Origin of the sequence: Aeromonas sp. ASNIH7 (assembly GCF_002903485.1) — a bacterium.
Lineage (GTDB): Bacteria > Pseudomonadota > Gammaproteobacteria > Enterobacterales > Aeromonadaceae > Aeromonas > Aeromonas caviae.
This window is the reverse complement of record NZ_CP026226.1, coordinates 1958750-2052500: the sequence shown is the minus strand read 5'-3', so window position 1 is coordinate 2052500 and position 93751 is coordinate 1958750. Positions and strand designations below refer to the sequence as shown.

62 protein-coding genes, 1 tRNA gene, 2 rRNA genes and 23 pseudogenes (2 of these 88 cut by a window edge) are annotated in these 93751 nt (G+C 53.3%); 50 read left to right on the top strand and 38 right to left on the bottom strand.

Annotation, left to right across the window (positions count from 1 at the left end; genetic code table 11):
- The 3 genes from C2U47_RS09705 to C2U47_RS09695 all read left to right on the top strand — a co-directional run.
- Positions 1-815: ribosomal RNA gene (locus C2U47_RS09705) — 23S ribosomal RNA — on the top strand (it extends 2074 nt beyond the left edge of the window).
- 123 nt (positions 816-938) lie between these two features.
- Positions 939-1053: ribosomal RNA gene (rrf, locus tag C2U47_RS09700) — 5S ribosomal RNA — on the top strand.
- Between the two features lie 98 nt (positions 1054-1151).
- A tRNA-Asp gene (locus C2U47_RS09695) sits at positions 1152-1228 on the top strand.
- A gap of 352 nt (positions 1229-1580) precedes the next feature.
- On the opposite strand, the gene istB (C2U47_RS09690) is transcribed toward C2U47_RS09695, so the two are convergent.
- On the bottom strand, positions 1581-2336 hold the full coding sequence (istB, locus tag C2U47_RS09690) for an IS21-like element ISAs29 family helper ATPase IstB (protein ID WP_000194038.1): 756 nt from the start codon (positions 2334-2336) through the stop codon (positions 1581-1583).
- 14 nt (positions 2337-2350) lie between these two features.
- Positions 2351-3892 carry an IS21-like element ISAs29 family transposase gene (gene istA / locus C2U47_RS09685; protein WP_001274811.1) on the bottom strand — a complete coding sequence of 514 codons (1542 nt, stop codon included), beginning with the start codon at positions 3890-3892 and terminating at the stop codon, positions 2351-2353.
- Positions 3893-4083: 191 nt separating this feature from the next.
- Here istA (C2U47_RS09685) and dptF point away from each other — a divergent pair, with 191 nt between their 5' ends.
- The 3 genes from dptF to dptH are packed head-to-tail and all read left to right on the top strand — an operon-like array spanning position 4084 to position 12084.
- Entirely contained in the window at positions 4084-5670 is a 1587-nt protein-coding gene (gene dptF / locus C2U47_RS09680; RefSeq protein ID WP_103261620.1) for a DNA phosphorothioation-dependent restriction protein DptF, read from the top strand.
- 2 nt (positions 5671-5672) lie between these two features.
- Complete coding sequence (dptG, locus tag C2U47_RS09675) at positions 5673-7001, top strand: DNA phosphorothioation-dependent restriction protein DptG (RefSeq protein ID WP_103261619.1); 1329 nt, start codon at positions 5673-5675, stop codon at positions 6999-7001.
- A complete protein-coding gene (gene dptH, locus C2U47_RS09670) occupies positions 6982-12084 on the top strand; it encodes a DNA phosphorothioation-dependent restriction protein DptH (protein ID WP_103261618.1) in 5103 nt (1700 codons plus the stop codon). Before dptG ends, dptH begins: the two co-directional genes overlap by 20 nt.
- A 24-nt stretch (positions 12085-12108) precedes the next feature.
- Here the strand turns inward: dptH and C2U47_RS09665 are convergent, their stop codons facing one another.
- A complete protein-coding gene (locus C2U47_RS09665) occupies positions 12109-13140 on the bottom strand; it encodes an IS630-like element ISAhy2 family transposase (protein WP_001809438.1) in 1032 nt (343 codons plus the stop codon).
- 208 nt (positions 13141-13348) lie between these two features.
- Here C2U47_RS09665 and C2U47_RS22860 point away from each other — a divergent pair.
- Positions 13349-13477: pseudogene (locus C2U47_RS22860) on the top strand (IS1595 family transposase); the annotation flags it as partial.
- 147 nt (positions 13478-13624) lie between these two features.
- Here C2U47_RS22860 and C2U47_RS09655 read toward each other — a convergent pair.
- The 3 genes from C2U47_RS09655 to C2U47_RS09645 form a co-directional block, all read right to left on the bottom strand.
- Positions 13625-14899, bottom strand: coding sequence for an IS4-like element ISApu2 family transposase (locus C2U47_RS09655; protein ID WP_011191341.1), 1275 nt, complete (start codon positions 14897-14899; stop codon positions 13625-13627).
- Between the two features lie 106 nt (positions 14900-15005).
- Entirely contained in the window at positions 15006-15986 is a 981-nt protein-coding gene (locus C2U47_RS09650; RefSeq protein WP_233735881.1) for an IS5-like element IS5 family transposase, read from the bottom strand.
- A 220-nt stretch (positions 15987-16206) separates the two neighbouring features.
- Positions 16207-17784: a methyl-accepting chemotaxis protein gene (locus tag C2U47_RS09645; protein ID WP_103261616.1), complete on the bottom strand. Its 1578-nt coding sequence runs from the start codon at positions 17782-17784 to the stop codon at positions 16207-16209.
- A 308-nt stretch (positions 17785-18092) separates the two neighbouring features.
- Here C2U47_RS09645 and C2U47_RS23750 point away from each other — a divergent pair.
- Positions 18093-18413 (top strand): annotated as a pseudogene (locus C2U47_RS23750) (recombinase family protein); the annotation flags it as partial.
- Positions 18414-18461: 48 nt separating this feature from the next.
- Positions 18462-18721, top strand: a pseudogene (locus C2U47_RS23745) (Tn3 family transposase); the annotation flags it as partial.
- Positions 18722-19331: 610 nt separating this feature from the next.
- Here C2U47_RS23745 and C2U47_RS09635 read toward each other — a convergent pair.
- Positions 19332-20363: an IS630-like element ISAhy2 family transposase gene (locus tag C2U47_RS09635; RefSeq protein WP_001809438.1), complete on the bottom strand. Its 1032-nt coding sequence runs from the start codon at positions 20361-20363 to the stop codon at positions 19332-19334.
- Between the two features lie 126 nt (positions 20364-20489).
- On the opposite strand from C2U47_RS09635, the gene C2U47_RS22855 reads away from it, so the two are divergent.
- Positions 20490-20996 carry a hypothetical protein gene (locus C2U47_RS22855; protein ID WP_158657403.1) on the top strand — a complete coding sequence of 169 codons (507 nt, stop codon included), beginning with the start codon at positions 20490-20492 and terminating at the stop codon, positions 20994-20996.
- 30 nt (positions 20997-21026) lie between these two features.
- Here C2U47_RS22855 and dndE read toward each other — a convergent pair whose 3' ends face one another.
- Positions 21027-21374: a DNA sulfur modification protein DndE gene (dndE, locus tag C2U47_RS09630; RefSeq protein WP_103261614.1), complete on the bottom strand. Its 348-nt coding sequence runs from the start codon at positions 21372-21374 to the stop codon at positions 21027-21029.
- A gap of 152 nt (positions 21375-21526) precedes the next feature.
- On the opposite strand from dndE, the pseudogene C2U47_RS09625 reads away from it, so the two are divergent.
- The 9 genes and pseudogenes from C2U47_RS09625 to C2U47_RS09580 form a co-directional block, all read left to right on the top strand.
- A pseudogene (locus C2U47_RS09625) lies at positions 21527-22372 on the top strand (IS4-like element IS50R family transposase); the annotation flags it as partial.
- Positions 22373-22591: 219 nt separating this feature from the next.
- Positions 22592-22951 (top strand): annotated as a pseudogene (locus tag C2U47_RS09620) (IS21 family transposase); the annotation flags it as partial.
- Between the two features lie 90 nt (positions 22952-23041).
- A protein-coding gene (locus tag C2U47_RS09615; protein WP_086008128.1) for an IS3 family transposase occupies positions 23042-24246 on the top strand; the annotation gives its coding sequence in 2 pieces (ribosomal slippage) (positions 23042-23360 and positions 23360-24246; 1206 coding nt in all).
- A 28-nt stretch (positions 24247-24274) separates the two neighbouring features.
- A pseudogene (gene istA / locus C2U47_RS09610) lies at positions 24275-25471 on the top strand (IS21 family transposase); the annotation flags it as partial.
- Positions 25472-25485: 14 nt separating this feature from the next.
- Positions 25486-26241 (top strand): IS21-like element ISAs29 family helper ATPase IstB, encoded by a 756-nt coding sequence (istB, locus tag C2U47_RS09605; protein ID WP_000194037.1) that lies wholly within the window; start codon positions 25486-25488, stop codon positions 26239-26241.
- Between the two features lie 78 nt (positions 26242-26319).
- Positions 26320-26913 (top strand): annotated as a pseudogene (locus C2U47_RS09600) (IS4-like element IS50R family transposase); the annotation flags it as partial.
- 565 nt (positions 26914-27478) lie between these two features.
- Positions 27479-28129, top strand: coding sequence for a glycosyltransferase (locus tag C2U47_RS09590; protein WP_233735880.1), 651 nt, complete (start codon positions 27479-27481; stop codon positions 28127-28129).
- Between the two features lie 88 nt (positions 28130-28217).
- The gene (locus C2U47_RS09585; protein ID WP_041206328.1) at positions 28218-28583 is read left to right on the top strand and encodes a lipid-A-disaccharide synthase N-terminal domain-containing protein; all 366 of its coding nucleotides are present in this window, start codon (positions 28218-28220) and stop codon (positions 28581-28583) included.
- Positions 28573-30261 carry an ArnT family glycosyltransferase gene (locus C2U47_RS09580; protein ID WP_041206327.1) on the top strand — a complete coding sequence of 563 codons (1689 nt, stop codon included), beginning with the start codon at positions 28573-28575 and terminating at the stop codon, positions 30259-30261. Before C2U47_RS09585 ends, C2U47_RS09580 begins: the two co-directional genes overlap by 11 nt.
- Before the next feature lie 83 nt (positions 30262-30344).
- On the opposite strand, the gene C2U47_RS09575 is transcribed toward C2U47_RS09580, so the two are convergent.
- Both C2U47_RS09575 and C2U47_RS09570 read right to left on the bottom strand, forming a co-directional pair.
- On the bottom strand, positions 30345-31343 hold the full coding sequence (locus tag C2U47_RS09575) for an NAD-dependent epimerase (protein ID WP_005329119.1): 999 nt from the start codon (positions 31341-31343) through the stop codon (positions 30345-30347).
- Positions 31340-32701 carry a UDP-glucose dehydrogenase family protein gene (locus C2U47_RS09570; protein ID WP_041206324.1) on the bottom strand — a complete coding sequence of 454 codons (1362 nt, stop codon included), beginning with the start codon at positions 32699-32701 and terminating at the stop codon, positions 31340-31342. Before C2U47_RS09570 ends, C2U47_RS09575 begins: the two co-directional genes overlap by 4 nt.
- A 303-nt stretch (positions 32702-33004) precedes the next feature.
- On the opposite strand from C2U47_RS09570, the gene C2U47_RS09560 reads away from it, so the two are divergent.
- A complete protein-coding gene (locus C2U47_RS09560) occupies positions 33005-33613 on the top strand; it encodes a YitT family protein (protein WP_005329125.1) in 609 nt (202 codons plus the stop codon).
- A gap of 249 nt (positions 33614-33862) precedes the next feature.
- Here the strand turns inward: C2U47_RS09560 and C2U47_RS09555 are convergent, their stop codons facing one another.
- From C2U47_RS09555 to C2U47_RS09545, 3 genes and pseudogenes are all read right to left on the bottom strand, one after another.
- Complete coding sequence (locus tag C2U47_RS09555) at positions 33863-34663, bottom strand: heme ABC transporter ATP-binding protein (protein ID WP_041206322.1); 801 nt, start codon at positions 34661-34663, stop codon at positions 33863-33865.
- Positions 34664-34901: 238 nt separating this feature from the next.
- Positions 34902-35060 (bottom strand): annotated as a pseudogene (locus C2U47_RS23515) (HAMP domain-containing protein); the annotation flags it as partial.
- A 542-nt stretch (positions 35061-35602) separates the two neighbouring features.
- Positions 35603-36571, bottom strand: a pseudogene (locus tag C2U47_RS09545) (IS66-like element ISAs21 family transposase); the annotation flags it as partial.
- Between the two features lie 205 nt (positions 36572-36776).
- Between C2U47_RS09545 and istA (C2U47_RS09540) the strand changes: the two are divergent.
- Positions 36777-38342, top strand: a complete 1566-nt coding sequence (istA, locus tag C2U47_RS09540) for an IS21-like element ISAs27 family transposase (protein ID WP_046400746.1) — start codon at positions 36777-36779, stop codon at positions 38340-38342.
- Between the two features lie 22 nt (positions 38343-38364).
- Positions 38365-39120, top strand: coding sequence for an IS21-like element ISAs27 family helper ATPase IstB (gene istB, locus C2U47_RS09535; protein WP_043851824.1), 756 nt, complete (start codon positions 38365-38367; stop codon positions 39118-39120).
- Between the two features lie 63 nt (positions 39121-39183).
- Here the strand turns inward: istB (C2U47_RS09535) and C2U47_RS09530 are convergent.
- The 8 genes and pseudogenes from C2U47_RS09530 to C2U47_RS09490 all read right to left on the bottom strand — a co-directional run.
- Positions 39184-39594: pseudogene (locus C2U47_RS09530) on the bottom strand (DUF6444 domain-containing protein); the annotation flags it as partial.
- Between the two features lie 156 nt (positions 39595-39750).
- Positions 39751-40014 carry an HNH endonuclease signature motif containing protein gene (locus C2U47_RS09525; protein WP_199766847.1) on the bottom strand — a complete coding sequence of 88 codons (264 nt, stop codon included), beginning with the start codon at positions 40012-40014 and terminating at the stop codon, positions 39751-39753.
- Positions 40015-40024: 10 nt separating this feature from the next.
- Positions 40025-41299 carry an IS4 family transposase gene (locus C2U47_RS09520; RefSeq protein ID WP_103261613.1) on the bottom strand — a complete coding sequence of 425 codons (1275 nt, stop codon included), beginning with the start codon at positions 41297-41299 and terminating at the stop codon, positions 40025-40027.
- Between the two features lie 712 nt (positions 41300-42011).
- Positions 42012-42764, bottom strand: coding sequence for a VIT1/CCC1 transporter family protein (locus tag C2U47_RS09510; protein WP_011784790.1), 753 nt, complete (start codon positions 42762-42764; stop codon positions 42012-42014).
- A 75-nt stretch (positions 42765-42839) separates the two neighbouring features.
- On the bottom strand, positions 42840-45056 hold the full coding sequence (locus tag C2U47_RS09505) for a PepSY domain-containing protein (protein WP_020833790.1): 2217 nt from the start codon (positions 45054-45056) through the stop codon (positions 42840-42842).
- Positions 45057-45078: 22 nt separating this feature from the next.
- Complete coding sequence (locus C2U47_RS09500; protein WP_019677799.1) at positions 45079-45552, bottom strand: DUF2271 domain-containing protein; 474 nt, start codon at positions 45550-45552, stop codon at positions 45079-45081.
- Positions 45553-45606: 54 nt separating this feature from the next.
- Positions 45607-45987: a PepSY domain-containing protein gene (locus tag C2U47_RS09495; protein ID WP_020833791.1), complete on the bottom strand. Its 381-nt coding sequence runs from the start codon at positions 45985-45987 to the stop codon at positions 45607-45609.
- A gap of 76 nt (positions 45988-46063) precedes the next feature.
- Entirely contained in the window at positions 46064-47380 is a 1317-nt protein-coding gene (locus C2U47_RS09490) for a ferredoxin reductase family protein (protein WP_020833792.1), read from the bottom strand.
- Between the two features lie 167 nt (positions 47381-47547).
- Here C2U47_RS09490 and C2U47_RS09485 point away from each other — a divergent pair, with 167 nt between their 5' ends.
- From C2U47_RS09485 to C2U47_RS09465, 5 genes are all read left to right on the top strand, one after another.
- Entirely contained in the window at positions 47548-48213 is a 666-nt protein-coding gene (locus C2U47_RS09485) for a response regulator (protein ID WP_020833793.1), read from the top strand.
- Positions 48203-49528: an ATP-binding protein gene (locus C2U47_RS09480; RefSeq protein WP_011786649.1), complete on the top strand. Its 1326-nt coding sequence runs from the start codon at positions 48203-48205 to the stop codon at positions 49526-49528. Before C2U47_RS09485 ends, C2U47_RS09480 begins: the two co-directional genes overlap by 11 nt.
- Positions 49519-50658 (top strand): helix-turn-helix domain-containing protein, encoded by a 1140-nt coding sequence (locus C2U47_RS09475; RefSeq protein ID WP_052816350.1) that lies wholly within the window; start codon positions 49519-49521, stop codon positions 50656-50658. Before C2U47_RS09480 ends, C2U47_RS09475 begins: the two co-directional genes overlap by 10 nt.
- Positions 50659-50931: 273 nt before the next feature.
- The gene (locus C2U47_RS09470; protein ID WP_103261612.1) at positions 50932-51882 is read left to right on the top strand and encodes an IS1595 family transposase; all 951 of its coding nucleotides are present in this window, start codon (positions 50932-50934) and stop codon (positions 51880-51882) included.
- Between the two features lie 27 nt (positions 51883-51909).
- Positions 51910-52089: a DUF6448 family protein gene (locus tag C2U47_RS09465; RefSeq protein ID WP_103261611.1), complete on the top strand. Its 180-nt coding sequence runs from the start codon at positions 51910-51912 to the stop codon at positions 52087-52089.
- Between the two features lie 16 nt (positions 52090-52105).
- On the opposite strand, the gene C2U47_RS09460 is transcribed toward C2U47_RS09465, so the two are convergent.
- The gene (locus C2U47_RS09460; protein ID WP_021141311.1) at positions 52106-53242 is read right to left on the bottom strand and encodes an ISAs1-like element ISAs12 family transposase; all 1137 of its coding nucleotides are present in this window, start codon (positions 53240-53242) and stop codon (positions 52106-52108) included.
- Positions 53243-53409: 167 nt separating this feature from the next.
- Between C2U47_RS09460 and C2U47_RS09455 the strand changes: the two genes are divergently transcribed.
- The 10 genes and pseudogenes from C2U47_RS09455 to C2U47_RS23255 form a co-directional block, all read left to right on the top strand.
- A complete protein-coding gene (locus tag C2U47_RS09455) occupies positions 53410-54087 on the top strand; it encodes a hypothetical protein (RefSeq protein WP_233735879.1) in 678 nt (225 codons plus the stop codon).
- A gap of 88 nt (positions 54088-54175) precedes the next feature.
- Positions 54176-55606: an IS4-like element ISAeme22 family transposase gene (locus tag C2U47_RS09450; protein ID WP_041207141.1), complete on the top strand. Its 1431-nt coding sequence runs from the start codon at positions 54176-54178 to the stop codon at positions 55604-55606.
- Between the two features lie 116 nt (positions 55607-55722).
- Positions 55723-56688, top strand: a complete 966-nt coding sequence (locus tag C2U47_RS09445; protein WP_103261610.1) for an endonuclease/exonuclease/phosphatase family protein — start codon at positions 55723-55725, stop codon at positions 56686-56688.
- A gap of 228 nt (positions 56689-56916) precedes the next feature.
- Complete coding sequence (locus tag C2U47_RS09440) at positions 56917-57528, top strand: hypothetical protein (RefSeq protein ID WP_103261609.1); 612 nt, start codon at positions 56917-56919, stop codon at positions 57526-57528.
- On the top strand, positions 57525-59084 hold the full coding sequence (locus tag C2U47_RS09435) for a GMC oxidoreductase (protein ID WP_103261608.1): 1560 nt from the start codon (positions 57525-57527) through the stop codon (positions 59082-59084). Before C2U47_RS09440 ends, C2U47_RS09435 begins: the two co-directional genes overlap by 4 nt.
- A gap of 453 nt (positions 59085-59537) precedes the next feature.
- Positions 59538-59750, top strand: a pseudogene (locus C2U47_RS09430) (IS5/IS1182 family transposase); the annotation flags it as partial.
- Positions 59751-59823: 73 nt separating this feature from the next.
- Positions 59824-60911: pseudogene (locus tag C2U47_RS09425) on the top strand (IS3 family transposase).
- 130 nt (positions 60912-61041) lie between these two features.
- Positions 61042-62463, top strand: coding sequence for an IS66-like element ISKpn15 family transposase (locus tag C2U47_RS09420; protein WP_032495448.1), 1422 nt, complete (start codon positions 61042-61044; stop codon positions 62461-62463).
- A gap of 29 nt (positions 62464-62492) precedes the next feature.
- Positions 62493-62700 (top strand): annotated as a pseudogene (locus C2U47_RS09415) (ATP-binding protein); the annotation flags it as partial.
- Positions 62701-62776: 76 nt separating this feature from the next.
- Positions 62777-62902 (top strand): annotated as a pseudogene (locus C2U47_RS23255) (IS110 family transposase); the annotation flags it as partial.
- Positions 62903-63224: 322 nt separating this feature from the next.
- Here the strand turns inward: C2U47_RS23255 and C2U47_RS09405 are convergent.
- The 3 genes and pseudogenes from C2U47_RS09405 to C2U47_RS09395 all read right to left on the bottom strand — a co-directional run.
- Complete coding sequence (locus C2U47_RS09405) at positions 63225-65606, bottom strand: SIR2 family protein (protein ID WP_158657402.1); 2382 nt, start codon at positions 65604-65606, stop codon at positions 63225-63227.
- A 139-nt stretch (positions 65607-65745) separates the two neighbouring features.
- Positions 65746-66950, bottom strand: a protein-coding gene (locus C2U47_RS09400) for an IS3 family transposase (protein ID WP_086008128.1) whose coding sequence is annotated in 2 segments (ribosomal slippage) — positions 65746-66632 and positions 66632-66950 — 1206 coding nt in all. Because the reading frame shifts where the segments join, the coding sequence is not laid out codon by codon here.
- A 125-nt stretch (positions 66951-67075) separates the two neighbouring features.
- A pseudogene (locus C2U47_RS09395) lies at positions 67076-67438 on the bottom strand (DDE-type integrase/transposase/recombinase); the annotation flags it as partial.
- 306 nt (positions 67439-67744) lie between these two features.
- Here C2U47_RS09395 and C2U47_RS09390 point away from each other — a divergent pair.
- A complete protein-coding gene (locus C2U47_RS09390; protein WP_233735877.1) occupies positions 67745-68431 on the top strand; it encodes a site-specific integrase in 687 nt (228 codons plus the stop codon).
- A gap of 412 nt (positions 68432-68843) precedes the next feature.
- Here C2U47_RS09390 and C2U47_RS09385 read toward each other — a convergent pair whose 3' ends face one another.
- Positions 68844-69980 (bottom strand): ISAs1-like element ISAs12 family transposase, encoded by a 1137-nt coding sequence (locus C2U47_RS09385; RefSeq protein WP_021141311.1) that lies wholly within the window; start codon positions 69978-69980, stop codon positions 68844-68846.
- Between the two features lie 686 nt (positions 69981-70666).
- On the opposite strand from C2U47_RS09385, the gene C2U47_RS09380 reads away from it, so the two are divergent.
- The 5 genes and pseudogenes from C2U47_RS09380 to C2U47_RS09360 form a co-directional block, all read left to right on the top strand.
- Positions 70667-71029, top strand: a complete 363-nt coding sequence (locus tag C2U47_RS09380) for a hypothetical protein (RefSeq protein WP_103261605.1) — start codon at positions 70667-70669, stop codon at positions 71027-71029.
- Between the two features lie 194 nt (positions 71030-71223).
- On the top strand, positions 71224-72837 hold the full coding sequence (locus C2U47_RS09375) for an IS1634-like element ISAs25 family transposase (RefSeq protein ID WP_103261604.1): 1614 nt from the start codon (positions 71224-71226) through the stop codon (positions 72835-72837).
- Between the two features lie 188 nt (positions 72838-73025).
- Positions 73026-73460 (top strand): EamA family transporter, encoded by a 435-nt coding sequence (locus tag C2U47_RS09370; RefSeq protein ID WP_103261603.1) that lies wholly within the window; start codon positions 73026-73028, stop codon positions 73458-73460.
- A gap of 205 nt (positions 73461-73665) precedes the next feature.
- Positions 73666-75401, top strand: a pseudogene (locus C2U47_RS09365) (phosphoethanolamine transferase).
- A gap of 66 nt (positions 75402-75467) precedes the next feature.
- Positions 75468-75860 (top strand): annotated as a pseudogene (locus C2U47_RS09360) (DUF1705 domain-containing protein); the annotation flags it as partial.
- A gap of 24 nt (positions 75861-75884) precedes the next feature.
- Here the strand turns inward: C2U47_RS09360 and C2U47_RS09355 are convergent.
- Positions 75885-76322, bottom strand: a pseudogene (locus C2U47_RS09355) (ISAs1 family transposase); the annotation flags it as partial.
- A gap of 203 nt (positions 76323-76525) precedes the next feature.
- Between C2U47_RS09355 and istA (C2U47_RS09350) the strand changes: the two are divergent.
- The 3 genes from istA (C2U47_RS09350) (at position 76526) to C2U47_RS09340 (ending at position 80236) form a co-directional block, all read left to right on the top strand.
- Positions 76526-78067 carry an IS21-like element ISAs29 family transposase gene (istA, locus tag C2U47_RS09350; protein WP_041206683.1) on the top strand — a complete coding sequence of 514 codons (1542 nt, stop codon included), beginning with the start codon at positions 76526-76528 and terminating at the stop codon, positions 78065-78067.
- 14 nt (positions 78068-78081) lie between these two features.
- Positions 78082-78837, top strand: coding sequence for an IS21-like element ISAs29 family helper ATPase IstB (istB, locus tag C2U47_RS09345; protein ID WP_000194037.1), 756 nt, complete (start codon positions 78082-78084; stop codon positions 78835-78837).
- Between the two features lie 124 nt (positions 78838-78961).
- Positions 78962-80236: an IS4-like element ISApu2 family transposase gene (locus C2U47_RS09340; RefSeq protein WP_011191341.1), complete on the top strand. Its 1275-nt coding sequence runs from the start codon at positions 78962-78964 to the stop codon at positions 80234-80236.
- 55 nt (positions 80237-80291) lie between these two features.
- On the opposite strand, the pseudogene C2U47_RS09335 reads toward C2U47_RS09340, so the two are convergent.
- Positions 80292-80663 (bottom strand): annotated as a pseudogene (locus C2U47_RS09335) (ISAs1 family transposase); the annotation flags it as partial.
- 319 nt (positions 80664-80982) lie between these two features.
- Positions 80983-81858, bottom strand: coding sequence for a LysR family transcriptional regulator (locus C2U47_RS09330; RefSeq protein WP_080768715.1), 876 nt, complete (start codon positions 81856-81858; stop codon positions 80983-80985).
- 311 nt (positions 81859-82169) lie between these two features.
- Between C2U47_RS09330 and C2U47_RS09325 the strand changes: the two genes are divergently transcribed.
- From C2U47_RS09325 to C2U47_RS09315, 3 genes are all read left to right on the top strand, one after another.
- The gene (locus tag C2U47_RS09325) at positions 82170-83132 is read left to right on the top strand and encodes a YeiH family protein (protein ID WP_324793965.1); all 963 of its coding nucleotides are present in this window, start codon (positions 82170-82172) and stop codon (positions 83130-83132) included.
- 309 nt (positions 83133-83441) lie between these two features.
- Positions 83442-83885, top strand: coding sequence for a CopD family protein (locus tag C2U47_RS09320; RefSeq protein ID WP_082034777.1), 444 nt, complete (start codon positions 83442-83444; stop codon positions 83883-83885).
- A 132-nt stretch (positions 83886-84017) separates the two neighbouring features.
- The gene (locus C2U47_RS09315; RefSeq protein ID WP_103261601.1) at positions 84018-84968 is read left to right on the top strand and encodes an IS1595-like element ISAeca5 family transposase; all 951 of its coding nucleotides are present in this window, start codon (positions 84018-84020) and stop codon (positions 84966-84968) included.
- An 85-nt stretch (positions 84969-85053) separates the two neighbouring features.
- On the opposite strand, the pseudogene C2U47_RS09310 reads toward C2U47_RS09315, so the two are convergent.
- Together C2U47_RS09310 and C2U47_RS09305 are read right to left on the bottom strand one after the other, a co-directional pair.
- Positions 85054-85605: pseudogene (locus C2U47_RS09310) on the bottom strand (ISAs1-like element ISAs12 family transposase); the annotation flags it as partial.
- 21 nt (positions 85606-85626) lie between these two features.
- Positions 85627-86103 (bottom strand): annotated as a pseudogene (locus C2U47_RS09305) (IS66 family transposase); the annotation flags it as partial.
- 93 nt (positions 86104-86196) lie between these two features.
- Here C2U47_RS09305 and C2U47_RS09300 point away from each other — a divergent pair.
- Entirely contained in the window at positions 86197-87228 is a 1032-nt protein-coding gene (locus C2U47_RS09300) for an IS630-like element ISAhy2 family transposase (RefSeq protein WP_103261600.1), read from the top strand.
- A gap of 14 nt (positions 87229-87242) precedes the next feature.
- Here C2U47_RS09300 and tnpC read toward each other — a convergent pair.
- The 7 genes and pseudogenes from tnpC to C2U47_RS09270 form a co-directional block, all read right to left on the bottom strand.
- A pseudogene (tnpC, locus tag C2U47_RS09295) lies at positions 87243-88216 on the bottom strand (IS66 family transposase); the annotation flags it as partial.
- A 99-nt stretch (positions 88217-88315) separates the two neighbouring features.
- Positions 88316-88915, bottom strand: a pseudogene (locus tag C2U47_RS09290) (ISAs1-like element ISAs12 family transposase); the annotation flags it as partial.
- Positions 88916-89117: 202 nt separating this feature from the next.
- Positions 89118-90611, bottom strand: a complete 1494-nt coding sequence (dndD, locus tag C2U47_RS09285) for a DNA sulfur modification protein DndD (RefSeq protein WP_233735875.1) — start codon at positions 90609-90611, stop codon at positions 89118-89120.
- Positions 90601-91122, bottom strand: a complete 522-nt coding sequence (locus C2U47_RS23250) for a hypothetical protein (RefSeq protein ID WP_233735874.1) — start codon at positions 91120-91122, stop codon at positions 90601-90603. The genes dndD and C2U47_RS23250 overlap by 11 nt, the downstream gene beginning before the upstream one ends.
- 13 nt (positions 91123-91135) lie before the next feature.
- Positions 91136-92236 (bottom strand): DNA phosphorothioation system sulfurtransferase DndC, encoded by a 1101-nt coding sequence (dndC, locus tag C2U47_RS09280; protein WP_233735873.1) that lies wholly within the window; start codon positions 92234-92236, stop codon positions 91136-91138.
- Positions 92233-93318: a DNA sulfur modification protein DndB gene (gene dndB, locus C2U47_RS09275; protein ID WP_017786509.1), complete on the bottom strand. Its 1086-nt coding sequence runs from the start codon at positions 93316-93318 to the stop codon at positions 92233-92235. Before dndB ends, dndC begins: the two co-directional genes overlap by 4 nt.
- 134 nt (positions 93319-93452) lie before the next feature.
- Positions 93453-93751: the end of a DNA phosphorothioation-associated putative methyltransferase gene (locus C2U47_RS09270; protein ID WP_233735872.1), read on the bottom strand. It continues 1378 nt past the right edge of the window; 299 of the gene's 1677 nt are visible here — the last part of the coding sequence; its start codon lies off the right edge, out of view — the gene reads right to left on this strand; its stop codon occupies positions 93453-93455.

Below are 93751 nucleotides of genomic sequence, written 5' to 3'. Positions count from 1 at the left end.
CTGAACATTGAACCTACATGTGTAGGATAGGTGGGAGGCTTTGAAGGCGTGACGCCAGTTGCGCTGGAGCCGTCCTTGAAATACCACCCTTGTATGTTTGATGTTCTAACGCAGGGCCCTGAATCGGGCTCGCGGACAGTGCCTGGTGGGTAGTTTGACTGGGGCGGTCTCCTCCCAAAGAGTAACGGAGGAGCACGAAGGTTGGCTAATCCTGGTCGGACATCAGGAGGTTAGTGCAATGGCATAAGCCAGCTTAACTGCGAGACGGACAGGTCGAGCAGGTACGAAAGTAGGTCATAGTGATCCGGTGGTTCTGAATGGAAGGGCCATCGCTCAACGGATAAAAGGTACTCCGGGGATAACAGGCTGATACCGCCCAAGAGTTCATATCGACGGCGGTGTTTGGCACCTCGATGTCGGCTCATCACATCCTGGGGCTGAAGTCGGTCCCAAGGGTATGGCTGTTCGCCATTTAAAGTGGTACGCGAGCTGGGTTCAGAACGTCGTGAGACAGTTCGGTCCCTATCTGCCGTGGGCGTTGGATGATTGAAGGGAGTTGCTCCTAGTACGAGAGGACCGGAGTGAACGAACCTCTGGTGTTCGGGTTGTCACGCCAGTGGCACTGCCCGGTAGCTAAGTTCGGAATCGATAACCGCTGAAAGCATCTAAGCGGGAAGCGAGCCCTGAGATGAGTCATCCCTGACCCCTTGAGGGTCCTAAAGGGCCGTTGGAGACCACAACGTTGATAGGTGGGGTGTGTAAGCGTAGCGATACGTTGAGCTAACCCATACTAATTACCCGTGAGGCTTAACCATACAACACCCAAGAAGTGTTCTGGGCCTTGTAGCGAATGAGCGAACTACTTACAAATTCAGTGATAATGACAAGCAGCTAGCAAAGTCGTTATTCACGTCAGCTTTCCGAGATTGAAGATTTTGCCTGGCGGCAATAGCGCAGTGGAACCACCTGACCCCATGCCGAACTCAGAAGTGAAACGCTGTAGCGCCGATGGTAGTGTGGCATTCGCCATGCGAGAGTAGGACACTGCCAGGCACCCAATTAAACGGTGATGTGAAGAATCACATGGCTGGCTGCGAGGATGACACCTCACAAACAAGCAGCAAAAGATTTAGCGAAAGCTAACCGAATGCGGAGCGGTAGTTCAGTCGGTTAGAATACCGGCCTGTCACGCCGGGGGTCGCGGGTTCGAGTCCCGTCCGCTCCGCCACTAAATAGAAAGCCCAACCTGTTGAACAGGTTGGGCTTTTTTTCATATCTGCAGTTTGAAATGCCCGCTTGATGTTCGTGACCGTGACCAAACGGTGACCATTTCGTGACCAACCCCCTGATTTGACCGGAGGTCATTCTGGTCATTGTTGGATTTAATCGGTTACTATCCCTTAATTACTCAATTGGCAGGGCATAAACCGTAGTGAGCGCCGTTACCCTCAGAAAGGCCCTCGGGGTCTTGGCTAAATCATCTCCGTTTTCCGTAAAAACTGCGTATTCCGGCGAAGTTGAACAGCCATTCCGGCCAACGTGAACACCCTGATCCTTAACGCGCTCACGTCATCTCGTTTCTAACTCGACTGTTCAGATTGGGTCAACTCACTTCTCCTCTTCCTCATCGATTCTCCCTTCAGTGACAGCCGGTGAGCGTTGTGCATCAGCCGGTCCAGGATCGCATCTGCCAGGGTGTTGTCACCCAAGCTCGCGTACCACTCTTCAGTTGGCAGCTGACTGACCACTATCGTCGAGTATTTCCCATACCGATCATCCATGATCTCCAGCAGTGCGTTGCGCTGTTCGGCACTCACCGCTTCCAGTCCCCAGTCATCCAGGATCAGCAGCTCTATCCTTGCCAGTTGACCCAACAGTCTGGCGTAACTGCCATCTACCTTGGCCTGGCTCAGCTCAAGCAGCAGACGTGGCAGCCGGTAGTAACGAGTGCTATGCCCTTGCTGACAGGCTTGGTAGCCCAGCGCACAAGCCAGGTAGGTTTTTCCACAGCCACAGGGGCCGGTAATGAGCAGGTTCTGGCCCCGGCGCAGCCACTCTCCTTGGGCCAGGTTTGCTACCTGTGACCGCTCCAGGTTGCGTGCTGACTGGTAGTCCAGCTCCTGCACCGTGGCCTGGAGTTTGAGCCTTGCCTGCTTGACCAGCCGAGTTTGCTTACGCTGCTCCCGGCTCAGTTGTTCGTGTTCGACCAGCAGGCTTAGCCGCTCGATGAAGGGCAGCCCTTCGTAGGTACTCGCATGTTCCAGTTGTTGTTGCACGGCATCCGCCATGCCGGTCAGTTTCAGGTTTCTCAGGCGGGTCAGGGTTTGTTGGGTCATGGGGCGTATCCTCTTTAGTGGAAGCTCTGGGGGCCACGGATGTTCTCGTGCTCTTGCGGTAACTCTGGGTAGCTCAGCGGGCTTGCGGGCAGTTGGTCGCGGCCACTGGTCAGCACCGACTTGAGCTGTTTGAGTCGCACCAGACCTTCCCGGTTGGCCAACTGGCAACAGGCTTCAACCCGTGATGGCGGATACTCCCGGCTAAGACTCAGCAGCCCCAGGCAGAGTCGGTATGCCTGCTCGGCATGGGCTTTCTCTTCCAACCGTTCGCTAACCCAGCACAAGGTGCTCGGTCCGATGTCAGCAGCCCACTGTTTAAGACGCCCTGGGGTCCAGCGTTGCTGCTTGCTGTGACGTTCCGGCATGTGCTCAGGGAGCGTGCTCATCCCCGGGATGGTTTTACGTGGATGGCTCGCGACCAGCTGTTGCTGGTGATAGACCTGAAGCAGTGTGTCGCCTGCATGGAGCTCCAGTTGCTGACCCACATACTGGTGTGGCACCGAGTAATGGTGCTGCTCATAGCTGACGTGATAGTCGATGTTGACCTTGACCGTTTTGATGGCGACATAGCGATAGGGATGCACCGGCAGTGGTCCCAGTGCCGGGCGGTCCAACTGCTCAAATGCGTCACGTCGGTTACCGGGCAGTTGCTTGAACGGACGCTCGTTGAGTTCGTTCAGCAAGGCACGGATGCACTGGTTGAGTTCGGCAAGCGAGAAGAAGGTCTGATGGCGTAGACGGGCCAGGATCCAGCGCTCGACGATCTGCACACCCACCTCCGCCTTGGCCTTGTCCTTGGGCTTGTAAGGACGAGCTGGCATCACCGCCACCTGATAGTGCTCGGCCAACTGCTGGTAGCTGGGGTTGAGCTCGGGATCGTATCGGCAAGCCTTGCTGACACCGCTCTTGAGGTTGTCGGGGATCAGCAGTGCCGGTGTCCCGCCGAAAAACTCAAAGGCACGGACATGGCTTTGCAGCCAGTCCGGCAGTGACTGTGACCAGGTGGCCTCGGCAAAGGTGTAGTTGGACGCACCGAGCACGGCGACAAAGACTTGTGCCTGACGGACCTCACCCGTAGTCGGCGACACGATGGGCACCGTGGGCCCGCAGTAGTCGATAAAGAGCTTTTCCCCCGCCTTGTGGATCTGGCGCATGGAGCGCTTTTGCAACTGACACCAGGACTTGTAACGGTCACAGAACTGGGAGTAGCTGTAACAGCTATTGGGATAGCGCTGGGTGTACTCCTCCCAGAGCAGCTGTTTGGAGACCCCCTTGCGCTTGAGCTCCTGATGGACAGAGGGCCAATCCGGCACAACATGGCGGGCCGAGATGGTGGTATCGGCCTGCGGATAGAACAGGGCAGCCAGTCGGCCATCATCAAGCTCGGTAGGTAAGGGCCAGGTAAGGCCCAGCGCCTGGGCACTTTTGAGGAGTTTCTGGATGGAGCCGACACTGACCTTGGTACAGATACTGATTTGGCGAACAGAGAGGTCAGCTTCCAGCCGCAGTCGCAGCACTTCACGAATTTTACGCATTGCAATCCTCTTGGCAGACATAGGCTCTTCCCTGGCAAAAGGGAGAGCGTATCAAAGGTTTTTAAATCAATGCGTTAAGGATGATTCTGGTGAATGTGAACAGTGATTCCGGGATGTTGAACACTGTTTCCGGAAAGGAGGGGCAAAGTGTTCAGGTTGAGCCGGAATGAGCGTTCACATTGGTCCGGAAATGGTGTTCACGTTGAACCGGAATCGGTGTTCATGATCGGCCGGAATATGCAAAAACTACGTCAGATAGGCCCAGAGATGTCTATGACGACCTCAAGGAGTATCTCTACGTCAAACCTGATATTGAACTCGACTTTGAGCATGTATTGAGCTCGCTGCGGCCGGGGGATTGCGTCTTTCTCTGTGGCAGTAGTGGTGATGGTAAATCTGAAATTCTCTCCCGTAGCTATGAGCGTTATAAGCAGTACTATCGCTTCCATTTGGATGCAACCCATAGCTTTTCGCCTCATCAATCAGCAATCGATGCGCTAAATGAACTCTTTGATCGTGCTGGAGATGGGGCTCAACCCTTGGTGGTTGGTATCAACATCGGTATGCTGGCCAACTTTGCCAAAGAAGGGGCTGAGCGGCACAGTGCGCTGCGTGGCGTGATCGAACGTTTTTTGGATAGTGGTGAGAGAACGCAAGGGGCGTATCACTTTCTGGATTTCGAGTCCTATCCAAAATTTCGTTTTAATGATGATGCTGGCAGCTATTCAAGCTTTATGCGTCAACTGCTCAAGCGGTTAACCCAGCCAACTGATGACAATCTGTTTCATGCTATTGCGCTTGCAGATGAGCAACGTCAACGTGATATGCGCCTCATCGCCAATTTCAGGCTGCTGGCCAATGAGCAGGTACAAGAGATTATCATTACCACCCTGTTCAAAACCCGTTTGATCAAAGATCAATTCATTACGACTCGCGCCTTGCTGGATCTGCTGCATCAGCTTCTGGTCGGGGAGCATCACCTCTTTGATAACCTGTTTCTGGCTAAAGATAGCGAGCTAAGCCTGCGTCTTGCTGACTTTGATCCTGCCTTAATTCATACCCAAGCGGTAGACCAGTTTGTGCTGCGTTATGAGCTGAATCTACCGGATGAGGCGCTGGATGCCTTTATGGACGATCTGGCAAAACTTGGGATCATATTCAAAGAGCCTCGTGATAAAGCGGGTCAAGCCGCATCCCTTCTGCGCCTTTTTTATCTGATTAAGGACTGTGAGCTTGGCAATAACTACCATCACCAATTCAAAGTCGATTTTGAAGAGCAGGTACTTGAACTCTATGCCACCGTCTGGCTGCAGCATAGCAAGTACCTTGGGGAGGGTGGAAGCCAGCTGGCCTTGCGCAATTTCTATGTGAAAGCACTTATCCCGGCCATTTTTGTCTATGCCAACCGCAATGCCCCTGAGTTGTCAAAGCGAGAACTTTCTCTTGGTCAATTTGGCCAGTGTCATGTCGCGGCACCTGTCGAACTGAAAGCTGATTACAGCGCAATTCAGCGCCAGCATGTCGAGAAACACGATCATTTCAGCGCCTATCTGAAAGTTGATGAGCAGCTCTTGGCTCCGATGGCAATCAACCTCAATCTGTTTGAGCTGATCTGCAAGCTCAACAATGGCTATCGGCCAAACAAGTACGACAAGAATGCCATCGTGTTGCTCGATGAAATGGTTGAGCAAATCCGCGCTGTCGCCAAAAAGAGCCCTGTTCTTCACTATTACGAAGGTGATCAGCATTACCGTCTTGGTTTGGATGACGGCATGATCACTGTAGAAGGAACCCGATAGCCATGTCTCTGTATCCAATTCCTGTCGGATTAGCTCCGGTTGATAAAAACAAGCTCACCAACTACTGGCCCATTCGCAACAAAGGCAATGAGTTTGACTGGGATACCGTGACCGGTGTCGTGCTGGGGCTTTCCTTGCGCAAGCAGGTGACTGCCTATGAATTCGAGCAATTTAAGGAGGAGTGCAAAGCCCGGTTTGTAGACAAGCTCGACGATCCTGATTTTTGGCAGGTGCTTGAACGAGCCTATTTTTCAAATGACTCACTCTTTCACATTTCACCGCTGTTCCTGTTGTTCAAGGCCAAAGGGAAGAAGAGTGGACAAGCCGATCTCAGCGCACCAGATACGCGATTGTGCAAATTGTTTGCAGGCCTGTTGGGGGATTTCTTTCTTGAAGATGCGCTCGATGACAAGCTCAACTTTGTCGAGCAAGAACTGCTGTCCGTTTTGCAAGGCAGGCTGCAAAGCGGCAGTCTGGTAAAAAATGAGGATGAGCAACCTTATCTACCTTTTTTGAATGCCGTATTTCGTGAAGATATTCGCTTTTTGGCTGCGCATCCCCAGTATCTGCTGCAAGCCTTGCCTGGCACACTCAAGCTGTATGCCTTTGCTTACTGTGCTCAGCTGGCACTGAATGTGACCGATTGGCAACATGAGCCCCAAAGCAAGCCTCTCTACTTTATTCTCGATTCGGAAAAGGCCAGCTCTGAACGTACATCGGTAAAGCGTTCTGGCTACAAGCTGCTGGCTGCTGCCAGCGAGCGGGTTTTCCCGCTGCTTTCCGCCCTTGACGTGCTGCAGTTGCCAGGGGATACCAAGAAAAGACCGCTCTGGCAGGTTTATCGCGATGCAACGCAATATGCTGACCAGACTCAGTTGCTGGAAGATTTGAACAACTATCTACAGGCCTTTAGAGAGAAGCGCGGGTTACGGCCTGAGCGTCCTCTCACAAACAGCGTGGCAGAAGCCTTCGAGCAGCTCAAAGAGTTTGCACTGGAGCAATTCCGTGATGCAAATACCTCCCGTGGCGGCGTGAACAAGAAATATGTCAAAGAGCTGGAAGAGAAGCTGCTCAGTGATTTTATTCAGGCCCGGGGGGCTGCTGGCCGCACCCTGGTACTGAATCAGGATCAGCTGTTGCTGTTGACCAATCTCACCATCGGCAAGGCCGACAAGCTGCGCCTGCACGATCTGCGTAAAGGCTTCGAGCTGCGCGGTTTTTATCTTGATAACCAGTCATTGCAGCAACTGGTCAGCTTCTATGAGCGCATGGGCAATGTAGAACGAATGAGTGATAGTGGAGACGCCGTATATGTCCGCAAGACCCTTTGAGCATTTTCTGGCCGAACGTTTTATCGAGTGGGTCAGTGCCGACATTGAACCGGGCTCTCGTTACCAGTTCAAATCCCCCAGCGCAGAAAACGGTCTGGTGCTCTATCAGTCACTGGTGACCTTTGCTGCCACAAATACGCTGGCTACGGCCGATGGCATTGACCTGCCGTATATAGAGTGCAATGGCGTGCTGGTTTTACCAGTGTTGCATGGTGAGGCGCCTGGATTTACCGAAAACTACATTTCCCGTTTACGTGATCTGGTAGCAGGGCGCAGTGCAGAATTTGAAAAAGCAGCCCTGCTCATTATCCACAACAGCATGCTGGATACTCTGATCAACAGTGCGCTTGATTTGGGGGCGCCCGGTGCGGTCTGGCATCCGGATAGTCTCTCGCAGCAGCTTGGCGCACTGATTGATGTTGGCAGCAGTAACAAGGAGCTGTCAGCCTGCCTGCTTGAAGAGCAACTGTCCCTCATCACTGAAGAGGGGGCGACCGTATTTGGTTTTGCTCCTCTGTTCAGTGCACTGGATCAAGATGGTGTTCTGGAATTTGATGAGCTTCAGCTATTCAATGACCCGGTCATTTTGAACTGGAGCGGCAAGAAGGCTCAGATCAGCAAGCGGCTCCAAGCCAACCGCAAGCTGCGACGCGAGATTGAAGATGCGGTTGAGCATTATGATCTCGATCAGCTCGAGAGTGTCCTGAAAGAGTTCAGCGCCAAGTTTATCCGCCTGCATTTCCAGGATGAGAGCTGGCGTGACCTGGAATTCGAGGCCTACCTCAAAGAGATTGAAGCCAACAAAGCGCAAAAGTTGCTATTGGAAGAGGTGGCCGTTGACAGTGGTTCACTGCAACAAAGAGCCAAAAGCCAGAGCAAGGCGGGACAACGCGACCTGAGCCTGCTGATCCAGCTCCCGCCGGGGGAGAAAACCCTCAACCTCTCTTTTACCTTCATCGGTAATGATCTGGACGAGAGCCAGTTCAAACTGATGCACAATGGGCCGCTCAAAAATTCGGTCACTTATTCTGTCAGCCGTGTCGGTGGTAAACGCTGCTGGGCGACGGTGACCTTGCCCGTCACGGGAGAACCCACCTTTTTTAGCCTTGAGCTTAAACGCGATAACCGCTCCGAAGAGTACAAGTTCCGCTGTCTAGTGGTAGAGCAGGGAGATTTCTATTTCGATGAGTTGCTGCACTGCTTCCGAGTTGATGCGGGCAAGAAGTGGCTGACCCTGCTGCTGGAAGAGAACAAGTTCAAGGTCAACCCAGAGCAAGACGCCATCATGCATCTGGTTGACGATGAGGGCGAAGTGGACTGCAGCGCCTGTGGCTGGGTGAACTTTGATACGCTGGCCGAGCAGAGCGAACAGATCCAGTTTGAGCTGGTCAATGGCGAGCGTCGCTTGCCCATCAATATTGAAGGCCCGGCCGCCGATGAGAGTATTTGCGTTCCGCTGCTGTTTGACCGGGATCGCTTCGCCAAGCTGCTCAGAGATGACCGTAATGCCGAGTATCTGCGGGCCAAAGGCAAGATCATTTTCGATAACAGCGAAAGTGGTGTGGTCGGGATCCGCCAGCAGCTGCTGAACCTCGAAGCACGGATGGTTGATGAGCGGGCCTTGTATATCGGTCTGACTGCCGATCCAATGCCACTTGCGGCGATTAGTGCCAGGTTCCCTGATTTACATGGCGCTTATGCCGCCCTGTTTGACTATCTGCAACACCATAAAACCTTGCCGAGCCTGGTGGCCTGGGGTGACAGCTATTGCGCCCTGGTGCAGCGGGTGCTGGATGCCTACGAAGCGGCATTAAGCGAGATACCGACCAATGCGGTGTTGGCGCTCGAGCACAAACAGTTGATGCGCATCGGTCTGTGCCGCCAGGATGAGTGGCACCGCCTTAGCCCGCTGCACCCCTTGGTACTTGCCTATCACCTGCAACTGGTGGCCGAGATAAAAGCCGATCGCGATGAAGATGGCGTCAGCTCTTTTGCCGAATTGCCAGAGGTGACCCGCGAGCGCCTGGTGGCATCTGGCTTGCTGCCTTTCGTCTATGACAATGACTCTGGTTACGCCCATTTGCTGCCGGTGCGGGAGAACAGCTTCTGGCTCGATGTGGTGCCACAAAAGCAGGAGAGCTACAGCTACATCAAGCGTTTGGTGCGCGACAAATTGGCCGAGTTTACCCAGGCCTATTCCCGGCTGTTCAGTGCCGGGGCCAAGAGCACCCTGATCGTCAATGCCATCAATCAGGCGAGTGCGGCAGAGCTCTTCCTCGGTTTGATCGAGCACTTCAAGCTGCGCAAAGAGCAGGCGATCGCCATTCATGTGAACTTCTACGATGAGCGGTTGCAATTCAATGACTTCGACCGCTTTGCCGAAACGGCCGCTTATGACGAGCTGAAAGCTTGGCTTGGCTTGAACACCACTGCGCTGCGTGCTGAGGCCGATATGCTGATCGACCTTATCCGCAGCCGTCTGACCTACAGCAAGTTCACCCTGCCCAACGAGCGTGAGCAGTTTGCCTATGCCCATCTGGCGTTCTTCCGCAACCAGGAGCCGGTAGAGTGCCATCCCATCAATACCGATGAAGCTCTGAGTGGTGTGCTGTGTGATGGCTTGATCGCCGGGGAAGCGGCCGAAACGAAAGGGGCGGCCTATTTCACCGCCTTTGGTCTGCGTGGCGTGCCCTATCAAGGGATACAGTCGCTGCGGGTGGCCCGCCTGCTGGGCAACCTGTGGCAACCGGCCAGCCAGAGCAATGCCCAGTATCTAGCAACCAGCCTGGGGCTGGCGGTCAGTGCCGATTTCAAGGCACTGCTGACCCGCTCTTATGACAGCGCACTGTGGACCACCATCATCGATCCCAAGGTGACCCTCGATTTCTTCACCAGTCAGCAGGATGTGGTGCTGATCCACTACTCGGATCAATACACCAGTGCGGCCGGTTATGACGCCATCACGGTAACCAAGCAGGTAGACCTCTTTAAACGCTTGCTGCAAAAAGAGGGTCACGGACAAGGGGAGACGCTGCTCACCGAATTCAATGCTTTCAACGGCGAGTGGCTGCTCAAGATGCTCACGGCCAACGACAAGGAGCGCAAAGAGAAGAACGGCATCATCGGTGCTTACAAGTTTGTCTCGGCCTTGTTGCGGCAATCCGATATCTGCTGGGTCCCCCTCTCCGTGGCCGAGATGATCCGCGTCTCCGGCAATGTTGGCCTCAAGATGAGCGACAGCGAGTTCTCCCGTCAGGTGCATGGGTATCGCAAAGGGGCCATTTCCGATGACGTGCTCTTTGTCGGCTTCAAGGGCAAGCAACTCTATTTGTTGCCTCTGGAGGTCAAGACCGGTGTCAGACCTGACTTTGCCTATGCCGGGCAACAGGCGTTGGAGCTTAAACGTTACCTGATGGAAGAGGTGCTTGGCCCCAATACTCTGGCTGCGCGGCTCTACCGTGGTCTCTTTATTCGTCAGGTACTGATGCAGGTCGACAAGCTTTGCCTCTATCAGGTGATGCAGCCGGCGCAGCTTGCACCGCTGCTGACCGAGCGGGAGTGGTGGCTTAAAGGGGAATATACCCTGGCTAGCGTGCCCGACTATCCCGAAGGCTTTGTGGTCGCCCATATCGAAAACGACAGCTTCTTTGTACCTCACTACCAGATGACCGAGCGGGGCGTATTGCAGGTTGAATTGCCTTATGCCTTGTTGGGAAGCCTTATTCAGGCCTGCAGCGCCCCTGCGCTTGATGAGTTGGTGACCCTGTGCCATGTAGACAAACAATATCTGCTGGGGCCCAGAGAAGAGGTGGCTGAGCCTGAATCTGGCTCTCAACCGCAGCCAAAAGAAGGGGGCAATCAGGCGGTGGATATGGCGCTAGTGGCACCGGCCACTGATACCCAAAACACCGATCCGGTTACCCTAGTAGTGCTAGAAACCGGACTGACTATCGAGCCGACCGAGCCCATGCGTATCCTGTTTGGCCACGAGGCCTTGCGGCAAACGCCCCTCTATTGGGAGCCGACCAATACCGCCCGCTTTATGAATACCAATACCGGCATCATTGGCACCATGGGCACCGGCAAAACCCAGTTTACCAAGTCGCTGATCACCCAGCTGATGCGCCAGCAAGACAACAATGTCGAGGGGGCACGGATCGGCCTGCTGATCTTCGATTACAAATCCGACTATGTGGATGATGCTTTTAGCGAGGCCAACCAGAGCAAGCGGCTGCGGTTGTATCGCCTGCCGTACAATCCGCTCTCGCTCTATGGCGATATGCCGATGCTGCCGGTGCATACCGCGACCGGGTTTGCCGAGACCCTGGCCAAAGCCTTTGGCCTCGGGCCCAAGCAGCAGCTGCGACTGCGCAAGTTGATCCTCGATGCCTATGAGCTGGCGGGGATCAACAGAGCTGACGCCAGCACCTGGTCAAGGCCAGCGCCCACCTTGGCCCAGGTATGGGATCTCTATCTTGAGCAGGAGAAGGTGGAGGAGGACTCTCTCTACGCGGCGCTCGACTCGCTGGTCACTTACGAGATCTTCGAAACCATGCCGGATAAGGTGAGCTCCCTGTATGAGCTGCTCGATGGGGTGACGGTGATCGAGCTGGCGGGCTACTCACCCCAGATCCAGAACTTGGTGGTAGCCCTGACGCTGGATCTCTTCTATTCGCAGATGCAAAAGCGCGGCAAGCCGCAAGTAAACGGGGATTATCGCCAGATCACCAAGATGATCCTGGTCGACGAGGCCGACAACTTCATGTCGCAGGACTTCCCCAGCCTGCGCAAGATCCTAAAAGAGGGGCGCGAGTATGGTGTAGGGGTGATCCTCTCAACCCAGGACTTGAGTCACTTTAAAACCGGGGAAAACAACTACGGCTCTTATATTTTGACCTGGGTGGTGCATCGCGTCGCCGAGATCAAGAATGCTGATATCAAGGCCATCTTTAATAAAGATGATAAGACCGAGCAAGAACAATTAATGGAAACCATCCGCAAGCTGGATAAACACTTTAGTCTCTATATCGATGGAGATAAAAAGGTATCTATGATGCGGGATAGGGCATTTTGGGAATTATAAACTAAATAACTGATCCCAATAGTGCTACACCTTCGCTGTGCCATAGCCATTCCCCGGGAAAGGAGACACGGTATCCATGAAGTGTTTCACTCGGGCCAGCAGGTTTGCCATCCCTCTGCATTGATGATTGCGCGTGATGGTTTCATGTAACTTGTGCCATAGCCGTTCTATGTGATTAACCCAAGGGCTGTAAACTGGCTGGAACACCAGGCAGAACTTGGGATTCTTCTTCAACCATCGCTCGGTCTGTTTGCTTTTGTGAATGATGTAGTTATCGAGGATCAACGTGATGGTTTTGGCTCGTCGGTAGTGGTGGCGCAGCTTTTCCAGCATGGCAATAAACAGCGATGAGTTTTTCTTGATCCCGCTGACGTAAAGTACCCTTCCGTTGCCTGCGTGGAGAACGCCTGCCAGATAATGCTTGGCATTCTGCCCCGGTGTGACAACCCGCTTTTGCTGCGCTCTGAACATCCAGTCGGCTCCTAATTTGGGATTGAGGTCTATATCGACTTCATCCTCATAAAACACCGGATTATCGGCATCACAGCGGGCCAGCGCGGCGTCGATATTCGCCATTTTTTCCTGATAGGCTGGGTCTTTTATCCGCAAGGTCGGCACGGGCCTGCGCCAGACAATGCCCATACGAGGTAACCATCGGCGGAGCGTGGAGGCTGCCACATTGAGCCCTGTTAACCGATTGATTTTTATAGCCAATAGTTCAGTACACCAACGGCTGCGCTGATAACCAAAATCTTGCGGAGAAAACTGCATGAGCAGCACCAGTAGGGTGACAATCTTGGCGATAGGTAAGACTGGGGCACGGCCAGCCGGTAAGGCTTCTAGCGCATCTATGCCTTCATCTCGATACCACCGAAGCCAACGACCGATGGTCGAGCGCGCAGCGCCGGTAAGGTGATGAACATCGGTGATCGTGCGTCCTTCATGTAACAGCAAGATGGCCATCAAGCGACGAGCATGTCCTTTATCACGGGTGGCATGGATGATTTTGTGAATGCGGCGCCGTTGTGGTCGTGGCAGAGGTGGTAGGATAGGCATCAACTCAGTCCTTTGGGTGTGGCTTGTTTTGTTTAGCGACTAATCAGATCGCACAAACTGGACTGAGTTCCCTTCCTCCGGTGATCTACTATTCGGAACAGCTATTTAGAAGGTTTTTATGTACATAAAAGAACCTGATTACCCATGATTAGCAGTCAGTTACCACGAACTATACTGATCTTACGTACAGTTATCGAGGTGCGAGATCATGGCCAAAAGCAAAATCCAATTCCAGAAAGGCTACAGCCTGTTTGAGTTTCTCAAGGACTATGGCACTGAGGCTCAGTGCGAAAACGCGCTGTTCACTTGGCGTTTTCCTAAGGAAGGTGCGAATAAGCGGGGAAATTCTTCTCGGCTGACTCAGTCATTTCATTTTTTCAGTTTGAGCCGATCTTTTCTCCCGTAAATGCCTTGAATCAGCCTATTTAGACCGTTTCTTCGCCATTTAAGGCGTTATTCCCAGTTTTTAGTCATGTACAGAACCTTAAGCGGCAAGCGAATTAATAATACCGTCTAACGTGTTGTTTTGCTTGGATTTTCTCTGCCTACTCTTTTTGCCGTTTTTGGATAAATACACCATTGCCCACTCCAACTTCTCTGTTATTTCCTGCCACGCACCATGGATGATGCTCGCCAATATCGGCATTAACCAAAGCGCGCTGTTTTTGGCAATCTTCAGCATCGATAACTCCGCGCTGCCAATCAGCGTCAGCGCCAGCCGACGTTTGACCAGCAAGGCCAGCAAACTAGCCCAGATCAAGCCTTCCGCTATCGCTTTTTGTCGTGTCGCGAACGCCTTCAACCGGTTATGTGATTTCAGCTCTTTGAACAACAGTTCGATCTGCCAACGGCAACGATACAATGCCATCACCTTCTCGGCTGGCCATCGCTCACGCGGAAGATTGGTCATCCATATACAGAACCGTTTTTCCTCTGCAAACCAACGTCTTATGAGTCGATATTTATACTTTCCCGAACTCACATCCAGATCCAGAACCTCGGCTCTGCAGCTTCTCCGATCGATATCCTTGAGCTTTTTTCCGAGTAACTTGGGCATTTCCCTGCCGTCCTGTCGGTAAGCTGCCTGTACTTTGGGATTGAGATTTTGACTCCCTCTGACCAGATAGCTTCCTTTGGCTTTGGTCACATCAGCAAAGTACTCGCGGCTGATGTAACCGGCATCCGCCAATAACAGTTTGTTATTTAACGAATTTGCGGCCGGAAGATGCTTGCGCTCCGATTCGGTATCCGCAGTGATACTCATCGATATCGGCGACTGGTCCAGCAAGGACATGGTCATATGACACTCTACCGCAGCGGGGCTGTGCTTATTGAATCGGCCCGGGAAATGTTCTGCCAATTGCGGATGTAACGCGAATGACGACCCGTCCTGCAGCAGTACCTGCTCAAAGCCTGCCAGTCCGTGGGCGTCCGGTAGACACTCCTTGAGGCGTAAGGCGATGGCTCGTTCAACCAGTGCGCGCATGAACAAGGGAAAACCCTGCTTGCGTAACTGGTTGTGAAAGGGTTTATACGCTATTTGGTCAGTATCATGGAGCTGCAACGCATTGAAATGGCGATGCAAACCAGCAATACCATCCACCTTGTCGCAACCAAGCCCTGAGAGCAGAGCCGGGAGTAGTCTCGCAGGCTGGATATCCCGGAGTCGCTGACAAAAACCGGTAAATTTACCGATCCGGTTGAGTTCAGAAGAGCTAAGAAGTTGCTTGAGGTACTGGGTTGCATTGATAATAGTCATGGCTTCGGGCGTGTCGGTTTTTTTTTGCGATTAAATCAGATCACAAACGAAGCCTTTTTTCTATCTATTTCAATTGGTTGTAGCTAAAGATCCTGTACATGAGTTTTTAGTGAGATCTCTCCCACTGACGTATCATTTGGTCCGCCCGAAACACGTTGGCCAGCGTGAATAACATCGCCAGTTGGTTATCGTTTTTCAGCAACCCCTTGTATCTGGCTTTCACGAAGCCGAACTGTCGCTTGATGATGCGAAATGGGTGCTCCACCTTGGCCCGGATGCTGGCTTTCATGTATTCGATGTTGATGGCCGTTTTGTTCTTGCGTGGATGCTGTTTCAAGGTTCTTACCTTGCCGGGGCGCTCGGCGATCAGCCAGTCCACATCCACCTCGGCCAGCTCCTCGCGCTGTGGCGCCCCTTGGTAGCCGGCATCGGCTGAGACAAATTGCTCCTCTCCATGCAGCAGATTACCCAGCTGATTGAGGTCATGCTCGTTGGCCGCGGTGGTGACTAGGCTGTGGGTCAGGCCACTCTTGGCATCGACACCAATGTGGGCCTTCATGCCAAAGTGCCACTGATTGCCTTTCTTGGTCTGATGCATCTGCGGATCGCGTTGCTGCTCTTTGTTCTTGGTCGAGCTGGGTGCCTCAATGATTGTGGCATCGACCAAGGTGCCTTGAGTCATCATGACGCCTGCTTCGGCCAGCCAGCGATTGATGGTCTTGAACAATTGGCGGGCCAGTTGATGCTGCTCCAGCAGGTGACGGAAATTCATGATGGTGGTGCGGTCCGGCAAGGCGCTATCCAGGGATAACCGGGCAAACAGACGCATGGAGGCGATTTCGTACAGAGCATCTTCCATCGCGCCATCGCTCAGGTTGTACCAATGCTGCATGCAGTGAATGCGTAGCATGGTTTCCAGCGGATAAGGTCGCCGGCCACTACCAGCCTTGGGGTAAAACGGCTCGATGACTTCCACCATGTTTTGCCATGGCAGAATCTGCTCCATGCGGGACAAGAAAATCTCTTTTCTGGTCTGACGGCGCTTACTGCTGAATTCACTGTCGGCGAAGGTAAGTTGATGACTCATGATGAACCCTGTTCCATGGCTCCAGATGACAAACATGATCTCATATCAGGGACTTGTTCGCACCTTCCCTAACGGTGTTCTCGTGACAGCTCTTTGACTAGGCCTTTCTAAGGCCATTCTGATAGCCCTGACTTCCTGAAAAGCCATGGCTAAAATTTGTGCGGCTAAAAGGGATAACCGATGGTAAAGTAAGTTATCCCTGTCGAGATACTGAAAAGCGTTATCCTCGTTTTTCCCAAAACTGTTTTGCCAGTTCGCTCAGAGCGCTAGTTAACTGAGCGACAGATTTCGCACTTTGCAAATTATTCTGCCCGGTCTGTACATTGGTATCAGCAGCATCGCGTATATTGTTAATACTGCGGTTGATGTCTTCACTTACTGCTCCCTGCTGCTCGACCGCAGTCGCTATTTGCGCGTTCATGTCGGTAATTTCGTTAACACGTTGGCCAATTCCATCAAGAGCTGTAGCTGCTTCCTCTGCGTGAGCTACACTCGTGTGCGCTTGCCGACCACTTTGCTCCATGACTGTAACAGCGGATTGCGCTCGCTCTTGTAGAGCGCTGATCATGCTTTGAATATCCGTTGTCGATTGCTGGGTGCGAGCAGCAAGACTGCGAACCTCATCGGCGACAACAGCAAAACCACGCCCCTGCTCACCAGCACGCGCGGCCTCAATTGCTGCGTTGAGTGCCAACAAATTCGTTTGATCGGCGATCCCTCGTATAACGTCAAGAATTTTTGATATCTCGTTACTTTGACCTTCAAGCTCATGAATAACCTGAGCGGCTTGCCTAATTTCACCTTCAAGGGCAGTGATTGACTGGCTTGTGTGGGCTACCAGACGCTGGCCAGATGCCGTCTCAGTGTCTGCTCTTCCGGCCGCATCTGCAGCATGCTGTGCATTGCTCGCAACCTCTTGAATGCTTGCAGTCATTTGGTTTACTGCCGTTGCTATTTGATCTGTCTCTGCCTGCTGCTCAACTGTAAGTACATTGCTTGACTCAATATCCTTTAGTAGGCCTCGGGTGTGTTCGCTAAGCCGATTTGATGCATCATCTATGCGACCTACTACGGCGCCTGTTTCAGCTTGCATCATTCGTAAAGCAAACTCTATTTGGCCAAACTCATCGGTGCGCCCAGTGTAGACGGATTGACTTAATGGGTTATTGGAAATATTCCTGGCTCTTTCAACCAGTCTTCCAAGAGGAGAGAGAATAGCCAAAACACTAACAGAGCTTAAGCTTCCTGACATTAAAGTAGCTAACAATAAGCTGTTTATTGATGTATCAGTAAGCATGCCGGCAGCCATTGCGCTTGATATAATACTACCCCATATGAGCAAGAGTATTTTCACGGAAAAGCTAGCAACCCATTTCGGCCTCGCGGCCTTCCCGCTTCTCAATTGAGCATATAATTTTTCCGCAGCCAAAACCTGCTCAGGTTCAGGCTTGGTCCTTACAGACTGGTATTCAACAATCGAACCATTCTTAGCTATTGGCGTTACATAAGCACTTACCCAATAGTGGTCGCCATTTTTACAGCGATTTTTTACTAGCCCCATCCATGAGCGGCCAGATTTTAATGTACTCCACATATGCTCAAATGCAGCAGGCGGCATATCTGGGTGTCTTACGATGTTGTGAGGCTGGCCTAATAGTTCTTCCTCAGTGAAACCACTGATTTTAATGAAGTCAGGATTAACGTACGTGATATGGCTTTGAGGGGAGGTAGTCGAAAGAATATTGGCATCTTTTGGGAGTTCTAAGTTTCGACCCGTCACTGGTAAATTCTGGCGCATAAGAGCCTCAAGAGTTGGCTGTTTTATTTTATTGTGTTCGGCATTAAGCCCAATTTCTTTAGCGTTACGATAAAGCTAGCATGGACACGATAGGTGCAGCAAGTTAAGGGTTGCATTGCGCATGTAAATCTAGGTTATACCCTAACTGGATGTCAGGCAAGGCCGCGCCGCTTCGTCAGAATAGAGTCATCTTTCGCATTTTTTGACACATGCCCGCGAAGGTCATAGATTTCAGCCTGACAGAAACGGGGTTTGAGGCACAACGGAACAGAAGGAGCACTTAAGCCGCCTTCAACCAAGGAGACATCGTGCAGGGGCACCGCATCTGCTACGTCCGGGTCAGCAGCTTCGACCAGAACCCGGAACGCCAGCTGGAACAGACCCAGGTGAGCAAGGTGTTCACCGACAAAGCCTCGGGCAAGGACACCCAGCGCCCCCAGCTCGAAGCGCTACTGAGCTTCGTCCGCGAGGGCGACACCGTGGTGGTGCACAGCATGGATCGTCTGGCCCGCAACCTCGACGACCTGCGCCGCCTTGTACAGAAGCTGACCCAGCGCGGCGTACGCATCGAGTTCTTGAAGGAGGGGCTGGTATTCACCGGCGAGGACTCGCCGATGGCCAACCTGATGCTGTCGGTGATGGGGGCCTTCGCCGAGTTCGAGCGTGCGCTGATCCGTGAGCAGCAGCGCTACCGGGCCAGCGGCCTCAACCTGGTGACGGCGGCTATCGTGCTGTGGAACACGGTGTACCTGGAGCGCGCCACCCAGGGGTTGGTCGAGGCCGGCAAGCCGGTGGACGGCGAGCTGCTGCAATTCCTGTCGCCTCTGGGCTGGGAGCACATCAACCTAACCGGCGATTACGTCTGGCGGCAGAGCCGCAGACTGGAAGACGGGAAGACGGGAAGTTTCGGCCCCTACGGATGCCCGGAAAACCTTAGCGTACGATTTTTTCCGAATTCTGCGGGCTCCCCTAAATCGAATGTCAGCAAGCTCTTGAACGCCGCAGACGGGAAGAAGCTGAATAAGCAACACATTGAAGCACTGAGCAAGCGGTTCCGTGTTTCCCCACCCTTGTTCTTTTAGCCTGGAAGGTTCGCCGCCGGGCCGGTGCCGGGGATGGCCAGCGGTTTGCCTGGTGCGGGAGTCGCCGGTCACCCCTCAATGTCTTGGTGCGACATTGAGCGCCGGGGGGCTGGTGTTTCGCCTGGGAGGTTCGCCGCCGGGCCGGGGCCGGGGATGGCCAGCGGTTTGCCTAGTGTTCTAGTTCACATCCTTCCCGCTAAGATAGCGTTGGAGCCGGTCCCTACGTGCCCGCCAATGGATCGCCCGTGACATTGCCGCTGCGGATCCACAGGTACCGAAACACAGCCACATGAACGGGCCCCATCCCGCAAAAATCAGCCCGCCGCACATACCGATAACGGAACCGATCACAAACGACCGGCAGATGTCCCTACCCTCAAACGTTATTCGCACAGCCTTCCCTCACTCATAAAAAAACCGCCTTGGAGGCGGCTTTATCGGCCTAAATAACTGATCCCAATAGTGCTACACCTTCGCTGTGCCATAGCCATTCCCCGGGAAAGGAGACACGGTATCCATGAAGTGTTTCACTCGGGCCAGCAGGTTTGCCATCCCTCTGCATTGATGATTGCGCGTGATGGTTTCATGTAACTTGTGCCATAGCCGTTCTATGTGATTAACCCAAGGGCTGTAAACTGGCTGGAACACCAGGCAGAACTTGGGATTCTTCTTCAACCATCGCTCGGTCTGTTTGCTTTTGTGAATGATGTAGTTATCGAGGATCAACGTGATGGTTTTGGCTCGTCGGTAGTGGTGGCGCAGCTTTTCCAGCATGGCAATAAACAGCGATGAGTTTTTCTTGATCCCGCTGACGTAAAGTACCCTTCCGTTGCCTGCGTGGAGAACGCCTGCCAGATAATGCTTGGCATTCTGCCCCGGTGTGACAACCCGCTTTTGCTGCGCTCTGAACATCCAGTCGGCTCCTAATTTGGGATTGAGGTCTATATCGACTTCATCCTCATAAAACACCGGATTATCGGCATCACAGCGGGCCAGCGCGGCGTCGATATTCGCCATTTTTTCCTGATAGGCTGGGTCTTTTATCCGCAAGGTCGGCACGGGCCTGCGCCAGACAATGCCCATACGAGGTAACCATCGGCGGAGCGTGGAGGCTGCCACATTGAGCCCTGTTAACCGATTGATTTTTATAGCCAATAGTTCAGTACACCAACGGCTGCGCTGATAACCAAAATCTTGCGGAGAAAACTGCATGAGCAGCACCAGTAAGGTGACAATCTTGGCGATAGGTAAGACTGGGGCACGGCCAGCCGGTAAGGCTTCTAGCGCATCTATGCCTTCATCTCGATACCACCGAAGCCAACGACCGATGGTTGAGCGCGCAGCGCCGGTAAGGTGATGAACATCGGTGATCGTGCGTCCTTCATGTAACAGCAAGATGGCCATCAAGCGACGAGCATGTCCTTTATCACGGGTGGCATGGATGATTTTGTGAATGCGGCGCCGTTGTGGTCGTGGCAGAGGTGGTAGGATAGGCATCAACTCAGTCCTTTGGGTGTGGCTTGTTTTGTTTAGCGACTAATCAGATCGCACAAACTGGACTGAGTTCCCTTCCTCCGGTGATCTACTATTCGGAACAGCTATTTAGATGCCCAGTCATATTCATTGGTTGCCGTTTTTGATGCAGATCAAAGGGATAAAGTCCAAAATTTAAGTGGAAAATTTGTAGGTGTCAGCTGTTTGCCTGCTAATGAGAAAGTCGCACCAGAAGTTGAATTATGGACTGCTCTTGAGAGTTATAGTGATGAGATATGCCATAGGCTGGGTATTGCTAACAGTGAGAATCTATTACTTGCAATATCAAGTTATGAATCTGATGACCACCACGATCGCTTGTATTCAGTCTCTAGCGATCTATCTATCTCATTTGAAACTCTTGTCAGTAGCATAGTTCATGTATGGTGTGAGAGAAATCCGATCCCCATATTGAAGTTTATATTATCATTGAAATTTTCTCGCGTTGCTGTAAGTCTTGAAGATATATCTTCTTATATTGGTAGTATTTCTACTGTAACATTATCAGATGTATTTGGAATTGAACTTGAAGATAGTGATTGCTCATATAAATTACTTTATGATGGTGTCAATTTAAGCCTTGCAAGTGTGGAATAAAGTGAGGCTGCCTATAATGGCAGCCTCTTTTCATAATGATTTATAAAAATCATCTAAATTTCTATGATTACGTAGAGCGGAAATTCCATCTTCCACATGAGCTGCCCATGCTTTTATCCACTCTTTATGATCCAAGTCAGGATAAATCATCTGCAGGGTGAGCTCGGTCACAACCAGTGTTTCTCCCAGCCAGGTTATTTTGTCGAGGACTAGGCTGCCATCTAGTTTTTTATGATCAGGATGGTAGCGAAAATCAGTTTCCACTGAACGAAAAAAAGCCAGGCGAGCTGCCACATTGGGAGTGATCCCGGTATTGGCTTTTAATCGTTTAAGCTGCTCTTCCGTTTGGCGGGTGAGCTGCATGCGATTCGGGAGCATTAATAAACCTCCTTGGCTTGCACTTGGGCAGGACTCTCTTTCCAGAAGTAGCCCTTGGTCCTGACTCTTATACACAAGTAGCGTCCTGAACGGAACCTTTCCCGTTTTCCAGGATCTGATCTTCCATGTGACCTCCTAACATGGTAACGTTCATGATAACTTCTGCTCTTCATCGTGCGGCCGACTGGGCTAAATCTGTGTTCTCTTCGGCGGCGCTGGGTGATCCTCGCCGTACTGCCCGCTTGGTTAACGTCGCCGCCCAATTGGCAAAATATTCTGGTAAATCAATAACCATCTCATCAGAGGGTAGTGAAGCCATGCAGGAAGGCGCTTACCGATTTATCCGCAATCCCAACGTTTCTGCCGAGGCGATCAGAAAGGCTGGCGCCATGCAAACAGTCAAGTTGGCTCAGGAGTTTCCCGAACTGCTGGCCATTGAGGACACCACCTCTTTGAGTTATCGCCACCAGGTCGCCGAAGAGCTTGGCAAGCTGGGCTCTATTCAGGATAAATCCCGCGGATGGTGGGTTCACTCCGTTCTCTTGCTCGAGGCCACCACATTCCGCACCGTAGGATTACTGCATCAGGAGTGGTGGATGCGCCCGGATGACCCTGCCGATGCGGATGAAAAGGAGAGTGGCAAATGGCTGGCAGCGGCCGCAACTAGCCGGTTACGCATGGGCAGCATGATGAGCAACGTGATTGCGGTCTGTGACCGCGAAGCCGATATTCATGCTTATCTGCAGGACAAACTGGCGCATAACGAGCGCTTCGTGGTGCGCTCCAAGCACCCACGCAAGGACGTAGAGTCTGGGTTGTATCTGTACGACCATCTGAAGAACCAACCGGAGTTGGGTGGCTATCAGATCAGCATTCCGCAAAAGGGCGTGGTGGATAAACGCGGTAAACGTAAAAATCGACCAGCCCGCAAGGCGAGCTTGAGCCTGCGCAGTGGGCGCATCACGCTAAAACAGGGGAATATCACGCTCAACGCGGTGCATATTCCGGCCGATCATGAACACCAATTCCGATTCAACGTGAACACCATTTCCGGACCAATGTGAACGCTCATTCCGGTTCAACCTGAACACTTCGCCCCTCCTTTCCGGAAACAGTGTTCAACATCCCGGAATCACTGTTCACATTCACCGGAATCATCCTTAACGCATTGATTTAAAAACCTTTGATACGCTCTCCCTTTTGCCAGGGAAGAGCCTATGTCTGCCAAGAGGATTGCAATGCGTAAAATTCGTGAAGTGCTGCGACTGCGGCTGGAAGCTGACCTCTCTGTTCGCCAAATCAGTATCTGTACCAAGGTCAGTGTCGGCTCCATCCAGAAACTCCTCAAAAGTGCCCAGGCGCTCGGCCTTACCTGGCCCTTACCTACCGAGCTTGATGATGGCCGACTGGCTGCCCTGTTCTATCCGCAGGCCGATACCACCATCTCGGCCCGCCATGTTGTGCCGGATTGGCCCTCTGTCCATCAGGAGCTCAAGCGCAAGGGGGTCTCCAAACAGCTGCTCTGGGAGGAGTACACCCAGCGCTATCCCAATAGCTGTTACAGCTACTCCCAGTTTAGATTGGCCCCTTGAAGATCCAGACACTTCGCCCCTCTTAACTTAAGAGGTAGTCTTGGAGCTATGTTCAGTACTAGTCACAACGAGAAGATGGTCGAAGTGTTAACAGGGGCCGAGCGCCGTCGACGCCGGACTCCACAAGAAAAGATCGCCATCGTGCAGCAGACCTTTGAGCCCGGGATGACCGTCTCTCATGTTGCTCGCTTGCACGACGTCAACGCAAACCAGCTTTTCAAATGGCGTAAGCAATTCCAAGAAGGGTCTCTCACGGCGATCACCGCCGGTGAGGATGTTGTTCCTGCTTCCGAGTTGGCTGCTGCCATCAAGCAGATCCGAGAGCTTCAGCGTCTGCTCGGGAAGAAGACCATGGAGAACGAGATCCTCAAAGAAGCCGTGGAGTATGGTCGAGCAAAAAAATGGATTGCGCATGCGCCCTTGTTGCCGGGGGACGACGATTAAGTGCTGTGAGCCAGGCTCTTAATGTATCGCGTGCGCAGCTATCCGTTCGTGTTCATCGAAAACCGGGTTGGCAAGATGGTCGTCATCATCGCCAGCGTGATGATGCAGCCTTACTTGGCCGTATCATGGAGGCGATGGCAGAGCTTCCCTCCTATGGCTATCGCCGGGTCTGGGCGCTGTTACGGCGTCAGTCTGAGGCAACAGAACAACCTGTGGTAAACGCTAAGCGGGTATATCGCGTCATGCGCGAGCATGGCTTGCTGCTGGAAAGAAAACCAGCTGCACCATTGGCCCAGCAGGCACATAAGGGGTGTGTTGCCGTCAAGGAGAGCAATCGACGGTGGTGCTCAGATGGCTTCGAGTTTCGCTGCGATAACGGTGAAAAACTACGAGTCACGTTCGCCATGGACTGCTGCGATAGGGAGGCGTTGGACTGGGCGGCCAGTACTGGGGGTTACGATAGTGACACTGTGCAAGATGTCATGCTGAGGTCTGTCGAACGTCGCTTTGGGGATTCGTTGCCGGCATCACCGGTGGAGTGGCTGACTGATAATGGCTCGGCGTATCGCGCCCATGAGACCCGCGCGTTTGCACGAGAAATCGGGTTGGAGCCCAGAACGACAGCAGTGAGAAGCCCACAGAGTAACGGTATAGCGGAGAGCTTCGTGAAGACGATGAAGCGAGACTATATCGAGATGATGCCAAAACCGGATAGCCGAACAGCGGTAGGCAATTTGGCTATTGCGTTTGAGCATTATAACGAGCACCACCCGCACAGCGCCTTGGGATACCGTTCACCACGGGAATTTCTGCGCAGTCGGGTATCACAACCCTAAGCGGGAAAAAGTGTCTGGATCTATGGGGTCAAATCCACAGTTCTGTGACCGTTACAAGTCCTGGTGTCAGTTGCAAAAGCGCTCCATGCGCCAGATCCACAAGGCGGGGGAAAAGCTCTTTATCGACTACTGCGGGCCCACGGTGCCCATCGCCTCGCCCTCCACGGGTGAGGTCCGTCAGGCACAAGTCTTTGTCGCCGTGCTCGGTGCGTCCAACTACACCTTTGCCGAGGCCACCTGGTCCCAGTCACTGCCGGACTGGCTGCAAAGCCATGTCCGTGCCTTTGAGTTTTTCGGCGGGACACCGGTACTGCTGATCCCCGACAACCTCAAGAGCGGTGTCAGCAAGGCTTGCCGATACGATCCCGAGCTCAACCCCAGCTACCAGCAGTTGGCCGAGCACTATCAGGTGGCGGTGATGCCAGCTCGCCCTTACAAGCCTAAGGACAAAGCCAAGGCCGAGGTGGGTGTGCAGATCGTCGAGCGCTGGATCCTGGCTCGCCTACGCCATCAGACCTTCTTCTCGCTTGCCGAGCTAAACCAGTGCATCCGGGCTTTGTTGAATGAGCTCAACGAGCGCCCGTTCAAGCAGCTGCCCGGTAACCGACGCGAGGCGTTTGAGCAGTTGGACCGCCCGGCACTGGGGTCACTACCGGTGCATCCCTATCGCTATGTCGCCATCAAAACGGTCAAGGTCAACATCGACTATCACGTCAGCTATGAGCAGCACCATTACTCGGTGCCGCACCAGTATGTGGGTCAGCAACTGGAGCTCCATGCGGGCGATACCCTGCTTCAGGTCTATCACCAGCAACAGCTGGTCGCGAGCCATCCGCGTAAAACCATCCCGGGGATGAGCACACTCCCTGAGCACATGCCGGAACGTCACAGCAAGCAGCAACGCTGGACGCCAGGGCGTCTTAAGCAGTGGGCTGCCGACATCGGACCGGGCACCTTGTGCTGGGTTAGCGAACGGCTGGCAGAGAAAGCCCATGCCGAGCAGGCATACCGACTCTGCCTGGGACTGCTGAGTCTTAGCCGGGAGTATCCGCCATCACGAGTCGAAGCCTGTTGCCAGCTGGCCAACCGGGAAGGACTGGTGCGGCTCAAGCAGCTCAAGTCGGTGCTGACCAGTGGCCGCGACCAACTGTCCGCAAGTCCGCTCAGTTATCCAGAACTGCCGCAAGAGCACGAGAACATCCGCGGCCCCCAGAGCTTCCACTAAAGAGGATACGTCCCATGACCCAACAAACGCTGACCCGCTTGAGACACCTGAAACTGACCGGCATGGCGGATGCCGTGCAACAACAACTGGAACAGGCAAGTACCTACGAAGGGCTGCCCTTCATCGAGCGGCTAAGCCTGCTGGTCGAACACGAACAACTGAGCCGGGAGCAGCGTAAACAAGCTCGGCTGGTCAAGCAGGCGAGGCTCAAACTCCAGGCCACGGTGCAAGAGGTGGACTACCAGTCTGCACGCAACCTGGAGCGGTCACAGGTGGCAAACCTGGCCCAAGGAGAGTGGCTGCGCCGGGGCCAGAACCTGCTCATTACCGGCCCCTGTGGCTGCGGAAAAACCTACCTAGCCTGTGCGCTGGGCTACCAAGCCTGTCAGCAGGGGCACAGCACTCGTTACTACCGGCTGCCGCGTCTGCTACTTGAGCTGAGCCAGGCCAAGGTAGATGGCAGTTACGCCAGACTGCTGGGTCAACTGGCAAGGATAGAGCTGCTGATCCTGGATGACTGGGGACTGGAAGCGGTGAATGCCGAGCAGCGCAACGCCCTGCTGGAGATCATGGATGATCGGTACGGGAAATACTCGACGGTCGTGGTCAGTCAGCTGCCAACGGAAGAGTGGTACGCGAGCTTGGGGGACAACACTCTGGCAGATGCGATCCTGGACCGGCTGATGCACAACGCTCACCGGCTGTCACTGAAGGGAGAATCGATGAGAAAGAGGAGAAGTGAGTTGACCCAATCTGAACACTCGAGTTAGAAACGGGGTGACGTGAGCGCGTTAAGGATCAGGGTGTTCACGTTGGCCGGAATGGCTGTTCAACTTCGCCGGAATACGCACGCGGTGCTGGCCGAGGAGATTAACCCGCCCAAGGGTGAGACCCCGTTGAAATGGTTGTTGCTGACCAGCGAACCGGTCGAGTCGCTAGCCCAAGCCTTGCGCGTCATCGACATTTATACCCATCGCTGGCGGATCGAGGAGTTCCATAAGGCATGGAAAACCGGAGCAGGAGCCGAGAGGCAACGCATGGAGGAGCCGGATAATCTGGAGCGGATGGTCTCGATCCTCTCGTTTGTTGCGGTCAGGCTGTTACAGCTCAGAGAAAGCTTCACGCTGCCGCAAGCACTCAGGGCGCAAGGGCTGCTAAAGGAAGCGGAACACGTAGAAAGCCAGTCCGCAGAAACGGTGCTGACCCCGGATGAATGTCAGCTACTGGGCTATCTGGACAAGGGAAAACGCAAGCGCAAAGAGAAAGCAGGTAGCTTGCAGTGGGCTTACATGGCGATAGCTAGACTGGGCGGTTTTATGGACAGCAAGCGAACCGGAATTGCCAGCTGGGGCGCCCTCTGGGAAGGTTGGGAAGCCCTGCAAAGTAAACTGGATGGCTTTCTTGCCGCCAAGGATCTGATGGCGCAGGGGATCAAGATCTGATCAAGAGACAGGCCCTGACGCAGGGCGCTCATCGCCTTCGGGGCCTGGCGAAAGGCATCGGCATGGGAGGATGGTGTGACAAGCAGTAGCAGGAGTCCCCAGCTCCAGGTGCAGAGTCTCTGCATGATGGATACCTCGTCTTTCGTATCCGCAAGATATAGGTGCGATATGGGGGGGTTGCCAGCCAGGAGATGGAACATCTGGTTATGTGTTCGGCCATCAGAGATGAAAACGGTATGGAACTTTTGGCAGAGAAGGAAAAGACTCTGGCGACGAACGCCAGGTGGCTGCACTTCGCGATCCTCTTCTCCATGGCACAATTCAAATTGATAGATTTATTATTTTTGTGGCAATAGACTGCCGATCTTGCTGCCTAACGCCTTGTATTTGCATGATGTTAGTCAGCTTGTCGATAAAATAGAAATGGGGGGCGCAATCGAACCGATTGCATCCTTCGTCATGATTGGGAAGCGCATATGGTTGATTCAATCGAGGTCTCTGTCGTGGTGCCCGCCAAGGATGAGCGGGACAATCTGGCCCCCTCATCGGCGAGATCGATGCCGCGTTGGCGGGGAAATACAGCTACGAGCTGATCTATGTGGACGATGGCAGCGAGGATGACAGCTACGCCCTGCTCTGCGGTCTGAAGGCGCAATTCCCCGCGCTGCAGGTGGTGCGTCATGCGAGGGCCGTCGGCCAGAGCATGGCGGTACTGAGTGGCGTGCGCCACGGCCGCGGTGACTGGCTGGTGGTGCTGGATGGCGATGGTCAGAACGATCCGGCCGACATTCCCGCCATGCTGGAGGAGGCCAGGCGTCGCTTCGCCTCGGACAAGCACCAGGTCGGGCTCATCGGCCATCGCGTCAATCGGCGCGATGACTGGGTGAAGCGCCTCTCGTCCAAACTCGCGAACGGTTTTCGCGATCTGCTGCTGCGGGATGGCATCCCGGATACCGGCTGCGGCCTCAAGGTGGTGCGCCGTGACTGGTATCTGCGCCTGCCCGGCTTCAACCATATGCACCGCTACATCCCGGCCCTGATCCAGGCCCAGGGTGGCCGCATGTCCCCCTGGCCGGTCAACCACAGACCCAGGCAGGCGGGTGTCTCCAAATATGGCGTCTGGAACCGGCTCTGGGTCGGGTTGGTGGACGTGGTCGGCGTCTGGTGGTTGCAGCGCCGCTCCAAGGTGGTCGAGATCAGGGAGACATTGGAGTGATCGATGCCCTGCTTTCGATGCCGTCGATCTGGCTGGACCGGGATGAGCTTGCCCTGCATGTCGGCGGGTTGCACCTGGGAGGATGGCGATGATCGATGCCCTGCTCTCCATGGAGCTGACCTGGTTCGACTGGACTGGCCTGCATGTGACGGGCTGGAAGATCATCGGCTACACAGGGGCGCTGATGTTCGGCGGCCGCTGGCTGGTGCAGTTCGTCGCCTCCAAGCGCGCCGGCAAGCCGGTGATCCCGCGCCTGTTCTGGTACATGAGCGTGCTCGGCAGCCTGATGACCCTGAGCTACTTCGTCTTCTCGCCCAAACAGGACTCGGTCGGCGTGTTGCAGAACCTCTTCCCCACCTTTACCGCGCTCTACAGCCTCTATCTGGATATCCAGCACAGAGGCTGGAAGCGGGACAAGGTCGTCAACGACTATGAGGCTCGTCATGGTAAATGACCGTTTCCTGCTCAATCAAAGATCTCTCGGCTGGCTGCTGCTGATCGCGTTGGTGGTGCTGGGGGCCGGCCTCGGGCTGCGGGATCCCTGGCCCGCCGACGAGCCGCGCTTCGCCCTGATCGCCAAGGAGATGGTGGAGAGCGGGCAATGGCTCTTCCCCATGCGCGGTGGCGAGATCTACCCGGACAAACCCCCCATGTTTATGTGGGGGATAGCACTGGGGTATCTGCTGACCGGTTCCATCAAGGTGGCGTTTCTGCTGCCCTCCCTGCTGGCGGGTCTGCTGACCATCACGCTGGTGTGGGACATGGGCCGCCGCCTGTGGAACCCCTCGGTGGGCTTCCTGGCAGGGCTGTTGCTGCTGTTTACCCTCCAGTTCACCCTGCAGGCCAAGACGGCGCAGATCGATGCGCTGGTCACCTTCTTCATCACCCTCGGCGTCTACGGCTTCGTCCGCTTCCTGCTCTGCGGTGGCGGCTGGCGCTGGTACTGGCTCGGCTGGTTCGCCGCCGGGCTTGGCATCATCACCAAGGGGGTGGGGCTGCTGGCCTTGCTAATCCTGATCCCTGCGATCTGGACCCACCGCGAGAAGATCCGTGCCGCCTCCAGGAGCGACTGGCTCAAGGGGCTGGCGGGGCCGCTGTTCATGCTGCTGGCCATCGGCCTGTGGCTGGTGCCCATGTTGCTCGCCGTGGCCCAGAGCGGCGATCCCGTGCTGCAGGCCTACCGGGACAACATACTGCTGCGCCAGACGGTGACCCGCTATGCCAACGCCTGGCATCACGTCAAACCGTTCTGGTACTACCTCACCTCGGTGATCCCGCCGTTCTGGCTGCCGGTCTCCCTGCTGCTGCCCTGGCTGGTGGTGGCGTGGCGCAAGGCCATCCTGGGGCAGGACAAGCGCATCATCCTGCTGCTCGGCTACCTGGTGCTGGTGATCGTCTTCTTCTCGGTGTCGCCGGGCAAGCGCGGCGTCTATGTCACGCCGGGCACGCCGGCGCTGGCCCTGCTGACGGCTCCCTTCGTCGCCGAGCTGCTGGCGCGGGTCTGGCCCGCGCGCCTGCTGGGCGGGCTCGGCTGGCTGCTGGGGATCATCTGTTTGGGCGGGGCGGGGGCGCTGGCATTCAGCGCCAAGCTGGCGAGCAAGCTGGGGGATCTGGGCCCGGCGCCCTGGCTGCCCCTGCTGGCGATGGGGGCGGCGTTGCTGCTGCTCAACGCCTTGCTGCGCCGGGCACCGCTCACAGCCATCTTCTGCTCGCTGGCGGTGGGCTGGCTGATCTACTCCAGCTGGATCTGCGTGAAGCTCAACGACATGCGCACCCCGGAGGGGGTGATGGCGCTGGCGGCGCAGCAGGTGCCTGTGGGCGACGAGCTGTTGCTGGCCGGCTTCAAGGAGCAGCACCTGCTGTTCGCTCTACAACCCGTGCGCCATTATCCTTACCTGCTGGGGGACGGGGAGCAGGCCCGGGAGGCGGCGGCCTGGGTGGCGGCCGGGCCCAGGCGCCATGTGCTGGGCTCGGCCGACATCATGACGGTGTGTTTCGATGCGGTGCGGATGACGAACCTCGGCAACCGTCATCGCACCGACTGGCTGCTGGCTGGCGCGGATGCCCTCAAGCCGGAGTGCCGCGGTCTCAGTCCACAGATAGAGCCCTTCAGCTATACCCCCGGGCCCTGAGCCCGGACAGCAGACGGATAAGTCGGATAAACAGAGGGGCTGCCATTGGCAGCCCCTCTTCATCGTCAGATCTCTCGGCGCGGTCAGACTTGGTAATACGCCTTGTACCAAGCGACGAAGCTCTCTACCCCTTCTTGCAGCGCCATCTTGGGTTTATAACCGGTCGCCTCGAACAGCGCCTCGGTGTCGGCCCAGGTGGCGAGCACGTCGCCGGGCTGCATGGGCAGCAGGTTGCGGATCGCCGGCTTGCCGAGCGCAGTCTCGATGGCCTCCACGAAGTCCAGCAGCCGCACCGGGCTGCCGTTGCCGATGTTGAAGAGGCGGTAGGGGGCCGGGCTGGTATCGGTCTGCCCCTGCCAGTTCGGGTCGCCGACCGGCGGCCGGTCCGCGATGCGCACTATGCCCTCCACTATGTCGTCGATATGGGTGAAGTCCCGACTGAGCTGGCCCTGATTGTAGATATCGATGGGCTCCCCCTTGAGGATGGCGCGCACGAACTTGAACAGCGCCATGTCGGGCCGACCCCAGGGGCCGTAGACGGTGAAGAAGCGCAGACCCGTGGTGGGCAGGCCGTAGAGGTGGGAGTAGGAGTGGGCCATCAGCTCGTTAGCCTTCTTGCTCGCCGCGTAGAGGGAGACAGGGTGATCCACCCCGTCCGAGGTCTTGAACGGCATCTGCTCGTTCAGGCCGTACACCGAGCTCGAGGAGGCGTAGACCAGATGCTTGACCCCGTGATGGTGGCATCCCTCCAACACAGTGAGAGTGCCGGTGAGGTTGCTGTCGGCGTAGGCGAAGGGGTTGTCGAGGGAATAGCGCACCCCGGCCTGAGCACCCAGGTGGATCACCCGCTCGAACCGCTCGCGCGCGAACAGCTCGGCCATGGCGACCCGATCGGCGAGATCCAAGCGCTCGAAGCGAAAGCCGGGCAGGGGGCTGAGCCGTGCGAGGCGTGCCTCCTTCAGGCTCACCTCGTAGTAGTCGTTGAGATTGTCGATGCCGACCACCTGATGACCGTCGTGGCAGAGCCTCTGCGCCACATGGAAGCCGATGAATCCGGCGGCACCGGTGACCAGATATTTCATTGCCGTTGCTCCTTGTGCAGTCCGGTGGCCAGACTGTCGCCCCGGCCGATGGCGTAGTAGGTAAAGCCGCGCTGGTGCAGGCGGGCCGGATCATAGAGGTTGCGACCGTCGATGATGACGGCCTGTTTCAAGGTACGCTGTATCAGCTCGAAGTCCGGGGCGCGGAACTGCTGCCATTCGGTGCAGATGAGCAGGGCGTCGGCTCCCTTGAGGGCCGCTTCCTGAGTACCGCACAGAGTCAGATCGTCCCGCAGGCCATAGAGACGCTGGGCCTCGGTCATTGCCTCGGGATCGAACGCCTGCACCTTGCCGCCAGCGGCCCAGATCGCCTCCATCAGCACCCGGCTCGGTGCCTCGCGCATGTCGTCGGTGTTGGGCTTGAAGGCCAGGCCCCAGAGGGCGAAGGTCCGTCCCGTCAGATCGCTGCCGAAGTGCTGCTGCAGGCGGGCCATGAGCTTGTGCTTCTGGCCGTCGTTGACCCGTTCCACCGCATGCAGCAGGGGGGCATCGCAGCCTGCCTCGCTGGCAGTGTGGATCAGCGCCTTGACGTCCTTGGGGAAGCAGGAGCCGCCATAGCCGCAGCCGGGATAGATGAAGTGGTGGCCGATGCGCGGGTCGGCGCCTATGCCCTTGCGTACTTCTTCGATGTCGGCGCCGAGCTTCTCCGCCAGGGTGGCCATCTCGTTCATGAAGGAGATCTTGGTGGCCAGCATGGCGTTGGCGGCATACTTGGTCAGCTCGGCGCTGCGGGCGTCCATCTGGATGATGCGATCCCGATTGCGGTTGAAGGGGGCATAGAGCTCCTCAAGCAGAGACATGGCGTGGGCCGAGCCGGTGCCGATGATGATGCGATCCGGCCGCAGGCAGTCGGCCACCGCGGCCCCCTCCTTGAGAAACTCCGGGTTGGAGACCACCTCGAGGGGGAGGTCGACCCCGCGCTCTGCAAGGATGGCGGCGATATGCTGGTGCACCCGGTTGGCGGTGCCGACCGGCACTGTGCTCTTGTTGATCACCACCTTGCCGCTCTGCATCAGTCGACCTATGGTACCGGCCACCGCCAGCACGTGCTTGAGATCGGCTGAGCCATCTTCATCCGGCGGGGTGCCGACCGCGATGAAGATGAGTTCGGCAAAACCCACCCCCTCGGCCACATCCGTGGTGAACAGCAGACGGCCTGCCTGGTGGTTGGTCTGTACCAGGGGGGCGAGGCCGGGCTCGAAGATGGGGATGATACCCGCTCTCAGCCGCTCGACTTTGGCTGCGTCCACATCCACACAGGTCACCCTGTGGCCCATCTCGGCCAGTACGGCGGCCTGAACCAGTCCCACATAACCTATTCCGAATACGCTGACTCTCATCTGCTGTCGCTCCGCAGCCAGTGGCAAGGGGGTCATTTTAGAACGATTCTGACTCGCTGACAGCGAGATACCCTGGGTTTTTCAGGTTATCTTCAGGCTGGGAGGGGAGAGGGCATGACATATTTTGGTGCAAGGGTTGTAACGCGGCGCTGACGCGCACCATTTCGGCGCATTCGGTCCCGTACTTGTGATCCGGGTCACTCAAAATGGACACTGTGACCATAACGAAGTCCCGACTCACGGGGCTCGCGCCCGTCATCGGGCCTCAGACACTCTTTTCACTTCGCTACTGGACATAAGGTTATGGACAACACCCCCCGTTCGGCCCATCCGCTCTATGAGGATGTGCTCGCCCTGCTGACCGCGGCAGGCTTCGTTTCCCTCGGCATCTTCCTGTTTCATCAGGTCGGTCTGCTCACCGGCGGCACCGCCGGATTGGCGCTGCTGTTGCAGCAGGTCACAGGCCTGAGCTTCGGCCTGCTGTTCTTCACCATGAACCTGCCGTTCTACGCCCTGGCCTGGCTCAGGATGGGGCCGCGCTTCACCCTCAATACCTTCGCCGCCGTGGCCACCGTCTCCTTCATGACGGATCACCTCAACGCCGTGCTGCAGATAGGCAAGATAGAGCCCGTCTATGCGGCCCTGATCGGTGGCACCCTGATCGGCATGGGGCTGCTCATCATGTTTCGCCACAAGGCGAGCCTGGGGGGCTTCAACATCCTGGCGCTGTTTATTCAGGACAAGTTCGGCGTCCGTGCTGGCAAGCTGCAAATGGGGCTTGATTGCGCCATCGTCATCGCCTCCTTCTTCGTGGTCTCCCCCTGGCTGCTGGCGCTCTCCGTGGTCGCGGCCATCATCTGTAACCTGGTGTTGACACTCAATCACAAGCCGGGCCGCTACCAGATAGCCTGAGTCACCCGTCACTTTGCAAACAAACAGAGCGCCCGAGGGCGCTCTGTTTGTTTGTTAATCTCATCAATATGCCGGCCAGTCACACCACCATGGGCTGCCCCGTCTCGGGGTGGTGAATGACTTGGGCGGGGTAGTCGTGAAGAGGGAGGGCGATGCGCCTGGCATCACACCACCATGGGCTGCCCCGTCTCGGGGTGGTGAATGACTTGGGCGGGATAGTCGTGGATAGGAAGGACGATGCGCCCGGCATCACACCACCATGGGCTGCCCCGTCTCGGGGTGGTGGATGACCTGGGCGGGATAATCGTAGAGACGGGCGATGAGCGCCGGCGTGAGCACCTCGCTCGGGGAGCCGTCCGCCATCAGGCGCCCTTGCTCCAGCATCACCAGCCGATCGGCGTAGCGCGCCGCCAGGTTGAGGTCGTGCAGCACCACCAGCACGGCGGTATTGCGGGTGGCCAGGGCGCGGGCCATGGTGAGCAGCTGGTGCTGGTACTTGAGATCGAGGGCCGAGGTGGGCTCGTCGAGCAGCAGCAGCCGCGGCTGCTCGGGATCGGGCAGCCGTCCCGGCGACGGCTCCTGCCAGATCTGGGCCAGTACCCGGGCGAACTGCACCCGCTGGCGCTCCCCGCCGGAGAGGCCGGGGTAGAGGCGACCCGCCAGGTGCTCGACCCCGGCATGGGTCATGGCGGCCCGCACTATCTGGTCGCGGCGGCTGGCGGGCTCGCTGTGGGGCAGCCGCCCCATGGCCACCACCTCCTCGCACAGGAAGGGGAAGCTCAAGGACGAGCTCTGGGGCAGCACCCCGACCCTGTGGGCCAGGGCGTCGCCGGCCCAGCCCTGCCGCTCGCGGCCGAACAGGGAAATGCTGCCTTCATAGGCCAGCTCGCCGGTCAGGCACTTGAGCAGCGAGCTCTTGCCCGCCCCGTTCGGGCCGAGCAGGGCAGTCAGGCTGCCCCCATGCAGGTCGAGATCCAGGTTGTCCAGGATGAGGCGATTGCCCCGGGTGAGGTTGAGCCCGCGGCAAGCGAGCAGGGGGGATCCGGGCAAGGTGGCGTTCTCCTGTTACAGCGTCCGGCGACTCTTGATCAAGAGCCAGGCTCGCAACCTCTTGAATGCTTGCCACCATTTGGTTTACTGCCGTTGCTATTTGATCTGTCTCTGCCTGCTGCTCAACTGTAAGTACATTGCTTGACTCAATATCCTTTAGTAGGCCTCGGGTGTGTTCGCTAAGCCGATTTGATGCATCATCTATGCGACCTACTACGGCGCCTGTTTCAGCTTGCATCATTCGTAAAGCAAACTCTATTTGGCCAAACTCATCGGTGCGCCCAGTGTAGACGGATTGACTTAATGGGTTATTGGAAATATTCCTGGCTCTTTCAACCAGTCTTCCAAGAGGAGAGAGAATAGCCAAAACACTAACAGAGCTTAAGCTTCCTGACATTAAAGTGGCTAACAATAAGCTGCTTATTGATGTATCAGTAAGCATGCCGGCAGCCATTGCGCTTGATATAATACTACCCCATATGAGCAAGAGTATTTTCACGGAAAAGCTAGCAGCCAATTTCGGCCTCGCGGCCTTCCCGCTTCTCAATTGAGCATATAATTTTTCCGCAGCCAAAACCTGCTCAGGTTCAGGCTTGGTCCTTACAGCAGGGCGAGATCGTGAACATTTTGTTAAAAATTAAAAATAGTTTTTTGCCTACAAAACAAATACTTATAGGCCTGTGATATGCAGTTAACTTTATAGTCAGGATCGCCTTCACACTTTTTAATCGTCACTGCACGTCATTTCAGCTCAAAAAATGCGCATGAAATCCAAAAAATGATAATTTCCATGATTTCCATAGTTAACAATTTGCTCACATCCTCACCCTGAAATTTGACCTGGTGATCCGGCTGTGATCTCATGCTCCTTTTCAGGAGTGCTCTCATGTCTATTGATGCCGTTTTCGCTCAGTTCTTCGACAATATTCACGTAACCGTTCACCGGGACGGTGTTGACAGCACCAACTCCTCCGGGAACGGGTAGTCGGTTTTCTCGATGCAGGACCTGACAACTGCCCTCAGCCACTCCTGCGGGCAGCGGCCCAATCGCTTGGCCGTCTCCACCAACGATAGGATACGCTGCCTGAACTGCTCGCCTCGATGCGACCAGACGCCATAGCTTCCCTTGCGCCACAGCACATAGCCACGCAGCGCCCGCTCCGCTTCATTGTTGGTCAGCGCTATCTCGTCGTTTTCCATAAAACGCCATAGCATCTCATCGTCCTTGAGCAGTAACTGGCAGCGCCCACGGTAGCGCTTGGAACACAGTACACTGCCCCGCTCCAGCTGCCTTCGCCAGCTTTGCCGACATCGCTGCAACCTTCGCTGGTACTGCTCCCGGCTTAAGCAGCCTTGTTCATAGCCATGCCGGGTTCTGAACACCGTGTCAGCCAGCAGTACCAGCCGGGCTCCGATAGGCTGGTTGACGGCGTCGCTACTCTCGGCAATCGCCGCCACGTTGCGCAGCACATGCGCCCAGCACAGTTGGCGCTGGGCGCTGTCGATGAAGCGGTATCCCGCATACTGGTCGGTCACCAGCACCCCATCAAGCTCACTGCCCAGCAACCGCTTCGCTGCCTCCTGACCGCGGCCAAACGCCGTCATGAAGCAGACCGCGACCTTGCTCAGGGCCAGCCACATCCAGCGTCGCTCACCGCCCCGCTGGTGCCGGGTTTCATCGGCATGGATGATGGCGGCAGACTGCACTTGCTGTTTGATGGCTTGGTGGGTCGGGGTGAGCATGGCGCTGACCCGGCCTTGCGCTTCACTGATGGCGCCTCGGCTAAAGCTCAAACCGAAGTGCTGCTTGAGCTGCTGCTGTATCTTGCTGATGCTCTGGTGGAACTGACCACTCTGCAAAGCGATATAGCTCAGCAGATTAGCCCCCATCTGGCTGTGGCTCACCGTATGCATATTCCCACGCATGGCGATCGCTCAATAACATTCATGCCGATCACGTAATAACATCCATGCCGATCACTCAATAACATCCCAAGCCGATCACTTTTTACCCTCGATGGGAAACCATGATCGGCATCCATGTTATTGGTGACTTTTTCTTCCCGCTTCGTTAAACCCGCACTTTCCCATCTGCTCCAACAGAGGAACGTGCATGTCTGCGAGGCCTATCACTGTGAGAAAACTCAAAGAAATTCTTCGCCTTAAATTTCAGGCTCAACTGGCTCATCGGCAGATCGCCCTCAGCCTGCATATCTCTCCTAGCACCGTATCCTATTACCTCAACCGGGCGGCTCAACTGGGTATCATGACCTGGCCCCTGTCTGAGTCCTGGGATGATGTCTCCCTGGAGCGCGCATTTCTCAAGACCTGCTCTGTTCATAAAACTCAGCACAAACCCACTCCCAACTGGGCCTTGTTGCATCAGGAACTCAAAAAACCAGGTCAAAAAGGCGTGACCCTCGAGCTGCTATGGCAGGAGTACGCCGAGCGCCATCCAGGCTCCCACTACAGCTACAACCACTTCTGTCGGCTCTATAAAGAGTGGGCGGCGCTGCTGCAACCCTCGATGCGGCAGACCCATATTGCGGGCGAAAAACTCTTTGTCGACTACTGCGGCCAGACCATGCCCATTGTCGATCCGCATACCGGCGAGATCCTTTACCGGGCCCAGATCTTTGTCGCCGTGCTGGGGGCCTCCAACTACACCTTTGCCGAGGCCACCCGCTCCCAGCAGCTCGATGACTGGGTGATGAGCCACAAGCGCGCTTTCGAGTTCTTTGGCGGTGTGCCGCAATTGGTGGTACCTGATTGCCTCAAGAGTGCCGTCAGCGTGGCGCGCAATACCGATCCGGATCTCAACCCTACCTACCAGATGCTGGCGGCCCATTTCGGTACGGCGATCATGCCCGCGCGGCCCCGCAAGCCGAAGGATAAGTCCAAGGCGGAGGTGGGCGTGCAGATCGTCACCCGCTGGATCCTGGCGGTGCTGCGTCATGAAACCTTCCATAGCCTGGCCCAGCTCAATCAGCGAATGGGTGAACTGCTGACCCGGCTCAACCAGAAATCCTTCCAGAAGCTGCCTGGCTGCCGTGCCTCACTGTTTGCCGAGCTCGATGCACCGGCGCTCAAGCCGTTGCCGGATTATCCCTATCACTACACCAAAGTAGTGCCGGTGCTGGTTGGTAAGGACTACCACGTCGATCTGGAAAAGCACTATTACTCAGTGCCCTATGCCTTGCAGGGCAAGCGGCTGGAGGCGCATCTGGCCGAGCATACCGTCACGCTGTACCACGCGGGCAAGATCGTGGCCGAACACCAGCGGAGTCATCACAAAGGCCAGCACAGCAGCCTGCGTGAACACATGCCCGCGCATCATCAGGCACTGCTGGAGTGGTCGCCGGAGCGACTGCTTGGCTGGGCGGCGTCCATCGGCCCCTACACCACGCATTGGGTGGATGGCTTTATCCGGCAGGCAGAGCATTCGACGCAAGCGGTGCGCCCTTGCCTGGCCTTGCTGGGGCAGAGCAAAACCTATGGCAAGGAGCGGCTGGAAGCGGCCTGCCTCCGGGGGCACCTGACCGGCGCCAACCGGCTGCACAACATCCGCAGCATGCTCAAGCATGGCCTGGAGGAGCAACAACTCATTGCCAACGAGCGACAGGATCCGCTGCAAGACATCCGTCATGACAATGTCCATGGCGAGCACTACTTCCACTAACCCCACGGATCAGGAGAAGCCGATGCAATTACACCTCGATGAACAACTAAGCCGCCTGCACTTGAGCGGCATGAAACAGGCTCTGAACCAGCAGCAGGCCCAGAGCATGCTGTACCTGGATATGGGTTTTGAAGAGCGGCTGCAACTATTACTGAGCCATGAGCTGGTGCAGCGGGAGCAGAGGAAAACCAACCGCCTGGAGAAGCAAGCCCGGTTCCGGCTAGCCGGACAGGTGGAGCAGCTCGACTATCGGGCGGGTCGAGGCGTGAGCAAAGCGCAGATCCGCCAACTGCTGGAAGGACACTGGCTGAGTCATCAACAAAACCTGCTGCTAACGGGCGCGGCAGGCTGTGGCAAGAGTTACCTGGCGTGTGCCCTGGGCCGTTACTTTATCCGGCAAGGAGTGGGCGTGCGGTATTACCGGCTGAAAACCCTACTTGAAGAGATGCGACTGGCCCAAGCGGATGGCAGCTATCCGAAACTGCTGGAGCGGGTAAGCAACATAGGGGTACTGATCCTGGATGACTGGGGCATGGAGATGCTGGACGCGAGCGAACGCAGCAACCTGCTGGAGATCATCGATACCCGCTACGGCAACGTCTCAACGATAGTGGCGAGCCAATTGCCGGTGGAGAAGTGGTACGGGATGATCGGAGAGGCAACCTTCGCCGAGGCGATCTTGGACCGACTGATCCACAGAGCGGTGCGCGTGACCTTAACGGGAGAATCGATGAGAAAACAGGGCGCCAACTTGACCGATGCCGATCAGGCGGAGTAAAAGGAAGACGCTATAAACGCGGGCAGAAAAAAAGTGATCGGCATGATGTTATTGGCTGATCGACATGATGTTATTAGCCACCGTATCGGGCAGGGCTGCTTCACTGGTGGTGACGCACCCACGGCAGGTGCCCCGATACAGCTGATGCTCTGTCACCACATAGCTGACCTCGGGCAGGTCAAACACCTGATGAACCCGGTAGGGCTTGTCATGGGACACCACCTGCTCACCACAGCAGGCGCACTGCCGGGCAGGATAGTGTGGTATTGCCGTCAGTCGGTCGTCCTCAGGATGACGTTCACGCCGCTGCCCCTTGTGGCCAGGCTGGGCACCACGAGCCTTGCCGGAAGCGGGGCGCTTGCGCGCAGGCGGGGTCCCCGAGCCATCAGTGGAGGGGGGCTTGGAGGAGTTATTGCTGTTTTGGTTGAGGCGGTCTTCAAGCTCGGCGATGCGCGCCATCAGCTTGTAAATCAGCTCGTTGTATGCGTGTAATAAAGTTGGACACTAAATCATTCTACACGCCGCATTCTTAGACACCAAAAAACAGCTGCACAAAAATAAAGTAGGATACCAACTAACGAATTCAGCCAGAAACCGTTGGATGATGGAGTAATAAAGTGTGACACCAATTTAGCATAATCGGGAACGGTGGATCGCAAGATACGGCTGATGTAGAGAATCGATCCAACGCAATTTCATACAGTGCGAAATACCCAGAGGCTGCAAGTCGATCCCCGCCAAAGCTGGCGCGGTTAACAGCACACCTTGCTCGTCAAAACTTATGAGGAAGCGATCAAATAGCGCGTCGAGGTTGGCGCTCAGCAAAAAGCCATTGAACACATCCAACCGCTCTGCGTCCGTCCCGCATTCGGCCCAAGGCTTGGCGTGGCTCATACCCTGTACCTTAAGCCGCGAAAGCCGCAAGAATAGCGCATAAGCTGTTGTCTTGGCGTGATTTACTCTGCCTATCTCGGCGGCAGTTGGCAGCAATAAATGCCACTGCCCAGCCAAAATCAGCTTCTAATTGGCTGCCGTAACGCGTGGCCAGCGAACGCATGATGGGCGCCAGCCAATCCTTCGCCGATGACGCCATTTTCAGGAACGATAACGGCCCCGCTCCCGTCTGTTGCTGCGCCTGCTGGAGGACAAACCGCTTGACCACCAAGGCCAGCAGACTGGCCCAGATCAGCCCCGTCACCAAGGCCTCTTGGCGCGTCGCGAAGCGGTGCAGGTTGGTGTGGCTTTTCAGCTCCTTGAACAGCAGTTCGACCTGCCAGCGCAGCCGGTAGCACTGCATCACCTCGACCGCGGAAAACAGCTCGCGCGGCAGATTGGTCAGCCATGATAGATAGCGCTTTTCCCGAGCATGCCAGTAGCAGACCATCCGGCAATCGTTGCCTTCCCAAGTCACGTCCAGATCGAGCAGGTCACTGCGGCTCATCCGCCGCCGCAGTGCTTTGAAGCGGAGCCCCAGCAGCGGTTTGAGTCGCTTGCCGGTAGTGTTGTAGGCCTGCGTGATCGTCGGGTTCAGCCCTTTCGAGTAGCGCATCAGATAGAAACCGCCGTAACTCGCCACCTCGCTCATGTACTTGGCGCTGATGTAACCGGCATCGGCCAGCAGCAACGAGCCCGTCAGCGTCGCCGCCTCCGGCAGGAAGGTGCGCTCCGTCTGCGTATCGGCGGTGATCTCCAGCCGGAGCGGCTGTTGCTCTAACAGCGACAGGGTCAGATGGCATTCGACTGCCGCGCCACCGAAGCGGCCGGGAAAGGTCTTGGCAAGTCCGCGATGCACGGCAAAGGAAGAACCGTCGTGAATCAGCACCCGACGGAAGCGGTTGAGCTTCGATGCCACCTGGGGCTGAGGCTCCAGAAGCAAGGCCATCGCCCGCTGGGCAACCGCTGCCATCAGCGTTGCAAAGGCCACCTGCCGCAAGCGGTTATGAAACGGTTTGTAGGCAACGCCTTGTGCCGTATCAGAGTGGATCCCGTTGAAGGTGCGGTGGATGGCAGCAATCGAAGCCGTTTTACCATCGCCCAGTGAGGCCACCAGTGCCGATACCAGCGGCAGCGGGGTGATGTCGCGGCTACGGAGCATGAACTTGGACTCTCTGGCGATCTTGTTCAACCAGTCGGCATTGAACAGTTGTTTCAAGCGCCGAGTTGCACCGACAATGGCCATGGCTCTTCCTCTTGTGTTTGGCGACTTAACGAGATCACATGAAGAGCCACTTTTCCATCTATTTCATCATGTTCCGCTTAAGATCCTGTCTATGTGGCGTGGCTGGCGCGCAGCACCTCAGGTATAGCCACCCCCGTCACGGCACATGCTCCACCCCAGTAATCCAGCATTGCATCACGAAACTTATTTTGCCCAACGCGCTGGCGAACCATTCGTTCGACCTCAGTGCCAGCAATGCCTGCAGGCAGTTCCGCCAGTTCTGCGGCGACCGCTTGCTGGAAATCGTTCGCGGCCTGACTGGGCAGTGCACGAGAAAGACTTGCCGCCCGACGCAGTAATGCGGCCAGATTCGCCTCGGTGGCGACCTGAATTGACGTTCACCATGACGCTGCTCTTCTGGCGGTCGTCGTAGCCGTCCCATGTGGGGTCAGTTCACGAAACGGAAAAAATTGTACGCTAAGCCTTTGGCATCAATGATATCGACACCATTTTTTCCACAATTCATAAAGTTGCGCAGTAATTAGTCGACGACTGGCCCTTGCTAAATAATTTTCATTTCAGCATGAGTTGTGCTTTAAAAATTCAATTCTGCAACTACACTCATTGGGCGAACAGAGCGAGAAATCCGCCGTTAATTCCAATAGCGGGTACGCGAATGAATATCAGCTCTTAGGGGAATATTATGTTAAATTGTCTATTCACCGCTGAAGAACTAACCCCCCAATAACCCCTGCGCAAAATGCCCAGTAGCAAACGCCAGCCCCGCTGCGGCCGTACCCATGATCAAAGTCCGGAGTCCTGATCGCATTGCTGGTAAGCCATAGACGATACTTTTAAGCATTCCGATACCCAAGAAGACGACGCCTGCCAAACCAAGACTCGTCAGGAACTGAATCTGACTCTCCATACCCGGGATGGCATAAGGCAGTAAAGGTAAAGCACCAACCGACAAAAATGCGGCGAAGGTAGTCAACGCGGCTCGGCGTGGGCTGAGTCCGGCACCCGAGAGTCCGTACTCTTCTCGCAACATGGTTGCTACCCACACATCGGGATTACGACTGATAGCCTCCACTACTTGCTCCAGCAATTCGCCGTCGAATCCCTTCGCCTGAAACAGCTGGCGAATTTCCTCACGTTCACCTTCTGGCACAGCACGGATATGTTCACGTTCTGTGCGTTCAGCAAATTTGATCTGATTCAACTGCGCCTGGCCCGCTTCGTAATTACTTACCGCCATGCTGAAGCCGTCTGCAATCAGGTTTGCAAAGCCGAGTACCAACGCAACCTGTGGCGAGAAACCTGCGCCGAACGCACCCGATACAACCGCAAACGTTGTAACGCAGCCATCGATGCCGCCAAGCACAGCATCTGGTAGCGTCGAGGCCTTAACGGGACCAGCAAGCCGTGCACGAACGGCATTAGGCTGGTGCTCGCTGAGCAGTCTTTCATTTTCTGTGGATGGCATCTTTCAGCTTCCTGTTCAGGACGCGATTTGGTGCTTTGGGATTATAGGCTCAGTTCGACCTTGTCACTTTATCTGTCAATATACATCTTCAAGATAACGTCCCTGGCCTCTCAGAGTTTCAATATCGATGTGCAAGGGTTTGAGAATGTCTTCTATAACCTGCCGCACAGCCGCCGCCATATCCTGGCCACCACAGACCAGTATCTGCGCACCGGTGTTAACCATCTGTCGCACGGCTAATTCATCCTGTTTGAGCTTATCCTGCACGTAGGCGCGCTCGTCTGTTCTTGAGAAGGCTGTGTTCAGCCCGCTCAGTCGATGATCCTCAAGATAGCGCCCAAGCTCAGGTTGGTAGAGAAAATCTGACCTGGCATCGCGACCGCCCCAGTACAGATACATAGGGTTGCAACTGGTATTGTTTCTGATGAAACCGGTTAACGGACCAATCCCGGCACCTGCACCAACAAGAATCACTGGTCGGTTACCGGTAGCTGGCCGAAAGCCTGGATTGGGGCGGATGAAGCCATCGATACAATCACCCGGCTTGAGGTCATGCAAATAACCGGAGCAAAGACCGCCGGCCTGCTTACGGACGCATATCTCAACAATTTCGTCATTTGCCGAGGACGCGAGCGAGTAGAACCGCGGGGGTTGACCGTGTGGGGGAATAACCCCCAAAAGGTCTCCCGCCTCGAACGGTGGCAGCGCTTTAAATCTTCTTGGAGAAGCCGTTAGCCATCCGCCCTGCTCCGCCGGTTTGAACCGGAAGATACTGGTGGGCGCCTGAACCGCAATCCCGTAATCCGCCCTTTCTACCAGTTCCAGTTTGACCGTTGCTGGCTGCAATGCACAGTAGTTCAAGAAAAGCGGAGTACCGATAACCTCACCAACCCGGTTTCCCCACTCACTGAATTGCGAGGCAGAACACCGATCAATCAGTTCAATGGCGTGCAAACGGCTGACGCCTTTACCGGCGAGCGCAGCATCCACCGACAAGGCAAACTGACAGAAGTTCGGAAACTGCCGGTCACCAAAACCCAGTACCGTGTATCGCAGGTTCTTCTCAGCCCGGAATTCTTTGAGCCTGGCCATAAACTGCCGGGCCGATGCGGGTGCATCACCATCGCCGTATGTCGAAGTCAGCACGAACAGCCTGGAAGCCTGCGGATACTGCTTAGCCAGGGCATTCATCTCGCTGCAATGCACGCGGAAACCGGCCTTATTCAGGCTGCTATGGAGTTCCCGGGCAAATCCCCAGGTGGCATTACCTTCGGAGCCGACCAGAATAATTGTATCCGCCTGAGCGGCATCGGCGTTGTCAGGAAGCTGCCCTGAAGACCGGCGACGCTGCCACCAGATGGTTGCACCTGTTATCGAGAGAGCTGGCACAGTCAGTGCCGCAGCGCCAAGAATCAGGCCAAGCCACCATAGGCCTTCACCGGTGTGCAAACGTACAATCCAGTCCTGCAATACGCCGCTGTCAGAGCGCGGCTGGAACTGCAGCAACTCGCCCGTAGCCTGGTCCACGAATCCGGAGCCGCCGGCGGTTGACAGTGAATAGACATCCTGCGGATCACCGGGATAGGGAAACACCAGTTCCCGGAGTTCGCCAAGATCGAAATTGCCTAGGGCTTTTAAGGTGCCCACAGGCGATGGTTGCCCGCCCGAGACCTCAGCCGGAAACCTTGGCCCGGTGTCAGGCGCTTCAGCCAGCAAACCAAAGCGCTGTGCGGACATATAGCTGCCGGTCAGCGCGGATAACAGTAGGCCGAGCACGGCAAACCGGGCCAATTCGGCATGGATTCGTTTCCCGCCAGAGCCGGAAAGCGGTCTTAATATATTCTTCCAACCCCCGGTACGCCGGGCTATCAAAAATATTCCCGAAAGACACAGAAGCACCATCAAAACAGCCAATACGCCGGCCAGCGCTCTACCGGCATCATCCAGCATAAACGCACGATGCAGATCCTTGATCCAGCCAAAGAATGCGGAAGGTTCGTAGGGCGTGCCCTCACCTGTTACCGGATTCACCAGATCCGCACCGGCCTGGCCGTCACGGCTGTAATAGACAATGACCTTGCCAGAAGGCTCTCGCACGATCTGCTCAGTCCCGGGATAGTGAGCAACGACCCGGTCTGCCAGCTCGGCAATACTGACTTCACCGGAAGCCGGAATGACCGCTGACACTCTATCCAGCGTCGGAGCCAAAGCCAACACAGCTCCCGTGACCGAGAGAACGATCAGGAACACGCCTGCAAGCAAACCCGGTAAACTGTGGAACTTGCGCAACATAATAGCCGATGCTCCTGGTGAATTATTGAAGCTCGTAGGTCAGAGCGCGCACGTAACCACGTCCTGAAACCGGCTTTCCGGACCCTTCGGTGGTCAGGGGGGCTATCACATCGGCTCTGATATCGCGCATATCTTCAACAGCAGAGTCGACTCGAACCTCATAGCCGTTGTCGATCAGCGAATCATCGAGGTTCACAGTCACTTTCAGCGTGCGGCCACTGGTAACACTGGCGCCAGTCAAGCCGTCATACTCTGCAGGATCAAGCCCACTGCCCCGGGCCCAGCCTCCCAGGTGTTTGTAGTATTTAGATTTCTTCCCGGAAACCCAAAGGGTACCCTGATACTCTCCGGCGGCATCGGTAAGATACAGCGCCAGATAGGCTCCATCGCCGCCGTAATTCTGTAGTTCCGTAGTGAAGGTCACGTCACGGGCCTGGGCGAATACCGGTAAAGCCAAGGCGGCGAAAAGGCTGCAAGTGAGAACAAACGTTTTCATAAATGGTCTCCAAAAACCTGATGAACGTTAAAGGAACAGGGCAAATTCGCTCAGTTACTCAACGGTAACCGTGGGACGCCCCTTGACGATGCCGTTGCGTGGCGCCTGACTTTTGGGATTGTCCTGTCCATTTTTCCTGTTGCCGCGGTCCCTCTCCTCATCGTCACTGTCTTCACGCTCCCATTTCATCATGGTCAATGAAGCGGGCGCGAAAGAGGCTTCTGCCCTGATCCCATCGGCATCGAGGCCCCGGACTTCATAACAACCGTCGTCAACCTTTATTCGGTGAACTGTCCAGCCTTCGGCTTCCAGCTTTTCACGCAGATTTTCACGGGGCTGCCAACTCGCCACCGGATCATCGCAGTCGTCATCGGCCAGTGCGGTGCCGCTCAGAAGTAACAAAGACAGGCTCAGAATAATGGGTTTGGTCTTCATGGTGTCTCTCCTGCTGGTTGTGTTAAATCCACTCTAAGGCGCTAACCTGACAACGACCTGAACAAACGAGGCCATTTCAGCGGAACTGAAAAGCTTCTTTATGGAAGCGAGTCAGGCGGAAGGGTGCTGCCCGCAAGCCGTTTCTAATGGCTTCCCCCAGCCCTGCCGGGCCGCAGAACCAGACCTCTGCGCCTGCTGCCGAGCGTCCGTTGGTAGACAACGTCTCGGCAGACAACCTCTGCCCCTTGCTGCTGTCATGAATCTCGAGGTGTATTCCGGGAAAGCCATCGCAAAGCGCCCGAAGTCGATCCACCATGGGATCCTGGCCGGCGTTGCGCGTGCAGTAATGCAGATCGGCTTCAGGCACGGTGGCGTCGGTGGCGCTGCTTAGAGCTTCGAGCCAGGCCAGAAACGGCGTGATCCCGATGCCACCGGCTATCCAGATCTGGTGGGATTTGCGGTTGCGGCGATCGAAGTTAAAACAGCCGTAAGGGCCTTCTATATTTACAGTTTGCCCCACGCTGATTTTCTGGCTCAGATTGCGGGTAAAGTCTCCGAGGGATTTGATGAGGAAGGTAACAGTGCCATTTTCCCGATCCGCACTGGCGATGGTGAACGGGTGCGCACCCTCAATCCGGTCGAAGGTCACAAAGGCGAATTGCCCCGCACGGTGACCGGGCCATGCCGGCCCCATGTGGCAGGTAACTTCGGTGACGTCCCGGTCTGGTGTTTTGATCGCGGTGACCATGCCGCGAACCTGGCGACGACGACCAACTCTGCCGGTCAAAGATAGCCCGCTGGCGATGCTCCCGCCAAAGAGCAAAATGGCCATCAGTAGTCCGATTGGCTGCTGCCACCATTGCAGCGGAGTCAGCCACGCCGCGTGGAAAGCGAGCAACAGATAAAGCACCGGCATGCCGCGATGCAAATAACGCCAGTATTTGTAGGGAAACTTGCGCCACAAAGTGATCAACAGCATGGCGAACAGCAGATAGACGGCGAACTCCCCTACCTCTTCCGCAGCATCGCGCATGGTGTCGATGAACCCGGAATAATCCTGATCGTGCAGCCTGCCGGCCTTTCCGAAAATCGACTCTATAACATCGTCACCCATTTCAATCAGCCAATGAGCTGCCGCGAATACCACTGCCAGAATGCCCGCCCATTTGTGGGTGCGATAGATCTGATCCAACCCGCCCAGCGGTCTCTCCAACCAGGCTGGGCGCAGTGCCAGCATCATGGTCAGTGACATCAGAGCAATGGATAACAGCCCACTGAGCAGCAGGCTCTGGTCATAGACTGCCCAGGGAGAACCGGCCCCAGGACCTGCAAAGAGGTTCCAGGCCCATAGGCCCAAAACCAACACAACGAAAGGAAAAATCATCCGCATCATCACATCTCCTGCGATCGGTACCTGGAATATTCCCCCGAAGGCTAGCGCCCAAACCTGACAGCCAGCTGAAGGTCGGTGAAGAGAGATCGAAGCGTTATTGACCATTCAGGCTGTTGTCAGGTTCGAGCTGTAGTATCTTGATTTCAGGGCTGGGTCAGAGGTGAACAATGCGGGTTCTTTTGGTGGAGGATACGGCGGGATTGGGCGAGGCGGTCCGGGATCAGATTGCGGACGACGGCCACGCCGTGGACTGGGTGCAAACTCTGCGCTTTGCTGAGGCGAGTATCAGGACCACAGCCTACGACCTGATTCTGCTGGACCTGATGCTGCCCGACGGCCATGGCTTCGGCTTTTTGCGAACGATCCGGGCTACCGGAATAACAACACCGGTGATCATTCTGACCGCCAGGGATCAGGTGTCTGACCGGATTGAAGGATTGAATGCCGGTGCTGACGACTACCTGGTCAAACCCTTTGATCTTTCGGAGTTGTCGGCCCGCGTGGCCGCGGCGGCTCGCCGATATCGCGGCAATCCAAGCCCGATCATACAAGTGGGCGAGCTGATGATTGATCTTGGCGATCACCGCATCAGTCGCAACGGCCTGCCGGTAGAACTTACGGCACGGGAGTGGGCATTGTTTGAGGGCTTTATCCAGCGACCCGGAATGCTGTTATCGCGATCGCAACTGGAGGATCGTCTATACGCTTTCGGGGCCGAAATCGAAAGTAACACCATCGAAGTTTATGTCAGCCGTCTGCGTAAAAAGCTGGGGCGGGACGCTATCGTAACCGTCAGGGGAATGGGCTATCGCCTGGAAACACATGACCACTAGAACCAGCCTGCAAAAAACACTCGGTATCGGCCTGACACTCGGTGTCACCCTACTCTGGCTGTTGGGCGTGACCGCTTCGGGACTGGTGGCACAGCATGAAATGAACGAGGTCTTCGACAGTGCCCTGGAAGAAACCGCCCAGCGCATACTGCCACTGGCGGTCACCGACATCCTGAACCGTGAGAACGGCGCGGGCAATCAAAAGGCCCCAGCCCTGAAAGACCATGACGAATACCTGACCTATCTGGTACGGGACGAAGCTGGAAATATTCTGCTCCAGTCCCACGATGCCGACCCTGGCGTGTTTAGCAGGACCCCCGCGGAAGGGTTTTCAGATACTCTGACCCACCGGCTATATGGCGTATCTGCAGTCAGCAATACCATCTATCTTGAAGTGGCCGAACCCTTGGCGCACCGGCGTGAATCCGCTCTGGAGGCGGGATTAGCCTTACTGTTGCCTTTACTGGTGCTGATTCCGGTCAGCCTGTTGGGTGTCTGGTGGATTGTCCGGCTTTCCCTTCGTAAGGTGGTCGATTTTCAGCAAGACATTGAATCCCGCGGCGCGGGAGATCTGTCCCCTGTTGTAGAAGAGCAGTTACCCCGTGAATTTGAACCAATCGCCGGTGCCATCAACCGGCTGCTTGAGCGTTTGCATCGTGCTCTCGAATCAGAACGCAGCTTTACCGCCAACAGTGCCCATGAATTGCGAACTCCCCTGGCAACAGCGCTTGCCAAAGTGCAGCGACTGAAAACCAGAATGCCCGATGATTATCTCAAGAATGATGTTGCAGAAATTGAAGAAGCGTTACGCAGTCTCTCGGTGCTGTCCGGAAAACTGCTCGAGTTGGCAAAAGCAGAAGGTGGCGGTGCACTCTCACAAAGCCAGCAGGATCTTGTGCCCATCCTCGCGATGATTGCCCGGGATTTTGAGGCCCAGGCACCCGGGCGAGTTGTTTTATCCCTGCCGGAGCGCGAAGTGAACTCCTTTCTTGATCCCGATGCCTTCGCCATCCTGGTGCGTAACCTGATCGAGAATGCCCTTAAGCATGGTTCCCGTAGCGAGCCGGTGAAGATCAACCTGAACGATAATGGGGTTTTAAGGGTCTGCAATGGCGGTGCAAGAGTGCCACCGGAACAGCTCGCTCTTTTAAGAAACCGGTTTGCACGCGCCAAAACGGACGCTGCAGGTTCTGGCCTGGGCCTCGCGATTGCCGATGCGATTGCTAAAGGTGCCGGCATGACCCTGCATCTCAGATCGCCGGCAACAGGACGGCAGGATGGTTTTGAAGCGGAGCTGAATCTGGCATGTATCTGACACTCACCGACATTGTGCTGCTGACGAGCATCATTCAATCGCTGGCTCTTGCCGTTTTTCTCCTACTTCCATCCAACAGTGGGCTCATATCTAACCGACTCCTGGTTGCCACTCTGGTGTTCTTCGCCGCCGGGCTGGGAGAGATCTTCCTCTATGGCAGCGGGCTTGCGCTCCAGTACCCAAACTTCGCCTACCTCGGAACACTCATCGGACTTCTACAAGCCGGCACGCTCTATCTATATGCGCAATCGCTGATGTATCAGAATTTCCAGTTAAGCGGGAAGCATCTCGTGCACACGTTGCTCTTCTGGGTGGTCGGCGCAATTTTTCTGATTGAATATTATTTACAGCCAAGCGAGACCAAAGTTCAGATTCTGCTTGAACGGGACCACCCGGGCGTACTTACCTCTCCCCTTCTTGCAGTCGCTATTCACGCGGTCTTTCTGGGCTACCTGTACGCGACTATTCGTGCGATTAACCGTTTCGGCCTTGGTATTCGACAGATTTTCTCGAGTATTGAAAACAAACAACTTGCGTGGTTACGGACGCTTCTGATCGGCTATGCAGTGGCTTGGACCGTGAGCATGATGTACTGCCTTACAGCGCATGTGTTTAGAAGCGTGCCCGGAACCGAGTGGGTGGCCGGCGCTGGCGCTGTAACGGGCTTCATTTTCATCAATTTTCTGATGATAAACTCTCTTCGCCAACCCGTTGTTTTCTCTGGATTGGCAGCAGACCAGGCCGCCTTGCTGGAAGAAGAGCCCACGCCGCAGTTTGATCAAACTTTAAAGGTCAGGCTCCAACAGTTAATGCACCAGGAAAAGCCCCACTTGCACCCCAACCTGACCCTGGAACAACTTTCACGGAAATTGGGCGCCCCTTCAAGAGAGGTTTCACGGGCCATTAACCAAGGCTTTGGCTGCAATTTCTTTGAGTTCGTCAGTCGCTATCGCATCGACGAGGCGAAATCGCGCCTGGCCGATGCAGCCAATCAGGCAAATATTCTGCAAACTATGTATGACTCTGGCTTCAACTCGAAGTCCGTATTCAACACTGCTTTCAAGAAAGAGACAGGATTTACCCCCAGTGAATATCGCCGACGAGCCCTGCAGGGCGATATCCGACCCTAGCCACGATCCTGAACCTGGCTACCCGGCGTTCGAGTACGCTCTCACCCGATACTGAAACCTCTAAACAGCTGAATTGTAGGTTTTTATTTCTAAACCATGGCATCGGTTCGGTTTCGTACTTGCGAACGATTCTTTGGCCTCCCTTCCGTACTCTGATTGCCAAGCGCCACCAAACCCGGTGCTCGTGAAGCTCAACGCAATACCTGATTACCCATGATTAGCAGTCACCACGAGCTATACTGATCTTACGTACAGTTACTGAGGTGCGAGATCATGGCCAAAAGCAAAGTCCAATTCCAGAAAGGCTACAGCCTGTTTGATTTTTTCAAGGACTATGGCACTGAAGCGCAGTGCGAAAACGCGCTGCTTGCTTGGCGTTTTCCGAACGGTTTCATCTGTCCTGAGTGCGCCAACAAGACCTGCTGTCGCCTGAAAAGTCGGCCACGCGTGCTGCAATGCAATAACTGCCGTCACCAGATGTCATTGACTGGAAACACGATTTTTGCAAACACAAAACTCCCACTGACCAAGTGGTTTCTGGCGATGCAGCTGCTGTCACAGACCAAAACTGGCTTGTCAGCGATGGAGCTAAAGCGCCAGTTGGACGTCAAATATGACACCGCCTGGATGCTCAAGCACAAGCTGCTGCAAGCCATGAAAGAGTCCGATGACAAGCAGCCCATCAGCGGCATCATTCAGCTCGATGATGTCTACTGGGGTGGCGAGCACCGTGGTGGCAAACGGGGTCGGGGCGCGGCAGGCAAGACGCCGTTTGTGGCAGCAGTGGCCCTGAACAAGGAAGGACATCCAATCAAGATGCGGATGACGGTGGTCGATGGTTTCAAAACCAAGTCCGTTGCTGATTGGGCAAAACGGCATATTGCCAGTGGTAGCGCGGTGATATCCGATGGATTGGCCTGTTTCAAAGCGGTCAAGGAGGCCAATTGTGAGCACCTGGGTGTTGTCACCGGGGGCAACCTGGACTGGCTGGATCATCCGGCATTCAACTGGGTAAACACGATGATAGGAAATGTGAAAAACTCGCTGCGGGGCAGTTGCCATACGCTCGGAGCGAAGCATTTACCAAGGCATCTTGCGGAATACTGCTTCCGGTTTAATCATCGTTTTGACCTCAAGAGCATGTTGGTTGAATTGGGGCATGCAGTCGTGGCAAGCCCTCCGATGCCATATCGGCTCTTGAAGCTGGCTGAGGGTCATGGGTAATCAGGACGCAATATGAAGAGGTCATGTATGAAAACCAAATTACGCAAAACCGCTGTTCCCGCAGTGGCCGCAGCAATCTTCAGCCTGATGTTTGCCGGTAGCGCCCAAGCTCATTGTGATGCTCTGGACGGTCCCGTGATTACCGAAGCCCGTGCGGCACTGGAGTCAGGCAATGTTAAGCCCTTGCTCAAATGGGTGCCAGGGTGAGAGCGTGAACATTTTGTTAAATTTCACCCAGTTTTTTGAGACCCGCATTGAGTACCGTTTCCAGATATTCACTGCTCATTCCTGCGATTTTTTGCTTCCGTCTTACGCTCGCCTTGCGTGAAGTCTCGGCCCTGAGCATGTTCAGCCCCATGTGCCGGATGCACGCCAAAATCTCTGCGGCATCACCGCGATAAATCGGGCAATCATCCTCGCCCATCGTGACGTCCAGCACCCAGTGCAGGCTATTTTCGATGGCCCAGTGCCCACGCACCGCTCGCGCAAACTCATCCTGCACCAACGCTTTGGAACTGATGAAATAACGCTGCTCTATGGTAATTTTTTGCATATTTTCAACGCGATAGGAGATGGCCACGCCAATGCTGTGCAACTGTTTCCAATGAGGAAACTGGGCGGCCAACTCGCCCGCCGCCATGACATGGTACTCACGACCATCGATGCGGCCATGAGCCTTCTCAAGCGTCATCGTCTCTGCGCATAACGGGGTGGCCGCCAGCGGGGCGAGGGCCTGTCGAACCGCCTCGAACAACTTGGGTTGGTTGCCTTTGACGGCCAATAAGTAATCGCCACCTTGCTGAAGGATGGTCTCGGCGATCTCGGTCTGGCACCCCATCGCATCGATGGATACCAGGCAGCCTTTGATGTCGAGCAGCGCCAGCAACTCGGGAATAGCGGTAATTTCATTGGACTTGGCGTCGGTTTTTATCTGTCCGAGCACCAGCTTATTGGCGGCGGCATAGGCACTGACCATGTGAATGGTCGACGTTCGATCCTCACGGTCATAGGAACTGCGCAGGGTTTTGCCATCGATAGCGACCAGGGCGCCATCGGTGTGCTGGTTAATGGCTTGAGTCCACCGCACAAAGGCGGCCTGAAACGGCTCTGGTTTGATGCCGGAGATGATCCTGGCAATGGTGTCATGGACAGGAATGCCGTTTTTAAACAGTCCCTTGGATTGAAACCAGGGAAGATGAACCTCGCCGAAATCCTCAATATCTTCCCAGCCCTCAGCCCCGCCGATCACGGCACAGACGGTGAGAAACAGGACATCGTAGAAGGGATAATAAATCTTGGCATGCTGGCGAGGGTCGTGAATATTGTCGAAGAACTGAGCGAAAACGGCATCAATAGACATGAGAGCACTCCTGAAAAGGAGCATGAGATCACAGCCGGATCACCAGGTCAAATTTCAGGGTGAGGATGTGAGCAAATTGTTAACTATGGAAATCATGGAAATTATCATTTTTTGGATTTCATGCGCATTTTTTGAGCTGAAATGACGTGCAGTGACGATTAAAAAGTGTGAAGGCGATCCTGACTATAAAGTTAACTGCATATCACAGGCCTATAAGTATTTGTTTTGTAGGCAAAAAACTATTTTTAATTTTTAACAAAATGTTCACGATCTCGCCCTGCCGCCAGATCCAGAAATTGCACGATAAAGCCAGAGAGCAATATGGTGCCGTGAGTGCAGTGCAATATGCCAATGAAACCATCAGTTTACTGGATGAATACAGCGATGTATTGACCCAAGCTCGAGTTAAAACGCTGGAGCAGAATTTTGAAGTGGCCTACCGAAAATTGGCCAGAAAAGAAGATCTGCAGATTAAGGCCAGGATCAATCCTCACACCTTTGATGTGGAGCTGGTAGACGAAGCTGGGATTGCTATCAATAGAAAGTCACTCTCTGCCGGTGAGAAGCAAATTTATGCCATCGCGATCTTGGAAGCCTTGGCTAAAACATCTGGTAGACAACTGCCGGTCATTATTGATACCCCGCTGGGGCGCCTTGACTCACACCATAGAGACAAGCTGATTCATCACTACTTCCCCTTTGCCAGTCATCAGGTGATATTGCTGTCGACTGATACAGAAGTGGATGAACGCTATTTTGCCAGTGCTCTGGCTGATGATATCTCTCATGCCTATCAGATCCGCTTTGATGCGCTGACCAAGTCATCACAGCTGACCAAGGGCTGACTCTTATACACAAGTAGCGCCCTGAACGGAACCATTCCCGTTTTCCAGGATCTGATCTTCCATGTGACCTCCTAACATGGTAACGATCATGATAACTTCTGCTCTTCATCGTGCGGCTGACTGGGCTAAATCTGTGTTCTCTTCGGCGGCGCTGGGTGATCCTCGCCGTACCACCCGTCTGGTTAACGTCGCCGCTCAATTGGCAAAATGTTCTGGAAAATCAATAACCATCTCATCAGAGGGCTGTGAAGCCATGCAGGAAGGCGCTTACCGATTTATCCGCAATCCCAACGTCTCTGCCGAGGCGATCAGAAAGGCTGGCGCCATGCAAACCGTCAAGTTAGCTCAGGCGTTTCCCGAACTGCTGGCCATTGAGGACACCACTTCTTTGAGTTATCGCCACCAGGTCGCCGAAGAGCTTGGCAAGCTGGGTGCTATTGGAGATAAATCCCGCGGATGGTGGGTTCACTCCGTTCTCTTGCTCGAGGCCACTACATTCCGCACCGTAGGATTACTGCATCAGGAGTGGTGGATGCGCCCGGATGACCCTGCCGACGCGGATGAAAAGGAGAGTGGCAAATGGCTGGCTGCGGCCGCAACTAGCCGGTTACGCATGGGCAGTATGATGAGCAACGTGATTGCGGTCTGTGACCGCGAAGCCGATATCCATGCTTACCTGCAGGACAAACTGACACATAAAGAGCGATTTGTAGTGCGCTCCAAGCACCCGCGCAAGGACACTGGCTCCGGATTGTATCTGTACGACCATCTGAAAAACCAACCGGAGCTGGGTGGCTATCAGATCAGCATCCCGCAAAAGGGCGTGGTGGATAAACGCGGTAAACGTAAAAATCGACCCGCCCGCAAGGCGAGCTTGAGCCTGCGCAGTGGGCGCATCACGCTAAAACAGGGGAATATCACGCTCAATGCGGTGTTGGCCGAGGAGATTAACCCGCCCAAGGGTGAGACCCCGTTGAAATGGTTGTTGTTAACCAGTGAACCCGTCGAGTCACTAGCCCAAGCCTTGCGGGTCATCGACATATACACCCATCGCTGGCGGATCGAGGAGTTCCATAAGGCATGGAAAACCGGAGCTGGAGCCGAGAGGCAACGCATGGAGGAGCCGGATAATCTGGAGCGGATGGTCTCGATCCTCTCGTTTGTCGCGGTCAGGCTGTTACAGCTCAGAGAAAGCTTCACGCTGCCGCAAGCACTCAGGGCGCAAGGGCTGCTAAAGGAAGCGGAACACGTAGAAAGCCAGTCAGCTGAAACGGTGCTGACTCAGGATGAATGTCAGCTACTGGGCTATCTGGACAAGGGAAAACGCAAGCGCAAAGAGAAAGCAGGTAGCTTGCAGTGGGCTTACATGGCGATAGCCAGACTGGGCGGTTTTATGGACAGCAAGCGAACCGGAATTGCCAGCTGGGGCGCCCTCTGGGAAGGTTGGGAAGCCCTGCAAAGTAAACTGGATGGCTTTCTTGCCGCCAAGGATCTGATGGCGCAGGGGATCAAGATCTGATCAAGAGACAGCATCAAGACTCTTCTGGAAAATGACAAACGATTAATTCATAAATGAAGTTCCAGCAATTCATTTGAATCACACAAAATTATCTGTAAGGGCGGAGAATACACTATATGAACAAGACGTATTTTTTTATATTGTTTTTCAGCTTTTCAAATTCAATTCAGGCTGAAATACTCACATTTGCGACTTGGAACTTGGCGTGGCATAGATCTTCTCCTCTAAGTCAGGCTCAGTTTGACGATTGCAAAAAAATTATTGCTGCTGATCGAGAAAAACTCGATGAAACACATCCATACCGATGGGAATGCAAATCTCCTGAGCAGATAGCGGACATGAAGGCTGTCGCAAAAAAACTAAATGCGGACATTATCTCCGTGCAAGAAGTAGAAAGCCCAGAATCACTTCAACAAATTTGGCCAAAGGATGAGTACGACGCATACGTGAATATGAACAGCCCTTGGATACAGCGCACAGGGTTTGTCGTCCGAAAATCAAGCGGTCTGAAAATTGGGGCGCTGGGTGATATTTACCAACTTGGAGCTGCCTTTAAGGATCACTCTAGGCATGGAGCAGAGCTGCCGTTGACCATCAATGGAGTGACTATCAAACTATTGTCAGTACATCTGAAGAGCGGTTGTTTTGATTATGCGCTGAATAGTGGGCATGCAACCAAGCGAGACCGCGCGAATGGCGTCGTAACTTGTGATGTTCTTAAGAACCAAGCACCAGCACTTGAGACTTGGCTAGATAGCACAATTAAATCTGGCTTTTCTGCAATCATAATTGGAGATTTCAACCGTAGATTTGACTCCGCAGTTGAGCGCGAGACGGACTCTAAAGTGAGCCTTTATGCAGAACTCTCTGATAAAGAGCCCTTTGGCGCAGACCTATTTCGCCCAACCGATGGGTTTGAGGCATTGCCAGAGTGCAGGGGTGGCGGCTCCAAATGGCTCATTGATCATGCGTTAATGAGCAGCGAATTAATGAACCATTATGTGACTGGCTCATTACTTGAGTTACCGGTACCTATGAAAGGCTCGGATCATTGTCCTATCTCTTTCAAGATGAAATTCTAAACAACAAGCCGGCGGAAGATGGAGCTAAAGATACCGCCCAACCCGGCGTTCGAGCGGGGCGCCGCAAAAGCGGGACGCCCCTCAACTCTATGTTAGGCTCTTAAAGAGCAAGCCATGAAAAGTGCCGCTTTTATAAACGTTGGAGCTTGGGGCGCCGATTAACTTCTTGAAGTTGCCAAAGGAATCACAGATCTATAATTGTCGCAGGGATTCAGCGGGAGGAGAACCATGAGTATTTTGCTTACGCGTCGTACGTTGCTTTTGGCGGGGTTGTCCGCTGCATTCGTTTCTGCAATTCCAAGCATTGCCCTTGCGGATGACTTCTCGGGCTTCGAGCGCTCTGAAATCGGACCGGGGGCCTTGCCTAAAAAGCCATATAAACCAGAAGTAACGGGACCGGCGAGTAGCCAGATATATGATGCATTAACTGCCTTTGCGGAGACCGCAATTGCAGCATGGGGGTTTAAAGATCCGCCTAATCGGACGGACATCTCGACCTACGCGTCGAAACAACTCCCCGCCTTGCTCGATCTAAAGACTACGACCCAAGGCGAAGACAGCTACCTAACCGAATATGAGAACGCCGCGACGATTTGGAACCAAGCGGTCCAGCGTCTTGGTGGTGCGGAAGCAGCTTTCGCGCACGTTCTATTCGCTTGTCGGGCCGACAAGAGCCTGAATGCTCCCCGGTTAACCCGAGCGCGCACCCTGGTCTTTGACGAATTGGTGCGGCACATGGTCTCGAGAGGTGGTTTCTACATCTTCGGGTTTACCAACTTCGAGGGTTTTCAAGGCGGCCTTCCGGAAATCCCGGGTACGTACCGGAGGAGCAAGGTATGAGCAAGACAACCATAATTGTGGGCTCCGGCGTGGCCGCCGTTGCTGTTAGTCGCAGCCTGTTGACGGAAAACACTACCGCAAAGGTCGTGATTCTGGAGGCCGGAGAGAACTTTCAGCCTGGAGTTAACAGGCAGCGGGCGTGGGTGGACTTTGTGACGACAAGAACGCCCCCAACCATGCGTTACCAAGACAAAGCAGAAGATGCTGACATCAATGCCAACAGTATCTTTGATTTGGTTGGTGGACGGTTGATCGTAAAAGGAGGCAGCACCAATCATTGGGGCGGCTGGAGTCTTAGGATGAAGCCTGAGGACTTTCGCCTCGGGGACGCCCGACCGGGTGCATTGAATTGGGAAATTTCCTACGACGATCTCGAGGAGTTCTACCATAAGGCCGAATTATTTCTTGACGTCCGTGGTGACTCGAACACGACGTCGGTGCCTCGGAAGGGTAAGAAATACCCGCAAAAACCTTTGCCCTATACGGCACTCGGTGGCCTGCTCATTCCAACGCTGAAGTCGCTGGGCGCCAATGCATACGAACCTCTTCCTCTGGCGCGCCACGCGTGGTGTGTAACCTCCGGAACGTGTCGCTTTTGTCCCGTTGGCGCGCGCTATGAGGCAGCAGCGGATTTGGACAAGCTGGTTGTGGAGTTCAATTCACGAGTGCAGGTCATCGTAGGAGCCCCCGTTATTTCGATCGACATGAAGGACAAGAAGACCGCCGTGGGCGTCACCTATATCAACCGATCAACTGGAAAAAAGGAACAACTGCTCGGCGACCGGGTGGTGGTTGCATCCGGGACTATAGAGAGCCCCAAGATCCTTCAAGCCTCAACTAGCACCTTCTGGCCAAGAGGCATCGGGAATGACACGGACCATGTAGGCCGCTATTTGGTCACTCACCCTCTTCTGAGCGCTTACGGTCGCATCGAGAACAATACAGAGCGTCTTGAGCAGGAGGTCGACTTTCCGACCATGGCTTCTCGATTCTTCGATACGCCACAGTATCAAAAGGGTGGGAAAATGTTCTTTGTTCGCGACGGAAAGTACATCGTGATGAAGCCCGCCGAGAAACTGATAGAAGGCGTGTCGCCGGACGAAATAAATGCACACATCGCATCGAAGACTCGAATGGAACTGAGGGCGCTAATCGAAGCATTCCCTGCTCCACAGAATCGTGTCACGGTCGCGAATGGAGGGGGCGCAACTGGGACGGGACTCCCTCGGTCAAAAATCGACTATGCCGAACACCCAGATACAGCGACCGCACGTGTCGCGCACATGGAGCGGCTGCGGGATATCCTCTACAAGGCCGGTCTGAAACCAGCCGATCCAGGCCCGCCGAGCCGTTCTCGAGCCGACCATTCGACCGGTACTTGTCGAATGTCTAGTTCAGCAGCCACCGGTGTCGTCGACAAAAATCTGTGTGTACATGACACCGAGAATATCTACGTCGCCTCAAACGCTGTATTTCCGAACTCCGGTGCGGTCAACCCAACCCTTACGTTGGTCGCTTTGAGCCTCCGTCTTGGAAAGCATCTAGCTAAATCATAGATTCGATGGCGTGATTCTCGGGTATGTTGTTTAAGTTGCATTAAAAAATGCCTAACAAGTCGTTCAAGGCGACCGCGCTACGCGCGGCGCCTTAACTCCAGCATTAGTGACGGCTTTTGACTGCTTTGAGCCTGCCGCATCTGGCTGGAGTCGGCCAGAAGCAGTCCGTCATCCTCTATCAGTCCGGGATGACCACGCCGTGCTGCATTAGGCTGCTCCAATAGTGCGGTATGACGGCCAACGAGTCCCACTTTACGAAGCTATGGAAGATCGGTTAGTCGGTATTTGCCGGTGTCGATCTTCACTATGAGCTTCTGCGCGCAGAGGCTACTGATCGTGCGCCCCACAAGGCTCTCGAGGGAGCCAACTAAATCGTCGACGACCAAGGAAGGTGCGAACAAGTCCCCGGTATGAGATCATCAAGCCATCTTGGCATGAGGGATGATGTTCAACATGAGTCACCAGCTCACCTTCGCTGACTGCGAGTTCAATGGCAAACGCCGTCAGACTCGAAAAGAGAGGTTCTTTGCCCGCATGGAGGCACTGCTCCTCTGGTCAAGCATGCTGACCATCATCGAACCGGTCTATCCCAAGGCTGGCAAGGGTCGTCGCCCCTATCCGCTCGACACCATGCAGCGCATTCACTGCATGCAACAGTGGTACCATTGCGCAATCCCCCCGAAAAACTGGGGTGCTCATAAGTAGAATTTTCCCGTATTTTGAACGCTGGAGGTTCTACATGAAAACATCACGCTTTAGCGATGCACAGATCATCGCCATCCTCAACCAGGCTGAGGCCGGTTCACCCGTCCCGGAGCTCTGTCGCGAACACGGCATCAGCACCGCCACCTTCTACAAATGGCGCGCCAAATTTGGTGGCATGGACGCTTCTCTGATGGCCCACCTCAAGGAGCTCGAAGAGGAAAATCGCCGCCTCAAGAAGATATATGCCGAGGAGCGCCTCAAGGCCGAGATCATCGCCGAGGCCATGGCAAAAAAGTGGTGACGCCATCTGCTCGGCGGGAGATGGCGACCAAGGCGGTTGCTCACTACCCCCTCTCTATCCGCCTCGCCTGCCAGATATTCGGCGTGAGTGAGGGTTGTTACCGCTATCAGCCGGTGCTGGCCGATGAAAACCAGTGGATCGCTGATGAATTGCTGCGCATCACGGCCAGCCAACGCAACTGGGGCTTCGGGCTCTGCTTCCTCTACCTGCGCGACGTCAAAGGGTTTGGCTGGAACCACAAGCGGGTATACCGGATCTATCGGGAGCTTGAGCTCAATCTGCGCATAAAACCCAGGAAGCGACTGGTGCGCGAAAAGCCGGTGGCATTGGCGGTACCCAAACAACCCAATCTCTGCTGGTCGATGGACTTCATGCATGACCAACTCAGCGATGCTCGCTCGGTACGCCTGTTTAATGTGATCGATGACTTCAACCGCGAGGCGCTGTGCATCGAGGTTGATTTCTCGTTGCCCGCAGGTTGGGTAAAGCGGGCGCTGGAGCAAGTGATCGCGTGGCGTGGCAAGCCAACGATGATCCGCTGTGATAATGGCCCGGAGTACATCAGCAAGGAACTGAAAAGTTGGGCGAAAAAGGAGGAGATCATGTTGGGCTATATCCAGCCGGGGAACCCGCAGCAGAATGCGTATATCGAGCGGTTTAACCGGACGGTTCGCTATGACTGGCTGGCCACTATTTGTTTGAGTCGTTGGATGAGCTACAGACGTTTGCCACCCCAATGGCAGTGGACTTACAACCATGAGCGGCCCAATATGGCGCTGAATGGCTACACGCCAAAGCAGCACCTGGCAAAGGCCGCATGACCTCTACTTTTGACTGCCCCTAAAAAGTAAGTATTCACCGGAACAGTATTGACACAGGAAAAATGAGACGATCGTCTCTTGATCCCACTTTCCTGCTTGCTTGATCCTGCTCCTTAGATACGCTCCCCCCATGAGCAAAAACACCATGCATTCCGCGGGAATGCCCACCACTCTGGAGCAGGCCAACGAGCTGATTTATAAGCTCCTCGACCGCATCGCCGAGCTGGAGGACCGCCTCAATCAGCACAGCGGCAACTCCTCCAAGCCGCCTTCCAGCGACGGCCCCGGTGCACCGCCGCCGGCCCGCAAGCGTCCGGCGTCCGGCAAGCAACGGGGGGCGCAGCCCGGTCACAAGGGACATCGCCGCGAGCGGCATCCGCTTGATGCCCGCCTGACCCTGGTCCCGCATTACCCTGCCGCCGATTGCGCTTGCTGTGGCGGGGACATGGTGGCCCATGCCAAACCCTATCAGGTTCATCAGGTGTTCGAGCTGCCCGAGGTGAGCTATCTCGTCACCGAACACCAACTGTATCGTGCGACCTGCTCACGGTGTATCGGCACGACCCAGGCCGCACTGCCAGACAACGTCAGCAGCAGCCAGATGGGGGCCAATCTGCTCAGCTACATCGCGCTGCAAAGCGGCCAGTTTCACCAGAGCGTCAGCCAGATACAGCAGCAGCTCAAACAGCATTTCGGCCTGAGTTTTAGCCGGGGCGCCATCAGTGAGGCGCAGGGGCGGGTGAGTGCCATGCTCACCCCGACCTACCAGGCCATCAAGCAGCAGGTGCAGACGGCCACCCACGTTCATGCCGATGAGACCCGGCATCAGCGGGGTGGAGAGCGCCGCTGGATGTGGCTGGCGCTGAGCAAGATAGCCGTCTGCTTCATGACGGCCTATGGCCGTGGTCAGGAGGCGGCCAAGCGGCTGCTGGGCGCCGAGTTTGACGGGGTGCTGGTGACCGACCAGTACGCCGGCTACCGGTTTATCGACGCCGACCAGCGGCAACTGTGCTGGGCCCACGTGGCCCGCAATCTCGTGGCCATCGCCGAGAGTAGCGAGCAGTGCAACCAGCCCATCGGTGCCCGGTTGGTCTTGCTGGCGGATGCGGTGTTTCGTACCCGGCACCGTTGGGAAAGCGGTGCGTTGAGCAAGCAGAAATACCTGCGCAGGCTCGCGCGTTACCGGCAAAGCTGGCGAAGCCAGTTGGAGCGCGGCGCCCTGTTGTGCAGCAAACGCTACCGTGGACGATGCCAGTTGCTGCTGCGGGATGACGAGATGCTGTGGCGGTTTATGACTGACGACGAAATAGCGCTGACCAACAACGAGGCGGAGCGGGCGCTGCGTGGCTATGTGCTCTGGCGCAAGGGTAGCTACGGCGTGTGGTCTCACCGGGGCGAGCTGTTTCGCCAGCGCATCCTGTCGTTGGTGGAGACCGGCAAGCGATTGGGCCGCTGCCCACAGGAGTGGTTGAGGGCCGTGGTCAGGGCGTGCATCGAGAAGACAGATTATCCCATCCCGGCAGAACTGATGCCGTCAACCCCGTCCTGGTGAATAGATACCCTAAAAATGGGGGGATTACCGAGGTAATGGATGATCGGTACGGGAAATACTCGACGGTGGTGGTGAGCCAACTGCCGACGGAGGAGTGGTATGGGAGTTCGGAGGACAACACCCTGGCGGATGCGATCCTAGACAGGCTGATGCACAACGCCCACCGGCTGCAACTCAAGGGGGGAATCGATGCGAAAGAGGGAGGTGATATTGACGGAAGTTGAACAGTCGAGCTAGATACAGGATGACGGGAATGCGTTAAGGATAGGGGTGTTCACGTTGGCCGAAATGACTGTTCAACTTCGCCGGAATACGCATTCGCCAGGGGTTCATCAAGCAGCGCACTGCGCAAGCCAATAAAACTCGGGGATTGCTGGCCGAATTTGGCATCATCATTCCCTCGGGGATACATCATGTGCGGCAACAGTTGCCGGGGCTGTTCGTGAACAGTTGAGCCTACTGCAAGCTCTCATGGTGCACTTGTTCGAGGTCACCACCACGCTCGACAAGCAGATTGAGCAATGTCATCAGCCTATTCCATCAGGGACAGGGGAGTTTCATTACCCCGACACAGTCCGGATCTATGGCTGCAATCTCGACCTGGATAACCAGTACGACATATTAGCTTGGCAAACGGGGGCGACCATCTATGGTATCTCATGGTGTATCGCTTTGTTTCTTTGGCGAGAAGAAGCGTACCAAAACCAGCGATTAGCCTCCTCTCTCCTATGCACCATGGGTGTTGCACTTATTATCTGAATTCACGACTGGGTTCGAGACCTGATGAATTCGATTTTATCTTTCACTTGTAAAATCCTCACGTCACTTAGCTTACCCGTCTGAATCGCGAACAAAAGTCCGGCTAAGTAGTCGCTACCACGCAGACTACCTTCAGCTAACTTCGCAACATATGCCGAATTGAAATGCTCCTCGCTTAGCGCCCTCCAAGTCCTGTTGACCGCGTCCACGGCGTAGTCTGTAGTTGAGTATGCATCGTCATAAGCACGGCGCAGGGAGACTAACGCTATTATGTGGCGAATGTTCCGCTCCGCTGCCTCATCACGCTCACTTTGCGCCCAAGTTTCTGCGATAGTAAGCTCTCGAATACGGTCTCCCAGTTTTTCGACACCGTCCGATTGACGATACATATTGTAATAAGCCTTCGCTTTTTGAACAAAAAATTCAGCTTCTGAGCCGCGAATATCTTCAAGCCGTTCATAAAACCCAATAATCAACTCTGCGGCCCCTCCTTTATCACCTGCAAAAGCAAAATTTAAATTATCAAAAAGCGTTAGTTCGATAGCTAGACGAGATTCCTCGGGGGGAATACCCCGAACTAACTCCAGTAATGAGTCAATACACCAAGCCACGCCCCTGGCTCTATAGAGTTCGGAAAGCACCGCAAGCAACCAGACTTCAGAATTACACACCACCTTGTAGCCAGCATGACTCGCGAGCTCTGAACGGCCCACACGCTCATAGTCTAAATATGGTATAGATTTTGAAATTAGCTCATCTAAACGAGTATGTGAAGCGCTAACAAAATTCACCCAATCCCCGTCTACTTTTCGCTTAACACTGAGAACATATAGCAGTGCTAGGAAATCTTTTTCTTTAGGAACCCTTTTAATTACTGTATCCTGACCCAGGACATTGTAAGCATTGAATAAATTATCTAACAACTTCCGTCCGCCACGAAAGGATGGACAACGGACCGACTTAAACCGTTGATTGACCGTTCTACTCTCTTTTGCAGAAAACTTCCGGTCTACCTGCACCAACGGCAGAGCCACTAAACGCGTCGAATTCAGCGCGTCGACCAATACGCCATCCGAACTGTCTACGACGCACAGCACGGTTGTAGAACTACCTCTCAGATAGAGCACATTATTCCGAATTATCTTCGCTAGCTCTAAATCGATAGTCTTAGCATCAAAAACTATAACGGAACTCTTCAGCCCCATAAGTTTATTTAAATACGTAGACTCCAAAGCCGTTCCAGATTCCACAAAATAAACTCTTCTATCCTTAATTTTACCTACAACAGATCTAGTGAGTAGCGTTTTTCCGGACACACGAGGACCGGATACTACAACTACCCCGCCTACTAATGTACTCTCTAGAAGCTCCTGTTCAACATCTCGAGAGGCATAGTAATAAGGCAGTACTGATGCACTTCCACCGTGCTCAGAACCGACATCAGCTACTCCCTGAATTAAAAAATCTTGATTCTCTTTTGGATCATCCCCAAGATACTTTAAATCGAGAACAAACCTATCCATCTCCTTATCGTTTTCGGCAGATAAAAGATAGGCTGCCTGCAAGAGCTTGTAAGGCTGACTATACTCACCTTTATCGATAAGTATTACGGTATTCACGCCATGCCTCTTCAGCTTCGAAGCTTCAATTCTGTCAGGTTCTTCATTACTAAATACAATTCGTCTAGTAACCTTGCCTGGAATATTTTTTGATGCGACCAAAAACGCGATATCATTCTCATCGGAGAGTGAGCATCCAATGTATATGACATTCTTATTTAACATATCCTCTTGAAGAAGTGACAACATTCTTCGATTACTTTGAATGCTCTCTAAGTAGGAAGCTTTTCGAAAAACCAGTCTATCGGAAGTGTGAGTCACCTCATAAAAAACGTCGCCATGCAACTTATATACAGGTGAAAACCCCCTTGAATTATCACTCAACCCCGCATCATACGGATAGATGGGTCGAAATTTTGAGTGCTTTTCGATAGCATTGTCTATATTAAGAGTATAAATATACTTCCAGTCAATATCATTAATCAGAGACCGTTTTTCCGGGCCTAATGTCACATCAAGAAAATAATCTTGCAATGTTTTTTTGACCACGTCAGATGGAACAAAATCCGGGTCAAAATAAACATCAGATACATCTGAAAATGTACCTTTTTTAAGGCTATCTAACTCTGCATCAGTCATACCGTATTCAGCGAGCTGATCAAACATGATACCTTGAAATTCTGCCCCTTTAGGGACTTTATTGCCGCTAGATGCGGTTTCTCCGACAGTGAACCCAGCGCCGAAGACAGGCACCAAAGTTCCATCCTGAAAATAACCTGACAGCATATCTAAAACAGTTTGATCGTCGTGACGAAAAATTTCCAAACCCATCTCCTTTGGCAGCGACCTTTACGCTGAGTAGCGCTCAAAGGTTAACCTCGCTTGGGACCGTTTTGGAGGCTAACCACACTCAGACAGAGGGTAACGTGGATTTGACCCCATAGATCCAGACACTTTTTCCCGCTTAGGGTTGTGATACCCGACTGCGCAGAAATTCCCGTGGTGAACGGTATCCCAAGGCGCTGTGCGGGTGGTGCTCGTTATAATGCTCAAACGCAATAGCCAAATTGCCTACCGCTGTTCGGCTATCCGGTTTTGGCATCATCTCGATATAGTCTCGCTTCATCGTCTTCACGAAGCTCTCCGCTATACCGTTACTCTGTGGGCTTCTCACTGCTGTCGTTCTGGGCTCCAACCCGATTTCTCGTGCAAACGCGCGGGTCTCATGGGCGCGATACGCCGAGCCATTATCAGTCAGCCACTCCACCGGTGATGCCGGCAACGAATCCCCAAAGCGACGTTCGACAGACCTCAGCATGACATCTTGCACAGTGTCACTATCGTAACCCCCAGTACTGGCCGCCCAGTCCAACGCCTCCCTATCGCAGCAGTCCATGGCGAACGTGACTCGTAGTTTTTCACCGTTATCGCAGCGAAACTCGAAGCCATCTGAGCACCACCGTCGATTGCTCTCCTTGACGGCAACACACCCCTTATGTGCCTGCTGGGCCAATGGTGCAGCTGGTTTTCTTTCCAGCAGCAAGCCATGCTCGCGCATGACGCGATATACCCGCTTAGCGTTTACCACAGGTTGTTCTGTTGCCTCAGACTGACGCCGTAACAGCGCCCAGACCCGGCGATAGCCATAGGAGGGAAGCTCTGCCATCGCCTCCATGATACGGCCAAGTAAGGCTGCATCATCACGCTGGCGATGATGACGACCATCTTGCCAACCCGGTTTTCGATGAACACGAACGGATAGCTGCGCACGCGATACATTAAGAGCCTGGCTCACAGCACTTAATCGTCGTCCCCCGGCAACAAGGGCGCATGCGCAATCCATTTTTTTGCTCGACCATACTCCACGGCTTCTTTGAGGATCTCGTTCTCCATGGTCTTCTTCCCGAGCAGACGCTGAAGCTCTCGGATCTGCTTGATGGCAGCAGCCAACTCGGAAGCAGGAACAACATCCTCACCGGCGGTGATCGCCGTGAGAGACCCTTCTTGGAATTGCTTACGCCATTTGAAAAGCTGGTTTGCGTTGACGTCGTGCAAGCGAGCAACATGAGAGACGGTCATCCCGGGCTCAAAGGTCTGCTGCACGATGGCGATCTTTTCTTGTGGAGTCCGGCGTCGACGGCGCTCGGCCCCTGTTAACACTTCGACCATCTTCTCGTTGTGACTAGTACTGAACATAGCTCCAAGACTACCTCTTAAGTTAAGAGGGGCGAAGTGTCTGGATCTTCAAGGGGCCAATCTATAACGCTATCCCATGACCCTAAGCTACTCTTCCTTTCTATCGGGGCATTGTCAAAACCATTGCCCTTGCGCGACATCGAGGTCTGCATCTCAAATTGGCCCTGCGCCCGGTAAGCCTTGGCACAGTATTGGCTACCCCGGTCGGTATGGTGAATGAGCCCCGGGGGTGGCCGTTGCTACTGCACCGCTCTAAACAAGGCCTGGCTGACCAACTCGGTTGTCATCCTATCTCCCATCGCATACCCCACTATTTCGCAGTTAAACACATCCTTCAATCCTGCCAGATAGAGCCAGCCCTTGTCGGTCGCGATATAGGTGATATCGCCAGCCCACACTTCATTGGGTCTGGTCGGCGAAAATACCTGCCCCAGCACATTCTCGGCGACTGGTAGCGCGTGGGGGTGATGCCTCCAATCAGTGGAAGTGATGTTTCTCAAAAACCGGCATCATACCGGATGTTCAATCGAACAAAGGCATCACCTGAAAATGTAATAAATTAGCTTTCATTGCGCGAAAATGGTCAATTAAATGACATTACACCTTAATTTTGTAATGAAATAAGCGTAAAAAATCTATTGTAGCAGCAATTCTGTTGCCATATCAGTCAGTCATACAACCTAACCGTGTTCTATTTTTTCACCATACCCCGCCCTTCACTCTCTCGATGCCCTGCCGGATTCCGGCACCAAACAGAGAGAGCCCCCATGTACTACCATCCCAAACCCGCCGCCAGTCATGCCGCCGCCCTTCGACCTGGACAGCTTCGCCATGTGATCCGTGTTGCCTCGATAACAGGCCGCCAGCCCATCCGTGATGTGATGCTGCTCTGGCTCACCCATTCAACCGACGTCAGAGTCACAGAGCTGGCCAGCATCGAGATCCGCGACCTGCTGCACCCATCCGGCCAGATGCGCGAGGAGGTCTATCTGCGGGCCGCTATCACGAAGCACAGCAGGCCCCGCACCATCTACCTGACCCACCCCAAGACAATCTCAGCCGTCGAGGCGTGGCTCGCCTACCGCCGCGAACGTGGCTGGGGCTTGTCTAACGATCCCGAGTTCCGAGGTTTTCGCCCTGATGAGCGTCTGGTGCTGACCCATAAGGGCCGAGCATTCGAGCTGGCCCGCAAGGTTCGCCAGCTACAGGGCGGGCCGGTCGAGTACCGGTGCTGTGATGCGCTCCAGCAGCTTATGAGCAGGCTTTACCGGCAGGCGGGTATCAAGGGCGGATCCAGCCACTCAGGCCGCCGGACGCTGGCGGCCAAGGTGCTGGCCAATACCGGACGGGTCGAACTGGTGCTGCTGCTGGGCCATGCAGAGGCTGATCATGTGTGGCCCTACCTGGACGTTGATCCCGCTGTCATTCAAAAAGCCTTCTCTATCACGCTGTAATGTGTAAAATCTCACAGTGAGACTTCTAGCAATGGTGATACAGCGTGAGTGAAAGTGATTTTGTTGAATGGTGCCAGCGGCACAAGCTAACACTTGAACAGGCCGGAGTTGTGCTTGGTTGCTCAAGGCCAAGCGCATTCCGTTATGCAAATGGTAGTTCTTCCATTCCAGCCCCGATAGCAAATCAGTGTGAGTTAATGGATCTTCTCCCACCTTCAAAAAGTCTCACCGTGATACAAAAAAGGCTTGCCATAGTCTCACGGTGAGACTACATTAAACCCATTAAGGCGGGGTTGTCCCGCTGAATATGGGGGTTGTAATTATGCGTGACTATGAGCACTCACCCGCCCGAGCTGGAGAGGCATTATTGGCTAAGGCAGTGGCCGCCCAGGGTGAGAGCGTGAACATTTTGTTAAATTTCACCCAGTTTTTTGAGACCCGCATTGAGTACCGTTTCCAGATATTCACTGCTCATTCCTGCGATTTTTTGCTTCCGTCTTACGCTCGCCTTGCGTGAAGTCTCGGCCCTGAGCATGTTCAGCCCCATGTGCCGGATGCACGCCAAAATCTCTGCGGCATCACCGCGATAAATCGGGCAATCATCCTCGCCCATCGTGACGTCCAGCACCCAGTGCAGGCTATTTTCGATGGCCCAGTGCCCACGCACCGCTCGCGCAAACTCATCCTGCACCAACGCTTTGGAACTGATGAAATAACGCTGCTCTATGGTAATTTTTTGCATATTTTCAACGCGATAGGAGATGGCCACGCCAATGCTGTGCAACTGTTTCCAATGAGGAAACTGGGCGGCCAACTCGCCCGCCGCCATGACATGGTACTCACGACCATCGATGCGGCCATGAGCCTTCTCAAGCGTCATCGTCTCTGCGCATAACGGGGTGGCCGCCAGCGGGGCGAGGGCCTGTCGAACCGCCTCGAACAACTTGGGTTGGTTGCCTTTGACGGCCAATAAGTAATCGCCACCTTGCTGAAGGATGGTCTCGGCGATCTCGGTCTGGCACCCCATCGCATCGATGGATACCAGGCAGCCTTTGATGTCGAGCAGCGCCAGCAACTCGGGAATAGCGGTAATTTCATTGGACTTGGCGTCGGTTTTTATCTGTCCGAGCACCAGCTTATTGGCGGCGGCATAGGCACTGACCATGTGAATGGTCGACGTTCGATCCTCACGGTCATAGGAACTGCGCAGGGTTTTGCCATCGATAGCGACCAGGGCGCCATCGGTGTGCTGGTTAATGGCTTGAGTCCACCGCACAAAGGCGGCCTGAAACGGCTCTGGTTTGATGCCGGAGATGATCCTGGCAATGGTGTCATGGACAGGAATGCCGTTTTTAAACAGTCCCTTGGATTGAAACCAGGGAAGATGAACCTCGCCGAAATCCTCAATATCTTCCCAGCCCTCAGCCCCGCCGATCACGGCACAGACGGTGAGAAACAGGACATCGTAGAAGGGATAATAAATCTTGGCATGCTGGCGAGGGTCGTGAATATTGTCGAAGAACTGAGCGAAAACGGCATCAATAGACATGAGAGCACTCCTGAAAAGGAGCATGAGATCACAGCCGGATCACCAGGTCAAATTTCAGGGTGAGGATGTGAGCAAATTGTTAACTATGGAAATCATGGAAATTATCATTTTTTGGATTTCATGCGCATTTTTTGAGCTGAAATGACGTGCAGTGACGATTAAAAAGTGTGAAGGCGATCCTGACTATAAAGTTAACTGCATATCACAGGCCTATAAGTATTTGTTTTGTAGGCAAAAAACTATTTTTAATTTTTAACAAAATGTTCACGATCTCGCCCTGAGTGGCCGCCCGCTCGAAACTGAACAGGATAAACCGAAAGGCAATCAAGGAAGGCGGCCTAAAGGGCGATGCGCTGTTTGAGGCTCTGGTATCTGAGACCGCAAGGATTCGCGGCCTCGATTACAAAGAGGTGTTTGCCGAATTGGCGGCTAAGTAAGGGCCTTCTGGCCCTTATTCATCAAATTAAGGGAAAAAGTCCGTGACAAAGGCCAATCACATTCCGAGCAAAAAAAGCGTATGGAGCCAAGGCCATCACCCGGCAAATTCACGAATCATTGGGCTGGAGTCATTAGCACGAAGTGGTTCGACCGAGGCGGTAAGACTCAAGGCCATTGCAGCACTAAAGAGCAATTTCGGAATTGAATTCAAGGGGTGATCAGTATCACCAACTATTAGAGGAAAAATAATGCTCACTAAAAACGATATATTCCCAATGTTCGTAAATGTAAGTCTCATCATCGGAGGCGTGGTTTTGATTTGTCTGGCTGGAACGGATGAATCACTGACACAGCATGTTCAAGCAACTGTGACCTGGACAACCTCGATTTGCACCTTCATAGTCAACTCGATCATTGCGCTCGCTACATTCAACGCATCACTGAAACTTTGGAACGGTCGCCGATACCTATGTGTAGGCGTTATTGCGTTAGGGATTGGTTTATTAACCGCAACCCAAGTCTTCCTTTTGCCTTTTTTGGAGCAAACTTTTGGAGCCACTGGGGATTATTTTGTCGAGTATGTGAAGCTCATTTCCAATCCAGCCAATTGAGAGTCTGAGCGACATTTTTGTAGATCTCGTAAGTGTATAATTAGGGAAGGTGCGAATAAGTCATATGGCACGAGAGCATTTACTGGTAACCCATTGATATTAAATCCGTCATTCCGCACCTGATTTTGCTATTTTCAGTGCTTGACGGCGATCGGCCGTTCTGATCTATTACTCTCTTTTGCAGGTAGATCATCATGGCCCCACCCGCTATCTCGATCCGTAACCTCGATCACCTTGGTTTGGTCGCCGCACTCTGCCAGGAACTGGGCATTGCCCGCATGATCGATGCCTTGCTCCCCAAAACCCCGCCTTTCAAGGTCTCACATGGTGAAGCCTTGGTCGCCATGATAGTGAACGGCCTCGGCTTTCACAGCAGCACCCTGCACATGTTCCCGCAATTCTTCGCTAACAAGCCGGTTGAGCGCCTGATTGGCCCCGGGATCTGTGCTGATGACCTCAATGATGATGTGCTCGGTCGCTGTCTCGATGCCCTCTTTGAGGCCGATGTCAGCGCCTTGTATCAGGTGATGGCGGCGCAAGTTGTCGAGCGGCTGGGGCTCAAAAGCACCGCAGTGCACCTCGATATTACCAGCTTCCACGTCGATGGCGCCTATGACTGTGCCGATGGGGATCTGGTCGGTAAGCTGCAACTGGTGCGTGGTTATAGTCGTGATCACCGGCCAGAGCTGAATCAAGTGATCCTTGAGCTCATCTGTGAAAATCAGGCCGGCCTACCTGTCTATATGCAGGCCCTGAGCGGCAATAGTAATGACACCAAAGCCTTTGCCCAGACCGTTCGTCGCCATTTGAGCAGTCTCAAGGCCGCGCAGGAGTGCCGTTATCTGGTCGGCGATGCCGCACTGTACTGCGCCGATACCTTGCAATTACTGGCGCAACAGCAGCAACTATTTGTGACCCGGGTGCCCGTCACTCTCAATGAGGCAAAGCAGGCCGTGGCAACCATAGGTGCACAACCGCTGACCGCTCTGGGCAATGGCTATCATGGCCGTTGGCAACACGCGAATTATGCCGGGGTCGCGCAACGTTGGTTGCTGGTGCGCAGCGAACAAGCCAGCCACCGCGAGCAGCAGACATTGGCCAAAAACCTGCTCAAAGACAGTACCCGCGAGCTCAAAGCCTTCGCCAAATTGTGTGCCCGACGCTTTGCTTGTGAGGCGGATGCCCAAGCTGAGTTGAGCTGTTTTACCGCCAGCTTGATGCTGCTGCAACTGGATGCCGAAGTGGTAGGTGAACCCGTTTATACAGGACGTGGCAGACCCAAGCGTGGCGAAGAGCCAATTGGCCATCAGTTTCAAATCACTGGGTTGGCGGCAACTAGCCTGGCTTGCGTTGAAGAGGCCCGCAACCAGACCGGGGTGTTCATCCTGGCGACCAATGACCACAGCGATACGCTGACCATGGCCGAACTTTTGGCCACCTATAAAGCGCAGCAGAATGTCGAACGGGGCTTTCGTTTTCTCAAGAGCCCGGAGTTTTTAACCTCCTCACTGTACCTGAAAAAGCCGGAGCGGATTGAAGCGTTGCTCATGGTGATGACCTGTAGCCTGATGATTTACGCAGCGTTGGAGCACCGGATCCGGCAGGGATTAGTGGAGCAGAATCGCAGTGTGGCGGATATGAAAAAGAAACCGACCCAGCAGCCGACGGCCCGTTGGATCTTTTTGCGCTTTGGTGGCATCCATGAATATCGACTGGGAGAAGCTCCGCCACAAGTAACGGAGCTAACAGGAGACCAGCAGATCATTTTGGAGGTATTGGGTGAGCGCTATCGGCAAATTTATTCCTAAATCAGGTGCGGAATGTCGGTTAAATGACTAAAATTTTCATTTTTTGTTCTTGGGATACTTGTTCGCACTTTCCTTAGACGAATCGCCGTCTATGAAAGAGTGTCAGGGATTTATTAAGAAACACTTAAGCTGGATGGCGCCATGTGAAAAAATTTAACATTGATGCGTAGCGAATTGTGGAGTGTCAAATGGACTCACAAACTGGGTGGTTCTACTGGGCTTTCTTGTCTGCAATTTTTGCTGCTCTGACTGCAATTTTTGCGAAGGTAGGGGTGGAGGGGGTTGATTCTGACCTTGCAACTTTGATCCGCACAGGAGTGATCATCGTTGTTTTATCAGCATTTATTGCTTACACAGGGAAGTGGGCCAACCCTTTTGGTCTAACACCAAAAACTTGGATTTTCCTTACTCTGTCAGGTTTAGCAACAGGCGCTTCTTGGGTCTGCTACTTTCGAGCACTAAAGATTGGTGAGGCTTTTAAGGTTACCCCAGTAGACAAGCTCAGCCTTGTCCTGGTTGCAATTTTTGCTTTCACTTTCCTTGGTGAACGGCCATCGGTCAGAGAATGGTTGGGCATTGGCATGATCGCTGGCGGTGTCTTGCTATTGGCTTTCAAGCGATAGAAAGCTGAACGAAGCGCATCTTAAGACTTCCTTAATTTTAGCTGTGTATCATTTCGGATAAGACATTTGTGATTAAGATCACATTTTTATCAGTAAATGACAAAATGCCAATTAAGCTCACGTACATCTTTGTTACCATTCATTTTCAACATAAAGACAAGATGTCTCGTTAGAAAGTGATTGTTGGGCTATTAATGGAGTAAGTATGCCTTCCCTTATAAAAATAAAAATTGTTCCGCTTATATTTTTTTGGGCACTGTATTTTGCATTTATGCTGAACTGGCGTGGAGTTCTCCATTTTTACGAAATCCTTTACAAATTAGAAGATTTTAAGTTTGGTTTCGCCATTTCATTACCAATATTGCTTGTTGCAGCGCTTAACTTTGTATTTGTTCCATTTTCGATACGGTATTTAGTAAAGCCTTTTTTTGCACTTCTGATCGCACTTAGGGAAGGTGCGAATAAGTCATATGGCACGAGAGCATTTAATGGTAACCCATTGATATTAAATGACTAAAATTTTCATTTTTTGTTCGTGGGATACTTGTTCGCACTTTCCTTAGTGCAATCGTTAGTTACACAATGATGAAGTATAGAGTCTTGTTTGATCAAAACATGATTCAGAATATTTTTGAAACCAATCAAAATGAGGCCTTAGCATATTTAAGCTTACCAATTATAGGATGGGTTACTATTGCTGGCTTTATCCCTGCCATTTTACTTTTCTTTGTTGAAATTGAATATGAGAAAAAATGGTTCAAAGGGATTATAACTCGTGCCCTATCGATGTTTACATCACTTATAGTGATTGCGGTTATTGCAGCACTATACTATCAAGATTATGTGTCAGTGGGGCGAAACAATTCAAACCTCCAGCGTGAAATTGTTCCAGCCAATTTCGTTAATAGTACCATTAAATACGTTTACAATCGTTATCTTGCTGAACCAATCCCATTTACAACTTTAGGTGATGATGCAAAACGGGATACTAATCAAAGTAAGCCCACGTTGATGTTTCTGGTTGTTGGTGAAACCGCTCGTGGTAAAAATTTCTCGATGAATGGCTATGAGAAAGACACCAATCCATTTACCAGTAAATCTGGTGGCGTGATCTCCTTTAATGATGTTCGTTCGTGTGGGACTGCAACCGCTGTATCTGTCCCCTGCATGTTCTCCAATATGGGGAGAAAGGAGTTTGATGACAATCTCGCTCGTAATAGCGAGGGCTTGTTAGATGTGTTGCAGAAAACGGGGGTTTCCATTTTTTGGAAGGAGAACGATGGCGGTTGCAAAGGCGTCTGCGACCGAGTTTCTAACATCGAGATCAAACCGAAGGATTACCCAAAGTTCTGCGATAAAAACACATGCTATGACGAGGTTGTCCTTCAAGACCTCGATAGTGAAATTGCTCAAATGAAAGGGGATAAGCTGGTTGGCTTCCACCTGATAGGTAGCCATGGCCCAACCTACTACAAACGCTACCCTGATGCTCATCGTCAGTTCACTCCTGACTGTCCACGCAGTGATATTGAAAACTGCACAGATGAAGAGCTCACCAACACCTATGACAACACCATCCGCTACACCGATTTCGTGATTGCAGAGATGATTGCCAAGTTGAAAACCTACGAAGATAAGTACAACACCGCGTTGCTCTACGTCTCCGATCATGGTGAATCACTGGGAGCATTAGGGCTTTACCTGCACGGTACACCGTACAAGTTTGCACCGGATGATCAGACCCGTGTTCCTATGCAGGTGTGGATGTCACCTGGTTTCATCAAAGAAAAAGGCATGAATATGGAATGTTTGCAGAAAAATGCCGCAGCCAATCGCTATTCTCATGACAACATATTTTCTTCTGTCCTGGGAATATGGGATGTGAAGACGGCTATCTACGAACAAGAATTAGATATCTTTAAGCAATGTCGGAATAATTGAGTTGCGAATCGTTGATATTTTAATGAAGTGGTTTTTATAGAAATAGACGTTTAACAGGTAATTGTTATGTTTTCAGCTGTCAGAATAAAAGTTGTTCCATTTGTACTGCTATTGGCTTTGGTCTTCGCATTTTTGCTGAACTGGCCCGTTCTGCTCCATTTCTATGACATATTGTCTAACATCGAGCACTTCAAAATAGGGTTTGTAGTTTCAATCCCATTCCTACTTGTTGCTGCATTAAACTTCGTCTTCATGCCATTCTCGATCCGCTTTCTGATGAAGCCGTTCTTTGCATTCCTGTTTGTTACAGGTTCTATCGCCAGTTACACCATGATGAAATATCGTGTGTTGTTTGATGGTGATATGATCCAGAATATATTTGAAACAAACCAAAGCGAAGCTTTTGCATACGTTAACGCTCCAATAATAATCTGGGTTATTTTGACCGGTTTGTTACCCCAGGGCGAGAGCGTGAACATATTGTTAAATTGATGCCAGTTCAGCTAACCCAGCATCCAGTACCTTTTCCAGATATGGGCTGCTCATGCCCGCAAATTGCTGCTTCTTCCGCAAGCTTGCCTTACGGCTGGTTTCGGCTCGCAGCATGTTTTGCGCCATGTGTCGTGCACAGGCCAATATTTGAGGAGCATCACCTCGATATATCTGGCAGGCATCCTCATTCATCACGACATCCAGAACCCAATGCAGGCTATTTTCAATTGCCCAGTGCCCTCGTACCGCTGAGGCAAACTGCTCTGGTGTCAGTTCAGCCGAGCTGATGTAGTAGCGATACTCCATCGAAAATTTTTTCATATTTTCAATTCGATAGGATATTGCGACACCAACACTCTTCAGCGCTTTCCACTCTGGAAATTGCTCTGATAGTGCTCCGGCTGGTAACACTGCATATTCCGGCCGATCATGAACACCAATTCCGATTCAACGTGAACACCATTTCCGGACCAATGTGAACGCTCATTCCGGTTCAACCTGAACACTTCGCCCCTCCTTTCCGGAAACAGTGTTCAACATCCCGGAATCACTGTTCACATTCACCGGAATCATCCTTAACGCATTGATTTAAAAACCTTTGATACGCTCTCCCTTTTGCCAGGGAAGAGCCTATGTCTGCCAAGAGGATTGCAATGCGTAAAATTCGTGAAGTGCTGCGACTGCGGCTGGAAGCTGACCTCTCTGTTCGCCAAATCAGTATCTGTACCAAGGTCAGTGTCGGCTCCATCCAGAAACTCCTCAAAAGTGCCCAGGCGCTCGGCCTTACCTGGCCCTTACCTACCGAGCTTGATGATGGCCGACTGGCTGCCCTGTTCTATCCGCAGGCCGATACCACCATCTCGGCCCGCCATGTTGTGCCGGATTGGCCCTCTGTCCATCAGGAGCTCAAGCGCAAGGGGGTCTCCAAACAGCTGCTCTGGGAGGAGTACACCCAGCGCTATCCCAATAGCTGTTACAGCTACTCCCAGTTCTGTGACCGTTACAAGTCCTGGTGTCAGTTGCAAAAGCGCTCCATGCGCCAGATCCACAAGGCGGGGGAAAAGCTCTTTATCGACTACTGCGGGCCCACGGTGCCCATCGTGTCGCCGACTACGGGTGAGGTCCGTCAGGCACAAGTCTTTGTCGCCGTGCTCGGTGCGTCCAACTACACCTTTGCCGAGGCCACCTGGTCCCAGTCACTGCCGGACTGGCTGCAAAGCCATGTCCGTGCCTTTGAGTTTTTCGGCGGGACACCGGTACTGCTGATCCCCGACAACCTCAAGAGCGGTGTCAGCAAGGCTTGCCGATACGATCCCGAGCTCAACCCCAGCTACCAGCAGTTGGCCGAGCACTATCAGGTGGCGGTGATGCCAGCTCGCCCTTACAAGCCTAAGGACAAAGCCAAGGCCGAGGTGGGTGTGCAGATCGTCGAGCGCTGGATCCTGGCTCGTCTACGCCATCAGACCTTCTTCTCGCTTGCCGAGCTAAACCAGTGCATCCGGGCTTTGTTGAATGAGCTCAACGAGCGCCCGTTCAAGCAGCTGCCCGGTAACCGACGCGAGGCGTTTGAGCAGTTGGACCGCCCGGCACTGGGGTCACTACCGGTGCATCCCTATCGCTATGTCGCCATCAAAACGGTCAAGGTCAACATCGACTATCACGTCAGCTATGAGCAGCACCATTACTCGGTGCCGCACCAGTATGTGGGTCAGCAACTGGAGCTCCATGCGGGCGATACCCTGCTTCAGGTCTATCACCAGCAACAGCTGGTCGCGAGCCATCCGCGTAAAACCATCCCGGGGATGAGCACACTCCCTGAGCACATGCCGGAACGTCACAGCAAGCAGCAACGCTGGACGCCAGGGCGTCTTAAGCAGTGGGCTGCCGACATCGGACCGGGCACCTTGTGCTGGGTTAGCGAACGGCTGGCAGAGAAAGCCCATGCCGAGCAGGCATACCGACTCTGCCTGGGACTGCTGAGTCTTAGCCGGGAGTATCCGCCATCACGAGTCGAAGCCTGTTGCCAGCTGGCCAACCGGGAAGGACTGGTGCGGCTCAAGCAGCTCAAGTCGGTGCTGACCAGTGGCCGCGACCAACTGCCCGCAAGTCCGCTCAGTTATCCAGAACTGCCGCAAGAGCACGAGAACATCCGCGGCCCCCAGAGCTTCCACTAAAGAGGATACGTCCCATGACCCAACAAACGCTGACCCGCTTGAGACACCTGAAACTGACTGGCATGGCGGATGCCGTGCAACAACAACTGGAACAGGCAAGTACCTACGAAGGGCTGCCCTTCATCGAGCGGCTAAGCCTGCTGGTCGAACACGAACAACTGAGCCGGGAGCAGCGTAAACAAGCTCGGCTGGTCAAGCAGGCGAGGCTCAAACTCCAGGCCACGGTGCAAGAGGTGGACTACCAGTCTGCACGCAACCTGGAGCGGTCACAGGTGGCAAACCTGGCCCAAGGAGAGTGGCTGCGCCGGGGCCAGAACCTGCTCATTACCGGCCCCTGTGGCTGCGGAAAAACCTACCTAGCCTGTGCGCTGGGCTACCAAGCCTGTCAGCAGGGGCACAGCACTCGTTACTACCGGCTGCCGCGTCTGCTACTTGAGCTGAGCCAGGCCAAGGTAGATGGCAGTTACGCCAGACTGCTGGGTCAACTGGCAAGGATAGAGCTGCTGATCCTGGATGACTGGGGACTGGAAGCGGTGAATGCCGAGCAGCGCAACGCCCTGCTGGAGATCATGGATGATCGGTACGGGAAATACTCGACGGTCGTGGTCAGTCAGCTGCCAACGGAAGAGTGGTACGCGAGCTTGGGGGACAACACCCTGGCAGATGCGATCCTGGACCGGCTGATGCACAACGCTCACCGGCTGTCACTGAAGGGAGAATCGATGAGAAAGAGGAGAAGTGAGTTGACCCAATCTGAACACTCGAGTTAGAAACGGGGTGACGTGAGCGCGTTCATGTACAGGATCTTTAGCTACAACCAATTGAAATAGATAGAAAAAAGGCTTCGTTTGTGATCTGATTTAATCGCAAAAAAAAACCGACACGCCCGAAGCCATGACTATTATCAATGCAACCCAGTACCTCAAGCAACTTCTTAGCTCTTCTGAACTCAACCGGATCGGTAAATTTACCGGTTTTTGTCAGCGACTCCGGGATATCCAGCCTGCGAGACTACTCCCGGCTCTGCTCTCAGGGCTTGGTTGCGACAAGGTGGATGGTATTGCTGGTTTGCATCGCCATTTCAATGCGTTGCAGCTCCATGATACTGACCAAATAGCGTATAAACCCTTTCACAACCAGTTACGCAAGCAGGGTTTTCCCTTGTTCATGCGCGCACTGGTTGAACGAGCCATCGCCTTACGCCTCAAGGAGTGTCTACCGGACGCCCACGGACTGGCAGGCTTTGAGCAGGTACTGCTGCAGGACGGGTCGTCATTCGCGTTACATCCGCAATTGGCAGAACATTTCCCGGGCCGATTCAATAAGCACAGCCCCGCTGCGGTAGAGTGTCATATGACCATGTCCTTGCTGGACCAGTCGCCGATATCGATGAGTATCACGGCGGATACCGAATCGGAGCGCAAGCATCTTCCGGCCGCAAATTCGTTAAATAACAAACTGTTATTGGCGGATGCCGGTTACATCAGCCGCGAGTACTTTGCTGATGTGACCAAAGCCAAAGGAAGCTATCTGGTCAGAGGGAGTCAAAATCTCAATCCCAAAGTACAGGCAGCTTACCGACAGGACGGCAGGGAAATGCCCAAGTTACTCGGAAAAAAGCTCAAGGATATCGATCGGAGAAGCTGCAGAGCCGAGGTTCTGGATCTGGATGTGAGTTCGGGAAAGTATAAATATCGACTCATAAGACGTTGGTTTGCAGAGGAAAAACGGTTCTGTATATGGATGACCAATCTTCCGCGTGAGCGATGGCCAGCCGAGAAGGTGATGGCATTGTATCGTTGCCGTTGGCAGATCGAACTGTTGTTCAAAGAGCTGAAATCACATAACCGGTTGAAGGCGTTCGCGACACGACAAAAAGCGATAGCGGAAGGCTTGATCTGGGCTAGTTTGCTGGCCTTGCTGGTCAAACGTCGGCTGGCGCTGACGCTGATTGGCAGCGCGGAGTTATCGATGCTGAAGATTGCCAAAAACAGCGCGCTTTGGTTAATGCCGATATTGGCGAGCATCATCCATGGTGCGTGGCAGGAAATAACAGAGAAGTTGGAGTGGGCAATGGTGTATTTATCCAAAAACGGCAAAAAGAGTAGGCAGAGAAAATCCAAGCAAAACAACACGTTAGACGGTATTATTAATTCGCTTGCCGCTTAAGGTTCTGTACATGTGAGCGCGTTAAGGATCAGGGTGTTCACGTTGGCCGGAATGGCTGTTCAACTTCGCCGGAATACGCAAACACATGGTACTCGCGGCCATCAATGCGACCGTGCTCTTTCTCGACACTGAACGTTTCTTCACTCAGTGGCTTCTTGGTCGACTCGCCCAGAGCTGCGCGTACTGCATTATGCAGTGTGGGCTGGTTACCTTTTACCGCCAGCAAGTAGTCGCCACCGCCCTTGATTATGGTTGAGGCTATCTCAGTCTGGCAGCCCATGGCATCGATGGATACCAGGCAGCCTTTTATATCGAGGAGTGCCAGTAATTCAGGAATGGCGGTGATTTCGTTAGATTTCGCATCTGTTTTGACTTGCCCGAGCACCAGACGATTCTCAGCGGCAAAGGCACTGACCAGATAGCGGGTGCGGCCATGATGATCTACCTGCAAAAGAGAGTAATAGATCAGAACGGCCGATCGCCGTCAAGCACTGAAAATAGCAAAATCAGGTGCGGAATGACGGATACATATCTACTTATATCATATTAGATGTTACAGTCCGCATGAAGCTAAAAAACCACCTAAAAGATCTTGAAATAGCAGTAATGACTATATATTCCTGCTCAAATCACACCTTGGATTGAAATATGGATTTCTTTATGCGATAGATTATTTCTTTTAGAAAAATCGTCAACGCAGATAGAGTAGGAAATTCTACAACGCTTATTAGCTTGAAGATTACATATCAACTTTGACTCATCAAGATATTATAACATTTTTCTACAAGAGGAGAAATCGGCCTGTCTTTCAATAAAACGATAAATAATGGGCGAAATCTAATAGAAATAGGCATAACAGAAACATCATCAGCATATCCTGATTCACGCACCACCCGAGAAGACACCAGCGAAACTCCTAGTCCCTCAGCAACAGCTCTGACTATTCCTTCAGTACTACCATATTCAATGCACCGTATAGGGATAATGCCTTGATTTTCTAACCATAACTCTGTTGCTTCTCTCGTTCCTGAACCAGGTTCTCTTAACAACCAAGTGTGTTGTGCCCAATCATGTTCATATGTATCTGATGTTAGGGATGTAATAAGACAAAGCTCATCATCATGCCAATGACATGATAAGAGGCGAGGATCACTCAGTGTTCCTTCGACCAATCCGATATCGATTTGACAGTCTAATAACTGCTGTCCTATATACTGCGTATTTCCCGTAGTTATTTTTAGGTCAATATCAGGAAAACGTTGTATAAGTTTTGATAAATATGGTCGAAACCAATACCCAGCAATTGTGCTACTTGCTCCAATTGTCAAGCGCCCTTTCTTCATTCCAATTCTGGCTTGCATATCATCAATGGCAGCACGCTCTAACATGTATATTGCATGCGCATGGTCAAATAGCACTTGCCCATGCTCAGTCAAATGAATCCCTTTTCGGCTTCTACCTGAACCTCTTTCTAGTAATGGAAGCCCTATCTGACGCTCTAACTCACTAACTGCTTTTGATACCGCTGGCTGGCTAATACAAAGATGTGTGGCTGCATTGGAAAAACCGCCCTCACTTGAAACCGTATAAAAAATGCGCAAAAGGTGTAGGTTTATAACCATAACTGTAGGTTATCCATTGTTAATTATTATGTATTTTTATTATCAATTATCAAGGCATATAATGCTATAACACAGTAAATAAGTATAGAAGACCACTCAATGCCTCATTCGTCTGTTGTACATGATAATAATTCGTTTTTGAAAAGTAGCCTAAAAAGCTACCAGTGGTGGCTAGGCATCATACTCGTAGCGATAATTGCCGCAATGAGTATTTTAGCTAGGGAAGGTGCGAATAAGTCATATGGCACGAGAGCATTTAATGGTAACCCATTGATATTAAATGACTAAAATTTTCATTTTTTGTTCGTGGGATACTTGTTCGCACTTTCCCTAGTAAACTGGATGTTGCAACTCATATGGGCCTTAGTGCGCTTACTTTGGCTATTGTATTTGGGATTTTTATTGGAAACACCTTCTTCCCTCGTGTAGCAAATCATACTGCTATAGGTGTAGATTATGCTAAAAATAAATTACTTAGAGTTGGCATTGTTCTTTATGGCTTCAGAATAACCTTCCAGCAAATAGAGGGGATAGGCTGGGCAGGAATTATCATAGACATATTAATGATCAGCTGTACGTTTATCTTGGCTTATTATATTGGAACAAAACTATTAAGACTTGATAAACAGACAACAATGCTAATTGGTGCAGGAAGTTCCATTTGTGGTGCAGCTGCGATAATGGCTGCTGAACCTGTGATCAAGGGCCAAGCTCATAAGGTTTCAGTTGCTGTTGCTACGGTGGTTGTATTTGGAGCTATTGCTATGTTTCTATACCCACTAATTTATCCCTATTTAGATATAAGTGCTGAACAATACGGCATGTTTGCTGGTTCAACAATTCATGAAGTCGCACAGGTAGTGGCAGCAGGCCGTAGTGTCAGCGAGGATGCAGCAAATACGGCCGTGATTGTTAAGATGATTCGTGTCATGATGCTCGCACCATTTTTAATAGTATTATCTACATGCATCGGTAAAGAGACTCATGATACGTCCCATAAAAGCAATAGCATTACTATACCATGGTTTGCGGTATTATTTATTGTCGCCAGTGGAATAAATTCCCTTAACATTATACCTCCACACATTGTCAATTACTTGATTGATATCGACAGTATATTGCTTGCAATGGCTATGGCCGCTCTTGGATTACGTACTCACATTGGTGCAATACATCAAGCGGGTGTAAAACCTTTGATTCTTGCTGCCATACTATTTCTATTCCTTTGTGTAGGTGGTTTTTTTATAAATCTAGCCGTATTAATTTTATTTTGAATATTAAAAGAAAATGGCAAAGATCTCATTTGATAATGTAATCCCACTTTAATATAAAAATTTTTCCCATCATATAAAAATATAAATCAAGAGTGCAATTAAATACATTGCATCCAAATGCAAGATGTATCTTTCAGAGACATCTTGCATTGTGATGTAGAGCATCAATAATAATGCATCACACTTACTGTGATTTTAATTAAATCAGTTACTAACTACTGAATTTTTTTTAGTAGAAATCATTAGCAAAAAGTGCTTTAATGAACATCCTGAATGCCAATTTAATGTGTAACATCGAAGGTGTTTGACATGCATGGAGTTGCGTTATTTTTGCATATTTTAGGTGCAACAATCTGGACTGGCGGGCATATTATACTCGCTCTAATAGTTCTCCCTAAAGCACTAAAGGAATCGTCAACGAAAATATTACTAGACTTTGAATCTGTATACGAGAGAATTGGAATGCCTGCCTTAATAACGCAGATAGTCACGGGTATTTACCTGGCATTGAACATTGAGAGTGATGTACTAAATTGGTTTAACGTTGATAACAGGGTTACAAATGTTATTCTCATTAAATTGGCATTACTTACACTCACTACCTGTTTTGCAATAAATGCTAGATTTCGTGTAATTCCGAATTTAAATGAGTCTAATTTAGCTTTAATGGGATGGCACATTCGAGCAGTGACGATCATATCTATCCTATTCGTTTTTGTAGGCGTTTCATTCAGAACAGGATGGTTGTATTAAAGTTATAATGAAACTAATAAAAGCAATGTTAGATAAATCATCACTTAGGTGCATAATATTACCTGATTACCCATGATTAGCAGTCACCACGAGCTATACTGATCTTACGTACAGTTACTGAGGTGCGAGATCATGGCCAAAAGCAAAGTCCAATTCCAGAAAGGCTACAGCCTGTTTGATTTTTTCAAGGACTATGGCACTGAAGCGCAGTGCGAAAACGCGCTGCTTGCTTGGCGTTTTCCGAACGGTTTCATCTGTCCTGAGTGCGCCAACAAGACCTGCTGTCGCCTGAAAAGTCGGCCACGCGTGCTGCAATGCAATAACTGCCGTCACCAGATGTCATTGACTGGAAAAACGATTTTTGCAAACACCAAACTCCCACTGACCAAGTGGTTTCTGGCGATGCAGCTGCTGTCACAGACCAAAACTGGCTTGTCAGCGATGGAGCTAAAGCGCCAGTTGGACGTCAAATATGACACCGCCTGGATGCTCAAGCACAAGCTGCTGCAAGCCATGAAAGAGTCCGATGACAAGCAGCCCATCAGCGGCATCATTCAGCTCGATGATGTCTACTGGGGTGGAGAGCGCCGTGGTGGCAAACGAGGTCGCGGCGCGGCAGGCAAGACGCCGTTTGTGGCAGCAGTAGCCCTGAACAAGGAAGGGCATCCAATCAAGATGCGGATGACGGTGGTCGATGGTTTCAAAACCAACGTCATTGCTGATTGGGCAAAACGGCATCTTGCTAGTGGTAGCGCGGTGATATCCGATGGATTGGCCTGTTTCAAAGCGGTCAAGGAGGCCAATTGTGAGCACCTGGGTGTTGTCACCGGGGGCAACCTTGATTTGCTGGATCATCCGGCATTCAACTGGGTAAACACGATGATAGGGAATGTGAAGAACTCGCTGCGGGGCAGTTGTCATAAGCTCGGAGCGAAGCATTTACCAAGGCATCTTGCTGAATACTGCTTCCGGTTTAATCATCGTTTTGACCTCAAGAGTATGTTTGTTGAATTGGGGCATGCAGTCGTGGCAAGCCCTCCGATGCCATATCGGCTCTTGAAGCTGGCTGAGGGTCATGGGTAATCAGGTAATATTATGTATGCCAAGTGGTGATTTCTTCTTAACCCAATACAAGGCATACATACAGGGTGAGAGCGTGAACATTTTGTTAAATTTCACCCAGTTTTTTGAGACCCGCATTGAGTACCGTTTCCAGATATTCACTGCTCATTCCTGCGATTTTTTGCTTCCGTCTTACGCTCGCCTTGCGTGAAGTCTCGGCCCTGAGCATGTTCAGCCCCATGTGCCGGATGCACGCCAAAATCTCTGCGGCATCACCGCGATAAATCGGGCAATCATCCTCGCCCATCGTGACGTCCAGCACCCAGTGCAGGCTATTTTCGATGGCCCAGTGCCCACGCACCGCTCGCGCAAACTCATCCTGCACCAACGCTTTGGAACTGATGAAATAACGCTGCTCTATGGTAATTTTTTGCATATTTTCAACGCGATAGGAGATGGCCACGCCAATGCTGTGCAACTGTTTCCAATGAGGAAACTGGGCGGCCAACTCGCCCGCCGCCATGACATGGTACTCACGACCATCGATGCGGCCATGAGCCTTCTCAAGCGTCATCGTCTCTGCGCATAACGGGGTGGCCGCCAGCGGGGCGAGGGCCTGTCGAACCGCCTCGAACAACTTGGGTTGGTTGCCTGTAACCGTTCACCGGCCCCGGCTTGACTAAGCCGAGGTCAGGTTGAATACGTCAGGATAGGGCTGGCCTGTCATGACCGCTGTGACGATCCGGCACAGCACTTCGAGTGCCGACAGCTGGCGCTTCTTGCACGTCTCAATCACCGACAGCACTCGCGAACGGAACTTGTCTCCCCGGTCTGAACTCGTGCCGAAGCAGATCTTCCGCAGGATCACGCTGCCTCGGATACACCGCTCCGCCTCGTTGTTGGTCAGCGGGGTCCCCGGATGCTGCAAGAATACCCACAGCCCGGCTTCATACTTGAGAATATGCTGGCAGCGACCGGCATAACGTCGCACGGGAACCTCGGCCCCCTTGCCCAGTACCGTCTTGATACTGCGCCGTAATCGCTCCATCCGTCTGAGTTTGATCTGTTCACCGATCAGCCCCGACTCGTAACGGTGCTGAGTACGAAAGACCGTCTTCAACAGCACGACCAGCCGATGTCCTAAATAGCTGTTCCGAATAGTAGATCACCGGAGGAAGGGAACTCAGTCCAGTTTGTGCGATCTGATTAGTCGCTAAACAAAACAAGCCACACCCAAAGGACTGAGTTGATGCCTATCCTACCACCTCTGCCACGACCACAACGGCGCCGCATTCACAAAATCATCCATGCCACCCGTGATAAAGGACATGCTCGTCGCTTGATGGCCATCTTGCTGTTACATGAAGGACGCACGATCACCGATGTTCATCACCTTACCGGCGCTGCGCGCTCGACCATCGGTCGTTGGCTTCGGTGGTATCGAGATGAAGGCATAGAAGCGCTAGAAGCCTTACCGGCTGGCCGTGCCCCAGTCTTACCTATCGCCAAGATTGTCACCCTACTGGTGCTGCTCATGCAGTTTTCTCCGCAAGATTTTGGTTATCAGCGCAGCCGTTGGTGTACTGAACTATTGGCTATAAAAATCAATCGGTTAACAGGGCTCAATGTGGCAGCCTCCACGCTCCGCCGATGGTTACCTCGTATGGGCATTGTCTGGCGCAGGCCCGTGCCGACCTTGCGGATAAAAGACCCAGCCTATCAGGAAAAAATGGCGAATATCGACGCCGCGCTGGCCCGCTGTGATGCCGATAATCCGGTGTTTTATGAGGATGAAGTCGATATAGACCTCAATCCCAAATTAGGAGCCGACTGGATGTTCAGAGCGCAGCAAAAGCGGGTTGTCACACCGGGGCAGAATGCCAAGCATTATCTGGCAGGCGTTCTCCACGCAGGCAACGGAAGGGTACTTTACGTCAGCGGGATCAAGAAAAACTCATCGCTGTTTATTGCCATGCTGGAAAAGCTGCGCCACCACTACCGACGAGCCAAAACCATCACGTTGATCCTCGATAACTACATCATTCACAAAAGCAAACAGACCGAGCGATGGTTGAAGAAGAATCCCAAGTTCTGCCTGGTGTTCCAGCCAGTTTACAGCCCTTGGGTTAATCACATAGAACGGCTATGGCACAAGTTACATGAAACCATCACGCGCAATCATCAATGCAGAGGGATGGCAAACCTGCTGGCCCGAGTGAAACACTTCATGGATACCGTGTCTCCTTTCCCGGGGAATGGCTATGGCACAGCGAAGGTGTAGCACTATTGGGATCAGTTATTTAGGTAGGCTGTCTGACCGCCGCCGCCATAATCCGCCATCTCTTGCAGGTTGCGCTGGACATGCGCCAGGCAGAATTGATGCCGTGTCGGATCCAGCCAGTGGTAACTAGCGCACTGGTCGGTGACCACGACGCCGTGGGGTGCCGACCCCAGCAGGTGCTTGGCATTGTCCTGACTGCGGAAGTAACGAATGTTCTGGAACACCGCATCGTTGCTGGCCATCAACCACAACCACCGGGTATTCGACTCGCCATTGCGTTGATGCGTGGTCTCATCGGCATGGATGATCGGCGCCTTCTGGATATGTTGTTTCAGTGCTTGATGGATGGGGGTCAGCATCGAGCTGATACGCCCCTGGGCTTCCGAGATGGCGCCCACCGAAAAGGTCATGCCGTACTGATCGCGCAGCAAACTCTGAATTTTGCGCACACTCAGATGATATTTCCCTGCTAGCACGGCGATATGGCTGAGCAACCGCGGCCCCATTTGGCCGTTGGGTGCCGAATTGGGCAGTTCGCCTTTGCTGAGGGCATCGCAGTGCTGACAGTGGCCGTGGAATACCTGGTATTCGGTGATTTCCAGCGGCAACTGGGGCAGTTCAAACACCTGGTGGCGGAGTGATGGCGCCGCATTGGCCACGACCTCGCCGCCACATTCAGCGCAGCAGGATGCCGGTTTGCAAGCAACCACCTGATCGGTGGATTGCAGCGGACTCAGTTCTCGTCGATGCCCCGTGTGTCCAGGTTGAGCGCCAACCTGATTTCGGCCACGAGGCGTCGCAACTTTTTTCGCTCCGCCTTAGCCGCGGGCGAGTCGGAGGATGGTGATTTGGACGAGTTACGAGAAGAGAGAGCCAGACGATCCTCGTACTCCCGTAGCTTGTTCCAGAGCTCCTGAATGATGCGGTTGGCATCGAGGAGGTCATGCGCCTGTGGCGCTGCATTTTCGAAGAGTTTTTTCTTGTTCATGGGCTTATGTTGACGGCCTGGGAGGATCTATCAACCCCGGATTGGGGATCAAGAGACGATCATCACATCCGGCTGTCAACGGGGGGTTGGTGAACGGTTACGGTTGCCTTTGACGGCCAATAAGTAATCGCCACCTTGCTGAAGGATGGTCTCGGCGATCTCGGTCTGGCACCCCATCGCATCGATGGATACCAGGCAGCCTTTGATGTCGAGCAGCGCCAGCAACTCGGGAATAGCGGTAATTTCATTGGACTTGGCGTCGGTTTTTATCTGTCCGAGCACCAGCTTATTGGCGGCGGCATAGGCACTGACCATGTGAATGGTCGACGTTCGATCCTCACGGTCATAGGAACTGCGCAGGGTTTTGCCATCGATAGCGACCAGGGCGCCATCGGTGTGCTGGTTAATGGCTTGAGTCCACCGCACAAAGGCGGCCTGAAACGGCTCTGGTTTGATGCCGGAGATGATCCTGGCAATGGTGTCATGGACAGGAATGCCGTTTTTAAACAGTCCCTTGGATTGAAACCAGGGAAGATGAACCTCGCCGAAATCCTCAATATCTTCCCAGCCCTCAGCCCCGCCGATCACGGCACAGACGGTGAGAAACAGGACATCGTAGAAGGGATAATAAATCTTGGCATGCTGGCGAGGGTCGTGAATATTGTCGAAGAACTGAGCGAAAACGGCATCAATAGACATGAGAGCACTCCTGAAAAGGAGCATGAGATCACAGCCGGATCACCAGGTCAAATTTCAGGGTGAGGATGTGAGCAAATTGTTAACTATGGAAATCATGGAAATTATCATTTTTTGGATTTCATGCGCATTTTTTGAGCTGAAATGACGTGCAGTGACGATTAAAAAGTGTGAAGGCGATCCTGACTATAAAGTTAACTGCATATCACAGGCCTATAAGTATTTGTTTTGTAGGCAAAAAACTATTTTTAATTTTTAACAAAATGTTCACGATCTCGCCCTGGATCTGGCGGGCGCAATCCAGTTGATTCATTACCGCTTGTTTGGCTTGTTCCAGCAGAGCCTTGTATTTGTGGCGCTCTTCTTGCCGTTGATTGTCCATGTCTCGCAGGGTTTGGAAAATATCCATTAGCTGCTCATCATCAGGTGCTCGTTCAATATTGCTGGCTGCTTGCTCCAGTTGATGTTCAACCTCGGCCAATTCACGACGCTGTGCATCAAATTTGCTCCAAGCTCGTTGGCAATCCTCACTGATTGCCGCGATGATGACGTGAGTCTCGCGCTCAGAGATGTCAAAGAGGACTTCACCTTGCGGCTTGTTGGCCATAAAGCTGTCAAGCTGCTCTTCGATCGCCTGGGTTGTGATGGCCAGCGTCTCTTTACCTTTAAAGCCGATATTGGCTTTAAGCTGTTCGAGAAAAAGATTGAGCTCTTGGGAAAAGCTGCGAGCCCTTTTTATCTCTATTTCTCTGGCCAGCTGTTGCTGCAGTTTGGCCATGGTGTTGGGGGCCAATGCAAAGGGGAGTGATCCATCACATTCATGGCGCAGACTCTTTTCAAGCTGTTCTTTTTCTTTTACCAGTTCAGCTACTTTCTGCTGCTCCTGATTTTTTGTCCGCGCAAAAGCACCGCCTTGTGCTGCCAGCATGGCTTCATATTTCTGAATATCCTGGGTAATAAGGCCAATCCTTGCCATCACCAAGTCAGCTTCAAATCGATAATGCTCGGCCTGTTTGGCAAACTGCTTTTTATTCTGCTCCAGCTCGGCCAATTTGTGCTGTTGTTGGGTGCCCAGCTCTTTGGCTCCTTGCTGCTTTAAATAGATGCCAAGGTCGGTGCGCAGTTTGGCGATCAGATCAAGGCCGAGCAGGCGGCGTACCGCGGTCTGCAGAATCTTGCCCGATTCATCCTCTGCCAATGAGGCGATCTTTTCGCCATCAAAAAAGAAGAGATCAGCAATACCGTGCGGGATTAACTCATTGAGAAAACCCTGGCACTGCTCATAGTTAAGCTCGTCCAGCTCGACCCCATTTTGCAGCAGCTTGAGTCTGTCTTTTTTATTGCGATTCCAGCTGCGAATAACGGTAAATTCAGACTCAGTGCCACCCTGGTTATAGGTAAACACGAGTTCAATCGAGGCATCTTTAGGTTGCTGAGAGACGCTGACGCCGTTATGGATCAGTACAGTAAGTTGGTCAATATAGTCCTGATTGTGGATCAGGTTATCGAAGGCCAGGCGTCCATATAGCGCTAAACGGATGGCTGACAAAATCGATGTTTTACCTGCGCCGTTGAGGCCACCAAACAGCACGATAGGCCTATCAATGATCTCATTTCCACGTTTTTGTGGGGTCAGCTCTATTTCGTGGTGACCACGAAACACACGAAAATTATGTAAGACCAACTTCTTAATGATCATTTTTTACTGCCTCACTAAACAGTGCCGCCATATCGTCGGCTTGTGCCAATTGTTTTTGCAATTCTGCAAGCGACTGTTCAATTTGTTCCACTTCTTCTTGATAGAGATCGCGCTCATTGCGCTTTTGTAATTGTGCCTGTTTCTGCTCAATGGCTTCGAGGCTGCCCCAATCCTGTTTCAGGATGGTGCCTATTTTGGCGAAAACGCCCTGGCGGCGGCTAAGCCCTTCAAGAGATATCTCGAGCTCTATCAGCTTCATCACCATCTCGGGCTCGACATCATAGCCCTGGCTTAGTTGTGCCAGCAGCTCGGCATCGCTGGCGTTGAAGCGTGACTGATCGTCGATTAGCCAGTCGAGGTCTTCGCCATACACTTCCCGATATATAGCTGGCAGTGAGTCATTCCAATCCGGTTCGTTAGGGTCAGTTAACCACTCCTGGCGAATTGCATGCAGCTCCGGCTTGGTGATCAGAGTAATGGTGTGGCCACGCAGGTTGAGGTCATGCTCCATCTCGAGCAGCTCTTTAAGCCACTCTTGGCGGTATTCTCAGCCAATAAGGGCCGGGGACGTGCTTGCGCTCTGCGCTAAGCTCTTCACCCTCTTTGGCGTATTGGTAGCTCACCTTGCCGGTGCGGCGCTTGTAGTTACGGTAGGTATCTTTTTGCGCAGGGTCTGTGGTCAGGGCTAGCTGATTACGAAACTTGAGCAGAGGCAGCATCCAGTCTTCGCCGTTTTGGATCAGGCTCTCCATGGCTCGGTCTTTGGTGACAACGGTACAGGTCCAGCAACCAAAGCGTGAATTACCACAAGAGGGGGTGCTGTCATCAATGACCAATGGACATTCACCCTGACCCGAGGAGTCCATATAAAGAGTCCAGAGCGGGCGGTTATTGCCGCCCCAGGGATTTTCCCACTCTTCCACATCATCCGGCGCGTATTTGAAGGCGCCACGCAGCAGTTTCCAGACATCCTCAACATCCCAGGTGTCGATAGGGGTGTAGATGAAGGCATTGGCCAGCGTGGTATGGCGGGCAAGACGGGTTCCATCAATCTTGTGCTTGGCAATGACCTGGGCACGGGAAGCACTCTCGCTGCTGCGAGAGCCAAGCACAACGATCACCTCTTCAAACTGGCTGACCTTGTCTTTGATAAAGTCACTGACCGGGTTGATCTTCATTCGCTCGGTACACCAGCGGAAGCTGCGAGTCGGGGCAGGGTAGCCTTTGCCGAGCAGGTTTACCCAAAACGTCTCACGGGTTTTGGGTACGACAGGGTGAGAGGTAATGGGTAACGCATCGCGTTTGGCGCCCTTTTCGATTTGATCCATGGTCCGAATGATCAAATCGACGACAACAGGGGTCTCGACCAGGGTGTCTGATGAAACGACAAAGACATCTTTGTGGCGCAGTTCAGGCGGTAGCCCCAGCAGTGCCAGATAGACCAGCGTCAGCACAGCAGAAGAGTCTTTACCTCCGCTATAACCAATGACCCAGGGACGTTTGTCTGCGCAATAGATACGTTGTACTTCAGCTACATACTCTGCCAGTGGGCGGCCGGCAAAGGGCTCGGTATTGATGAAATCTTCGTAATCGGCCAGATCATGGGCCTGAATCAAGGGGTTCATTGAGAGACAACCTGAGCTTCAAGTACCTTCTCCTCGGGAGTGAGGGGGAGGTTTAGTGAGGTTTTAAGTGCGTTGCAGGTAAGCTGGAGCGCGGTGGTTGACTTGCTTAGCTTGCCATGCGACATGGTTCTGCGAATCCATTCCGGGTTGGTTTTGCGCCAATCAATGGTCTTGAGCTTACCAAGGTCTGTTTGCCAGGTATCAGGATGCTCGCTTATCAAGAAGCGGCCGAGCATACCGAGAGCTTGCAAGCCGACCCCGTGAGCATGGACATACTCCTGCCGGAGTTGGGCGGGTGATACTTCTTTGCGACTGGCCATCTGCCAATCCGGCATCTGGTCGTAGACCGCTTTCCAATAGAGAGCCGCCAGCTTGGCCTCTTCATCTGTACAGCCCTCTTTAGGTCCCTTGCCCAGTAGGGCTCGGGTTGCCTGTTTGATGCTACTTAAGGTGAATAGCTTGCTGGAGAGCTGGGAGATGCTCGACTTTTCCATCTCAGTAAGCCCGACGAAGGGCTCCATGCTGGTAGCCAAATGGCGAGCAAGCTCAGAGCCTTGATCTCTATGGTCATAGAGCGTTGACAGTGACGGACTGGGTTTGACCGCGTACTTGTTGAGATCAGCAAACATTTGCTGGCTTCGGGTTAACCCTTCATCGACAAAGAACAAGACAGGGATGTTGTCCTGACCCAGTTCGGGGCGCTCTACCAACGCCTCTTCGATAGCTTTACGACGGTGCTGACCATCGTTGATCAGGATCTGTGCATCCATGGGCACTCGTAAAGTGCCCAGGTTGTTGGAGCCGGGGTGTTCAGCAAATTCGACGTCAACAGCAATTGACGCAGTCAAGGCAGAGAAGACGTAATCCTTGGGATTCTCCAAGAGGTATCGCACCATTTCCGGGATCCGGGATTTGTTCAATGTGCGTTGAGCCCGCAATTCAGGGGGGACTTCGCTCTCATCGAAGTTGAAAATTTTGGGGATGATGCGCATCGGGCAGGTCGCGATATAGAAGGGGCGACCGGCTTGTATCCCACGCACTGCGGGGAATGAGTAGCAGTAGTCAGCGTCAAAGTGGTTCATGATGATGCTCCTGGCTAGTCCTGCTTCAAGTCTAGATTTACGTCAAAATTAACGTAATCACATGTTGTTATAAGACTGTGGATTAGGTTTTAGCGAGGAATAAGTGGTTTTTACGTTATTTTGGGGCGCTGATTTTACTCTTTTACGCTACAAATACGAAAGCCTGAAATTCGCCTTTTTTGCTCTTTGAGAGCTGATTCATATTGTTGGCGACTCAAGTGATGCTCTGTTTCCAGGTCCATCCCAAGCAGTTTGCTCAATCTTTGCTCCAATGCTCGTTGTGCCTTGAAGCTCGGATCATCCGGTGCCATCAGATAGCTTTTGTTGAGCAGCGGTGGCCGGGTCTGCTCATTGATGTAGTCAAAGAAGTCGACCTCCTGATCGGCCATCTTGATCTTGACCCGCTCCACCAGATGGGGGATGGGTTTGCTGA

Bases quoted from the DNA above. Each gene is read 5' to 3' on its own strand.
- istB (WP_000194038.1), bottom strand. From the start codon at position 2,336: ATGACCCAACAAACCCTGACCCGCCTGAGAAACCTGAAACTGACCGGC.
- istA (WP_001274811.1), bottom strand. From the start codon at position 3,892: ATGTCTGCCAAGAGGATTGCAATGCGTAAAATTCGTGAAGTGCTGCGA.
- dptG (WP_103261619.1), top strand. From the start codon at position 5,673: ATGTCTCTGTATCCAATTCCTGTCGGATTAGCTCCGGTTGATAAAAAC.
- dptH (WP_103261618.1), top strand. From the start codon at position 6,982: ATGTCCGCAAGACCCTTTGAGCATTTTCTGGCCGAACGTTTTATCGAG.
- C2U47_RS09665 (WP_001809438.1), bottom strand. From the start codon at position 13,140: ATGCCTATCCTACCACCTCTGCCACGACCACAACGGCGCCGCATTCAC.
- C2U47_RS09655 (WP_011191341.1), bottom strand. From the start codon at position 14,899: ATGACTATTATCAATGCAACCCAGTACCTCAAGCAACTTCTTAGCTCT.
- C2U47_RS09650 (WP_233735881.1), bottom strand. From the start codon at position 15,986: ATGAGTCATCAACTTACCTTCGCCGACAGTGAATTCAGCAGTAAGCGC.
- C2U47_RS09645 (WP_103261616.1), bottom strand. From the start codon at position 17,784: ATGCGCCAGAATTTACCAGTGACGGGTCGAAACTTAGAACTCCCAAAA.
- C2U47_RS09635 (WP_001809438.1), bottom strand. From the start codon at position 20,363: ATGCCTATCCTACCACCTCTGCCACGACCACAACGGCGCCGCATTCAC.
- dndE (WP_103261614.1), bottom strand. From the start codon at position 21,374: ATGCTCCCGAATCGCATGCAGCTCACCCGCCAAACGGAAGAGCAGCTT.
- istB (WP_000194037.1), top strand. From the start codon at position 25,486: ATGACCCAACAAACGCTGACCCGCTTGAGACACCTGAAACTGACCGGC.
- C2U47_RS09585 (WP_041206328.1), top strand. From the start codon at position 28,218: ATGATCGATGCCCTGCTCTCCATGGAGCTGACCTGGTTCGACTGGACT.
- C2U47_RS09580 (WP_041206327.1), top strand. From the start codon at position 28,573: ATGGTAAATGACCGTTTCCTGCTCAATCAAAGATCTCTCGGCTGGCTG.
- C2U47_RS09575 (WP_005329119.1), bottom strand. From the start codon at position 31,343: ATGAAATATCTGGTCACCGGTGCCGCCGGATTCATCGGCTTCCATGTG.
- C2U47_RS09570 (WP_041206324.1), bottom strand. From the start codon at position 32,701: ATGAGAGTCAGCGTATTCGGAATAGGTTATGTGGGACTGGTTCAGGCC.
- C2U47_RS09560 (WP_005329125.1), top strand. From the start codon at position 33,005: ATGGACAACACCCCCCGTTCGGCCCATCCGCTCTATGAGGATGTGCTC.
- istA (WP_046400746.1), top strand. From the start codon at position 36,777: ATGTCTGCGAGGCCTATCACTGTGAGAAAACTCAAAGAAATTCTTCGC.
- istB (WP_043851824.1), top strand. From the start codon at position 38,365: ATGCAATTACACCTCGATGAACAACTAAGCCGCCTGCACTTGAGCGGC.
- C2U47_RS09525 (WP_199766847.1), bottom strand. From the start codon at position 40,014: ATGAGCCACGCCAAGCCTTGGGCCGAATGCGGGACGGACGCAGAGCGG.
- C2U47_RS09520 (WP_103261613.1), bottom strand. From the start codon at position 41,299: ATGGCCATTGTCGGTGCAACTCGGCGCTTGAAACAACTGTTCAATGCC.
- C2U47_RS09510 (WP_011784790.1), bottom strand. From the start codon at position 42,764: ATGCCATCCACAGAAAATGAAAGACTGCTCAGCGAGCACCAGCCTAAT.
- C2U47_RS09505 (WP_020833790.1), bottom strand. From the start codon at position 45,056: ATGTTGCGCAAGTTCCACAGTTTACCGGGTTTGCTTGCAGGCGTGTTC.
- C2U47_RS09500 (WP_019677799.1), bottom strand. From the start codon at position 45,552: ATGAAAACGTTTGTTCTCACTTGCAGCCTTTTCGCCGCCTTGGCTTTA.
- C2U47_RS09495 (WP_020833791.1), bottom strand. From the start codon at position 45,987: ATGAAGACCAAACCCATTATTCTGAGCCTGTCTTTGTTACTTCTGAGC.
- C2U47_RS09490 (WP_020833792.1), bottom strand. From the start codon at position 47,380: ATGATGCGGATGATTTTTCCTTTCGTTGTGTTGGTTTTGGGCCTATGG.
- C2U47_RS09485 (WP_020833793.1), top strand. From the start codon at position 47,548: ATGCGGGTTCTTTTGGTGGAGGATACGGCGGGATTGGGCGAGGCGGTC.
- C2U47_RS09480 (WP_011786649.1), top strand. From the start codon at position 48,203: ATGACCACTAGAACCAGCCTGCAAAAAACACTCGGTATCGGCCTGACA.
- C2U47_RS09475 (WP_052816350.1), top strand. From the start codon at position 49,519: ATGTATCTGACACTCACCGACATTGTGCTGCTGACGAGCATCATTCAA.
- C2U47_RS09470 (WP_103261612.1), top strand. From the start codon at position 50,932: ATGGCCAAAAGCAAAGTCCAATTCCAGAAAGGCTACAGCCTGTTTGAT.
- C2U47_RS09465 (WP_103261611.1), top strand. From the start codon at position 51,910: ATGAAAACCAAATTACGCAAAACCGCTGTTCCCGCAGTGGCCGCAGCA.
- C2U47_RS09460 (WP_021141311.1), bottom strand. From the start codon at position 53,242: ATGTCTATTGATGCCGTTTTCGCTCAGTTCTTCGACAATATTCACGAC.
- C2U47_RS09450 (WP_041207141.1), top strand. From the start codon at position 54,176: ATGATAACTTCTGCTCTTCATCGTGCGGCTGACTGGGCTAAATCTGTG.
- C2U47_RS09445 (WP_103261610.1), top strand. From the start codon at position 55,723: ATGAACAAGACGTATTTTTTTATATTGTTTTTCAGCTTTTCAAATTCA.
- C2U47_RS09440 (WP_103261609.1), top strand. From the start codon at position 56,917: ATGAGTATTTTGCTTACGCGTCGTACGTTGCTTTTGGCGGGGTTGTCC.
- C2U47_RS09435 (WP_103261608.1), top strand. From the start codon at position 57,525: ATGAGCAAGACAACCATAATTGTGGGCTCCGGCGTGGCCGCCGTTGCT.
- C2U47_RS09420 (WP_032495448.1), top strand. From the start codon at position 61,042: ATGAGCAAAAACACCATGCATTCCGCGGGAATGCCCACCACTCTGGAG.
- C2U47_RS09390 (WP_233735877.1), top strand. From the start codon at position 67,745: ATGTACTACCATCCCAAACCCGCCGCCAGTCATGCCGCCGCCCTTCGA.
- C2U47_RS09385 (WP_021141311.1), bottom strand. From the start codon at position 69,980: ATGTCTATTGATGCCGTTTTCGCTCAGTTCTTCGACAATATTCACGAC.
- C2U47_RS09380 (WP_103261605.1), top strand. From the start codon at position 70,667: ATGCTCACTAAAAACGATATATTCCCAATGTTCGTAAATGTAAGTCTC.
- C2U47_RS09375 (WP_103261604.1), top strand. From the start codon at position 71,224: ATGGCCCCACCCGCTATCTCGATCCGTAACCTCGATCACCTTGGTTTG.
- C2U47_RS09370 (WP_103261603.1), top strand. From the start codon at position 73,026: ATGGACTCACAAACTGGGTGGTTCTACTGGGCTTTCTTGTCTGCAATT.
- istA (WP_041206683.1), top strand. From the start codon at position 76,526: ATGTCTGCCAAGAGGATTGCAATGCGTAAAATTCGTGAAGTGCTGCGA.
- istB (WP_000194037.1), top strand. From the start codon at position 78,082: ATGACCCAACAAACGCTGACCCGCTTGAGACACCTGAAACTGACTGGC.
- C2U47_RS09340 (WP_011191341.1), top strand. From the start codon at position 78,962: ATGACTATTATCAATGCAACCCAGTACCTCAAGCAACTTCTTAGCTCT.
- C2U47_RS09330 (WP_080768715.1), bottom strand. From the start codon at position 81,858: ATGGTTATAAACCTACACCTTTTGCGCATTTTTTATACGGTTTCAAGT.
- C2U47_RS09320 (WP_082034777.1), top strand. From the start codon at position 83,442: ATGCATGGAGTTGCGTTATTTTTGCATATTTTAGGTGCAACAATCTGG.
- C2U47_RS09315 (WP_103261601.1), top strand. From the start codon at position 84,018: ATGGCCAAAAGCAAAGTCCAATTCCAGAAAGGCTACAGCCTGTTTGAT.
- C2U47_RS09300 (WP_103261600.1), top strand. From the start codon at position 86,197: ATGCCTATCCTACCACCTCTGCCACGACCACAACGGCGCCGCATTCAC.
- dndD (WP_233735875.1), bottom strand. From the start codon at position 90,611: ATGATCATTAAGAAGTTGGTCTTACATAATTTTCGTGTGTTTCGTGGT.
- C2U47_RS23250 (WP_233735874.1), bottom strand. From the start codon at position 91,122: ATGGAGCATGACCTCAACCTGCGTGGCCACACCATTACTCTGATCACC.
- dndC (WP_233735873.1), bottom strand. From the start codon at position 92,236: ATGAACCCCTTGATTCAGGCCCATGATCTGGCCGATTACGAAGATTTC.
- dndB (WP_017786509.1), bottom strand. From the start codon at position 93,318: ATGAACCACTTTGACGCTGACTACTGCTACTCATTCCCCGCAGTGCGT.